The 85328-nt window shown below is 73.5% G+C and carries 72 protein-coding genes and 1 tRNA gene (1 of these 73 running past the window's edge); 21 read left to right on the forward strand and 52 right to left on the reverse strand.

The window, feature by feature from the left end; genetic code table 11:
- On the forward strand, window positions 1–1658 hold the 3' portion of the coding sequence (locus SPI96_RS06530) for an alpha/beta fold hydrolase (protein ID WP_321081557.1). It extends 1381 nt beyond the left edge of the window; the window shows 1658 of its 3039 coding nt (coding positions 1382–3039); its start codon lies off the left edge, out of view; its stop codon occupies window positions 1656–1658.
- Window positions 1659–1708: 50 nt separating this feature from the next.
- Window positions 1709–2731 (forward strand): NAD-dependent epimerase/dehydratase family protein, encoded by a 1023-nt coding sequence (locus tag SPI96_RS06535; RefSeq protein WP_321081628.1) that lies wholly within the window; start codon window positions 1709–1711, stop codon window positions 2729–2731.
- Window positions 2732–2867: 136 nt separating this feature from the next.
- Here SPI96_RS06535 and SPI96_RS06540 read toward each other — a convergent pair whose 3' ends face one another.
- Window positions 2868–4964, reverse strand: coding sequence for a DNA topoisomerase IV subunit B (locus SPI96_RS06540; RefSeq protein ID WP_321081558.1), 2097 nt, complete (start codon window positions 4962–4964; stop codon window positions 2868–2870).
- A 267-nt stretch (window positions 4965–5231) separates the two neighbouring features.
- On the opposite strand from SPI96_RS06540, the gene SPI96_RS06545 reads away from it, so the two are divergent.
- A complete protein-coding gene (locus tag SPI96_RS06545) occupies window positions 5232–5435 on the forward strand; it encodes a hypothetical protein (protein ID WP_321081559.1) in 204 nt (67 codons plus the stop codon).
- 114 nt (window positions 5436–5549) lie between these two features.
- On the opposite strand, the gene SPI96_RS06550 is transcribed toward SPI96_RS06545, so the two are convergent.
- The 3 genes from SPI96_RS06550 to SPI96_RS06560 form a co-directional block, all read right to left on the reverse strand.
- Window positions 5550–7106 carry an RNA polymerase sigma factor gene (locus tag SPI96_RS06550; RefSeq protein ID WP_321081629.1) on the reverse strand — a complete coding sequence of 519 codons (1557 nt, stop codon included), beginning with the start codon at window positions 7104–7106 and terminating at the stop codon, window positions 5550–5552.
- 152 nt (window positions 7107–7258) lie between these two features.
- Window positions 7259–8326, reverse strand: coding sequence for a DUF4192 family protein (locus tag SPI96_RS06555; RefSeq protein WP_321081560.1), 1068 nt, complete (start codon window positions 8324–8326; stop codon window positions 7259–7261).
- Window positions 8327–8363: 37 nt separating this feature from the next.
- Window positions 8364–9326, reverse strand: a complete 963-nt coding sequence (locus SPI96_RS06560; RefSeq protein WP_321081561.1) for a PAC2 family protein — start codon at window positions 9324–9326, stop codon at window positions 8364–8366.
- Between the two features lie 211 nt (window positions 9327–9537).
- On the opposite strand from SPI96_RS06560, the gene SPI96_RS06565 reads away from it, so the two are divergent.
- The 4 genes from SPI96_RS06565 (at window position 9538) to SPI96_RS06580 (ending at window position 14710) form a co-directional block, all read left to right on the forward strand.
- Window positions 9538–11076, forward strand: a complete 1539-nt coding sequence (locus SPI96_RS06565; protein WP_321081562.1) for a leucyl aminopeptidase — start codon at window positions 9538–9540, stop codon at window positions 11074–11076.
- A gap of 129 nt (window positions 11077–11205) precedes the next feature.
- On the forward strand, window positions 11206–12585 hold the full coding sequence (gene lpdA, locus SPI96_RS06570) for a dihydrolipoyl dehydrogenase (RefSeq protein ID WP_321081563.1): 1380 nt from the start codon (window positions 11206–11208) through the stop codon (window positions 12583–12585).
- Between the two features lie 83 nt (window positions 12586–12668).
- The gene (sucB, locus tag SPI96_RS06575) at window positions 12669–14351 is read left to right on the forward strand and encodes a 2-oxoglutarate dehydrogenase, E2 component, dihydrolipoamide succinyltransferase (RefSeq protein ID WP_321081564.1); all 1683 of its coding nucleotides are present in this window, start codon (window positions 12669–12671) and stop codon (window positions 14349–14351) included.
- Between the two features lie 14 nt (window positions 14352–14365).
- Window positions 14366–14710, forward strand: a complete 345-nt coding sequence (locus SPI96_RS06580; protein ID WP_321081565.1) for a hypothetical protein — start codon at window positions 14366–14368, stop codon at window positions 14708–14710.
- Between the two features lie 129 nt (window positions 14711–14839).
- Here SPI96_RS06580 and SPI96_RS06585 read toward each other — a convergent pair whose 3' ends face one another.
- On the reverse strand, window positions 14840–16624 hold the full coding sequence (locus SPI96_RS06585) for a serine/threonine-protein kinase (RefSeq protein WP_321081566.1): 1785 nt from the start codon (window positions 16622–16624) through the stop codon (window positions 14840–14842).
- Between the two features lie 152 nt (window positions 16625–16776).
- Between SPI96_RS06585 and lipB the strand changes: the two genes are divergently transcribed.
- From lipB to SPI96_RS06600, 3 genes are read left to right on the forward strand one after another with little or no spacing between them, the layout of a single operon-like run.
- Complete coding sequence (gene lipB, locus SPI96_RS06590; protein WP_321081567.1) at window positions 16777–17478, forward strand: lipoyl(octanoyl) transferase LipB; 702 nt, start codon at window positions 16777–16779, stop codon at window positions 17476–17478.
- On the forward strand, window positions 17475–18485 hold the full coding sequence (gene lipA / locus SPI96_RS06595) for a lipoyl synthase (protein ID WP_321081568.1): 1011 nt from the start codon (window positions 17475–17477) through the stop codon (window positions 18483–18485). Before lipB ends, lipA begins: the two co-directional genes overlap by 4 nt.
- Window positions 18486–18511: 26 nt before the next feature.
- The gene (locus SPI96_RS06600; protein ID WP_321081569.1) at window positions 18512–19321 is read left to right on the forward strand and encodes a DUF4191 domain-containing protein; all 810 of its coding nucleotides are present in this window, start codon (window positions 18512–18514) and stop codon (window positions 19319–19321) included.
- A gap of 106 nt (window positions 19322–19427) precedes the next feature.
- Here the strand turns inward: SPI96_RS06600 and SPI96_RS06605 are convergent, their stop codons facing one another.
- On the reverse strand, window positions 19428–20000 hold the full coding sequence (locus SPI96_RS06605; RefSeq protein ID WP_321081570.1) for an RDD family protein: 573 nt from the start codon (window positions 19998–20000) through the stop codon (window positions 19428–19430).
- A gap of 152 nt (window positions 20001–20152) precedes the next feature.
- Here SPI96_RS06605 and glnA (SPI96_RS06610) point away from each other — a divergent pair, with 152 nt between their 5' ends.
- Window positions 20153–21577: a type I glutamate--ammonia ligase gene (glnA, locus tag SPI96_RS06610; RefSeq protein ID WP_321081571.1), complete on the forward strand. Its 1425-nt coding sequence runs from the start codon at window positions 20153–20155 to the stop codon at window positions 21575–21577.
- Window positions 21578–21723: 146 nt separating this feature from the next.
- Entirely contained in the window at window positions 21724–22782 is a 1059-nt protein-coding gene (locus SPI96_RS06615) for an LLM class flavin-dependent oxidoreductase (protein ID WP_321081572.1), read from the forward strand.
- Window positions 22783–22852: 70 nt separating this feature from the next.
- Here the strand turns inward: SPI96_RS06615 and SPI96_RS06620 are convergent, their stop codons facing one another.
- Both SPI96_RS06620 and glnA (SPI96_RS06625) read right to left on the reverse strand, forming a co-directional pair.
- Window positions 22853–25963, reverse strand: a complete 3111-nt coding sequence (locus tag SPI96_RS06620; protein ID WP_321081630.1) for a bifunctional [glutamine synthetase] adenylyltransferase/[glutamine synthetase]-adenylyl-L-tyrosine phosphorylase — start codon at window positions 25961–25963, stop codon at window positions 22853–22855.
- A gap of 74 nt (window positions 25964–26037) precedes the next feature.
- The gene (gene glnA / locus SPI96_RS06625) at window positions 26038–27378 is read right to left on the reverse strand and encodes a type I glutamate--ammonia ligase (protein ID WP_321081573.1); all 1341 of its coding nucleotides are present in this window, start codon (window positions 27376–27378) and stop codon (window positions 26038–26040) included.
- Window positions 27379–27415: 37 nt separating this feature from the next.
- On the opposite strand from glnA (SPI96_RS06625), the gene panB reads away from it, so the two are divergent.
- A complete protein-coding gene (gene panB, locus SPI96_RS06630) occupies window positions 27416–28300 on the forward strand; it encodes a 3-methyl-2-oxobutanoate hydroxymethyltransferase (RefSeq protein ID WP_321081574.1) in 885 nt (294 codons plus the stop codon).
- 70 nt (window positions 28301–28370) lie between these two features.
- Here panB and SPI96_RS06635 read toward each other — a convergent pair whose 3' ends face one another.
- Complete coding sequence (locus SPI96_RS06635; RefSeq protein WP_321081575.1) at window positions 28371–28568, reverse strand: SPOR domain-containing protein; 198 nt, start codon at window positions 28566–28568, stop codon at window positions 28371–28373.
- 52 nt (window positions 28569–28620) lie between these two features.
- A complete protein-coding gene (locus tag SPI96_RS06640) occupies window positions 28621–29235 on the reverse strand; it encodes a hypothetical protein (RefSeq protein WP_321081576.1) in 615 nt (204 codons plus the stop codon).
- A gap of 176 nt (window positions 29236–29411) precedes the next feature.
- On the opposite strand from SPI96_RS06640, the gene map reads away from it, so the two are divergent.
- Together map and ppgK are read left to right on the forward strand one after the other, a co-directional pair.
- On the forward strand, window positions 29412–30350 hold the full coding sequence (gene map, locus SPI96_RS06645; RefSeq protein ID WP_321081577.1) for a type I methionyl aminopeptidase: 939 nt from the start codon (window positions 29412–29414) through the stop codon (window positions 30348–30350).
- Window positions 30351–30457: 107 nt separating this feature from the next.
- Entirely contained in the window at window positions 30458–31282 is an 825-nt protein-coding gene (ppgK, locus tag SPI96_RS06650; RefSeq protein WP_321081631.1) for a polyphosphate--glucose phosphotransferase, read from the forward strand.
- Window positions 31283–31295: 13 nt separating this feature from the next.
- On the opposite strand, the gene nrdR is transcribed toward ppgK, so the two are convergent.
- From nrdR to dinB, 24 genes are all read right to left on the reverse strand, one after another.
- Window positions 31296–31790: a transcriptional regulator NrdR gene (gene nrdR / locus SPI96_RS06655; protein WP_321081578.1), complete on the reverse strand. Its 495-nt coding sequence runs from the start codon at window positions 31788–31790 to the stop codon at window positions 31296–31298.
- 26 nt (window positions 31791–31816) lie between these two features.
- Window positions 31817–35416 carry a DNA polymerase III subunit alpha gene (gene dnaE / locus SPI96_RS06660; RefSeq protein ID WP_321081579.1) on the reverse strand — a complete coding sequence of 1200 codons (3600 nt, stop codon included), beginning with the start codon at window positions 35414–35416 and terminating at the stop codon, window positions 31817–31819.
- A 47-nt stretch (window positions 35417–35463) separates the two neighbouring features.
- Window positions 35464–36432, reverse strand: coding sequence for an RluA family pseudouridine synthase (locus tag SPI96_RS06665; RefSeq protein ID WP_321081580.1), 969 nt, complete (start codon window positions 36430–36432; stop codon window positions 35464–35466).
- A gap of 4 nt (window positions 36433–36436) precedes the next feature.
- Window positions 36437–36949, reverse strand: a complete 513-nt coding sequence (gene lspA / locus SPI96_RS06670; protein ID WP_321081581.1) for a signal peptidase II — start codon at window positions 36947–36949, stop codon at window positions 36437–36439.
- Window positions 36946–37581: a DivIVA domain-containing protein gene (locus tag SPI96_RS06675; protein ID WP_321081582.1), complete on the reverse strand. Its 636-nt coding sequence runs from the start codon at window positions 37579–37581 to the stop codon at window positions 36946–36948. The genes lspA and SPI96_RS06675 overlap by 4 nt, the downstream gene beginning before the upstream one ends.
- Window positions 37582–37704: 123 nt before the next feature.
- Window positions 37705–38007, reverse strand: a complete 303-nt coding sequence (locus tag SPI96_RS06680; RefSeq protein WP_321081583.1) for a YggT family protein — start codon at window positions 38005–38007, stop codon at window positions 37705–37707.
- A gap of 6 nt (window positions 38008–38013) precedes the next feature.
- Window positions 38014–38625, reverse strand: coding sequence for a cell division protein SepF (locus SPI96_RS06685; protein ID WP_321081584.1), 612 nt, complete (start codon window positions 38623–38625; stop codon window positions 38014–38016).
- 88 nt (window positions 38626–38713) lie between these two features.
- Window positions 38714–39514, reverse strand: coding sequence for a YggS family pyridoxal phosphate-dependent enzyme (locus SPI96_RS06690; protein ID WP_321081585.1), 801 nt, complete (start codon window positions 39512–39514; stop codon window positions 38714–38716).
- Window positions 39511–40338 (reverse strand): polyphenol oxidase family protein, encoded by an 828-nt coding sequence (locus SPI96_RS06695; RefSeq protein ID WP_321081586.1) that lies wholly within the window; start codon window positions 40336–40338, stop codon window positions 39511–39513. Before SPI96_RS06695 ends, SPI96_RS06690 begins: the two co-directional genes overlap by 4 nt.
- The gene (gene ftsZ, locus SPI96_RS06700) at window positions 40335–41537 is read right to left on the reverse strand and encodes a cell division protein FtsZ (protein WP_321081632.1); all 1203 of its coding nucleotides are present in this window, start codon (window positions 41535–41537) and stop codon (window positions 40335–40337) included. The genes SPI96_RS06695 and ftsZ overlap by 4 nt, the downstream gene beginning before the upstream one ends.
- A 310-nt stretch (window positions 41538–41847) precedes the next feature.
- The gene (locus SPI96_RS06705) at window positions 41848–42687 is read right to left on the reverse strand and encodes a cell division protein FtsQ/DivIB (RefSeq protein ID WP_321081587.1); all 840 of its coding nucleotides are present in this window, start codon (window positions 42685–42687) and stop codon (window positions 41848–41850) included.
- Window positions 42684–44141 carry a UDP-N-acetylmuramate--L-alanine ligase gene (murC, locus tag SPI96_RS06710; protein ID WP_321081588.1) on the reverse strand — a complete coding sequence of 486 codons (1458 nt, stop codon included), beginning with the start codon at window positions 44139–44141 and terminating at the stop codon, window positions 42684–42686. Before murC ends, SPI96_RS06705 begins: the two co-directional genes overlap by 4 nt.
- Window positions 44138–45268 (reverse strand): undecaprenyldiphospho-muramoylpentapeptide beta-N-acetylglucosaminyltransferase, encoded by a 1131-nt coding sequence (gene murG, locus SPI96_RS06715; protein WP_321081589.1) that lies wholly within the window; start codon window positions 45266–45268, stop codon window positions 44138–44140. Before murG ends, murC begins: the two co-directional genes overlap by 4 nt.
- Entirely contained in the window at window positions 45265–46596 is a 1332-nt protein-coding gene (locus tag SPI96_RS06720; RefSeq protein ID WP_321081590.1) for a putative peptidoglycan glycosyltransferase FtsW, read from the reverse strand. Before SPI96_RS06720 ends, murG begins: the two co-directional genes overlap by 4 nt.
- Window positions 46597–46624: 28 nt before the next feature.
- A complete protein-coding gene (gene murD, locus SPI96_RS06725) occupies window positions 46625–48184 on the reverse strand; it encodes a UDP-N-acetylmuramoyl-L-alanine--D-glutamate ligase (protein ID WP_321081591.1) in 1560 nt (519 codons plus the stop codon).
- Window positions 48181–49308 (reverse strand): phospho-N-acetylmuramoyl-pentapeptide-transferase, encoded by a 1128-nt coding sequence (gene mraY / locus SPI96_RS06730; RefSeq protein WP_321081592.1) that lies wholly within the window; start codon window positions 49306–49308, stop codon window positions 48181–48183. Before mraY ends, murD begins: the two co-directional genes overlap by 4 nt.
- Window positions 49309–49310: 2 nt before the next feature.
- Window positions 49311–50828, reverse strand: coding sequence for a UDP-N-acetylmuramoyl-tripeptide--D-alanyl-D-alanine ligase (locus SPI96_RS06735; RefSeq protein ID WP_321081593.1), 1518 nt, complete (start codon window positions 50826–50828; stop codon window positions 49311–49313).
- Window positions 50825–52555, reverse strand: coding sequence for a UDP-N-acetylmuramoyl-L-alanyl-D-glutamate--2,6-diaminopimelate ligase (locus SPI96_RS06740; RefSeq protein ID WP_321081594.1), 1731 nt, complete (start codon window positions 52553–52555; stop codon window positions 50825–50827). The genes SPI96_RS06735 and SPI96_RS06740 overlap by 4 nt, the downstream gene beginning before the upstream one ends.
- Before the next feature lie 74 nt (window positions 52556–52629).
- On the reverse strand, window positions 52630–54447 hold the full coding sequence (locus SPI96_RS06745) for a penicillin-binding protein 2 (RefSeq protein ID WP_321081596.1): 1818 nt from the start codon (window positions 54445–54447) through the stop codon (window positions 52630–52632).
- Window positions 54447–55043 carry a hypothetical protein gene (locus tag SPI96_RS06750; RefSeq protein WP_321081597.1) on the reverse strand — a complete coding sequence of 199 codons (597 nt, stop codon included), beginning with the start codon at window positions 55041–55043 and terminating at the stop codon, window positions 54447–54449. The genes SPI96_RS06745 and SPI96_RS06750 overlap by 1 nt, the downstream gene beginning before the upstream one ends.
- A gap of 20 nt (window positions 55044–55063) precedes the next feature.
- Window positions 55064–56059: a 16S rRNA (cytosine(1402)-N(4))-methyltransferase RsmH gene (gene rsmH, locus SPI96_RS06755; RefSeq protein WP_321081598.1), complete on the reverse strand. Its 996-nt coding sequence runs from the start codon at window positions 56057–56059 to the stop codon at window positions 55064–55066.
- A 151-nt stretch (window positions 56060–56210) separates the two neighbouring features.
- Window positions 56211–56642, reverse strand: coding sequence for a division/cell wall cluster transcriptional repressor MraZ (gene mraZ / locus SPI96_RS06760; protein WP_321081599.1), 432 nt, complete (start codon window positions 56640–56642; stop codon window positions 56211–56213).
- A gap of 306 nt (window positions 56643–56948) precedes the next feature.
- Entirely contained in the window at window positions 56949–57326 is a 378-nt protein-coding gene (locus tag SPI96_RS06765; RefSeq protein ID WP_321081600.1) for a DUF3040 domain-containing protein, read from the reverse strand.
- A 75-nt stretch (window positions 57327–57401) separates the two neighbouring features.
- Window positions 57402–58748 (reverse strand): DNA polymerase IV, encoded by a 1347-nt coding sequence (dinB, locus tag SPI96_RS06770; protein ID WP_321081601.1) that lies wholly within the window; start codon window positions 58746–58748, stop codon window positions 57402–57404.
- 147 nt (window positions 58749–58895) lie between these two features.
- Between dinB and SPI96_RS06775 the strand changes: the two genes are divergently transcribed.
- The gene (locus SPI96_RS06775; protein ID WP_321081602.1) at window positions 58896–60017 is read left to right on the forward strand and encodes a polyprenyl synthetase family protein; all 1122 of its coding nucleotides are present in this window, start codon (window positions 58896–58898) and stop codon (window positions 60015–60017) included.
- A 27-nt stretch (window positions 60018–60044) separates the two neighbouring features.
- Here SPI96_RS06775 and SPI96_RS06780 read toward each other — a convergent pair whose 3' ends face one another.
- Window positions 60045–60434: an Rv2175c family DNA-binding protein gene (locus tag SPI96_RS06780; protein WP_414601921.1), complete on the reverse strand. Its 390-nt coding sequence runs from the start codon at window positions 60432–60434 to the stop codon at window positions 60045–60047.
- Window positions 60435–60607: 173 nt separating this feature from the next.
- Between SPI96_RS06780 and SPI96_RS06785 the strand changes: the two genes are divergently transcribed.
- On the forward strand, window positions 60608–61894 hold the full coding sequence (locus SPI96_RS06785) for a LysM peptidoglycan-binding domain-containing protein (protein WP_321081604.1): 1287 nt from the start codon (window positions 60608–60610) through the stop codon (window positions 61892–61894).
- Between the two features lie 64 nt (window positions 61895–61958).
- The gene (locus SPI96_RS06790; RefSeq protein ID WP_321081605.1) at window positions 61959–63239 is read left to right on the forward strand and encodes a protein kinase domain-containing protein; all 1281 of its coding nucleotides are present in this window, start codon (window positions 61959–61961) and stop codon (window positions 63237–63239) included.
- Here the strand turns inward: SPI96_RS06790 and SPI96_RS06795 are convergent.
- On the reverse strand, window positions 63205–64605 hold the full coding sequence (locus SPI96_RS06795; protein WP_321081606.1) for a class II 3-deoxy-7-phosphoheptulonate synthase: 1401 nt from the start codon (window positions 64603–64605) through the stop codon (window positions 63205–63207). The two genes, SPI96_RS06790 and SPI96_RS06795, sit on opposite strands and share 35 nt — an antisense overlap.
- Before the next feature lie 115 nt (window positions 64606–64720).
- Window positions 64721–65434 (reverse strand): lysophospholipid acyltransferase family protein, encoded by a 714-nt coding sequence (locus tag SPI96_RS06800; protein ID WP_321081607.1) that lies wholly within the window; start codon window positions 65432–65434, stop codon window positions 64721–64723.
- An 87-nt stretch (window positions 65435–65521) separates the two neighbouring features.
- Here SPI96_RS06800 and SPI96_RS06805 point away from each other — a divergent pair, with 87 nt between their 5' ends.
- Window positions 65522–66298: an alpha/beta hydrolase gene (locus SPI96_RS06805; protein ID WP_321081608.1), complete on the forward strand. Its 777-nt coding sequence runs from the start codon at window positions 65522–65524 to the stop codon at window positions 66296–66298.
- A 51-nt stretch (window positions 66299–66349) separates the two neighbouring features.
- Here SPI96_RS06805 and SPI96_RS06810 read toward each other — a convergent pair whose 3' ends face one another.
- The 15 genes from SPI96_RS06810 to SPI96_RS06880 form a co-directional block, all read right to left on the reverse strand.
- Window positions 66350–67810, reverse strand: coding sequence for a mycothione reductase (locus SPI96_RS06810; protein WP_321081609.1), 1461 nt, complete (start codon window positions 67808–67810; stop codon window positions 66350–66352).
- An 88-nt stretch (window positions 67811–67898) separates the two neighbouring features.
- A complete protein-coding gene (locus tag SPI96_RS06815) occupies window positions 67899–71426 on the reverse strand; it encodes a pyruvate carboxylase (RefSeq protein ID WP_321081610.1) in 3528 nt (1175 codons plus the stop codon).
- A 106-nt stretch (window positions 71427–71532) separates the two neighbouring features.
- Complete coding sequence (locus SPI96_RS06820) at window positions 71533–72111, reverse strand: MerR family transcriptional regulator (protein WP_321081611.1); 579 nt, start codon at window positions 72109–72111, stop codon at window positions 71533–71535.
- A gap of 210 nt (window positions 72112–72321) precedes the next feature.
- Window positions 72322–72801 (reverse strand): bifunctional nuclease family protein, encoded by a 480-nt coding sequence (locus SPI96_RS06825; RefSeq protein WP_321081612.1) that lies wholly within the window; start codon window positions 72799–72801, stop codon window positions 72322–72324.
- The gene (locus SPI96_RS06830) at window positions 72798–73544 is read right to left on the reverse strand and encodes a MerR family transcriptional regulator (RefSeq protein WP_321081613.1); all 747 of its coding nucleotides are present in this window, start codon (window positions 73542–73544) and stop codon (window positions 72798–72800) included. Before SPI96_RS06830 ends, SPI96_RS06825 begins: the two co-directional genes overlap by 4 nt.
- 7 nt (window positions 73545–73551) lie before the next feature.
- Entirely contained in the window at window positions 73552–73977 is a 426-nt protein-coding gene (locus SPI96_RS06835; protein WP_321081614.1) for an FHA domain-containing protein, read from the reverse strand.
- 91 nt (window positions 73978–74068) lie between these two features.
- Entirely contained in the window at window positions 74069–74455 is a 387-nt protein-coding gene (gene gcvH / locus SPI96_RS06840) for a glycine cleavage system protein GcvH (RefSeq protein ID WP_321081615.1), read from the reverse strand.
- Between the two features lie 261 nt (window positions 74456–74716).
- A tRNA-Pro gene (locus tag SPI96_RS06845) sits at window positions 74717–74793 on the reverse strand.
- Between the two features lie 325 nt (window positions 74794–75118).
- A complete protein-coding gene (locus SPI96_RS06850; RefSeq protein ID WP_321081616.1) occupies window positions 75119–75661 on the reverse strand; it encodes a hypothetical protein in 543 nt (180 codons plus the stop codon).
- Between the two features lie 59 nt (window positions 75662–75720).
- Window positions 75721–77274 carry a ribosome biogenesis GTPase Der gene (der, locus tag SPI96_RS06855; RefSeq protein WP_321081617.1) on the reverse strand — a complete coding sequence of 518 codons (1554 nt, stop codon included), beginning with the start codon at window positions 77272–77274 and terminating at the stop codon, window positions 75721–75723.
- Window positions 77275–77276: 2 nt separating this feature from the next.
- Window positions 77277–77993 (reverse strand): (d)CMP kinase, encoded by a 717-nt coding sequence (gene cmk, locus SPI96_RS06860; protein WP_321081618.1) that lies wholly within the window; start codon window positions 77991–77993, stop codon window positions 77277–77279.
- Window positions 77994–77995: 2 nt separating this feature from the next.
- A complete protein-coding gene (locus tag SPI96_RS06865) occupies window positions 77996–79093 on the reverse strand; it encodes a prephenate dehydrogenase (protein WP_414601925.1) in 1098 nt (365 codons plus the stop codon).
- A gap of 5 nt (window positions 79094–79098) precedes the next feature.
- Window positions 79099–80058, reverse strand: coding sequence for a pseudouridine synthase (locus tag SPI96_RS06870; protein WP_321081620.1), 960 nt, complete (start codon window positions 80056–80058; stop codon window positions 79099–79101).
- A 100-nt stretch (window positions 80059–80158) separates the two neighbouring features.
- A complete protein-coding gene (locus SPI96_RS06875) occupies window positions 80159–81019 on the reverse strand; it encodes an AAA family ATPase (protein ID WP_321081633.1) in 861 nt (286 codons plus the stop codon).
- 239 nt (window positions 81020–81258) lie between these two features.
- Entirely contained in the window at window positions 81259–82671 is a 1413-nt protein-coding gene (locus SPI96_RS06880) for a cation:dicarboxylate symporter family transporter (protein WP_321081621.1), read from the reverse strand.
- 165 nt (window positions 82672–82836) lie between these two features.
- On the opposite strand from SPI96_RS06880, the gene SPI96_RS06885 reads away from it, so the two are divergent.
- Window positions 82837–84501, forward strand: a complete 1665-nt coding sequence (locus SPI96_RS06885; protein ID WP_321081622.1) for an ATP-binding protein — start codon at window positions 82837–82839, stop codon at window positions 84499–84501.
- Window positions 84494–85204 carry a response regulator gene (locus SPI96_RS06890; RefSeq protein ID WP_321081623.1) on the forward strand — a complete coding sequence of 237 codons (711 nt, stop codon included), beginning with the start codon at window positions 84494–84496 and terminating at the stop codon, window positions 85202–85204. Before SPI96_RS06885 ends, SPI96_RS06890 begins: the two co-directional genes overlap by 8 nt.
- The last annotated feature ends 124 nt before the right edge of the window (window positions 85205–85328 follow it).

An 85328-nucleotide genomic window follows, 5' to 3' on the forward strand; every position in this document is an offset into this window, starting at 1 on the left:
GGTCCCGTCGGCCGGTCGCTGTGACCTGGGGCGAGCTTCACGAGACCGTCGCCGCGATGGCCACCGGCCTGTGGGCGGCGGGCGTGCGCCCGGGCGACAGGGTCTCCATGCTCGTGCCCCCCGGCCGTGACCTCACCGCCGCGCTGTACGCGGTGGTGCGCGTGGGTGCTGTCGCCGTGGTCGCGGACCAGGGCCTGGGCATCGCCGGGATGACCCGCGCCATGCGCTCAGCCCGGCCACGCTGGGTGCTCGGCCGCACCGCGGGCCTGACCCTCGCCCGCGCCCAGAGCTGGCCCGGCACCCGGATCTCCGTGGCCCCGCTCGGGTCCGCCCAGCGCGCCCTGTTGGGCGTGGAGGACTCCCTCTACGCGATGGTCGAGCGGCACCGGGCCTGCGTGGCCGACGGCCCCGTGGACGAGCTCGGCCGCCCCCTGCCCGAACCGCAGGCCGACGCGGACGCCGCGGTGCTGTTCACCTCTGGTTCCACCGGCCCGGCCAAGGGTGTGGTGTACACACACGAGCGCCTGGGCCACCTGGTGCGCCTGGTGGGCTCCACGCTCGGGGTGGGCCCGGGCTCCTCCCTGCTGGCCGGCTTCGCCCCGTTCGCGCTGCTCGGCCCGGCCCTGGGGGCGGCCTCCGTCTCCCCGGTGATGGACGTGACACGCCCGGCCACCCTGACCGCCCGCGCCCTGGCGGACGCGGCGATCGCCGGGCAGTCCACGGTGCTGTTCGCCTCCCCGGCGGCCCTGGTCAACGTGGTGGACACCGCCGAGGGCCTGGACGCGGACCGCCGCGCCGCCCTGGCCTCGATCTCCCTGGTGCTCTCGGCCGGCGCCCCCGTGCACCCGCTGCTGCTGCGCCGGGTGCGCGAGCTCATGCCCGGCGCACGGATCCACACCCCCTACGGGATGACCGAGGGCCTGCTGCTCACGGACATCGACGGGGACACCGTCCAGGACCTGCGCCGGGCCGAGGACCCCGGGGTGTGCGTGGGCACACCCTTGCCCGGGGTGACCCTGGCCATCGCACCCCTGGCCGAGGACGGCACCGCGGAGGAGGTCCTGCTGGACGCCTCCGACGGCCACGGCGTGCTCGGCGAGTTCGTGGTCAGCGCCCCGCACCTGAAGGACCGCTACGACGCGCTTTGGTTCACCGACCACCAGTCCAAGCGGGACGGGCTCCAGTTGCGCGATGGCCGCGTGTGGCACCGCACCGCGGACATCGGCCACTTCGACGCACAGGGCCGTGTGTGGATCGAGGGCCGCCTGCAGCACCTGATCACCACCCCCCAGGGTCCGCTGGGCCCGGGTGGGCCCGAAGGCACCGTGGACGCGCTCGGCCCGGTGCGCCGCAGCGCCGTCGTCGGGGTGGGCCCAGCCGGCACGCAGGCCGTGGTGGTCGTGGTGGAGCCGGCCGTGCCGGCCAGTCGTCCGCCGCGCCGCCCCGGCCACCACCGGGACGGCCGGCCCAAGCAGGGCCTGGCCCCCACAGCCCTGGCCTCGGCGGTGCGCGCGGCCCTGGAGCCGTTGCCGGTGGCTGCGGTGCTCGTGGCGGACGAGATCCCCACGGACATTCGCCACAACTCCAAGGTGGACCGCCCGCGCGTGGCCCGGTGGGCCGAGTCCGTGCTGGCTGGTGGATCGGCGGCCGGGCTGTGACCGGGGCGTACGGGTACGACGTCGATCTCGACCCCGCAGGGTCCCCGCGCCTGGTGGAGCGGGTCGCCTCACGTCGTGTGCTGGTGACAGGCGCCTCCGGCCTGCTGGGTGCCGGAGTGGCACGCGCCTTGGCCGAGGCCGGCGACGCGGTGACCACGCTGCAGCGCCGCCCCTCCGGGGTGCAGGGAGCCCGGGACGTGCGCGGCTCCGTGACCGACGCGGACGCGGTGGCGGAGGCCCTCGAGGGGGCTGACACCGTGGTGCACGTGGCCGCGAAGGTGTCCGTGTCCGGGCCCGAGGAGGAGTTCGAGACCGTGAACGTGGGCGGCACCGGTCTGCTCGCGGAGGCCGCCCGGGCCCGCGGGGTGCGCCGGTTCGTGCACGTCTCCTCCCCCTCCGTGGCCCATGCCGGCGACTCGATCGTCGGCGAGGGCGCCGGCCCGGCCAGCCCCGAGCGGGCCCGCGGCCCCTACGCCCGGACGAAGGCCGCCGGGGAGCGGCTCGTGCTGGGCATGGACGCCCCGGACTTCCGGGTGCTCGTGCTGCGCCCGCACCTGATGTGGGGCCCGGGCGACCTCCAGCTCACCGACCGCATCGTCCAGCGCGCCCGCGCCGGGCGCATGCCCGTGCTGGGCACCGGCGCCGCGCTGATCGACACGCTCTACACCGGCAACGCCGTGGAGGCCACCGTGGCGGCGGTGTCCGCCGTGGACCACACCCACGGTGAGGCGCTGGTGGTGACCAACGGCGAGCCCCGTCCGGTGGGTGAGCTCGTGCGGCAGATCGCCCTGGCCGGCGGCGCCCCCGAGCCCGAGCGTCGGGTCCCGGCCGGGCTGGCCCGCCGGGTGGGCGCCCTCGTGGAGCGCGCCTGGGAGCGGGACCTGTTCGGTCTGCGCTCCGGGGCCGAGGCCACCGGCGACGGCGAGCCCCCGCTCACCGAGTTCCTCGCCGAGCAGCTCTCCACGGCGCACTGGTTCGACCAGCGCCGCACACGCGAGGTGCTCGGCTGGACGCCGTCGGTCAGCATCGACGAGGGCCTGCACCGACTGGCCGCCTACTACCGCTCCCGCTGACCCCTCACCACTCCCGTGCATGAAACGGGAACTCCCCCGGGCACTTCCGTTCGAGAAACGGGAACTCCCCCGGGCATTCCCGTGCATGAAACGGGAGGGGACGGGCCCACCGCCCGTCCCCTCCCGCGCCTCCCGGTCAGGCGTCGATGCGCTCGCGGTCCAGCTCGTCCGCGTGGGAGACGATGAAGTCCTTCCGCGGGGCCACCGCCGAGCCCATGAGCAGCTCGAACACCTTCTCGGCCCGCTCGAGCTCCCCCACACCGACCCGCCGCAGCGTCCGGTGGCGGGGATCCATCGTGGTCTCGGCCAGCTGGTCCGCGTCCATCTCGCCCAGGCCCTTGTAGCGCTGGATCGGCTCCCGGTACGAGCGACCCTCAGCCTCCAGGCGCGCGAGCGTGCGGTGCAGCTCGGCCTCGGAGTAGGTGTAGATGACCTCCCGCTCCTTCGACCCGCGCGTCACCGCCTCGATCCGATGCAGCGGCGGCACGGCGGCGAACACCCGGCCAGCCTCCACCATGGGGCGCATGTACCGGAAGAACAGGGTGAGCAGCAGCGTGCGGATGTGGGCGCCGTCGACGTCCGCGTCCGTCATCAGGATCACCTTGCCGTAACGGGCGGCGTCGATGTCGAAGCTGCGCCCGGCCCCGCCTCCGACCACCTGGATCAGGGCGGCGCATTCGGCGTTCGAGAGGATGTCCGAGACGGACGCCTTCTGCACATTGAGGATCTTGCCGCGGATCGGCAGCAGAGCCTGGAAGTCCGAGGAGCGGGCGAGCTTGGCGGTGCCGAGGGCCGAATCGCCCTCCACGATGAACAGCTCGGAGCTGGCGACGTCGTTCGACCGGCAGTCGGCGAGCTTGGCCGGCATCGTGGAGGTCTCCAGGGCATTCTTGCGACGCTGGTTCTCCTTGTGGGTGCGCGCGGAGATCCGGGACTTCATCTCGGAGACGACCTTCTCCAGCAGCACGGACACCTGCTGCTTGTCACCGCGCTTGGTGGAGGTCAGCCGGGCGGTGAGCTCCTTCTCCACCACCTTGGCCACGATCCTCCGCACCGCCGGGGTGCCCAGGACCTCCTTGGTCTGGCCCTCGAACTGAGGCTCGGCCAGGCGCACGGTGAGCACGGCGGTGAGCCCGGCCAGGACGTCGTCCTTCTCCACCTTGTCCGTGCCGGCCTTGAGCCGGCGCGCGTTGGCGGTGACCTGCTCCCGGAAGACCTTCAGCAGGGCGGACTCGAACCCGGACTGGTGGGTGCCGCCCTTAGGTGTGGCGATGATGTTCACGAAGGAGCGGGTGACGGTCTCATAGCCCACATCCCAGCGCAGGGCCACGTCCACCTCGCAGGTGCGCTTGACGTCCTGCATCTGGGTGCGCCCGTCCTCGCCCAGCACCGGGATCCGCTCAGTGAAGGTGCCCGAGCCCTGCAGACGCCACACGTCGGTGACGGGCGCCGCGGGGGTGAGATGTTCGGCGAACTCGGCGATGCCGCCGTCGTACTGGAAGACCTCCTCCGCGGGGGCCTCCTGGCCGGCCTCACGACGCAGGTCGCGCACGGTGATGCGCAGCCCCGGGATCAGGTACGCGGTCTGGCGGGCACGGGCGCGCAGGTCCTCGACGGCGAACCGGGCCTCCGGCGTGAAGACCTGCTCGTCGGCCCAGTAGCGGACCCGGGTGCCGGTCCGGCCGCGCGTGGCCCTGCCCACCACCTGCAGCGGGGAGGCGTCCACGGCCGGGGTGAAGGGGGCGTCCGGGGACGGGCGGGCGCCGTCGTCGAACACGCCGGGTTGGCCCCGCCGGAAGGACATCTGGTGGACCTTGCCGCCGCGGGTGACCTGCACGTCCAGCCGGGAGGACAGCGCGTTCACCACGGAGGCGCCCACCCCGTGCAGGCCGCCGGAGGCCGCGTAGGAGCCGCCACCGAACTTGCCGCCGGCGTGGAGCTTGGTGAAGACCACCTCGACGCCGGTCAGGCCGGTCCGGGGCTCGACGTCCACGGGGATGCCGCGCCCGTTGTCCTCGACCTCCACGGAGCCGTCCGGGTGGAGGGTGACCTCGATGGACTGGCCGTGGCCGGCCAGCGCCTCGTCCACGGAGTTGTCGATGATCTCCCAGAGGCAGTGCATGAGCCCGCGCGAGTCCGTGGACCCGATGTACATGCCCGGGCGCTTGCGCACCGCCTCGAGCCCCTCCAGCACGGAGAGGTGGCGGGCGCTGTACTCGGAGGTGGCGGGCACGTGGGGGCCTTTCGAGTCGGGGCGGGGCAGGGCGCCGGCGGCGCAGGGCGGGGACGGTCCAGTGTATCCCGAGCGCCCACGGGGGTCACCGGGGGTCCGGGTCGGTGCGGGCCGCGTGCCCGGGCCGGCGGGGTACGCGCCTGGCGAAACGGGGCGGCACGGGCGGCGCCGCGGGGCCGGCCCTGCCATGCTGTCTGTCCTGACGGGTGCCGTGGCCGCGCCGACGGCTGATCCCGCGCCGCCCGTCCTGAGACCGAGGAGGACCGCATGTCCATCACCGCCACGACCGAGCCGGCCGCCCTCACGCGTGCCGACCGCTGCGACCGCTGCGACGCCCAGGCGTATGTCCGTGCCGTGCTGCCCTCCGGCGGCGAGCTCCTGTTCTGCGGGCACCACGCCCGGGACGTCGAGGGTGCCCTGCGCCCGCAGACCACGCTCTGGCAGGACGAGACCGAGCAGCTGAACGTCTGACCCGCCCATCCGGGCGCCGTGACACCCTGGCCCGAGCACGACGACGGCCCCGGCCCCCCCCCCGCCCCCGGCGGCCCCCCCCCGGGGCGGGCCCCGGCCGTCGTCGTGTGCGGCTCAGTCCAGGTAGTCGCGCAGCACCTGCGAGCGGGAGGGGTGGCGCAGCTTGGACATCGTCTTGGACTCGATCTGGCGGATGCGCTCACGCGTGACGCCGTAGACCTTGCCGATCTCGTCGAGGGTCTTGGGCTGGCCGTCGGTGAGGCCGAAGCGCATGGCCACCACACCGGCCTCGCGCTCGGAGAGCGTGTCCAGCACGGAGTGCAGCTGCTCCTGGAGCAGGGTGAAGGACACGGCGTCCGCGGGGACGACGGCCTCGGAGTCCTCGATGAGGTCGCCGAACTCGGAGTCGCCGTCCTCGCCGAGGGGGGTGTGCAGGGAGATCGGCTCGCGGCCGTACTTCTGGACCTCCACGACCTTCTCCGGGGTCATATCCAGCTCCTTGGCCAGTTCCTCCGGGGTGGGCTCGCGGCCGAGGTCCTGGAGCATCTGGCGCTGCACGCGGGCGAGCTTGTTGATGACCTCCACCATATGCACGGGGATGCGGATGGTGCGGGCCTGGTCGGCCATGGCGCGGGTGATGGCCTGGCGGATCCACCAGGTGGCGTAGGTGGAGAACTTGAAGCCCTTGGTGTAGTCGAACTTCTCCACGGCGCGGATCAGGCCGAGGTTGCCCTCCTGGATGAGGTCCAGGAACAGCATGCCGCGGCCGGTGTAGCGCTTGGCCAGGGACACCACGAGGCGCAGGTTGGCCTCGAGCAGGTGGTTCTTGGCGCGGCGGCCGTCGGCGATGATCAGCTCCATGTCCCGGCGGAGGCGGTAGTCCTCCACGGGGTTCTCCTTGAGCTGGTGCTCGGCGTAGAGGCCGGCCTCGATGCGCATGGCGAGGTCCACCTCCTGCTCGGCGTTGAGCAGGGCCACCTTGCCGATCTGCTTGAGGTAGTCCTTGACCGGGTCCGCGGTGGCACCGGCGACGACGACCTGCTGCACGGGGGCGTCGTCCTCGGAGTTGTCCACCACGAAGGCGCCGCTGACGGGCGTGGAGCGCTCGGCGGGGCCGGGGGTGTCGGAGGCGTCCGAGCCGTCGGCGGTGTCATCCTCGCCGTCCTCGGAGGCCTCCTCGGCGACCTCGTCCGGGTCCTCGACCTCGAGGTCCTGGGCGTCGTCCAGGAGGTCGTCGCCCTCGAGGGCGTCGTCGGCCTTGGCCTTCCTAGTGGTCGCGGTGCGCGTGGTCTTGGCGGCGGCCCTCTTCGCGGGGGCCTTCTTGGCCGGGGCCTTAGCGGCGGTGGTCTTCTTGGCCGCGGTCGCCTTCTTCGCGGCGGTCTTCTTCGCCGGGGTCTTCTCCGTGCCGGCCTCGGCCTCAGTGGCGGCCTTGGTGGTGGTGCCGGCGGTGGTCCGCTTCTTCGCGGCCGTGGTCTTCCGGGCCGCCGTGGTCTTCTTGGCGGCCGTGGTGGAGGCGCCGCTGGTCTTGGCGGCACCGCGGCTGCGGGAGGTGCTGGCCCCGGCGGTGGTCTCCTCCGCGCCGGCCGTGGCACCCTTGGTCGTCGACGTCGTCACTGAAGAGCCCTTCCGTCTGGTTCTGGTCCGCGCCCGGCGCGGAGCACTGCTGTCCATATGCACGTGACCCTGTCAAGCCCGGTGCGGCCGCGAAGGGCTCGCCCCGACGGTTGCAGGGTCGACGGCGGGTCCAACGCCGCACCCCGGGACGGTATTCCCGGACGACGCCGAACCGTGACAGTCTCTCATGCGAGCGGGTCCGACGCCGTTCACGGCAGCGGTCCGTCCGCGTCCGGGCCGTCTGCGCGCCACGCGGTGGCGGGGTCGGCCGCCCAGTCGGCCACGAGCCCAGCATCCGTGACCGCCCGCATCAGCTGTGCCAGCCGGTGCTGGGGGTCCAGGCGGAGCGCCCCGTCCGCGTGGACGCCCGCGGCCCGGCCCTGGCCCCGCGCCCAGGCGACCCAGGAGGCCACCGCGAGCGCTGCGGCCGCGGTCGGGGCCGGGGCGGTGGCGGCGAGGGTGCGGCAGGAGTGCCAGAGGCGGTCGAGCCGCCGCCAGTCGGGGGCGGGCGGCCCGGAGGCGACGAGGAGCTCAGCGATGGCGGCCGGTCCCAGCGTGTCGGCGTCGGGGCCGGCGGCGGCCTGCACGATCAGCCCGTCGCGCCAGAGCGGGGCGAGCAGGCCGGCGCCCAGATGCGGTGCATGCTCGGGGCGGTGAGGTGTGTCCGTGGTGAGCACATGCTCCCAGGCCTGGTGCCAGCGTTCCTGGGCGGTGAGGTCGTCCTCGTCCGGTACCGGCCAGGAGGTCTCGGCGGCGTCGGTGCGGGGCGGCAGGAGGGCGTCGGCGTCGCGCAGGCCCCAGACGGAGCCGAGCCCGATCAGTCGGGCGGAGACGGCGGAGGTGCGTGGGTCCACGGGCACACCGGGGTCGGCCGACTCGGGCCGGTCCCAGCGCCGGGCGCGGCCGCGGCTGACCCACCAGGCCTCGAGGGCGGGCAGTCCGGTGCGGGTGAGGGCGTCGTCCAGGTGGGGCCACCAGGGCGGGGGCGTGGGCTGCTGGCTGAGGCCGACGGCGACGACGGCGTCCGCCCCGGTGTCGCGGCGGCAGGTGCGGGCCACGGCGCGGGCCCAGGCGGTCAGTGCGTCGTCGGTGTGGGGCGGGGTCTCGGGCGGCAGGTCCACCCGGATGACGGCCCGGAGGGTGGATCCGGCCAGGGTGGTCAGCACGATCGAGTCCTCGGGCAGGGTGCCCAGGACGTGCCCGGCGTAGCCGAGGAGGTCGTCCACGCCGCGGGCGCGGACGAGGTCGGAGCAGGGGGCGGTGGGTGTGGTGTCCATGGGCCCAGCCTGGTAGGGCAGGCCGGGGGTGCGCTCGTCAGTGGTGGCCGTCGGTGGATGGGGAGGGGCCGTCCTCGCCCTGTGCAGGACCGGACGGGGTGGTTCCGCTGTCGCGCTCGGCGAGGTAGGCCTCGACGGCGGAGGCGAGCTGGTCGCCGTCGGGCAGGCCGCCGGCGGTCTCCAGCAGCGAGCGCTCCTGCTCCTCGGCGTTCTGGTCGAAGTTCTTCTCGAGGCCCTCGATCATGGTGCGGATCTCCTCGGAGGCGGCGACCTGCCGCTCGAGCTCGGCCTCAACCTCGCGGGTGGCGTCGCGCAGCTCGTCGGTGGGCAGCATCAGGCCCATGGCGGCGCCGGCGTACTCCAGGCCGGCGACGGCGGCCGCCGGGTATGCGGCCTCGGAGACATAGTGCGGCACGTGGACGGTGAACGCGGCGGTGCCGACCCCGGCCTGCTCTGCGCGCACGGCGAGCACCTGCAGGGCCCCTGCGAGCATCTCGGCCTCGGGGCTCCACGTGGACAGGCCCTCCACGGCCTCGCTGCGGGTGCCGTAGGTGGTGACCCCGGGCCGGCGGGTGTGGGGCACGGGCAGGGGGGCGGCGTCGACGAGGGTGAGGTCGGCGACGTCCCAGGCGCGCACGAGCTCCAGGACGGCGGCCACGAACCGCTCCCACTGCACATCCGGCTCGGGGCCGGCCAGCAGCAGGAACGGGTGGCCGAGCAGGTCCTCCATGAGTTCGACGTCCAGGCGGGGCATCCGCAGGTCCGTGAAGCGGTTCTTCTCGAAGCGGATCCGGGGCCGACGGGCGCGGTAGTCGTGGAGCAGGTCGGCGTCGAAGGAGGCGACGGTGCGGTGGTGCAGGCGGTCGCGCAGGGCGGCGCGCACCTGCGAGCCGAAGTGGCCGGCGTCGAGGTGGCCGCTGAGCGTGACGAGCAGGTGCAGCCCCGCGGGCACGGGCGCGTCGGCGTCGTGGCGTGTGTAGAGCTGGGTGGGGTCCTGCACGGGTCCCGCCTTCCGTCGAGGGGTGGCTGCCGGTGTCCGCGCGGCGCCCCGGTGCGGGACGGGCGGCGTCCCCGGGGCAACCACGGGTTCGGCACACGCTATTCCCTGCCCGTGGTCCGCCGCACATGCGGGACTAGGATGACGCAGAACCGGCCCCGTGCGCGACGCGCCGGCGCCGGGCCCCCTCCGTCCCCGGATGAAAGGCTCCCTCGTGATCAGCACGGACCGCCCGACCCTCACCGCCCTGCCCCTCGCGGAGACCACCGCCGACGCCGTCGTGGTGGGCGTGGCCTCCGGCCCGGAGGGGCCGGTGCTGCTCTCGGACGCGCTGCCCGAGGAGCTCGCCGTGGCACTGGACGCCTCCCTGGAGCTACTGGGCGTGCGCGGCCGCGCCGACGAGGTGCACCGCCTGCCCGGTGCCGCCGGCTCGCGCTGGCCGCTGCTCGTGCTGACGGGCCTGGGCTCGCCGGACGCCGAGGGCCGGGTGGGATCGGAGGCCCTGCGCCGTGCTGCCGGGGCCGCGGTGCGTTCGCTGGCCGGCACCGCCTCGGCCGCGCTCGCGCTGCCGGTCTCCACCGAGGAGGAGCTGCAGGCCGTGGCCGAGGGCGCCGCGATGGGCGCCTACGCCTTCACCGCGCTGAAGTCGGACAGGACACATGAGAAGGCCCGCGCCAGCGCCCCGGTGGGCGCCCTGGAGATCGTGGCCGACGGCGTCCCCGCTGAACGCGCCCGGCAGGCCCTGCACCGGGCCCAGGTGATCGCCGACGCGGTGTGCACCGTCCGCGATCTCGTGAACACCGCCCCCTCGCACCTGTACCCGGAGACGTTCGCGGACACGGTGGCGGCCGCGGCCGAGGAGGCCAGCCTGCAGGTGCGTGTGTGGGATGAGGATGCCCTCCGCGAAGACGGCTTCGGCGGGATCCTCGCGGTCGGCCAGGGGTCCTCGCGCCCGCCCCGCCTGGTGCGGATCGAGCACGCACCGGAGGACGCCCGCGCTCACATCGCCCTGGTCGGCAAGGGCATCACCTTCGACACCGGCGGCATCTCGCTCAAGCCCCCGGCCTCGATGATGACCATGAAGTCGGACATGGCCGGGGCCGCCACGGTGTTCGCCGCGGTCCGTGCCGCCGCCCGCCTCGAGCTGCCGGTGCGGGTGACCGGCTGGCTGGCCATGGCCGAGAACATGCCCTCGCACACCGCGATCCGCCCCTCGGATGTGATCACCATGCGCGGCGGCACCACCGTGGAGGTCATGAACACGGACGCCGAGGGTCGCGTGGTGATGGCCGACGCCCTCGTGGCCGCCACGGACGAGACCCCGGACGCCGTCCTGGACGTGGCCACCCTCACCGGTGCGCAGCTGGTGGCCCTGGGCGTGCGGCACACCGGTGTGATGGGCGACGACGCGCTGCGCGACGAGGTCGTGGCCTCCGCCGATCGGGCCGGCGAGCTGGCCTGGGCCATGCCGATCCCGGAGCAGCTGCGCAGCTCCCTGGACTCGCGCGTGGCGGACATCTCCAACATGGGCGAGCGCCACGGCGGCATGATGACCGCCGCCGCGTTCCTGCGGGAGTTCGTCGACGCCGGCCGCCCTGCCGACGAGCGCGAGCAGTCCCCCACCCCATGGGCCCACCTGGACATCGCGGGCCCGTCCTTCAACGAGTCCAGCCCGTACGGGTACACACCGAAGGACGCCACCGGTGTGATGGTCCGCACCTTGGTGGCGTTGTTGCAGGGTCGCGCCGGGTGAACCGGTGCCGGTCCGGGTATGGTGAGTGACGACGTCCGCCCGCCGGGTCCGTTGGCCCGGCGGTCGCGGACCTCTCGGAGGTCCATCGTCGGAGTCACCTTCTCCGACCAGAACACAAGGAGCATCACCGTGGCCGATTCGGCACCCGCTCAGGAATTCGACGTTCTCGTCCTCGGCGGTGGCTCCGCCGGGTACGCCACTGCCCTCCGGTCCGTGCAGCACGGGCTGAGTGTGGGGCTCATCGAGAAGGCCAAGGTGGGTGGCACCTGCCTCCACTGGGGCTGCATCCCCACCAAGGCGTACCTGCACGCCGCCGAGGTCGCTGACGAGACCCGCCACTCCGAGAAGTTCGGTGTGAAGGCGACCCTCGACGGCGTCGACATGGCGAAGGTCCGCGACTACAAGGACGGCATCGTCGCCGGCAAGCACAAGGGCCTGCAGGGCCTGCTGAAGATGCGCAAGGTCCAGGTCATCGAGGGCGAGGGCAAGCTCGTCTCCAAGGACGAGATCGAGGTGGACGGCACCCGCTACAAGGGCAAGAACATCGTCCTGGCCTCCGGCTCCGTGTCCAAGACCATGGGCCTGCCGATCTCCAAGAAGATCATGACCTCCACCGAGGCCCTGGAGCTGGACTACACCCCGAAGTCCGCCATCGTGCTCGGCGGCGGTGTGATCGGCTCCGAGTTCGCCTCCCTGTGGAACTCCTTCGGGGTCGAGGTCACGATCATCGAGGGCATGAAGAACCTGGTCCCCAACGAGGACCCGGCGATCATCAAGGTCCTCGAGCGCGAGTTCAAGAAGAAGGGCATCAAGACCAACCTCGGCACCTTCTTCGACAAGGTCGAGGAGACCGGTGACGGCGTGAAGGTCACCCTCGCCGACGGCAAGGAGTTCGAGGCCGAGGTCTGCCTCGTCGCCGTGGGCCGCGGCCCGAACACCGAGGGCATGGGCTACGAGGAGCAGGGCATCACCCTGGACCGCGGCTTCGTCATCACCGATGAGCGCCTGCACACCGGCGTCGGCAACATCTACGCCGTCGGCGACATCGTCCCCGGCCTGCAGCTGGCCCACCGCGGCTACCAGCAGGGCATCTTCGTGGCCGAGGAGATCGTCGGCAACGAGCCGATGATCGTCGAGGACATCAACATCCCGAAGGTGACCTTCACCGAGCCGGAGATCATGTCCGTGGGCTACACCCAGCCCAAGGCCGAGGAGAAGTTCGGCAAGGAGAACGTCGAGGTCGCCGAGTACAACCTCGCCGGCAACGGCAAGTCCTCGATCCTGGGCACCGGCGGCATCATCAAGATGGTCCGTCAGAAGAACGGCCCGATCGTGGGCGTGCACGGCATCGGCAAGCGCATCGGCGAGCAGATCGGTGAGGCGCAGCTGATCGTGAACTGGGAGGCCTACCCCGAGGACGTCGCCCAGTTCATCCACGCCCACCCGACCCAGAACGAGTCGCTGGGCGAGGCCGCGATGGCCCTGTTCGGCCACCCGCTGCACGGCTGATCCCACCCCGACCCCGCGGGCCCTGATCGGGCCCGCCACGACACCCGGCGAGCCCACCGGCCCGCCATGTGAGGAGAAAGCACATGTCTGAGAACGTCAACCTTCCGGCCCTGGGTGAGTCTGTCACCGAGGGCACCGTTTCGCGCTGGTTCAAGCAGGTCGGCGACGAGGTCGCCGTCGACGAGCCGCTGCTCGAGGTCTCCACCGACAAGGTCGACACGGAGATCCCGTCGCCTTTCGCCGGCATCCTCGAGGAGATCCTCGTGGACGAGGACGAGACCGCCGAGGTCGGCGCCGTCCTGGCCCGCATCGGTGACGGCTCGTCCGCCGCCTCCGGTTCCAAGGACAAGGCCGAGAAGGAGGAGGAGCCGGCCGAGGAGAAGTCCGAGGAGAAGAAGGCTCCCGCCGCCTCCGGCGAGTCCGCTGCGTCCGGCGACGCCACCGAGGTCACCCTGCCCGTCCTGGGCGAGTCCGTGACCGAGGGCACCGTCTCCCGCTGGCTCAAGGAGGTCGGCGACGACGTCGAGGCCGACGAGCCGCTGCTCGAGGTCTCCACCGACAAGGTCGACACCGAGATCCCCTCTCCCGTGTCCGGCAAGCTGCTGGAGATCCTGGTGAACGAGGACGAGACCGCCGAGGTCGGCGCCGTCCTGGCCCGCGTGGGCTCCGGCTCCGCCGCCTCCTCGTCCTCCGAGAAGGCCTCCGCCGAGGAGATCGAGGACAAGGCCACCCAGGCCGCCGACGGCACCGAGACCGAGAAGGCCGCCCAGAAGGCCGAGTCCTCCGAGGCCGGTGCCGGCGAGTCCGCCTCCGAGCCCGGCCGGGGCTACGTGACCCCGCTGGTGCGCCGTCTGGCCCACCAGAACGGTGTGGACCTGTCCACCGTGCGTGGCACCGGCGTCGGCGGTCGCATCCGCAAGCAGGACGTGCTCGCTGCGGCCCTGAACACGAAGGACTCCTCCGAGAAGGCTGCGAAGCCCGCCGAGGAGAAGTCCGCCGCGAAGCCGGCCGCCAAGGCCCCGGCCTCCTCCACGGACACGTCCGTGCGTGGCACCACCGTGAAGGCTCCGCGCATCCGCCAGGTCATCGCCCAGCGCATGCGTGAGTCCCTGGACCTGTCCACGCAGCTGACCCAGGTGCACGAGGTCGACCTCACCCGCATCGTCCAGATGCGCGCGAAGGCCAAGAACGCCTTCCAGCAGAAGAACGGCGTGAAGCTGACCTACCTGCCCTTCATCGCCCAGGCCGTGGCCGAGGCCCTGAAGGCGCACCCGACGCTCAACGCCTCGTTCTCCGCGGACAACAAGGAGATCACCTACCACGGCTCCGAGGACGTCGCCATCGCGGTGGACACCGAGCGCGGCCTGCTGGTGCCGGTGATCAAGGACGCCAGCTCGCTGAGCCTGGCCGGTATGGCCCAGAAGATCGCGGACCTCGCCGACCGCGCCCGCACCAACAAGCTGGGTGCCGACGAGATGTCCGGTGGCTCGTTCTCCATCACGAACTTCGGTTCGGTGGGTGCGCTGTTCGACACCCCGATCATCAACCAGCCGCAGGTGGCCATCCTGGGCACCGGTGCGATCGTGAAGCGTCCGATGGTCGTGGCCGACGCTGACGGCAACGACACCATCGCGATCCGCCACATGATGTACCTGGCACTCACCTACGATCACCGCCTCGTGGACGGTGCCGACGCCGGCCGCTTCCTCCAGACCATCAAGGCCCGCCTTGAGGGTGGCGAGTTCGCGGCCGAACTCGGCCTCTGACGGACGGAGGATCCGTGGACGTCCTGCACAACGCACTCGTCGCCGTGCACATCCTGTCGGCGGCCGCCGTGGTGGGCGGCTGGTTCGCCCACTTCCGCCGTCCGACGGTGACCGCGTCCCAGTGGTGGGGTTCGGTGGGCATGATCGTCTCGGGCCTGGTGCTGTTCGGCTGGGCCATGAGCGGCGAGCCGAACCACATGAAGCTCGGGGTGAAGTTCCTCATCGGCGTGCTCGTGTTCGCGGTGGCCCTCATCGGCCGCCGGCGGGCCGTGCGCACCGGTGAGGTGCCCACGGGCCTGGCCCACGCGGTCGGTGGTCTCGGCCTGGTGAACATCCTGGTCGCGACGCTGTGGGACTGATCTGACCACCCATCCGGGCACGTCACACCACGGATCGGAAGGCCCCGGGGAGTCACACTCCCCGGGGCCTTCTGCGTCTCCCGCGCCTTCTGCGTGCCCGGCGTCTTCCACCTGTCCGCGGGCCGCGTGTCAGCGTGGTCGCACGTCGGCCACCGCCCAGGTGCCATCCGCAGCGGGCACCAGCTCCAGGGTGACGGCCTCGAGGCTCTCGGGGACCTCGTCAGCGGTGCGCCCCCGGGCGTCGAGCAGCCGGTGGGCGGAGGTGGTCAGCCGGGCGGGGACGTGCAGGCCGCCGTGGTCGGCGGGGGTGGGCTCGCCGTCGGGGTCGAGGCGGATCTCGAGCCCGTCGAACCGGTAGTCGCCTTCGGTCAGTTCGCGCTGTACCTGCCGGTCCCGCTCCCATGCGGGGGTTCCCTTTGCTGCATAGGCATCCACGTGGGCCGAGTCCGGGTCCCGCAGCGCCGCCGTGCGCGCGGCGGCCAGGCGCTCCAGCTCGGCGGTCAGCTCGGCGTCCCCGGCGACCGAGTCGGACGCCCTCACCTCCCCTGATGGTGCGGTCTCTGCGGACGGCCCGGTCTGCCCTGACGGTCCGGGCCCCGCTGACGTCGCAGGGCTCCCTTCGGGCTCCGGTGCCGACGGCGTCTCGGACGTGCTCTCAAGCCCCGGTGCCTCCTCATTCCCCGGTGGCTCCTCATGCCCCGGTGCCTCCGCCACTGGCGCCTCCCCGCCCGCCGGTTCCGGGCCGCCACCGGTCAGCGCCGCCCCCAGCGCCACAGCCCCGACGACGGTGGCCGCCCCTCCGAGGGCCGCCAGCCGCGCCCGGGGGCTGGGACCGCGGCCGGTGCGATCCCAGCCTCCCCGAGCGTCACCTCCATGCCCGCGGCCTCCGCGTCCTGTGCCCCACCGGCCTGACCCCCTCCGTCCTGTGCCGGCACGTCCACGGTGCGGCACCGCCGTCGGCAGCAGGTGGGCCACCTCGGAGGGGGCCCCGTGGTGCAAGGGGACGGGTTCGGGCTCCACGGCGGCGTACGCGGCCCGCGCGGCCTCGGCGGCGCTGGGCCGTGCCGCCGGGTCCGCATCCAGGCCCGCCTCGAGCAGGAGGGCGAGCTCCACAGGCACGTCCGGGACGAGCATCGGCAGCGGTGCCCGCCCGGCCGATGCGGCGGGCACACGCCCGGTGAGGGCGAACCAGCCCAGCGCCGCCCAGCCGTACACGTCGGCGGCAGCCCCGAATGCGGGGTCCTCCCCCGCCAGCGGCTCCGTCTGCCCCGCACCGCCGTCGGTCTCCATCCGGGGCTGCCCGTCGGGGCCCAGCTGTTCCGGGGCGAGGAAGCCGGGGCTGCCGCCGGAGCCCTGCGGGCCGCCCACCACCCGGGCCACACCGAGGTCCGCGAGGGCGGGACGCCCGTCCACGGCGAACAGGACGTTCGCGGGGGTGACGTCCCCGTGCACCACCCCGTGCTCGTGCAGGTGGGCGAGGGCCTGGGCGACGGGCACCAGCACGGTGACCGCCTGCGCCGGGGTCAGCGGCCCGGCCTGGCGGACGAGGGACGCCACGGATCCGGCCGGCAGGCGCTCGCTCAGCACACCGGGGCCGCGGTCGGTGTCCACCAGGCCCAGCACCCGCAGCAGGTGGGGGTGGCTGAGGTGCCCGTAGGCGGCGGCCTCGGCGGCGACGGCGGAGGGGTCCTGGCCCGGGCCGGCCACCTTGAGCACGAGCTCGCGGCCGTCCTCGGCGCGCACGAGCCAGATCTCGGCCTGCCCGCCGCGCGCGAGGCGACGCACGGCCTCCCAGCCTTCCACGACCGGCGGCACGGGCGCGCCCCCGGAGGCACACTCGGGGACGTCCTCGAGGGTGCGCTGGGGGCCGTCGTCGGGGGTGTTCGGGCCTGCCTCCCACCGGGATTCCTGCATGGATGCTCCTCGTCGTCAGCTGTGTCCGCGAGTGTTCGCGCGAGGCGGACTCGGCGCGGGCCCGCGCCGTCACCTCCCAGCCTGCCGTGTCCGGTGTCGACATGTGGCGACTGTCCACAGCCGGGGTCCTCGAGACGACTAGAGTGGAGCCCATGTCCACACCCCCTCTTCCGCCCGTGCGGGTCCTCGGGCTCTCCCCTGACGTCGTCGACTATCAGGAGGCGTGGGATCTGCAGCGCTCGATCCACGCGGACGTCGTGGCCGGCCGCTCGGACGGGCAGATCCTGCTGCTCGAGCACGCCCCCGTGTACACCGCGGGCCGCCGCACCGAGGACGCCGAGCGTCCCACCGACGGCGCCCCCGTGGTGGACGTCGACCGTGGCGGGAAGATCACCTGGCACGGGCCCGGCCAGCTCGTGGGCTACCCGGTGGTCCGCCTGCGCAGCCGCGCGCACGTGCGCGACTACGTCTGGTTCATCGAGGAGCTGCTGATCCGCACCGCCGCCGAGTTTGGCGTCACGGCCGTCCGTGTGGACGGGCGTGCGGGCATCTGGCTCCACGCGGACACCGACGCGGACGGCCGTCCCCGCCCGGAGCGCAAGCTCGGCGCCATCGGGCTGGCCATCCACGACGGCGTCTCGATGCACGGGTTCGCGCTGAACTGCTCGAACTCGCTGGCCCCGTACGCCGGCATCATCGCGTGCGGCATCTCCGACGCCGCCACCACCACGCTCTCGGAGGAGACGGGCCGCACCCTGACGCCGGCCGACGTCCTCCCCGTGCTCGTCCGGCACCTCGAGGAGCTGGGCCCGGAGCACATCGCCGTCACCCCCACGGAAGGATCCGACTCATGACCGCTGCCGCACCCGAAGGACGCCGCCTGCTGCGCGTGGAGGCCCGCAACGCCGAAGTGCCCGTCGAGCGCAAGCCCGACTGGATCAAGGCGAAGGTCAAGATGGGCTCGGAGTTCATCAGCCTGAAGAACACCGTCAAGGGCTCGGGCCTGCACACCGTGTGCGAGGAGGCCGGCTGCCCGAACATCTTCGAGTGCTGGGAGGACCGCGAGGCGACCTTCCTCATCGGCGGCGACATCTGCACCCGCCGCTGCGACTTCTGCGACATCGCCTCCGGCAAGCCCGCCCCCCTGGACCCGGACGAGCCGGTCAAGGTGGCCACGAATATCCAGGAGATGGACCTGCGCTACGCGACCATCACCGGTGTGGCCCGTGATGACCAGCAGGACGGTGCCGCCGGGCTGTACGCGGAGACCATCCGCCGCGTCCACGAGATGAGCCCCACCACGGGCGTGGAGATCCTTCCCCCGGACTTCGGCGCCGTGCCGGAGCTGGTGCAGCAGGTGTTCGACGCCCGGCCGGAGGTCTTCGCGCACAACCTGGAGACCGTGCCGCGCATCTTCAAGCGCATCCGCCCGGCCTTCACCTACGAGAAGTCCCTGCGTGTGCTCACCATGGCCAAGGAGCAGGAGCTGGTCACGAAGTCCAACCTCATCCTCGGCATGGGCGAGACGGACGAGGAGATCGACAAGGCGCTCGTGGACCTCCACGAGGCCGGCTGCGACATCATCACGATCACCCAGTACGTGCGTCCCTCGAAGCTGCACCACCCGATCGACCGCTGGGTGAAGCCGCAGGAGTTCGTGAACTGGTCGAACCGGGCCGAGGAGATCGGCTTCGCCGGTGTCATGGCCGGTCCGCTCGTGCGCTCCTCCTACCGTGCCGGCAAGCTCTACGCGCAGGCCATGGAGCGTCTGGGCCGCACCATCCCCGAGCACCTGCAGCACCTGGCGGGCGAGCGCACCGCGCAGCAGGAGGCCGCCGCCGTCGTGGGGCGGATGTCCTGAGTCCCGCGGCTAGACTGGACCGCGCTATGGCCAAGAACAGTTCCTCCCCCACCTCGAACGGCTCGTCCTCCACCTCCCTCAAGGAGGTCAAGGCCATGCAGCGCGAGCGTCGCCGGCAGGTCAAGGCGGATGCGCGCGCTCAGCGCCGGGCACGCCGGGCCTCCTCCGGTCCAGGCGTGATCTCCAGCGTCAAGCAGATCTACGGGATCACCCGTGAGGCGCAGCCGCGCACGCCGCTGTACCTGGCGGGGACGGCCCTGGCCGTGCTGCTGGTGTTCCTGGTGATCGGCCTGCTGCTGAACAACTGGATCACGTGGCTGCTGATCGGCATCCCGTTCGCGGTGCTGGCGGCGGTCATCGTGCTCAACCGCATGGGCCAGCGCGCCATGTACGGGCGCCTGGAGGGCCAGACCGGCAGCGCGGGCGCGGCGATCTCCCAGCTCGGCCGCGGCTGGATCGTCTCGGAACAGCCGGTGGCCATGAACCCGCGCACGCGGGATGTGGTGTTCCGCGCGATCGGCCGGCCCGGCGTCGTGCTGGTGACCGAGGGGCCCTCCACCCGCGTGGCCCGGCTGCTGCAGAAGGAGGAGCGCGACCTGCGCCGCTTCCTGCCCGGCGTACCCGTGCACGTGGTGGAGACCGGCCGCGGCGAGAACCAGACCCCGCTGCCGGACGTGGTGCGAACCATCAAGGCCATGCCCAAGAAGCTCACCGCCAACGAGGTGGCCACCGTGGACAAGCGCCTGTCTGCGATCACCTCGCAGCGTCCGCCGATCCCCAAGGGCGTGGACCCGATGCGGGCCCGCCCAGACCGCCGCGGCCTGCGCGGCCGCTGAGCCCCGACGCCGAGTTCCGCCACGGCTGAGCCCCGAGACGAGGGCGGGGGGCCCCCCCCCCCCCCGGGGGGGGCCCCCGTCCTCGTTCCCTAGCCGGTGCAGGCGCTCACATGCGCAGCTCGACGGTGCCGGCGATGCGGTCGTGCATGCCGCGGCCGTCCGGGTCCACCACGACGGCCGGCAGCACCAGGCACAGCAGTGCGGTGCGCACGAGCACCCGCCACGGCGGGGCCTGACGCCCGCCCAGCTGCACCACCTGGGTGCGGCAGACGGCCTTGCCCACGGTGGTCGCCACCAGGCTGATCCCGATCACGTGCATGGCGGCGAACACCAGCAGCGTGGCGATGGGGTCGGAGCCGAACGCCGCGGCGGAGATCCCCAGGGCCAACGCCCAGTCGAGGCAGAGGGCCAGGATGCGCCGGGCCGCCGTCGCCAGGGAGGAGGGCCCGTGCTGGGGCAGGCCGAGCAGGTCCCCGGGCCAGCGCCCGCCGGCCCGGCCGCCGCCGGGGCCGTCCACCCAGCCGGCGAGGTCGCGCCGGGTGATCAGCGGCTCACCGGTGGGCGCAGTGCCCGAGGACGCCGTGCCCGTCGGGGCGGGGCGCTCGGGCGCGGGGCCGTCGTCGTCCTCACGGCGCCTGCGGGGGCGGTCCTGGCGGGGGTCGGGTGCTCTGCGTGCCACCGGGCCAGCCTAGTGGCCGACACGGGCCGTGTTACACGCCCGAAACACGCCGGACACCCCAGTCACACGGCGGGGACGTAGGGTGGGACACATCGCAGTCGCCCCGGGCGGCTGTGTCAGACCCAGTCGCCAGCCAAGGCCAGGAGAGCATCGTGTTCACCTCCGTCGAGGACGTCCTCGCATACATCAAGAACGAGGGCGTCGAATTCGTCGACATCCGCTTCACCGACCTGCCGGGCATGCAGCACCACTTCAACGTGCCCGCCTCCACGGTCGACGAGGACTTCTTCGTCAACGGCCAGCTGTTCGACGGCTCCTCGATCCGCGGCTTCGCCGGCATCGCCGAGTCCGACATGCAGCTGATCCCGGACGTGGAGACCGCGTTCGTGGACCCGTTCCGCATCCGCAAGACCCTCACGATGAACTTCTCCATCGTGAACCCGCGCACCGGCGAGCCCTACATGCGCGACCCGCGCGGCGTCGCCCAGCGCGCCGAGGCCTACCTGGCCTCCACGGGCATCGCCGACACCGCGTTCTTCGCCCCCGAGGCCGAGTTCTTCGTGTTCGACGACGTCCGCTACGAGTCCTCCCCCCGCCGTTCCTTCTACTCGGTGGACTCCGAGGAGGCCTGGTGGAACAGCGACCGCGAGGACGAGGGCGGCAACCTCAGCCACAAGACCGCCCTCAAGGGCGGCTACTTCCCGGTGTCCCCCACCGACAAGCAGGCCGACCTGCGCGACGAGATGTGCGCCGTGCTCACCCAGGTGGGCCTGGAGCTGGAGCGCTCCCACCACGAGGTCGGCGCCCCCGGCCAGGCGGAGATCAACTACCGCTTCAACACGCTGACCCACTCGGCGGACGACCTGCAGAAGTTCAAGTACGTCATCAAGAACGTCGCGGACACCTACGGCAAGACCGCCACCTTCATGCCGAAGCCGGTCTTCGGGGACAACGGTTCGGGCATGCACTGCCACCAGTCGCTGTGGCTGAACGGCGAGCCGCTGTTCTACGACGAGAAGGGCTACGCCAACCTCTCGGACACCGCCCGCTGGTACATCGGCGGCCTGCTCAAGCACGCCTCGGCCGTGCTGGCGTTCACCAACCCCACGGTGAACTCCTACCGCCGCCTGGTGCCGGGCTTCGAGGCCCCCGTGAACATGGTCTACTCGCAGGGCAACCGCTCCGCAGGCATCCGCATCCCGGTGACCGGGTCGAACCCGAAGGCCAAGCGCCTCGAATTCCGTGCCCCGGACGCCTCCGGCAACCCCTACCTGGCGTTCGCCGCACAGCTGATGGCCGGCCTGGACGGCATCCGCAACCGCATCGAGCCGGCCGAGCCGATCGACAAGGACCTCTACGAGCTGCCCGCCGAGGAGGCCGCGGACATCCAGAAGGCCCCGGCCTCGCTCGAGGAGGCGCTGCGCGCACTGGAGGAGGACCACGAGTTCCTGCTCGAGGGCGGTGTGTTCACCGAGGAGCTCATCCGCACCTGGATCGACTACAAGCGTGAGGCCGAGATCGCCCCCCTGGCGGCCCGCCCGAACCCGTACGAGTTCGAGCTCTACTACTCCGTGTGAGTCGCCCGGGCCCTGCCCGCCGCACCGACCGCCCGTCGCCCCGGTTTCCCCGGGACGGCGGGCAGTCGTCGTCGTGGGCCCGGAATACGGGGCGGCCGGGCCGCGCTGACGCCGGGGAACGGACCGAGGACCCCAGGAGAACCCCGATGCACGATCAGACGACGACACACCCCCCGACCACCTCCCCGGATGGCGGCGAAGCCGGTACGCCCCCGCTGTCCCTGCTCGACCTCGCCATGGTGCGCCCGGGGGCGAGCACCGCCGACGCCCTGCGGGAGTCCGTCGAGCTGGCCCGCACCGCGCAGGCCCAGGGCTTCGAACGCGTCTGGTACGCCGAGCACCACAACATGCCCTCCATCGCCTCCTCGGCCACAGCCGTGCTCGTAGCCCACGTGGCCGCCCACACGGAGACGATCCGCCTGGGAGCCGGCGGGGTCATGCTGCCCAACCACTCCCCCCTCGTGGTGGCCGAGCAGTTCGGCATGCTCGCCGAACTGCACCCGGGGCGCATCGATCTGGGGCTGGGGCGCGCCCCGGGCACCGACCACCGAACTCTGCAGGCGCTGCGCCGGGATCCGTCCGCCTCGGAGCGGTTCCCGGAGGATGTACTGGAGCTGCAGGCCTACCTGCGCGGGGACAGCCGGATCCCCGGGGTGCAGGCGTATCCGGGCACGGACACGGACGTGCCGCTGTTCATCCTCGGCTCCAGCGCGTTCGGGGCCCAGCTGGCCGCACGTCTGGGGCTGGGGTATGCGTTCGCCAGCCACTTCGCCCCGCAGATGCTCGAGCACGCCGCCCGGCTGTACCGGGAGCACTTCGAGCCCTCCGAGGCCCTGGCGGCCCCGCACCTGATCGTCGCGGCCAACGTGGTGGTCGCCGAGACCGAGCAGGAGGCCGCGCGCCAGTGGGAGGCCGTCCGCCGGGCCCGCATCCGCATGATGCTCGGCCGGGGCCGGGAGCTCACCGAGGCGGAGGTGGACGTGCTCCTGGACTCCCCGGCTGGGGAGCAGGTGCTCGAGATGCTGCGCTGCACCGCGGTGGGCACCCCCGAGCAGGTGCGCGAGCACCTGACCGGGTTCGCCCGCGGGGTGCAGGCCGATGAGCTGATCCTCACCGTGCCCGTGCCCGATCACGCCGCCCGGCTCCGCTCCCTTGAGCTGCTGGGCGAGCACGTGATCGGCGCCGGCTCGGACGCCCGGGGCTGAACGCACCGCTCGGCGGTCGCGGCCATGAGGCAGCCTGCGCCCTCAGCTGGCGCCTCCGGACACGCCGCGCTCAGAGCCCGTAGAAGCGCCGCTCGAACACCTGCCGGGCCTGACGGGTCACCCGCAGGTAGCGCTCCTCGACGTCGGGCCCGTCCGCGGCCCCGGCCAGGTGGGCGACGGCGTCGAGGTCCCGGGCGTTGGTGGGCAGCACGTCCGCGGTGCGCCCGGTCCACAGCACCAGGGCGCCGCGCACCCGGGTGGCCAGCAGCCAGGCCTCCTCGAGGATCGCGACCTCACCGGGGGCGAGCAGCTCGTGGCGGGCCAGGGCGCGCAGTGCCGGCAGGGTGCCGGTGACGCGCAGCTCGGGCAGCTCGTGGGCGTGGCGCAGCTGCAGGGACTGCACGAGCCACTCGACGTCGGAGAGGCCGCCGCGGCCGAGCTTGACGTGGCGGGCCGGGTCGGCACCGCGGGGCAGCCGTTCGCCCTCCACGCGCGCCTTGATCCGCCGGATCTCCCGGGCCTCGGCGGTGCTGAGCCCGGAGCCGTAGCGCACGGAGTCCGCCCAGCGGCGCACGTCGTCCGCGAGCGCCTCGTCCCCGGCGACGGGCCGGGCCCGCAGCAGGGCCTGGCGCTCCCAGACCTCCGCCCAGCGGGCGTGGTACTCGCGGTAGGAATCGAGGGTGCGCACGAGGGCACCCTGGCGGCCCTCGGGGCGCAGGCCGGCGTCGACCTCGAGCGGCTGTTCGCCGGGCAGCGGCGGGGCGGCCGGCTGCTTCAGGAGGGTGATCACGGTGCGGGCGACCGTCTCGGCCTCGGCGGCGGCACGGTCCGGGTCGGCGCCGGGGCGGGGCCGGTGGACGAACAGGGCGTCCATGTCGGAGCCGTAGGAGATCTCCCGGCCGCCCTGGCGGCCCATGGCGACCACCACGACGTCGGTGCTCGGCTCGTCCTGGCCGGCGGCCTGGGCCTGGGCCAGGCGCAGGGCCCCCATGACGGCGGCCTGGTCGGCGTCGGCGAGGGCCTGGCCGACCTCCTCGAGGCCGAGCAGGCCTGCGGTGTCGGCCAGGGCGGTGCGCAGGATCTCGCGGCGGCGGATCTGGCGCACGTGGCGCATGGCCCGGGCGGGGGTCTCGCCGTCGGCGTGGCGGTCCATGCGGGCGGTGACTTCGGACCAGAGGGTGGGCAGCGGGCGGGGGGCGAGCTCGCGGCTGTCGCCCACCCAGGCGGCGGCCTCGGGGGTGTGCTCGAGCAGGTCCCCGACGAGGCGGGACCCGGCGAGCACGGTGCACAGGCGGCGGGCCGCGTCGGTGGAGTCCCGGAGCATGCGCAGGAACCACGGGGAGGAGCCCAGGGACTCGGAGATGCGGCGGAAGGCGAGCAGGCCGGCGTCGGGGTCGGCGCCGTCGGCGAACCAGCCGAGCATGACCGGCAGCAGCTGGCGCTGGATCCCGGCCCGGCGGGAGACGCCGCGGGTGAGGGCCTCGATGTGGGCCAGGGCGGCGCGCGGGTCCCGGTAGCCGAGGGCGGCCAGGCGTTCGCGCACGGCCTCGGGGGTGAGGCGGACGTCGCCGTCGCTGAGGGCGGCGGTGGTGGAGAGCAGGGGCCGGTAGAAGACGGTCTGGTGGAGGCCGAGTACCTGGCGGCGGATCTCGGTGTAGTGCTCGATCAGGTCCTCGGCGGAGGCGGGCTCGGTGTGTCCGGCTCCGCGCATGGAGCGGGCGACGACGCGCCGGCTCTCGGGTTTGACGGGCATCAGGTGGGTGCGGCGCAGGTGCACGAGCTGGATGCGGTGCTCGAGCACGCGCAGCCACCGGTAGTCGTCGTCGAAGGCGGCGGCGTCGGCGGGGCTCATGTAGCTGGCCCGCTGCAGGGCGTCGACGGCGTCCAGGGTGGAGCGCACGCGCACGGTCTCGTCGGCGCGGCCGTGGACGAGCTGGAGCAGCTGGGCGGTGAACTCGACGTCCCGCAGGCCGCCGGGGCCGAGCTTGATCTCGCGGTCCTTCTCGCCGCGGGCGATGGTGTCGATCACGCGGGTGCGCATGGCCCGGACCGAGTCCACGAACCCCTCCCGGGTGGAGGACTCCCAGACGCGCGGCCAGATCCGTTCCACGTAGCGGCGGCCGAGTTCCGGGGAACCGGCCACGGGGCGGGCCTTGAGCAGGGCCTGGAACTCCCAGCCGTGGGCCCAGCGGCGGTAGTACTCCTCGTGGGAGTCGAGGGTGCGGCTCAGGGCGCCGTCCTTGCCCTCGGGGCGCAGGTTGGCGTCCACCTCCCACAGGCCGGGCTCGGGGGCGGCTCCGGTGATCGCCCGGGAGATGCCGGAGGCCAGCTCCGCGGCCAGGCGGGCGGCCTCGGAGCCGCTGGGGGCGGCGGGCTCGGGGGCCGGCGCGCCGGCGGTGGGGGGGCCGTCGTCGGGGGCGGCGGGGCGGACGTCGTGGACGAACACGACGTCCACGTCCGAGACGTAGTTCAGCTCGCGCGCCCCGCATTTGCCCATGCCGATCACGGCGAGCTCGACGGCGGCCACGGCCTCGCCCTCGCGGGCGGTGAGCTCGGCGCGGGAGACGGCCAGGCCGGCCTCGAGGGCGGCGCCGGCGAGGTCGGCCAGCCACGCCCCCACCGAGGGCATGGCCGCGCCCGGGTCCGTGGAGGCCAGGTCTGCCAGGGCGATCGCGGTGAGCTGGCGCCGGTAGGCCTCGCGCAGGGCGACGGCGGCCTCGGCCCCGGTGAGCGCGGCCACCGGGGGCTCGGCGGCCGGGTCTGCGCCGACGGCCTCCAGGAGCAGGCGGCGCAGGTCGGCGGCGGCGTCCTGCCAGTCGGTGCCTCCGGCGGGGTCGGGCTGGGCCAGGGCCGGGGCGGTGGCGGCCGCGGCGGCCGGGTCCAGGAAGAGGTCGACGTGCTCGGGGCGGCGGATCAGGAACTCGCCCAGGGCGGTGGAGGCACCGAGCAGGCGCACCAGGGGCACGGCGACCTCCGGGTCCGTCAGGGCCGCCGGCAGGGCCGGGGCCCGCTCAGCCAGGCGCACCACGAGCAGCAGTGCCGCGTCCGGGTCCGCGGCGTGCGGCAGGGCGGCCAGCAGGGGGCCGAGGTCCCGCCCCTCGAGGGCGGAGGAGGTCAGGAAGGACTCGGCGCGGCGCAGGTCCGCCACGCCCGCCTGCACCAGTCCGCGGCGGTGGGGCAGCTCCCCACGGCGCTCGCCGCCGCCGGCCGGTGTCCCGGTGCCCACGGCGGGTGTCCCGGTGTCCACGGCGGGCCTCAGAGCCCGGAGAGGTAGCGCCGCAGCTCGTACGGTGTGACCTCCACACGGTAGTCGTCCCACTCCTGGCGCTTGTTGCGCAGCAGGGCGTCGAACACGTGCTCGCCGAGCACCGAGGCGACGAACTCCGACTCCTCGGCGCGCCGGACGGCGTCGTGCAGGGTGCCCGGCATGGGGGTGTGCCCGAGCACCCGACGCTCGTTGGAGGTCAGGGAGAACACGTCCTCCGTGACCGGCTCGGGCAGCTCGTAGCCCTCGCGGATGCCCTTCAGACCTGCGGCGATCAGCAGCGCGTAGGCCAGGTACGGGTTCGCGGAGGCGTCCAGGCCGCGGTACTCGATGCGGGCGGACCCGGCCTTGTCCGGCTTGTAGAGCGGCACCCGCACGAGCGCCGAGCGGTTGTTGTGACCCCAGGAGACGTAGGCCGGGGCCTCGTCCCCGCCCCACAGGCGCTTGTAGGAGTTCACGAACTGCTGGGTGACCACGCTGACCTCGTCGGCGTGGCGCAGCAGGCCGGCGATGAACTGCCGGCCGGTCACGGACAGGCGGAACTCGTCCGACGGGTCGTAGAACGCGTTCTCGTCCCCCTCGAACAGGGAGAAGTGGGTGTGCATGCCGGAGCCGGGGTGGTGGGCGAACGGCTTGGGCATGAAGGTGGCGTAGTTGCCCTGCCGGGCGGCGACCTCCTTCATGACGGCACGGAAAGTCATGACGTTGTCCGCCGTGGTGAGGGCGTCGGCGGCGCGCAGGTCGATCTCATTCTGGCCGGGGCCGGTCTCGTGGTGGCTGAACTCCACGGAGATGCCCATGTCCTCCAGGAGGGTGACGGCGTCGCGGCGGAAGTCGGTGGCGTCCCCGCCGGGGACGTTGTCGAAGTAGCCGGCGGAGTCCACGGGCACGGGCTGGCCGTCGGGGCCGGGCTGGTCCGAGGCGAGCAGGTAGAACTCGATCTCCGGGTGGGTGTAGCAGCTGAAGCCCATGGCGGAGGCCTCGTCGAGCACCCGGCGCAGCACGTGGCGGGGGTCGGCGCCGGCGGGGCGGCCGTCCGGGGTGAGCACGTCGCAGAACATGCGGGAGGTCTGCCCCTGCTCGCCGCGCCAGGGCAGGATCTGGAAGGTGGAGGGGTCCGGCTGCAGCAGCATGTCCGACTCGGACACGCGCGTGTAGCCGTCGATCGAGGAGCCGTCGAAGCCGAGCCCCTCGGTGAAGGCGGCCTCGACCTCGGCCGGGGCCAGGGCCACCGACTTGAGGGTCCCGACGACGTCGGTGAACCAGAGACGCACGAAGCGCACGTCCCGATCCTCGATGGTGCGGAGCACGAAGTCCTGCTGACGGTCCATGGGGGCCACCCTACTGTGCCGCCGTAGACTCGCGCCCATGTCCAACACCTCCGACACCTCCGCGTCCCCCTACCCGAGCCCGCACCGCGCCCCCTCGGCTGACGCCGCCCCGGCCGCGCCCGCCCGCTACCGCACCGTGCACCTGCAGCGGGCCAAGGATGAGGGCCGCCGCTTCGCGATGCTCACCTGCTACGACGCGATGACGGCCGCGGTGTTCGATGAGGCCGGCGTGGAGGTGCTGCTGGTGGGCGACTCCCTCGGCAGCACCGTGCTGGGCCACTCCTCGACCCTGCCGGTGACCCTGGACGAGATGGTGCTGTTCGCCGGGGCCGTGGTGCGCGGGGCCCGGCGCGCGTTCGTGGTGGCGGACCTGCCCTTCGGCTCCTACGAGGCCTCCCCTGAACAGGCCGTGGCCGCCGGCGTCCGGCTGCTGAAGGAGGCCGGGGCGCACGCCGTGAAGGCCGAGGGCGGGGCCCGGTTCGCCCCGCATGTGGCGGCGATGGTCGCCGCGGGCGTGCCGGTCATGGGCCACATCGGCTTCACCCCCCAGTCCGAGCACGTGCTCGGCGGCTACCGGGTGCAGGGCCGTGGCGAGGGGGCCGCCGACCAGCTGATCGCCGACGCACTCGCCCTGCAGGAGGCCGGCGCGTTCGCCGTGCTCATGGAGATGGTGCCCACCCCGGTGGCCCAGGCCGTGGACCGGGCCCTGCGGGTGCCCACGGTGGGCATCGGCGCCGGCCCGGTCACCACCGGCCAGGTGCTCGTGTGGCAGGACATGCTGGGCCTGGGCTCGGGCCGCACCCCCCGCTTCGTGCGGCAGTACGCCGCCGTCGGGGAGATCATGGGCGAGGCCGTGCGCGCCTACCGGCAGGACGTGCTCGACGGCGAGTTCCCCGCCCCGGAGCACACCTTCGAAGGCTGAACGCACGCCGGCGAGGGCTGAACGCACACCCGCGGGCTGAGACCCCAGGGGGCGCGGAGCGTCCGAGGGGTCAGGGGCGGGCGCCCCAGTCGTCATCCTCCTCGTCCTGGGCGTCGGCGGCCTCGTTGTTGGCGCGGACGCGCTCCAGGGCGGCCTGGGCCTCCTGGCGGGTGGCGTAGGGGCCGAGCAACTCCTTCCAGTCGGACTGGGCGCCGACCTCGACCTCGTGCGTGCGGACGTTGAACCAGTACTCGGTGGTGTCGCTCATGCCGTCACCCTAGAGGGTGGAGGCCATGCAGGTCCTGGCCCGGCCGACGGGCTCACTGCGGCTGGTGGTCGAGGGTCATCTCCGCGCCGTCGGCGGAGAGGACGAGGCGACTGCCCTGGTCGGCGACCTCGATCTCGCCCACGAACAGGTCCTGGGCGAGAGCCGAGAACCGCTCCGTCTGCGGGGTGCTGGCAGTACATGCCTCCGCCCTCTGGTAGGCGGACTTCGTGCCGACCCACGTCGTCTCGGACACCACCTCGATGTCGAAGAGGAACGAGGGGCAGGTGGGGACGAGGAGGCGGAAGCTCCTCTTCCCCTCCGGGATCAGCACCGTCGGGTCCGCGGGGATCTCCAGCTCCTCCCCTCCGTGGGCCACGCGGGTGATGGTGTAGGCCACGGTCGGCTCCTCGGCCGCCTCCTCGGACGACGTCGGCGACACCGGGGTCGGGTCCACTCGCTCGGGCTCCCCGGGGGACGTGGAGTGGGGGATGCCTGAGCTCGTGGCCGACGCGTCCGTCCGGGTGGAGGTGCGCAGGGAGTCCACCTCGTCCTGGGCGCGGCACCCGCTCACGCCGAGGACGAGCCCCGCACAGGCGAGGAGGGCGAGGGCCCGCCGGGGGGCCGTGCGCCCCGCACCAGGGGCGGCTGGGATGTGACGACTGACCATGGGATCCCTCCTTGAACACCCCGGACGCATGCCCGGATACTGAGGATCTTCACATCGGAAGTGAGAAAAGTCAACTAAACCTGTGCACACCCCTTCACCCGACGTTCCCGGTGGTGCCGCGACGTCACCAAGGCCACGGGGGCGACCCTGCAGGGCCGGGCGATACCCTGGAGCGCATGTCGACCTCCGCAGCGCCCGAGACCTCCCACAACGGACCCCGCCCGGACGGGCCGCCGGCGCCGGAGCCGGGTGCGCTCGCCCCCGTCGGGGCCCTCACCCCCGGTGAGCAGTCCCCCGCCCCCGCCGTGCCCGCCTCAATCCCGCGGCCGGACTACGTGGGCAAGGTGAACCCGAATGAGGGCGGTGCCTCGGACGTCTACGACGCCGCCGGCGTCGAGCGCATCCGTGCCGCCGGCCGTCTGGCCGCGCAGGCGATGGAGCACACCGCCGCCCACATCCGCCCCGGCGTCACCACCGACGAGCTGGACCGCATCGCCCACGCCTTCCTCGTGGAGCACGGCGCCTACCCCTCCTGCCTGGGCTACCGCGGGTTCCCCCGGTCGATCTGCACCTCCCTGAACGAGGTCATCTGCCACGGCATCCCGGACTCGACCGTCCTGGAGGACGGGGACATCGTGAACCTCGACATCACCGCCTACCTGGACGGCGTGCACGGGGACCACAACCGCACCTACCTGGTGGGCGAGGTGGACGAGCAGTCCCGCCTGCTGGTCGAACGGACCGAGGAGGCCATGATGCGCGGCATCCGCGCCGTCAAGCCCGGCCGCCAGGTCAACGTGATCGGCCGTGCCATCGAGTCCTATGCCAAGCGCTTCGGCTACGGCGTGGTCCGGGACTTCATCGGCCACGGCGTCGGCGTCGACTTCCACTCCGGCCTCGTGATCCCCCACTACGACGCCGCCCCCGCCCACGACCGCCTGCTCGTGCCCGGCATGGTGTTCACCATCGAGCCGATGATCACCCTGGGCACCATCGACTGGGACCAGTGGGACGACGGCTGGACTGTGGTGACCCGGGACCGCCAGCGCACCGCCCAGTTCGAGCACACGATCGTCGTCACCGACGACGGCGCGGAGATCCTCACCCTCCCCTGAGACCCGGGCAGAAGGCCCCCCGCGGCCCACCGCCTCCGACACCGCACGACGACCACGGGCGACGTGCTCTGCGATCCGGGCCCGGGGGTCCGTACACTGTCCGCGTGATCTTCTCCAGCGCCACTCCCCCGCCACGTCAGCCTTCGACCCCGACCCTGCTCGGCGTCGACATCGGCGGGACCGGCATGAAGGGCGGCCTCGTCCGCCTCGGCAACCGCGGCAAGTCCGGCAGCCTGCGCGGCGACCGCTTCCGCCTGCCCACCCCGCAGCCGGCCACCCCGGACACCGTCGCCCGCACGCTCGCACAGATCGTCAGCGAGCTCGACCACCGCCCCAAGGCCCCGGCCCAGGACTGCCCCGTGGGCGTCTGCTTCCCCTCCATCGTGAAGAACGGCGCCTGCCTCTCCGCGAACAACATCGACCACTCCTGGGTCGGCACCAACATCCAGGAGCGCTTCGAGGAGGCCCTCGGCCGCCCCGTCACCGTGGTCAACGACGCCGACTCCGCCGGCCTGGCCGAGGCCCGCTACGGCGCCGGCCAGGGAGTCAGCGGGCTCGTGCTCGTGATCACCCTCGGCACCGGCATCGGCGGTGCCATGGTCCACGAGGGCGTCCTGGTGCCGAACTTCGAGGTCGGCTCCCTCGAGCTCGACGGCGTCATGGCCGAGGCCCGCGCCTCCGCCAAGGCCCGCGAGCGCGAGGACCTCTCCTGGCCCGAGTACGCGGTCCGCCTGCAGCGGTTCTTCTCACACGTCGAGCGGATCTTCTCCCCCGACCTGTTCATCGTCGGCGGCGGCATCTCCAAGCGCCCGGACGACTATCTGCCCCTGCTGGACCTGAACACCCCGATCGTGCCGGCCCAGCTGAAGAACAACGCCGGCATCGTCGGCGCGGCGCTCGCGGCCCAGAGCGAGGCCGGGCTGCCGGACTGACCGGCCCCGCCGTTCAACGGGAGGACAGGCGCGGCTGCACGCCGGCGCGGCGCCGGGCCTGTCCCTCCTGGGCTCGCAGCACCGCGATCTCCTCCTCGAAGTCCTCCAGGGAGTCGAAGTCCCGGTAGACGGAGGCGAAGCGCAGGTAGGCGACCAGGTCCAGCCGGCGCAGCGGCCCGAGGATGGCCAGGCCGACGTCGTGGGCGTCCACCTCGGCGTTGCCCGAGGCACGCACGGCCTCCTCGACCTCCTGGGCGAGCACGGCGAGGTCGTCATTCGAGACGGGCCGGCCCTGGCAGGCCTTGCGCACCCCGTTGATCACCTTGGAACGCTCGAACGGCTCAGCCACCCCGGAGCGCTTGACCACCGTGAGGGCGGTGGTCTCCATGGTGGTGAAGCGCTTGCCGCAGGCGCGGCACTGGCGGCGACGGCGGGTGGCCGAGCCGTCCTCCAGGGAGCGGGAATCCACCACACGGGACTCCTCGTGGCGGCAGTACGGGCAGTGCATGGGCTCTCCTTCCGCGCGGACCGGCCTCAGCCGAGACAGGCCGGGCCGAGCAGGATCTTCAGGTCCCCGAAGAGGGCGGGCGTGGGGTTGACCCGGAAGCCGGGGCCGAGCTGGAACTCCTGCACCCCGGTCTGGCCGGTGAGGCTCAGGCGCACCTCCGTGCCGCCCTCATGGGTGCGCAGCACGTCGGCGAGCTGGGCGATGACCCGCTCAGTGGCCTTGAACGCGGGCATGGTGATCCGCAGGGGACCGCCGCCGGCCTCGCTGAGCTCCGGGATGGTCAGCTCCATCGCCGAGAGCACCACCGAGCCGTCGTCGCGGCGCTGCACGCGCCCCTTGACGGCCACCACGAGGTCCTCGGCGAGCATCATCGCGATCGGTGCGTAGACCTGCCCGAAGAACATCACATCCATCGACGCGCCGAGGTCCTCGACCTCGCAGCGCGCGTAGGCGTTGCCGGAGGACTTGGCGATGCGCCGCTCCAGGGAGGTGATGAGCCCGGCGATGGTGACGATCGCGCCGTCGCCGGGGCCGTCGTCGTCGAGGATCCGGGAGATCTGCGTGTCCGCGAACTGGCCCAGCACACCCTCCAGCCCCTGCAGGGGGTGGTCGGAGACGTACAGGCCCAGCATCTCGCGCTCGAAGGCCAGCTTCTCCTTCTTGGGCCACTCGTCCAGCTCCGGGACGGCGACGCCGTCACCGGCCGCCGGGGCGTCCTCCTGTGTGGAGCCGCCCAGGGCGAACAGGTCGAAGGTGAACTCGCCGTGGTCCTCCTTGCGCTTCTGCTGCACGGTGGCGTCCACGGCCTCCTCGTGCACCGCCAGCAGCGCCCGGCGGGTATAGCCGAGCGAGTCGAAGGCCCCGGCCTTGATCATGGACTCCACGGTGCGCTTGTTGCACACCACCAGCGGCACCTTGGCCAGGAAGTCGCCGAACCCGGTGTAGGCGCCCTTGTCCTCGCGCGCCTGCACCATGCCCTTGACGACGTTCGCGCCCACATTGCGCACCGCGCCCATGCCGAAGCGGATGTCCTGGCCCACCGGGGTGAAGGTCAGGTGGGACTCGTTGACGTCCGGGGGCAGCACCGTGATGCCCATGTGGCGGCACTCGTTCAGGTACATGGCCAGCTTGTCCTTGTCGTCGCCCACCGAGGTGAGCAGCGCCGCCATGTACTCCGCGGGGAAGTGCGCCTTCAGGTACGCCGTCCAGTAGGACACCAGACCGTAGGCGGCCGAGTGCGCCTTGTTGAACGCGTAGTCCGAGAACGGCAGCAGGATGTCCCAGAGCGCCTTGACCGCGCCCTCCGAGAATCCGCGGTCCAGCATGCCCTGGTGGAACGCCTCGTACTGCTTGTCCAGCTCGGACTTCTTCTTCTTGCCCATCGCGCGGCGCAGGATGTCCGCCTGGCCGAGCGAGTACCCGGCCACCTTCTGGGCGATCGCCATCACCTGCTCCTGGTACACGATCAGGCCGTAGGTGGTGTCCAGGATGTCCTTGAGCGGCTCGGCCAGCTCCGGGTGGATCGGGGTGATCTCCTGCTGCCCGTTCTTGCGCAGCGCGTAGTTCGTGTGCGAGTTCGCACCCATGGGGCCCGGACGGTACAGGGCGATGGTCGCCGAGATGTCCTCGAAGTTGTCCGGGCGCATCATCTTCAGCAGCGAGCGCATGGGGCCGCCGTCGAGCTGGAACACGCCCAGGGTGTCGCCGCGGGCGAGCAGCTCGTAGGAGGCCGGGTCGTCCACGTCGAGGGTCTCGAGATCGAGGTCCACCCCGCGGTTGGCCTTCACGTTCTCGATGGCGTCCGAGATGATCGTCAGGTTCCGCAGGCCCAAGAAGTCCATCTTGATCAGCCCGAGCCCCTCCGCAGTGGGGTAGTCGAACTGCGTGATGACCTGCCCGTCCTGCAGGCGCCGCATGATCGGGATGACGTCGATCACCGGATGCGAGGACATGATGACGCCGGCCGCGTGCACACCCCACTGGCGCTTGAGCCCCTCGATGCCCTTGGCGGTCTCGAAGACCTCCCGGGCCACCGGGTCCGTGGCGATCAGCTGGCGGAAGTCCCCGGCCTCGGCGTAGCGCTTGGCCTCCGGATCCTCGATGTCCTTCAGGGGGATGTCCTTGGCCATCACCGCCGGCGGCAGCGCCTTCGTGAGGGCCTCACCCATGGAGAACGGCTGGTCCATCACACGGGCCGAGTCCTTCAGGGCCTGCTTCGTCTTGATGGTGCCGTAGGTGACGATCATCGTGACGCGCTCGTCCCCGTACTTGCGGGTGACGTAGTCGATCACCTCGGAGCGGCGGCGATCATCGAAGTCGACGTCGAAGTCCGGCATGGACACACGGTCCGGGTTGAGGAAGCGCTCGAAGATCAGCCCGTGGCGCAGCGGATCCAGGTCCGTGATGCGCAGCGCGTACGCCACCATCGAGCCGGCACCGGAACCACGCCCGGGCCCCACCCGGATCCCGTTGTCCTTGGCCCAGTTGATGAAGTCGGCCACCACGAGGAAGTACCCCGGGAAGCCCATCTTGATGATGACCTCGAGCTCGTAGTCCGCCTGCTTGCGCACATGGTCCGGCACACCCTCCGGGAAGCGGTAGGCCAACCCGGCGGCGACCTCCTTGATCAGCCAGCTGGTCTCGTCCTCACCCTCGGGCGTGGGGAACAGCGGCATGTAGTTGGCGTCCGTGTCGAACTCCACCTCGCACCGCTCAGCGATCAGCAGAGTCGAATCGCAGGCCTCCGGAATCTCCGCGAACAGCTGACGCATCTGCCGCGGGGACTTCAGGTAGTACTCCGTGCCCGTGAACGCGAAGCGCGAACCGCCCTGATCGTAGGTGGGCTCGTTGAGCTTGGAACCGGACTGGATGGCCAGCAGCGCCTCATGGGCCTTGGCGTCGTGCTCGTGCGTGTAGTGCAGGTCGTTCGTGGCCACCAGCGGCAGGCCGAGGTCCTTGGCCAGGCGGCGCAGATCCTCGATCACCCGCTTCTCGATGTCCAGGCCGTGCTGCATGATCTCGCAGAAGAAGTTGTCCCGGCCGAAGATGTCCCGGAACTCAGCGGCCGCCTCCACGGCCTCCTTGTACTGGCCCAGGCGCAGACGCGTCTGCACCTCGCCGGAGGGGCAGCCCGTCGTCGCGATCAGGCCCCCCGCGTAGGTGTTCAGCAGCTCCCGGTCCACACGCGGCCACTTCGCGTACACCGAGTCCAGGGAGGCGATCGACCCCATCTTGAACAGGTTGTGCATGCCCTGAGTGGTCTCGGAGAGCAGGGTCATGTGCGTGTAGGCGCCGCCGCCGGAGACGTCGTCCCCGCGCTGGTGCGGCTCACCCCAGCGGATCTTCTCCTTGTCCGAGCGGTGCTGGTGGCCCGGCGTCAGGTAGGCCTCCAGCCCGATGATCGGCTTGATGCCCGCCTTCGTGGCCTTGTTCCAGAAGTCGAACGCGCCGAACAGGTACCCGTGGTCCGTGATCGCCAGCGAGTCCATGCCGAGCCGGTGGGCCTCCGCGAACAGGTCGTCCAGCTTCGCGGCGCCGTCGAGCATCGAGTACTCGGTGTGCGTGTGCAGGTGGACGAACCCGCCGTCCTTGAGGGCCTCGGCGCGGGCGTCGTCGGTCACGGTCATGCGGGGCGAACCTCCAGGCTCGGGACGGGATGCGGGGCCGCCCCAGCCTACTCCCCGGTCTCCTGCCCGCGCAGGACGGCCAGGGCGTGGGCGAGGTCCCCCGGATACGGCGAGACCAGCTCGAGCCGCTCCCCCGTCACCGGGTGCGGCAGCACCAGGCGGTGGGCGTGCAGCCACTGCCGGGTCAGGCCCAGCTCGGCGGCCAGGCGCGGGTCGGCGCCGTAGGTGAGGTCCCCGGCGCAGGGGTGGCGCAGCGCGGACATGTGCACGCGGATCTGGTGGGTGCGGCCGGTCTCCAGATGGATCTCCAGCAGCGTGGCCCTGCCGAACACCTCGAGGGTCTCGTAGTGCGTCACGGAGGGGCGGCCGTCGTCGACCACCGCGAAGCGCCACTGGTGGCCGGGGTGCCGGCCGATGGGCGCGTCCACGGTGCCCTGCAGCGGGTCCGGGATGCCCTGCACCACCGCGTGGTAGACCTTCTCCGGCACGCGCTGGCGGAACTGGTCCTTCAGGGCCGTGTAGGCCCGCTCCGTCTTGGCGACCACCATGATCCCGGTGGTGCCGACGTCGAGCCGGTGCACGATCCCCTGCCGCTCGGCCGCACCCGAGGTGGAGATGCCGTAGCCGAGTGCGGCGAGCCCGCCGACCACTGTGGGGCCGAACCATCCCGGGGAGGGGTGCGCGGCCACCCCGGTGGGCTTGTCCACCGCCAGCAGCTCCTCGTCCTCGTACAGGACGGTCAGGTCCTCCACGGTCTCTGCCCTCACTTCCATCGGGTCGGGGTCCGCGGGCATGTCCACGGCCAGGGTCTCCCCCGCCACCGCCTTCGCGGACTTCACCAGCACGCGGTCGCGTCGGCCGGTGCGGCTCTCGGCGCGCACGAGCCCGCGGGCGAACAGGTCCGCCAGGGACGCACGGGACACCCCGAACGCGTCGGCCAGCACGGCGTCCGCGCGGCGGCCCGCCTGGTCCGGCGTCACCTCGAGGTGTTCGACGACGCCCGGTCGCAGCCCCATGCGCTCAGCCCTCCCGGGTGCCGTCGAGGCGACGGCCGGTCAGCACGAGCACGCACACGACGGCCATGGCGCACACGATGAACGAGTCCGCCACGTTGAACACCGCGAAGTGCGGCACCGAGATCATGTCCACCACATGGCCGCGGCCGAAGGCCGGGGGCCGGAACAGGCGGTCGGTGAGGTTGCCCAGCACACCACCGAGCAGGGCACCCAGGCACAGCGCCCACGGCAGTGAGCGCACCCGGGTCACCAGCAGCACCACCACGACGGCGGCCACCGCCGCTTGGATGAGCGTGAACACCCACGTGGCGCCCGTGCCGATGGAGAATGCCGCCCCAGGGTTGAGCAGGTAGTGCCAGTTCAGCAGCCCCGGGATCACGGGGATGGTCTGACCCAGCTGCATGGTGCGCTCGACGAGCGCCTTGGTGAGCTGATCGGCACCGTAGGCGAGCACGGCGATGCCGAGCGCCGCGGCCTGCAGGCCCCGGACGCCGGCGGCGCGCTGCGGACGGCTCACACCGTGCCCTGGGCCGGCTCCACGCGCGGCTGGGAGCTGATCTCACGCAGCTGGCCCTCGATGTAGGAGGTCAGGCGGGCGCGGTAGTCAGTCTCGAAGGCGCGCAGCCGCTCGACCTCGGTCTCGAGGGTGCTGCGTGAGGCCTCCAGCTCGGTGAGGGTTCGGGTGCGCGTCTCCTCGGCCTCACGCACCACGGTGGCAGCGGTGGTCTCGGCCTCGGCGACGATCTGGTCGCGGCGCTTCTCGCCCTCGGCCACGTACTCGTCGTGCAGACGCTGGGCCATGGCGAGGACGCCGGCCGCGGAGGTGGATGCCGTCTCCACCGGATCCGGCGCAGACGCCGGGGCCGGCTCGGCGGCGACCGGCGTAGCGGGGGCCTGGGCGGCAGCCGGGGCCGGCTCTGCCTGCACGGGCAGGGCGGTGGTGGCGGGGCCGGTGCCCGTGGCCTGCGTGTCGGCGTTGGCACGGCACTGCTCGAGCTCGGCGCGCAGGCGCTCGTTCTCGTCGGTGAGGCGCTTGAGCTCCTCGACCACGTCATCCAGGAAGTCCTCCACCTCGGTCCGCTCGTAGCCCTCACGGAACTTGGTGATCTGGAAATCCTTGTTGACCACGTCCTCCCAGGTCAGTGCCATGGACGTCCACCCTTCTCGCTTCGTCGGTCGACCCGCCGGGCGCGCTCCGGGCGCGTCCGCCGAGCCCCGGCGGCGTGTCGTCCAGGACGATACCACCGCCCACCGCGCAGGAGCGGGGCCGCGTCAGGCGAGCGGCTGGGAGCCCAGGGTGACCACCAGGACGCGCAGCAGCACCACGACGAAGAAGACGACGAGGAAGCGCACGTCCAGGGCGACCGCACCCAGCCGCAGCGGCGGGACGAAGCGCCCCACGGCGTTCAGGGGCGGGTCCGTGAGCCGGTAGACGCCGGTGGCCACCACCAGCGCCGCGCCCCGCGGGCGCCACCCGGGCACGAACGAGCGCACGACGTCCACCACGATGCGCACGATCAGCACCGCCATGACGACGGTCAGGGCGATGTACAGCAGCGCGAGGAGCAGGTCCACGGCGGATCAGTCGCCGTCGTAGAGGGAGCCGGCCTCGGAGCCCGCGCCGTCCTCGCCCACGACCTCCACGTTGGAGGGAGTCAGCAGGAACACCTTGGAGGTGATGCGGGAGATGGACCCGTGCAGACCGAAGACCAGGCCGGCGGCGAAGTCCACGAGGCGCTTGGCCTCGTTCTCGCCGAGCTCGGTGACGTTCATGATCACGGGCATGCCGGAGCGGAAGGCCTCGCCGATCGACTTCGCGTCATTGTAGGAGCGGGGGTGGACGGTGGAGAGGGTGCGCACGGCTGCTCCTTCGGCCGACGACGCGGCGGCTCGCTTGATGGGGGTGACGGGGGCACGGTAGCCCGGCTCATCGGGCTCCGCGAGGACGGGGCGGCGCGGGGCCGGCTCCGGCTCGGGGGCGACGCTGGAGCCGGCTCCCGTGGAGGGGACCGGGGCGACGTCGGCGACGTGGCTCGGCTCGGTCATGTGCTCGTCCTCGAGGTCCGAGGCACGACGCGCGGCGACGACCTCCCTGCGGTCGTCTGCACGAGGGGCCGGGCGCACCTGTTCCTCGTACTCGTCGCCGTCGGCGAGGCCGAGGTAGATCATCGTCTTCTTCAGGCCGCCAGCCATGTCCCATCCTTCGCCATGTCCTGCGTCGGCGCGATGCGCCGCCGCGCTCCGGTCGGTCGGTCGCCCCGGACGGGGCGCCCGGACCACGTTATCCCACGGCGGCGCCGCGGGCCCCCAGGATGTCCGATCCGATCCGCACGTGTGTCGCCCCGGCACGCACGGCTGCCTCGAGGTCCGCGCTCATGCCCATCGACAGCGCCCCGGCCCCCGGATGGGCCCGACGCAGCCGTGCGGACAGCTCGGCCAGACGCCCGAACGCCTGCTCGGGGTCCACGCCGCGCGGGGCCACGCACATCAGTCCGCGCAGCCGCAGGCCGGGGGCCTGCACGATGCGGTCGGCGAGGGTCTCGACGTCCGTGGGGGCGGCGCCGCCGCGGGGGCCGATGCCCTCGGGGCGCAGCTCGTCGGGCCGGTCGTCCACGTCCACCTGCACGAGGCAGTCCAGGTCCGGCAGGGCGGTCTCGGGGGTGCGCTCGCGCCGCACCGTGACGGCCCGGGAGAGGGCGTCCACGAGCTCGGCGCGGTCCACCGAGTGCACGGCGGCGGCGTAGCGGACCACGTGCTTGGCCTTGTTCGTCTGGAGCTGGCCCACGAAGTGCCAGCGGGGCCCGGAGGCTCCGAGCGCCTCGGCCACCGCGGCGGCCTTGGGGCGGGCCTCCTGGTCCCGGTTCTCCCCCACGTCCGCGACGCCGAGCCCGGCCAGGCGCAGCACGTCCTCGGCGGGGTGGGTCTTGGTCACGACGACGAGCTCCGGCTCGTCCGTGCGGCCTGCAGCGGCCGTGGCCTCGCGGATGCGTCGGCGCACCCCCTCGAGGCGCTCGCGCAGCTCGGCGGTGCGCGGGTCCTCCGCCGGGGCGGAGGCGGGGCTCGTGTGCGGGGTGTCGGTCATCGGGCTCCTGCCTCTGCGGTCTCGTTCGGGCTCGTCCACACGAGCCCGGCGAAGCGGCCGCGCCCGGGCTCGCGGCGGTGGGAGAACACGCGCGGGTCCTCCAGCGTGCAGGCCCGGATCCGCTCGACGGCCACGCCTCGGGCGCGCAGCACGGCCTGGGCGCCCGCCGGCAGGTCAAGGGCCGGGGTACCCCAGGAGGTGCTGGAAGCGGTCTCGGGGATTCGAGCGACGGCCTCGTCCCGCATCCCGGCGGGCACCTCGTAGCAGCGGCCGCAGACGGCCGGGCCGATCCACGCCTTCATGCCGAACGCCTGGCTCTGCCCGGTCGGCCGCAGGGCGGCCAGCGCGTCCACGGTGGCCTCGAGGACACCGTCGAGCAGTCCGCGGCGGCCGGCGTGGGCCATGGCGATGGCACCGGTGCGGTCGTCCACGAGCACGACGGGCAGGCAGTCGGCCACCATTACCGCCAGCGGGCGGGAGCCGTCGGGGCTGACGGCGGCGTCCGCCACGGGCGGGGCGGCGTCCTCGCGCAGAGCACCCGGGGCGGCCGTGACGACGTCGACCCCGTGGACCTGCTCCAGGTACAGGGTGGAGCCGTGGGGCACGCCCATGGCGTCCTCCAGCCGGTGGCGGGAGGCCGCGACGCCGGCCCGGCCGACCCGGTCCTCGGGGGCGAGCACGTGGAAGCCGAGGTTGCCGGCGTCGACGGATGACCACGCCACATGGGTCCGGCGGCCGTGCCGGCCGGTGGGCAGGTCCTCACGATGCACGAAAGGGCCGGAGGGGGCCGGAACGGTCCCCACCGGCCCTCCCGCGACGGTCACTTGAGGAAGTCCGGCACGTCGAGGTCGTTCGAGCCGGCGCCGAGGTCCGGCTCCACCACCGGCGGCAGGTCCTTCTGGGGGCGGGCCTGCTGGGGGGCCGCCTGCTGCTGGGCGTGCTGGGGGGCGATCGGCACGGTGCCCGGCACCGAGGTGCGCTGCGGCGCGGCCTGCTGGGGGGCGGGCGGCTGCGGAGCCGACTGCTGCGGGGCGGCCTGCTGCACCGGCTGCGGGGTGGCCGGAGCGGAGGTGGCGTCCACCTTGTCGAAGCCGGCGGCGATGACGGTGACGCGCACCTCATCGCCGAGGGCGTCGTCGATGACCGCGCCGAAGATGATGTTGGCCTCGGGGTGGGCGACCTCCTGGACCAGGCGGGCGGCTTCGTTGATCTCGAACAGGCCGAGGTCGGAGCCGCCCTGGATGGACAGCAGCACGCCGTGGGCGCCGTCGATGGAGGCCTCCAGCAGCGGGGAGGCGATGGCCAGCTCGGCGGCCTTGACCGCACGGTCCTCGCCCTGGGCGTGGCCGATGCCCATGAGGGCGGATCCTGCCCCCTGCATCACGGACTTCACGTCCGCGAAGTCGAGGTTGATCAGACCCGGGGTGGTGATGAGGTCGGTGATGCCCTGCACACCGGAGAGCAGCACCTGGTCGGCCTGGCGGAAGGCGTCCATCACGGAGACGTTGCGGTCCGAGATGGACAGCAGGCGGTCGTTCGGGATGACGATCAGGGTGTCGACCTCGTCGCGCAGCGCGTCGATGCCGGCCTCGGCGGACCCGGCGCGGCGGCGGCCCTCGAAGGTGAACGGGCGGGTGACGACGCCGATGGTCAGGGCGCCCAGGGAGCGGGCGATGCGCGCGACGACGGGTGCGCCGCCGGTGCCGGTGCCGCCGCCCTCGCCGGCGGTGACGAAGACCATGTCCGCCCCGCGCAGGACGTCCTCGATCTCCTCGGTGTGGTCCTCGGCGGCCTGACGGCCGACCTCGGGGTTGGCGCCAGCCCCCAGACCGCGGGTGAGCTCACGGCCCACGTCCAGCTTCACGTCGGCGTCCGACATGAGAAGCGCCTGAGCGTCGGTGTTGATCGCGATGAACTCCACACCGCGGAGCCCCACCTCGATCATGCGATTGACGGCGTTGACGCCGCCGCCGCCGATGCCGACGACCTTGATGACGGCCAGGTAGTTCTGGGCTGCAGCCACGGTGTCCATTCCCTCTGCGTAGAAGATGTGGGTGAGGCGCACCGGACCGTCCGCCCCACCGGGTTCATGGCGAGGTCGAAGGACGCGTGCGCGCGTGTTCGACCCCCACCGTACTGGGCCGGACTCGCCCAGTGCAAAGAAATCCGCACGGTGTTGCGCCTGGCGTCGCAGATCCCTCGACCTTGACGTGAAACTTGAGCATGGGGCCGTCGCCGTACGGGAGGCCCATGGGCACGGCCCGGACCCCTCCGGAACCTTCAGGTTCGAGTAGAGCTCGAATGGTGGGGCGCCCCGGCGGGGCCCGGACGGCTCAGCGGGTGAGAGGCCGCTCCGGCACCGAGACGTCCAGCTCGGTGACGCCGGCCAGCGGCCCGCGCGGACCGGTGTCCGTGAGGAACGCCTCCACCACCGCGGCCTTGCGCTCGCGCTCCCGGGCGTCGCCCCAGACCACCACGGGGCCCTCCACCAGGGTCAGGCGGACCACCTCCGCCGAGGGGGCCTGGACCGAGCGCACCTGCGCACGCAGATCTTCCGGCAGTCCCGAGAGCACCAGAGCAGCAGAGGCCCGTGAGCCGGGCGGCCCGGAGAGCAGAGCGGGGTCAGCCTCCGGAAGCGTGCGCCCGCCCAGGGCCCGGTCCACACGGTCGGCCGGCACCCCCGCCAGCACCGAGCCGTCCTCGAGCAGGACGTCCACGCCGGCGTCGGCGGCGCGGCGGGCCACCGGGGCGTGCTCGCCCACCCGCACCTCCAGCTCCGACGGGGGCTTGGCGGTGGACTCCACGGACGCCAGCCCGGCCACGCCCACCAGCAGGTCCTCGACCCTGCCCTGGCCCACCCGGGTCAGCGGAGTGCCCTGCAGCGGCTCGAGGCGACGCTCGACCTCGGCCCGGTCCACGAGGGCGGTGCCGCTCACGGCGATCCGTTCGATCGCGAACACGGGCGAGAGGAACAGCAACCAGCCCAGGGCCAGCGCGAGGGCGAGGGCACCGGCCCCGACCGCCAGACGACGAGCCCGGCGCTGGGCCGCGCTGCGACCCGGGAAGCGGACCACCGTGGACCCGGCACCGGCCACGGGCCCCGCCGCGGCCGGGGCACCGCGGCGGGGCCGACGCCCCTCAGCCCGGCGACCCTCGGAGCGGCGCCCGCTCACGCCGGGGCAGACCCGCCGAGGCGGGCCACGAGGTCCGGGCCGAGGGCCGTGATGTCACCGGCGCCCATCGTCAGCAGGACGTCACCGGGGGCGGCGCCGTCGGCGAGCTCGGCGACCGCCGCGGCGGGGTCCTCCGCGACGGCCCGGTCGGCCGGATCGGCGGTGGTCAGCGCGCGGGTGATCAGGCCGGCGTCGACCCCCGCGATGGGCTCCTCACGGGCCGCGTACACCGGCAGCACCCGCACCCGGTCCGCCCCGGAGAGCGCCTGGGCGAACTCGGCGGCGAAGTCCCGGGTCCGGGAGAACAGGTGGGGCTGGAACAGCACATGCACGCGGTGCCCCTCCGCCACAGCGCGCGCGGCGGCGACCGCGGCGGCCACCTCGGTGGGGTGGTGGGCGTAGTCGTCGAACACCCGCACCCCGCGGCCGCTGCCGCGGTACTCGAAGCGCCGAGCCGTGCCCCGGAACCGGGCCAGGCCCTCCACGGCGGTGGCGGCCGGCATCCCGGCGGCCACGGCCGCGAGCACCACGGCGGCCCCGTTGAGGGCGTTGTGCCGGCCGGGCACCTGCAGGCGCACCTCATGGGCCTCCCCGGCGAGCGTGAAGCGGGCGCGCTGGCCCACCCCGGACTCCCCCGGATCCACCACGAGGTCCGAGACCAGCAGATCCGGCTCGACGCCGTCGCGCGGCCCCGTGCCGTAGGTGAGCACGCGGGCCCGGGAGCCCTCCCGCGCCCAGGCCGCGAGCGCGGCCGCGCCGGGGTCGTCCAGGCAGGCCACCAGGGCGCCGCCGTCGGCCACGGAGGGCAGCCCGGCGGTGAAGGTGCGGAACACCTCATGCACGGCCTCCTCGGTGCCATAGTGGTCGAGGTGGTCGGCCTCGACGGTGGTCACCACGGCCACGGTGGTGGGGTAGTTCACGAGCGTGCCGTCGGACTCGTCCGCCTCGGCGAGGAACCACTCGCCGCCGCCGGCACGGGCGTTCGTGCCGAGCCCGGCCACGGCGGCGCCGACGGCGAAGGTCGGGTCCCAGCCGGCCTCGGTGAACACGACGGCGGCCATTGAGGAGGTGGTCGTCTTGCCGTGGGTGCCGGCCACGGCGAGCACCCGGTGCCCGCGCATCGCCAGGGCCAGGCCCTCGGAGCGGTGCAGGACCCGCAGGCCGCGGGCCACGGCGGCGTCGTGCTCCGGGTTGCCGGGCCCGGCGATGGAGGAGGCGATCACGGTGGTGACGTCCTCGCCCACATGGGCTGCGTCGTAGCCGACCGTGATCCGCGCCCCGCCCTCGGCCAGCTGCCGCATGACGGGCAGGTCCTTGGCGTCGGAGCCGGAGATCGCGATCCCCTGGTCCTGGAGGATCCGGGCCACACCAGAGACGCCGACGCCCCCGATCCCGAGCAGGTGCACACGTCCGAGGTCCTGCAGGGCCTCGCCCTCGCGTCCGGTCGTGGTCATCGCCGTGCTCCTTCCGCGGCCGCCTCGCGCACGAGCTCGGCCATCGTGGTGTCCGCGTCCCGCACCCCGAGACGCGCGGCCGCCCGCCCCATGGCCGCCAGGCGGTCGGGGTCGTCGGCCAGGGGGATCAGCTCGCGGCGCACCCAGTCCGCGCCGAACGCGTCGTCGCGCACGAGCAGGGCGCCGCCGGCGTCCACGACGGGCCGGGCGTTGAGGGCTTGCTCGCCGTTGCCGACCGGCAGGGGCACGAACACCGCGGGCAGGCCGACGGCGGCCACCTCGCACACGGTGCCGGCCCCGGAGCGGGCCACGATCAGGTCCGCGGCCGCGTAGGCGTGCTCCATCCCGTCGAGGTACTCGCGCTGGTGGTACCCCTCGCGCTCGAGGCGGGCGCCGGCGTCGTCGGTCAGCTCCTTGCCGCGCCCGGTCAGGTGGAACACCTGCAGCCCGGCGTCGAGCAGGTCCTCGAGGCTGTCCCGGACGGCGCGATTCACGTTCAGGGCGCCGGAGCTGCCGCCGGTGACGACGATGGTCGTGCGTTCCGGGTCCAGGCCGAGCGCGAGGCGGGCGGCGCGGCGCTTGGACGCGCGGTCCAGGCCGGAGATCTCCGGGCGCATCGGCATGCCCACCCAGCGGGCCCCCCGCAGGGGGGTCTCGGGCAGGGCCACGCCCACACGGGCGGCACGCCGGGCACCGATCCGGTTGGCCAGGCCCGGCTTCGCGTTGGCCTCGTGCACCACCACGGGCACCCCGGCCCGTGCGGCGGCCAGGTAGAGCGGGGTGGCCACGTAGCCGCCGACGCCGACCAGCACGTCCGCCTGGCGGCGGCGCAGGATCTCAGCGCCGGAGGCGACCGCCCGGCGCAGGCGGCCGGGCAGGCGCAGCAGGTCCATGGAGGGCCGGCGCGGCATCGGCACGCGCTCGACGAGGTCGAGCTCGAACCCGGCCTCGGGCACCAGGCGGGTCTCCATGCCGGAGGCGGTGCCCACCATGGTGCAGACCGCCGGGCGGGCCGGGTCGGACTGCAGGGCGCGGGCGATCGCCACCATCGGCGAGATGTGGCCGGCGGTGCCGCCGCCGGCGAGCACCACCCGCAGCGGGCGGTCGGTCGCGTCAGGGGTGGTCATCGGGACTCCTCCGGTCGGGTCGGGACGGGGCCGGTGCCGCGCACGAGGGGCAGCGGGGCGGTGTCGGCGTCCTCCTCGCCGATGTCCGACGGCGGCGCGTCGGGTCCGGTCTCGGCCGCGCGGCGGCGCTCGTGGCGGGCGAAGGAGAGCACCACGCCGACGCCGGCCAGTGCCAGCGTCAACGCGGAACCACCATAGGAGATGAACGGCAGCGGCACGCCGATCACGGGCAGCAGGCGGGTGACCATCGCGATGTTCACGAACGCCTGCCCCACCAGCCACATGAGAATCCCCCAGGTGGTCAGCCGGATGAACGTGGAGTGGGTGCCCGAGGCCACCCGGTACATGCCCACGGCCAGCGCCGCGAAGGCCACGAGCACGGCCAGGGTGCCCAGCAGGCCCATCTCCTCGCCGAGGATCGTGAAGATGAAGTCGTTCTCGGCCTCGGGGATGTAGCTCCACTTCTGGCGGGACCCGCCCAGGCCCTGGCCCAGCCACCCGCCGGAGGCGAGGGCGTCGATGCCGTGGCTGGGCTGGAAGCAGGGGTCCGAGGCGTCGGAGCAGTCCCCCATCCAGGCCCTCACACGCACCAGGCGGTGCCCGGCCAGCAGCGTCATCAGGGCGCCGCCGACCCCGACCACCGCGGCGAAGGCCCAGAACACCCGGCGGTTGGTGCCGGCGATGAACAGCACCACGCCGAGGATGGAGGCCAGGATGATCACGGTGCCGAGGTCACTGCCGACCATCACCAGCGCGATCAGCAGCCCGCCGACCGGCAGCACGGGCAGCAGCGCATGCGGCACCTGGGTGATCAGCCGCCCCTTGCGCTCGAGGACGGCCGCGGACCACAGGGCCAGCGCGAGCTTGGCGGCCTCGGAGGGCTGGGCGCGGAAGCCGGCGATGTCGAGCCAGTTCCGGTTGCCGTTGACCTCCACGCCCAGCGGGGTGAACGCCACGAGGGCCAGCAGCAGGCCGGCCAGGCCCAGCGCCGGCCACGCCAACGCCTTGAGCCAGCGCAGGGGCGTGAAGGTCAGCCCCACGAGCACGGCGATGCCCACGAGCGCCCACATCCCCTGGCGCTGGAACAGCCCGTAGGAGCCGGCCGAGGTGCCGATGGCCTCCACGGAGGAGGAGGACAGCACCATGGTCAGTCCGAGCACGGTGAGCACGGCGGTGCTGCCGGCGATCAGCACCGTGGACAGGTCCAGCATGCGGGGGCCCTCGAGCCGGCGCCACAGGGTGGCCAGGGGCCCGGCGGTGCGGGGCCGGCCCCGCCCCGACGCGCGGGTGCGGGTCGGTGCGGACGTGCGGGTGGCGGTGGCCGGCATGGTCCTCCTGGGGGCTGTGGTGGGCGGGTCAGTCGGCGTCGACGTCCCAGCCATGCTCGCGCATCAGGGCGGCGACGGCGTCGATGAACGCCTCACCCCTCTGGGCGTACGAGCGGAACTGGTCCATGGAGGCGGCGGCGGGGGCCATGAGCACGGTGTCCCCGGGCCGGGCGAGCTCGTCGGCCAGGCGCACGGCGGCGGCCATAACGGCGGCCCCGTCCTCCGATCCGGTGCCCTCGACGTCAGTCAGGGGCGCGTGCACGGGCACGTCCGGGGCGTGGGCGGCCAGGGCCGCCCGCAGCGGGGCGGTGTCCCGGCCCAGCAGCACCACGGCGCGCAGGCGGCCGGCATGGGCGGCCACCAGCTCGTCGTAGGTGACGCCCTTGGGCAGCCCCCCGGCGATCCACACGATCGAGGTGAACGCGGCCAGGGAGGCGTCCGCGGCGTGCGGGTTCGTGGCCTTGGAGTCGTTGATCCACATGACGTCGCGCGAGGTCGCCACGAGCTGGATGCGGTGCTCGCCGCGGTCGTAGGCGCGCAGGCCCGCGGCCACGGCCTCGGGGGCGACGCCGACGGCACGGGTCAGGGCGGCGGCCGCGGCGGCGTTGGCCACGGTGTGGCGGGGGGCCACCGGGCCGAGGTCGGAGCGCTCGGCCAGGGCCACGGCCTCGTGGCGGCGGTTCTCCACGAACGCCCGGTCCACGAGGATCCCGTCCACCACGCCCACGTCCGAGAGCCCCGGGGTGTCCGTGGTGAAGCCCACGGCCCGGCAGCCCTCCTGGACGTCGGCCCGCTCCACGAGGGCGCGGGTGAGCGGGTCGTGCTCGTTGAACACGCACGCCACACGGGTGTTCTCGTAGACCCGGCCCTTCGCGGCGGCGTACTCCTCCATGGAGCCGTGCCAGTCCACGTGGTCCTCAGCGACGTTCAGCACGGCCGAGGAGGCCGGGGCGAGCCCGTGGGTCCAGTGCAGCTGGAAGCTGGAGAGCTCGAGGGCGAGCACGTCGTAGCCCTCAGGGTCCCGGATGGCGTCCAGCACGGGGGTGCCCACGTTGCCGCACGCGATCGCGCGGCGCCCGTCGGCCCGGAGGATGGCCTCGACCATGGTCACGGTGGTGGTCTTGCCGTTGGTGCCGGTCAGGCACACCCACTCGGCCGGGGTGCGCCCGGCGCGCTCGCGCAGCCGCCAGGCCAGCTCCACGTCCGACCAGATCGGCAGCCCGGCCGCGTGCGCGGCCATGAGCAGCGGCTGGTCCGGGCGCCAGCCCGGGGAGGTGACCACGAGGTCGGCGGGCTCGCCGGCGACCAGCGGCAGGGTCGTGGCCGCCTCCTCCGAGAGCAGGACGTCGGCGACGCCGACGATCCGCAGGGTGTCCGCCTTGGCGCGGTTCTCCGGGCTGTCGCGGCCGTCGACCACCACGACGACGGCCCCGAGCTCGACCAGGGTGTCCGCGGCGGAGAAGCCGCTCACCCCCAGACCGGTGACGACCACGCGCAGGCCGCGCCAGCCGGCGTCGTCCCAGGACTGCAGGCCGCGGGTGCGCTCGGAGTCGGCCACCGGGCGGGTCACGGGGGTCGGCGCGCTCATGCGCCGGCCCCCTCGAACACGTCGTGCTGGAGGAGCCACTCGCCGTAGAACAGGGCGAGCGCGGCCATCACGCACATGAGCGCGATGAGCCAGAAACGGACCACCACGGTCACCTCCGCCCAGCCCTTGAGCTCAAAGTGGTGCTGCAGCGGGGCCATGAGGAACACGCGCCTGCCGCCGGAGAGCTTGAAGTAGCCGACCTGGATGATCACCGAGGCGGTGATGGCCACCATGAGCCCGGCCAGAAGCACCACGAGCAGCTCCGTCCGGCCCAGGATCGCGAAGCCGGCCAGGGCGCCGCCGAGGCCGAGGGAGCCGGTGTCGCCCATGAAGATCTTCGCCGGGGAGGTGTTCCACCAGAGGAAGCCGAGCAGGGCGCCGGTGAGCACGGAGGCCAGCAGGGCCAGGTCCATGGGGTCGCGGACCTCGTAGCAGCCCTCGACGGCGGGGCCGGCGCAGTCCTGGTTGGCCTGGAACAGGGACATCAGCACGTAGGCGCCGGTGACCATCGCGGTGGCGCCGGTGGCCAGCCCGTCCAGGCCGTCGGTGAGGTTCACGGCGTTGGTGGTGGCCGTGGTGATCAGGTTGGACCAGACCACGAACAGGACCACGCCGAGCACCGGCCCGGCGAAGGCGAGGTCGAGCCACGGGATGTCCCGCACCCAGGAGATCGCCGTGGACGCCGGCGTGCGCCCGCGGCCGTCCGGGAAGTTCAGCGCGAGCACCGCGAAGGCGGTGCCGATCAGCGTCTGCAGGATGATCTTGCCCCGCGGGGTGAGCCCGAGGGACTGCTGCTTGGTGATCTTCGTGAAGTCGTCCACGAAGCCCACGAAGGCCATCCCCACGGTCAGCAGCAGCAGCAGCCACCCGGAGGCGGTGGGCCCGGCCAGGGGGCTGCCCAACAGTGTCAGGACCCCGTGGGTGATCAGGTACCCGAGCACGAGGACCGTGATGAACACGAAGCCGCCCATGGTGGGCGTGCCGCGCTTGGTCTTGTGGGTGGTCGGGCCGTCGTCGCGCACCATCTGGCCGTAGCCGCGCCACACCAGGAAGCGGATGAACAGCGGGGTGCCGAAGAGGGTCAGGACGAGGCCGACGACACCGCCGACGAGCAGGCCGATCACGGTCAGGACTCCTTGGGGGTCGGGGTGGTGGCGGGGAGGGCGGGACGGTCCCCGCCCCGGGCGAGGCGCTCACCGAGGGCGGCGAGGCCGACCCCGTTGGACGACTTCACGAGCACGATGTCGCCGGGGGCCAGGTGCTCGGCCAGGAAGGCCTCCGCCTGGTCGAGGTCGTCCACGAAGTGGGCCTCATCGCCCCAGCTGCCCTCGTTGAGGGCGCCGATGTACAGCGGACGGGCGCCGGCGCCCACCACGAGCAGCTGGGCGATGTTCAGCCGGACCACGGCCTCCCCCACGAGGGTGTGCTCGCGCACGCGCGCCTCGCCGAGCTCGAGCATCTCCCCGAGCACGGCCCAGGTGCGCCGGCCCGAGGTGCGCCCGAGCGTGGCCAGGGTCCGCAGCGCGGCCCGCATCGACTCGGGGTTGGCGTTGTAGGCGTCGTTGATCACGGACACGCCGTCCGGGCGGTCCGTGCGCTCCATGCGGAAGCGGCTGGTCGGCCCGAGCCCGTCGAGCACCCGGGCGATCTCGGCCGGGTCCATGCCCGCGGCGCCGGCGGCGGCCGCGGCGGCGAGCACGTTCGAGGCGTGGTGCAGCCCGGTCAGCCCGGAGGCGAGACGGTGCCGCGGGGCGTCCATGTCGGCGCCCATCTGCAGGTCGAACACGGGGTGCTCGCCCTCGTCCGCGGTGAGGTCCCGGGCGAGTACCAGCCCGGCGGCCTCGCCACGGGCCACGGAGGCACCGGCCTCGCGGGCGCCATCCTCCTCGGTGGAGAACCACGTCAGCGGCGCGGACGTGCGCGCGGCCATCGCGGCCACCTGGGGGTCGTCCCGGTTGAGGATCGCAACGCCGTCGGGCCCGAGGGCCTCCATGAGCTCGCCCTTGGTGCGGGCGATGTTCTCCACACCGCCGAAGCTGCCGGCGTGGGCGGTGCCCACCATGAGCACCACCCCGATGTCCGGGGCGACGATGTCGCAGAGGTAGGAGATGTTGCCCACGTGGTCGGCGCCCATCTCCACCACGAGGTAGCGGGTGTCCAGAGCGGCGCGGAAGACGGTCAGGGGCACCCCGACCTCCCCGTTGAACGAGCCCACGGGGGCCACGGTGGGCCCCTGGGTGGCCAGCAGCACCGCCAGCAGGTCCTTGGTGGTGGTCTTGCCGGCCGAGCCGGTGATCCCGATGACCGTGGTGGGCGAGTGCTCGCGGATGCGCCGCACGACCTCCCTGGCCAGGGCCCCCAGGGCGAGGACGGCGTCCTCCACCACGATCGAGGGGTGCCCGGTGCCGTCCGGGGCGCTGGTCTCACGCTCGGCCAGGACGGCGACGGCGCCGGCGGCCAGGGCCGCATCGATGTAGTCGTGGCCGTCGGCGTGCTCGCCGGGCTTGGCGACGTACAGCACCCCCTCGCCCTCCACGTCGCGGGAGTCGGTGGTGACGTGGACGAGGACGAGGTCCGGGTCCAGCGTGTCGGCGAGACGGCCGGAGACGGCCTCGGCGACTTCGGATGCGGTGAGAGCGATCATGACTCGTCGACCTTACCCTCGGCGCCCGTGGGCATGAGGCGGCCCGCCGCGGCGAGGGCCTCACGCAGGGCGACGCGGTCGTCCAGCGGCACGGCGACGCCGTCGTAGTCCATGGCGGTCTCGTGGCCGCGGCCGGCCACGAGGATCCCGTCCTCCGGTCCGGCGAGCTCGACGGCGCGGCGGATCGCCTCGGCGCGGTCGCCCACCTCCTCCACCAGCACGGTGCGGCCCGTGGCGGCGGCCCGTTCGGCCTCCTCCCGGGCGCCGGCGAGCACCTGGGCGCGGATCGGCGCGGGCGCCTCGGAGTGCGGGGTGTCGTCGGTGACGATCACGACGTCGGCGTGCTCGGCCGCGATCCGCCCCATCACCGGGCGCTTGGTGGCGTCGCGGTCGCCGGCGGCACCGAAGACGATGAGCGTGCGCCCGGCCCGGCCGGCGGCGGTGCGGGCATCGGCCAGCGAGCGGAGCGCCTGGACCATGCCGTCCGGGTTGTGGGCGAAGTCCACCACCGCGTCCGGCTCCCGGCCCACGACCTCCATGCGCCCGGGCACGGCCGCGGCGAACGGCCCCTGGCCGGCCGGGACGTCGAGCACCTCGCGCAGCGCGTCCAGGTGTTCCTCCCCCAGCGCCTCGAGCACGAGCAGGGCGGCCAGCGCCGCATTGGCCACGTTGAAGCGGCCGGGCAGGCCCACCGAGGCCGGCAGGGTGCGACCCGAGGCGCGGTGGCGCAGGATGAAGCGGTGGCCGAGGCCGTCCGGCAGCAGATCGGTGACCTCCCAGTCCACGCGCGCCTGCGGGGCCTCACGCTCCAGGGAGCCCGGGTGCGGGCCGGCCGGGCCGAGGGCCAGGGTGGTGGTCGGGGCCTGGGCGGACTCGGCCATGGCCACGCCCCAGCGCGGGCCCTCGCCGCCGTCGAGGACGACCACCGCGTGGGCGGTGCGGCCGGCGTCGAACAGGCCCGCCTTGGCCTCGGCGTAGGCCTCCATGGACCCGTGCAGATCCAGGTGGTCCTGGGTGAGGTTCGTGAAGCCGGCCGCGGCGTACCGCAGCCCGGCGATGCGCCGGTACTCCACCGCGTGGGAGGAGACCTCCATGACGGCGGTGTCCACGCCCTCCTCCCGCATGAGGGCCATCAGGGCGTGCAGCTGAGTGGACTCGGGGGTGGTGAGTGTGGAGGGCACGGTGCGGTCGCCCGCGCGGGTCAGGATGGTGCCCACGATCCCGGAGGACCGGCCCAGCGCCTCGATCAGCGAGGCCGCCAGGAAGCTCGTGGTGGTCTTGCCGTTGGTGCCGGTCACACCGATCAGCCGGGGCCCGGCGTCGAAGCCGCCGCCGTACACGCGGGAGGCCACCGCCCCGGCGGCGTCCCGCACGGAGTCCACCTCGAGCACGGGCACCTGCGGCCCCCGGCGGAGGAGCTCGACACCCTCGGCGTCCGTGAGGATGCCCGCCGCACCGGCCTCCAGCGCGGCCGCGGCGAACGCGGCCCCATGGGCGCGGGCCCCGGGCAGCGCGAGGTAGAGGTCCCCGGCGCCGACCACGCGCGAGTCCAGTGCGACGCCGGTGACCGCAGGGCCCTCGGGCCCGTGGACGTGCACGGGCCGCCCGGCCGCCGTGAGCGCGGCGACCAGCTCGGACCACGCCACGGGCTCGACGTGCGCGGGACGGAAGGCGCGGTCCTGCTCCCGGGGGGTGAGCGCGGGGGTCGGTTCGGCGGCGTCGGTCATGGTCGGGGGCTCCTGCACGGGGGCTGAGGGGATCGGGCGGGGGTGTGGGACGGGGTCCGTCGGGGGCATGGGGCTCACCACGGCCGGTCCTGGGGGTCCTCCGCGAAGACCTTGTAGTCGTGGGGGGTGTCCCCGGTGGCGGGCACGTCCGCCTGCCGGAGCATGTGCTCCATGATGCGGGCCGAGGCGGCCGCGACCGCCGGGGACCCGCTCATGGGCGAGCGGTGCATGGACACCGACACCACGAACCGCGGGTCGTCCAGGGGTGCCACGGAGGTGAACCCGTAGTTCAGGCCGTCGTAGCGGCCGGACTCCCCCGCCACCTGGGCGGTGGAGGACTTGCCGCCCACCCGATAGCCGGGGATCGCCGCCGCCGGGCTGGTGCCGCGGGTCACCACGGTCTCCATGGCCCGGAGCATCTGCCCGGAGGTCTCCTCGGAGACCACCCGGTGCTCGGAGCGGTCGGTCGGCTCCCAGCGGTGCTCGGCGCCGTCGGCGTCAATGGTGGCGTCGATCAGCCGGGCCGGCCGGTACACCCCACCGTTGGCGAGGGTCTGGTAGATCTGCGCGGTGTGGAGCGTCGTCACCGTGTAGCCCTGGCCGAAGGTGGTGGTCAGGCGCTGACGCCCGTCCCACTGCTCCGGCGCGGCGAGCGTGCTGCGCGCCGGGTTGGGCAGGCCGAGGTCGATGGGCGAGCCGACGCCGAACGAGCGCATGTAGTCGTAGCGCTGCTGGTCTGAGATCTCCCGGGAGACCTCGATGGTGCCCGTGTTGTACGAGCGCGCGAAGATGCCCGCCACCGTCATCTCGTAGGTGGCGTGCGGGGAGGAGTCGCGGATGGGCGGCTGCCCCTCGAGGGCGATGTGGTCCGGCACGGTGTACACGGACTCGGCGGTGACATCCGTGGAGTCGATCGTGGCCGCCAGGGTCAGGGCCTTGCCCGTGGAGCCGGGCTCGTAGGGGGTCTCCACGGTGGTGGAGCGGCGGAACCGGGCCTCGGTGGCCCCCGGGTCCGCCGGGTCCACGGAGGTGGAGTCGGCCACGGCCAGCAGGTCGCCGGTGCGCACGTCCATCACGACGGCGCTCGCCCACTCCGCCTGGTGGGCCTGGGCGAGCGCGGCGACCGTCTCCTGGGCGAACCACTGGGCGTCGGCGTCGATGGTCAGGCGCACGTCGGCGCCGTCGACCGCGGGCGTCTGCTCCGAGACGCCGTTGGGGATGCGCACCCCGTCCGCGCCGACCTCGTAGGTGCGGGTGCCGGCGGTGCCGGCCATCGTGGCGTCCTGGCTGAGCTCGAGGCCCTCGAGCGGCTGGCCGTCGGAGCCCATGAAGCCCAGCAGTCCGCCGGCCACGGCCCCGTTGGGGTAGGTGCGGCGGTCCACCGGCTCGGCCACGAGTCCGGGCACGTGCAGAGCCACGGCTCGGTCGCGGACCTCGGGGGTCACCGAGCGCTTGAGCACCGCGTACGGCTGGGTTCCGACGGCGGCGGCCCGCAGGTCCTCCTCGGACATGTCCAGGACCTCCGCCAGCGCGCCGAGACGGGAGTCGACGTCGACCAGCACGGTGCGGCCCTGCTCGCGGTCCCACTCGTTGAAGTCCTTGACAAGGCGCTGGTCCACGACGATGTCGTAGCGGCGCACGCTGGCGGCCAGCACGGTGCCGTCGCGGTCCAGGATGGACCCGCGCTCGGGCCGGATCTCCTGGGTGCGCAGCCGCTGCTCCATGGCGCGGGTGGCCTGCCCGTCCGGGTCGATGCCCTGCACGAAGACCAGGCGCATGCCCAGGATGGTGAGCAGCCCCAGGAGGATCAGCATCACGAGGCGCGCGCGGGCCACCGGGTACCCGGGGGCGGGGCCCACGGTGGAGCCGCGGGAGGCGACGGGGCCCGGCATCAGCGGTCGGATCCCCCGGACCGGGCCGGGCGGGAGGCGTCCGCGCCGCGGTCCGGGGCGGCCGACGGCTCGGAGGTGCGCGGCGCGGGGATCTCCCCCTGGGCGGCGTCCTGGCCGGAGACGCCCTGACGGACGGCGTCCGCGTTGGCCGGCGGGGCCACGAAGGTCGCGGAGACCTGCTCCGAGCGGCCCCCGGCGGGCGCCTCGGTGACGGCCCCGGTGGCGACGTCGATGGTGGAGGTGCCGCCGGAGGTCACCATGCCGAGCGCGTCGGCCCGGGCCGCGAGGTTCTGCGGGGCCTGGAGGTAGCCGACCTGCTCGGCCAGGCGCTGGTTGGTCTCGCTGAGCTCGGCCTGCTGGCGGCGCAGATCCACCAGCTCGTACTGGCGGTTGGACATGGAGATGTTGAGCACCAGTGCAGCGGCCAGGGCAGCCAGCACCAGGGACAGGCACAGCAGGACGGTGCGGGGCCAGGTCGAGGCCTGCGGCGCGGGCACCACGGACAGCGGCGTGCGCTCCTGGCGGGTGCTCGAGGGCACGGCACCGGGGCGGACCGGGGTAGGCAGTGTGTCCTCGATCCGCGCGTGTGCGCTCATGCCCGTCTCCTCATACGCCGTCATGCGGTGGTCCTCGACACCCTGATCTTCTCAACTGCACGCACCTTCGCCGAGGAGGCGCGGCGGTTCTCTTCGATCTCCTGCTCCGTGGGGCGCTCGGTGCCCCTCGTGAGCATGCGCACCACCGGCTCGTGCTCGGGCAGGACCACCGGGAAGCCGGGGGGCGCCGTGGAGGTGGCCCACTGCACCAGGTGACGCTTGGCGATGCGGTCCTCGAGGGAGTGGTAGCTCATCACCACGAGGCGGCCGCCCACGTGGAGGGCGTCCAGGGCGGCGGGCATGGCGCGCTCGAGGATGTCGAGCTCCTCGTTGACGGCGATGCGCAGGGCCTGGAAGGTGCGCTTGGCCGGGTGGCCACCGGTGGCACCGGCAGACACCGGGACGGCCTCGCGGATGACCTCCACGAGACGGCCGGTGGTGGTGATGGGCGCCTGCTCGCGGGCGCGGACGATGGCCCGGGCGATCGGCCCGGCGAAGCGCTCCTCGCCGTCGCGGCGGATGATCCGTCGCAGCTCGGCCTCGTCCAGCTCGGCCACGAGGTCCTCGGCCGAGCGGGCGGCCGTGGTGTCCATGCGCATGTCCAGCGGGGCGTCGTAGGAGTACGCGAACCCGCGCTCCCGGTCGTCCAGCTGGTAGGAGGAGACGCCGAGGTCGTAGAGGGCGGCGTCCAGGCCCTCGGCACCGGCCTCGGCGAGGGCCTGGGGGACCTCGTCGTAGGTGCCGTGGAAGGGCACGAGGCGCTCGGCCAGCGGACCCAGGCGCTCGGCGGCCATGGCGAGGGCGTGAGGGTCGCGGTCCACGCCGATCACGCTCAGGTCCTCGAAGCGCTCGAGCAGGGCCTGGGTGTGGCCGCCCATGCCGAGGGTGCCGTCCAGGGCCAGGGGGGCGCGGCCGGCGGCGCGGGCCGCCTCGATGCCGGGCGCGAGCAGGTCGACCACGCGGTCGCGCATGACCGGGATGTGCCGGTCCTCGGGGCGCGGCTCGGAGCGGTCCACGGATCCTCCTCCTGCTCACGTGCGGATGGTCGCCGTCCGGCGGGATCCCCATCCGTCCGCCGCTGCGCCTGGCCCAGGGGAAGGCGGGTCAGGTGCGTCGGCGTCGGCTGGAGGTCTCGCCCGGCGGCTGCTGGGCGGGGTGGTCGGGCGGTCAGAGGATGCCGGAGAGGACGTCCTCGTCGGTCTCGGAGAACACGGCCTCCTGCTCGGCCAGGTAGCCGTTCCAGGCGGCGGAGTCCCAGATCTCGACCCGGGTGCCCGCTCCGATCACGGTCACGTCCCGGTCCAGGCCCGCGTACGTCCGCAGCGGCGCCGGGACGGTGATGCGACCCTGCTTGTCCGGCGCCTCGTCCGAGGCCCCCGACAGGAAGACGCGGATGTAGTCCCGCGCCTGCCGTGAGGAGAGCGGTGCCGCCCGCAGCTGCTCGTGCACCCGCCCGAACTCCTCGGCGGAGAACACGTACAGGCACCGCTCCTGCCCGCGGGTCAGGACGAGCCCCTCTGCCAGCTCCTCACGGAACTTGGCGGGGAGGATCAGGCGGTACTTCTCGTCGAGCCGGGGGGTGTACGTCCCGAGGAACACGGCACCCCCTGGCTCGGCGGACGGCCCGTCCCGACCGGAGACGGGCCACTGCTCTCTTCTGCGCTCCACTTTACCCCACTTCCCTCCACCGGCAACCGATCCGGGGGCGCGGCGCGGCGCCGGCGCGCCGCGGCGGAGCGCCCCCGAGACGCACATCGGCCCCGTCCCGGTGGGGACGGGGCCGACGACGGCGCCACGGGACCGCCGGAGGACGGCGGCGGAGGGGCGTGGGGCCCCTCGGTGGAGGAGGGTGGAGTGCCCCGGTGGAGGGAGGTGGAGGGCCCGGCGCGGGTCGGTGCCGGGGGGTCAGCGCTGGGGGCGGTTGCGCTCGTCCCAGTCCCGTTCCAGCCGGGCCATGAAGGAGTCGCCGGAGCACCCCGGACGGGGGGCGGCGGACCCGGCGGCGGCAGGGGCCTGCGGGGTGCGGGCGCCGGAGGTCAGGACGAACACGCCCGCGCCGAGCACGAGCACACCCAGCACGCCGACGATGAGCAGGTGGGTGCTCACGCCCACCAGGACGACCGCCAGACCGGCCAGGGCGAGGGCCACCCCCAGGACGATGCGGCCCACGGGGACGCGGCCGGGGGTCTGGGAGCGCATCTGTGTGGCCAGCCGAGGATCCTCGGCGTGGAGCTGGCGCTCGAGGTCGTCCAGCATCTTCTGTTCGCGCTCGGACAGTGGCACACGCGCTCCTTCGCTCGACGGCGCGGCGGGCGCGCCCCCGGCAGGGAGCCGGGTCGGGCCCAGGATAGTGGGGCCTCAGCCAGATGCGCCAGGGTTCCCAGGCCTGCCCCCGCGACCCGCCGGGCCCGGCAGGCCCGTGCCGGGGCGACCGGCCGGCGTCGTGGGCGGGCGGCCGGGCAGCAGCGAGGCCGGGCGCACCGCGGCCCCGGGGAAGCGACGCGCGACGGCGTCGGCCGCCTCCTCGGCGCGGGTCCACTCCCCCGCCCCGGGGGTGTCCTCGGGGCCGCCGAAAAGCATGCCCTGCTCGGGCGCCGCCGAGGCGCGGTCGAGTCGCTCGGCGCGCACGCCCACGAGGCGCACGGGATGGGGGCGCTCGTCGAGCAGGTCCGTCATGAGCGCCCGAGCCGGGCCCACGAGGTCCTGGCCCGCGGCGGTGGGCCGGGGCAGGCGGGCGGTGCGGCTGCGCACGGACCCGTCCGGGGCCTTGAGGCGGACGGTCACGGCCCCGGCGCGCACCCCCTCGGCCCGCAGGCGCCCGCCCACGTGGTGGCTCAGGCGCAGCACCTCCCGGGCGAGGACGCGGCGGTCGGTGGGGTCGACGTCGAAGGTGTGATCCGCGCCGAGGCTCTTGGCCGCCGCCCGCGGGGCCACCGGACGGGGGTCCACACCCCAGGCCAGCTCGTGCCAGGCCACCCCGGGGGCGCCGAACCAGGCGCGCAGGCGGGCCGGGTCCGTGGCGGCCAGCTCCCCCACGGTGCCGATGCCGCGCACGGCCAGGCGCCGGGCTGCCTGCGGACCCACACCCCAGAGCCGGCCGACCGGCAGCGGGTGGAGGAACTCGAGGGTGCGCGCTGGCGGCACCAGCAGCAGGCCGTCCGGCTTGGCCGCGGTGGAGGCCATCTTGGCCACGAACTTCACGCATGCCCCGCCGACCGTGCACGGCAGCCCCAGCTCCCGGCGCACCCGCGCGCGCACCAGGTGGGCCACCTCCTCGGGCGGGCCGAGGCGTCGGCGGGCGCCGGCGACGTCCAGGAAGGCCTCGTCCACGCTGAGCTGTTCGAGCACCGGGGTGACCGTGGCGAACAGGGCCATCACGGCGGCGGAGACCTGCCGGTACAGGCCCTGCCGGGGCGGGATCACCTCCAGGGGTGGGCAGAGACTGCGGGCCTGCACCAGGGGCATGGCGGAGCGGACGCCGTAGGCGCGGGCCTCATAGGAGGCCGAGAGCACCACGGAGCGGCCCGAGGGATGGGCGACGACGGCGGCCCGGCCGGCCAGGTCGGGACGGTCGCGCAGCTCCACGGACAGGAAGAAGGCATCCATATCCACATGGAGGATGCTCGGCTCCGGCCGTGCCGGCGGGGCCGAGGGCGCAGGGGCGGACCGTGGAGGCACGCGGCGAGGCTCGGGGATGCTCGGCATGCCTCGAGCCTAGTGAGGCGGCGGCATCCGGTGAGACGTCGAGCCACGTGAGGGCGACGGGCCCCGTGAGGGCATGGAACACCCCCGTGAGGGCATCGAACACCCCCGTCAGGGCATCGAGCACGGTGCCGCCGCTAGGGTGGGCGCATGTCCACCGCCTCCCCTTCACATCCCGCCCCGTCCTCCTCTCCGGACCAGGAGGCCCACCGCGCGGCGGTCGACGCCCGGATCTCGGCCGTGTTGGACGCGGCTGCCGAGCGCGCCGGTGCGATCGACCCGGCCGGGGTGCCGCTCGTGGACGCCTTGCGCCGACTCTCCTCCGGGGGCAAACGGCTGCGGGCGATGCTGGCGTGGACGGGCTGGCGGGCGGCCGGCGGGGCACCGGAGGCGGCCCGAGCGGTGGAGGTGGGCGCGGCGGTGGAGCTGTTCCAGACCGCAGCGCTCGTACACGACGACATCCTCGACCGCTCCGACACCCGGCGGGGCATGCCGAGCGTGCACCGGGACTTCGAGGCCCGGCACCGGGCACAGCAGTGGCGGCACGACGCCGAGCACTTCGGCACGGCCGCGGCGATCCTCGCCGGCGATCTCTGCCTGGCTCTGAGCGACGAGTCCTTCGCCCGGGCTGTGGCCGGCTCCGCACGTGAGGACCGCGCCCGGGCCGAGGCTGAGCGCATGCGCTTCGAGGTGATGGTGGGCCAGTACCTGGACGTGCGCGCCGAGATGGCGCCACCAGCCGGGGACCCGGCCGAGGCGCTGCGGGCCGCGGCCGCCGTCGTGGAGTTCAAGTCGGCGCGGTACACCGCGGTGCACCCCTTCGCGCTGGGTGCGCTGCTGGCCGGGGCCGACGACGCCCTCGTGGCCGCCGGTGAGCAGGTGCTGCTGCCCTTCGGGCTGGCGTATCAGTACCGGGACGACCTGCTGGGCGTGTTCGGGGACCCTGAGACCACGGGCAAGCCGGCCGGGGACGACCTGCGCGAGGGCAAGCGCACCGTGCTGGTGGCCCGGGCCCAAGCCCTGCTGCCGGCCGAGGAGGCCGCCGCGCTGGACGCCGACCTCGGGGACCCTCGGCTCAGCGAGGAGTGCGTGCACCTGTGGCGCCGTCGTCTCGAGCAGGTCGGCGCCCGCTCGGAGGTCGTCGAGGACATCGGGGCGCTTTCGGCTCAGGCCCTGGAGGCGCTGGAGGCGCTGGCCTCGGCCGGCGCCCCGGTGGAGGTGTGCCGGGAGCTGGACGCGCTCATCCGGCGGTCAGCCGGCCGAGCCACCTGAGCCCGACGGCCAGGCCGGGCGGCTGACTCACCAGGCCAGGGCCTGGGCGCGGCGGCGCACCTCCGTCTTGTGGCCGTCGCGGAGCAGGTCCACGGGGCGGCCCGGCAGCGAGTCGTCCGGGGTGAACAGCCAGCGCAGGGCCTCGACGTCGCTGTAGCCGGCGTCCCGCAGGAGCACGAGGGTGCCGCGCAGGGGCTCGAGGACCCCGGTCTCGGTGAGGAAGGCGGCGGGCACCGCACGCACGGGCGGATCGGCGCGGCGCACTGCCAACAGGCGGCCGTCCTTGACGAGGTTGTGCACGCGTGTGACGAGGATGTCGAGGTGCTCGGCCACGTCCGGGAGTGTGACCCACTCGCCCACGAGGGCGTCGAGGTCGGCGGAGATGGCGTCGGAGGGGGCAGGTTCGGGGGTGCTCACCTGCGCCACTGTACGCGGCGGGGTGGGGTCACAGACGGACCCGGATTTACGGAAAGGTCACGGAGCGATAACATCGCGGTGGCCGTTCCCCCGTTCCCGGGGTCCGGCCGCGGACCTCCCGTCCGCGCTTCCCCGCTGCCATGCCCGCATGACCCTGGATGTCGAGGTCCCCTGTGTCTGTCTCCGCCCGCACCCCCGCCCGCCCGCGCGCCGTCCGCACCGCTGTGGCGGCCGCCGCCCCGCTGATGCTCCTCTCCGCTCTGCCGGCCCAGGCCCAGGCGGCCCCGGCCATCCACACTGTGCGCGCTGGGGACACCATGTCCGGCATTGCCCACGCCTATGGTCAGGACCTGAACGGGCTGCTGCGCCTGAACGGGCTGCGCTACGAGTCCGTGATCTACGTGGGTGACGTCATCCGTCTCCAGGACCAGGCCGCACCGGCCCGCCGCCCCGCAGCGACCGCCCGTGCCGCCGCTGCCGCCCCCACGGCGCGGACCTCCACGGCTCAGACCCCCACGGTCACCGTGGCCCGCGGCGAGGGCTGGTGGCAGCTGATGCGCCGCACCGGCGTGCCCATGGCTGAGTTGCAGCGCCTGAACGGGATGACCGTGGCCGACATGCTCCACCCGGGCATGGTGCTGCGCACCGCCTCGACTGCCACCGCCCCCGCGCAGGCCGCCACGACGCCGGCCCCGACGCCCCGTACCGCGGCTCCCGCGCCGCGCTCCACCGCCTCCGCGCCCCGCGCCGTCGCACCGGCCCCCACCCCCACGGTGGCACCTGCGGCGTCCGGCACCGTGGTCCGCTACACGGTGGTGGCCGGGGACTCCCCCTGGGCCATCGCCCAGCGCTTCGAGATCCCCCTGGAGCGCCTGCGCTCCCTCAACGGCCTGACCCGCACGTCCGTGCTGCACGTGGGCCAGGAGCTCGTGATCTCCGACGGCGCCCTGCCCGTGGAGACGGTGTCCGTGACCGGTCCGATCGGCTCCACCTTCCTCACCTACACCTACCCCTCGCACGTGACTGCCTCGGCCAACGCGAACCTGGCGCTGCTCAAGTCCGCTCCGCAGCCGACCCCGGCGCAGATGCAGCAGATCGTTCGCGAGACCGCCCTCCGCCACGGCGTGGACCCGGCCCTGGCCCTCGGCCACGCCTACACCGAGTCCCGCTTCCAGCACGACGTCGTCTCCCCCGCGAACGCGATCGGCACGATGCAGGTGATCCCCGTGGCCGGGGAGTTCGCCTCGGACCTGGTGGGCCGCGCGCTCAACCTGCTGGACCCGTACGACAACGCCACCGCCGGCGTCGTGCTGATCCGTTACTTCCAGTCCCGCACCCCGTCCCTCGAGCTCGGCATCGGCGCCTACTACCAGGGCCTGGGCGGCGTGACCCGCGACGGCCTGCGCGCCGACACCGTCACCTACGTGGCGCGGGTCAAGGCCGCCGCCAAGATGTTCTGAGCGGAGGGCCCACCCCCCGTGGACGGCGCCGGATGCTCCCGGCGCCGTCCTCTACCCTGGACGGGTGAGCAGCACCCGCCGTGACCCCCTGGTCGGAGACGTCGTCGACGGCCGCTACCAGGTCCTCGCCCGTGTGGCCCGCGGCGGCATGTCCACGGTCTACCGTGCCCTCGACCTCCGCCTGGACCGCGAGGTCGCCCTGAAGGTGATGCACGAGCACCTCGCCGAGGACCCAGCCCTGGTGCACCGCTTCGAGCGCGAGGCCAAGACCGCTGCCCGGCTGTCCCACCCGCATGTGGTGGCCGTGCTGGACCAGGGCCACACCGTGGGCCCCGAGGGCGACGTGATCGCCTACCTCGTGATGGAGTTCGTGCCCGGGCGCACCCTGCGCGCGGTGCTGCGCGAACAGGCCCCGCTCAGCCCGGCCCGGGCTCTGCGCCTGCTGCGCCCCGTGCTCGATGGGCTGGCCGCGGCGCACCGCGCCGGCCTGGTGCACCGGGACGTCAAGCCCGAGAACGTGCTGGTCCGGGACGACGGGCGGGTGACCGTCGCCGACTTCGGCCTCGCCCGGGCCGCCACCGGCCACACCTCCGCCGGGCAGGCCGTGCTGGGCACCCCGGCCTATCTCGCCCCCGAACACATCCTCGGTGAGCCCTCCGACGCCCGCGCCGACGTCTACGCGGTGGGGATCATGGCTTTCGAGATGCTCACCGGCCGCCAGCCGTACACCGCGGACACGGCCCTGCAGGTGGCGTACCGCCACGTGAACGAGCGGGTGCCGGTGCCCTCGACCCTCACGCCCGGACTGCCCGAGCGGATCGACGACCTCGTGCTCTGGTGCACCGAGCCGGACCCGGCCGACCGTCCCGCCGACGCCACGGTGCTGCTGGAGGCCGTGGACCGGCTGCTCGCCGAGCTCGGCCCCGTGACGAACGGGGCGGACGGGGCCAACAGGGAGGACGAGGCGCCCACCACGGTGCTGCCGCCCGTGGCCCTGACCGCGGCCCTGCCGACGACGCGCGGGGCCCACGCCGCCGTCGGGCCCGAGACGGGTCACGAGACCCAGCCCAAGACCGAGCCCGAACCCGAGACCGAGCAGGCCCCCGCACCCTCGCAGCGGCAGGCCCGGCGCGCGGCACGCCGCCCGGCCCTCACGCTGGGGGCAGGGCGGCTGCGCGCGTTCGCGATCGGCCTGGCCGTGACGCTCCTGCTCACGGGCGCGGCGCTGCTGCTGGGCTGGGGCCTGGGCTCGGGTGGACTGACGCGCGCGGCGGCCCCGCCCGAGGGCGGGGCGGCCGCGGCGCCGGTGCTCAGCGACCTCCGGGGTGCGCCAGCGCCTCGGTGACGGCGAACGCCATCTCCAACGACTGCTGGTGGTTCAGGCGGGGGTCGCAGAGCGTCTCGTAGCGCTCGTTGAAGTCCGCCTCGAGCACGTGCTCGGCGCCGCCGAGGCACTCGGCGACGTCGTCGCCGGTGAGCTCCACGTGCATGCCGCCCGGATGGGTCCCCAGCGCACGGTGCACCTCGAAGAAGCCGCGCACCTCGTCCATGACGTCGTCGAAGCGGCGGGTCTTGTAGCCGTTCTCAGCCGTCACGGTGTTGCCGTGCATGGGGTCGGTGACCCACACCGGGGTCAGGCCGGCGTCGCGCACGCCCTCGACGATGCTGGGCAGGACGTCGCGGATCCGCTCCGCACCCATGCGGGTGATGAAGGTCAGGCGGCCGGGCTCGCGGTTCGGGTCGAGCTTCTCGGCGAGGGCGAGGGCGTCGACGGCGGTGGCGCTCGGGCCGAGCTTCACGCCGATGGGGTTGCGGACCCGGGAGAGGAAGTCCACGTGGGCGCCGTCCACCTCACGGGTGCGCTCGCCGATCCACAGGAAGTGCGCGCTCGTGGCGTAGGGGTCCCCGGTGCGGGAGTCGGTGCGGGTCAGGGCCCGCTCGTACTCCAGCAGCAGGGCCTCGTGGGCGGAGTAGAACTCGGTGCGGCGCATCGCCTCGAAGTCCACGCCGGCGGCGTCCATGAAGCGCACGGCGCGGTCGATCTCCGCAGCGGTCTCCTCGTACTGGGCGTAGGCCGGGTTCTCCATGAAGCCTTTGTTCCAGGCGTGCACGCTGCGCAGGTCGGCGAACCCGCCCTGCGTGAAGGCGCGCACGAGGTTCAGGGTGGAGGCGGCGGTGTGGTAGGCGCGGACCATGCGCCGGGCGTCGTGCCGACGGGCCTCGGGGGTGAACTCGAAGCCGTTGACGATCTCCCCGCGGAAGCTCGGGAGGGTGACGCCGTCGCGGGTCTCGGTGTCCGAGGAGCGCGGCTTGGCGTACTGGCCGGCGATCCGGCCCATCTTCACCACCGGGGTGGAGGCACCGTAGGTGAGCACGGCGGCCATCTGCAGGATGGTCTTCACGCGGGCGGAGATCCGGTTGGCGGTGGACCCGGCGAAGGTCTCGGCGCAGTCGCCGCCCTGCAGCAGGAAGGCCTCCCCGCGGGCCACCTCGGCCAGGCGCATGCGCAGCACGTCCACCTCACCGGCGAACACGAGCGGCGGCACCTGGGCGAGCTCGGCCAGGGCGGCCCGGTGCTCGGCCTCGTCGGACCACTGCGGGGCCTGCCGGATGGGCAGCTCACGCCACGCGTCGAGGGAGGGGTCCTTGGCGGGCCCCTCGGACGTCGCGGTGCCGAAGGCCAGGATCTGGTCGCGGGGGTCCTCAGTCATGCCATCAGCCTATAGGGAGCCGGCACCCCGCCCCTGACCCCCATGACGCCCCACGGCCAGCGCCGACGACGTCGGCTCCGCACCCCACGCTCGCCGTGCACCCCACGCTCGGGGCTCAGGCCTCGGCGGCACCCTTGGGCGGCACGGCCACCCGGCCGGACTTCACGTCCGCGGCGTAGGCGTCCACGTACTCCTGCCCGGAGAGACGACGGATGGCCTCCATGATCTCGTCCGTGACCTCGCGCAGCACCCGGTGATCATTGACGCTCTCCGCGCGGCCGGAGAAGTCCAGGGGCTCACCGAAGATCATGCCCAGCCGGCGGATGGAGGGCAGTGTGCGGCCGATCGGCTGGACCCTGTCTGTGCCGATCATGGCGATCGGCACCACGGGGGCGCCCGAGGCCAGGGCGAGCTTGGCCACGCCGATCTTGCCGCGGTGCAGCCGGCCGTCGGGGCTGCGGGTTCCCTCCGGGTAGATGCCCAGCAGCTTGCCCTCGCGGAGGCACTCGAGGCCGGCGTCGAGTGAGCGCAGGGATGCGGCCCCGCCGGAGCGGTCCATGGGCAGCTGGTTGGTGGCCTCGAAGAAGCGGCGGGTGAGCCAGCCGCGGGCCCCGCGCCCGGTGAAGTACTCCTTCTTGGCGAGGAAGTGCACCTGGCGGTCGAGCATGGCGGGCATGAACACGGAGTCCGAGACGGACAGGTGGTTGCTCGCGAGGATCGCGGCGCCCTCCTCGGGCACGTTGGACAGGCCCTTGACCCACGGCCGGAAGAGCAGGCGCGTGGCGGGTGCGACGACGAACGTCCGGGCGGACCAGTAGAACGTGGACACGGCGGGGCCTTCCCTCGACGGCGGATGCGCCACCATCCTACGGTCGCGCCCCTCGCCGGCGGACGGCCGGGCGCCTACGCTGGCGCCATGCCCGACTCCTCCGCCGTCCTTCCCGCCCACCGCCCCTACGTGTTGAGCCCGCAGCGGCCGGCGGGGGCCGACGTCGCGGTGTTGATGTTGCACGGCTTCACCTCCGGCCCGGCGTGCGTGCGTCCGTGGGCCGAGGGGCTGGCAGCCGGGGGCCTGCGCGTGCACGCACCGCTGCTGCCGGGCCACGGCACGCGCTGGCAGGACCTCGCCGCCACCTCGGCACACACCCTGCGCGCCGCCGTGCGGGACGAGCTGGACGCCCTGCTCGCCGACCATGAGCACGTGGTGGTGGCGGGGCTGTCCATGGGCGGGGCCCTGGCCCTCGACGCCGCCGCCCACCGCCCGGTGCGCGCGGTGCTGGTGGTCAACCCCGCCCTGCGCTTCGGCCACCTGCTGGCCCCGGCCGCTCCCCTGCTGAAGCATGTGGTGGCCTCGGTGTCCTCGATCGCCGGGGACGTGGCGGCCCCCGGGGTCCGGGAGGCGGCCTATGAGCGCACGCCCGTGGCCGGCGTCGCCGAACTCGGCCGGATCCAGCGGGCCACCCGCCGGGGGCTGGGCCGGATCACCGCACCCGTCACCGTGTTCCGGTCCGCGCAGGACGCTGTGGTGCCGCAGGCCAGCCACCGCTGCCTGCTGCGCGGGCTGGACTCGGCACCGGTGCGCGTGGTGCCCCTGCCGCGCAGCCGCCACGTGGCCACCCTCGACTACGACCTGCCCCGCATCGTGGCCGAGAGCCTGGACGCCGTGGCCGCCGCCGTGCCGAAGGGCAGGTGAGCGGGTTCGCCCGCCCAAGCACTCCACAGACGCCCTCCTCAGGGACACCCCTCAGAGCAGCCCGGAGTCCGGCACGTCCAGACCCAGCAGGGCGTTCTCCACCACCTCGCTCAAGGCCGGGTGAGGCCAGAACTGGCCACGGGCCATCCGGTGGGCGTCCACACCGAAGCTCATGGCCTGCACGAGCGGCTGGATCAGGTTCGCGGCGTCATGGCCGATCAGGTGGGCGCCGAGGATCCGGCCTGTGGCACGTTCGGCGATCACCTTGCACACGCCCTCCTCGTCCTCCATGGCCCAGCCGTAGGCGACATCCCCGAAGGCCTGCACCTTGACGGTCACAGCCTCCTCGCCGAACCTCTCCACCGCCTGCTCCTCCGTGAGGCCCACGGAGGCGATCTGCGGCCGGGTGAACACGGCGGCAGGCACGGGGGCATCAGAACGGGCCCGCAGGTCCTCCGGGTGCTCCAAGTTGTGGGCTACCACACGGGCCTCGTGGTTGGCCACATGCTTGAGCTGCCACGGGTTGGCCACATCGCCCAAGGCGAAGACGCCCTCGAGCGGCCGCCTGCCGGAGAGCACCCTCTGGTAGCGGTCCACAGCCACGAGGCCGTCGTCATCCACGTCGATCCCGGCGGCCTCGGGGTGCAGACGGTCCGAGTTGGGCACCCGGCCCAAGGCCACGAGCACGGCGTCCGCCTCGATCTGCTCGGTCCGGCCAGCCCGTCCTTCCTCGGCGGCCACGTCCAGGCATACCCGCACCCAGCCCTCAGCGGCGCGCCCGGCATCCTCCACCGGCTCGACGGCGGCCAGGGTGCGCCCGGTGCGCAGCTCCCACCGGCGGGCGGCGAGGGCGGTGAAGCGCTCGGAGACGGTGCGGTCGTGTGCACGCAGCAGCCGGTCCCCCCGGTTCACCTGGACCACCTCCGTGCCCAGAGCCGAGAACACGGAGGCGAACTCCGCGGCGATGTACCCGCCGCCGAGCACCACCAGGCGCTGCGGAAGGCGGGGCAGCCGCATGATCGTGTCAGAGGTGTGCACACTGGGGTGGTCGACGCCGGGCACCTCGGGCAGGCGCGGGCGCGAGCCGGAGGCCAGCACGATCGTCTCCGCCTCCAGCACCCGCCCCCCGGCGGTGGCCAGCCGCTTCGGGCCGGTGAACCAGGTTTCCTCGGCGATGACCTCGGTGTGCTCGAGTTCGTCGCGGCGGTAGCGCAGGCCGGCGTCGCTGATCGCGTCGATCCGGCCGAAGATCCGGTCCCGCATGGCCGGGAAGTCCGCCCCCGTGAACTCTAGGCCCACCCCGAGGCGCCCGGCCTCCGGCCCGGAGGCCGCCAGCTGCGCCGGGTAGGCGTACATCTTGGTGGGGATACAGCCGCGGTTCAGGCAGGTGCCCCCGAACACGCCGGCCTCCACGATGCCCACGCGGCGTCCGCGCCAGTGGTCCGTCACCAGCGAGTTGCCGGAGCCGGAGCCGATGATCAGCAGGTCGAAGCGCTCAGGGGTCTGTGCCATGGGCACCAGCCTACGCACCGCGCCCCGCCGGAGTGATCCGGCGGGGCGCGGTCCCGGCGAGCCGGGCGGGGGCGTCAGGAGGCGGCGCTCACTCCTCGATCACGAGGACGAGGTCACCACCCTGCACAGCGGTGACGCCGTCGAGGACGACCCGGCGCACCGTGCCGGCGACCGGCGTCGTGATGGCGGCCTCCATCTTCATGGCCTCGATCGTGGCGACCGGCTGGCCGACCTCCACGGTGTCGCCCTCCTCCACCTGCACGCTCACGGAGCCGGCGAACGGGGCGCCCACGTGTCCCGGACGGGACGGGTCGGCCTTCTCGGCGGTGCGGACGGCCGACTCCACCGAGCGGTCGCGCACCTGCATCTGCCGGAGCTGACCGTTGAGGGTCATCATCACGGTGCGCATGCCCTTCTCGTTCGGCTCCGAGATGGACTGCAGCACGGCGAGCAGACGCACACCGCGGCCCAGGGAGATCGTGTGCTCCCGGCCGGGCACCAGGCCGTAGAGGAAGTCCCGGGTGTGCAGCGTGGCGGTGTCCCCGAACTCGTCCCGGTGCGCCTCGAACTCCTTCGTCGGGCCGGGGAAGAGCAGCCGGTTCAGCACCGAGCGGCGCTCCTTGCCGGGCTTCTCCAGGGCGGTGGCGTCCTCAGCGGACACCTCCGTCATGCCCTTGCCCTCACGACGGCCCTTCAGGGCCTGCGTGCGGAAGGGCTCCGGCCAGCCGCCGGGCGGGTCGCCCAGCTCGCCGCGCAGGAAGCCGATCACCGAGTCCGGGATGTCGAAGTCCTGCGGGTGCTCCCGGAAGTCGTCCGGGTCCACGCTCTGGCCCACCAGCTGCAGGGCGAGGTCGCCCACGACCTTCGAGGACGGAGTCACCTTCACGAGGTGGCCGAGCATGTCGTCGGCCGCCGCGTACATGGACTCGATCTGCTCGAAGTGCTCGCCCAGGCCCAGCGCGATCGCCTGCGTGCGCAGGTTGGAGAGCTGGCCACCGGGGATCTCGTGGTGGTACACGCGGCCGGTCGGCGAGGACAGGCCCGCCTCGAACGGCGCGTAGATGGACCGCACGGACTCCCAGTAGGGCTCCATGGCGGTGGTCGCCTCCAGGCCCAGGCCGGTGTCCCGCTCGGTGTGCTCGAGGGCCGCCACGAGGGCGGACAGCGACACCTGGCTGGTGGTGCCGGCCATCGAGGCGGTGGCGGCGTCGACGGCGTCCACCCCGGCCTCGGAGGCCGCGAGCAGCGTGGCCAGCTGGCCGCCGGCGGTGTCGTGGGTGTGCAGGTGCACGGGCAGGTCGAACTCGGCACGCAGCGCGGTGACGAGCTGCTTGGCGGCGGCCGGGCGCAGCAGGCCCGCCATGTCCTTGATCGCGAGCACGTGGGCACCGGCGTCGACCATCTGCTGGGCCAGGCCCATGTAGTAGTCGAGGGTGTAGAGCTTCTCCGCCGGGTCCGTCATGTTGCCCGTGTAGCACAGCGCCGCCTCGGCGACGGCCGTGCCCGTGGCCCGGACCGCCTCGATCGCCGGGGTGATCTGGTTGACGTCGTTGAGGGCGTCGAAGATGCGGAAGATATCCACACCGGAGTCCGCGGCCTCCTGCACGAACGCGTCCGTGACCTCGGCGGGGTACGGGGTGTAGCCCACCGTGTTGCGGCCGCGCAGCAGCATCTGGATCGGGATGTTCGGCATCTCCGCGCGCATCAGCTCGAGGCGCTGCCACGGATCCTCGTGGAGGAACCGCAGGGCGACGTCGTACGTGGCCCCGCCCCAGGCCTCCACCGAGAGCAGGTTCGGCATGGTGTGCGCGACGGCGGGCGCGGCGGCCAGCAGGTCGCGCGTGCGCACGCGGGTGGCCAGCAGGGACTGGTGGGCGTCGCGGAACGTGGTGTCCGTGACGGCCAGGGCGGTCTGCTCGCGCAGGCGGCGGGCGAAGCCCTCCGGACCCTCGGCCAGCAGCACCTGGCGCCAGCCGTCCGGCGGGGTGGTCTCGGGGTCGCCGCTGGGGCCGTCGAAGGGCGAGCGGTCCGGCTCGTGGTGCTTGTCCGAGGGGTGGCCGGGCAGGCGGTCGCGCGGGTCGATGCCGTCCACGCGCGGGCCGTGGGGCTGGTTCACGGACACGTCCGCCAGGAACTGCAGGGCCTTGGAGCCGCGGTCCTGGGAGCGGTTCACGGAGGCCAGCTCCGGGTGCGCGTCGATGAAGTCCGTGGCGACGTCCCCGGCGAGGAACTGGGGGTCGTCCATCACGTTCATCAGGAACGGGATGTTGGTGGCCACGCCGCGCACGCGGAACTCCGCGAGGGCGCGGCGGGTGCGGCGCACGGCGGTCTCGTAGTCACGGCCGCGGCAGGTGAGCTTCACCAGCATCGAGTCGAAGTGGGGGCTGATCTCCGCACCGGGATAGATGGTGCCGCCGTCCAGGCGCACACCGGAGCCGCCCGCGGAGCGGTAGGCCTCGATGACGCCCAGGTCCGGGCGGAACCCGTTGGCCGGGTCCTCGGTGGTGATGCGGCACTGCATGGCGAAGCCACGCACCTCGAGCGCGTCCTGGGTGATGCCCAGCTCGTCGAGGGTGGCGCCGGCGGCGATGCGCAGCTGGGCGGCCACGAGGTCGACGTCGGTGACCTCCTCGGTAACGGTGTGCTCCACCTGGATGCGCGGGTTCATCTCGATGAACACGTGCTGGCCGGCACGCTCGCCGGCGGTGTCCACGAGGAACTCCACGGTGCCGGCGTTGACGTAGCCCATCTCCTTGGCGAAGGCGACGGCGTCCCGGTACAGGGCCTGGCGGATCTCCTCGTCCAGGTGCGGTGCCGGGGCCATCTCGACGACCTTCTGGTGGCGGCGCTGCATCGAGCAGTCGCGCTCGAACAGGTGCACCACGTTGCCGTGGCTGTCGGCGAGGATCTGGACCTCGATGTGACGCGGGCGCAGCACAGCCTGCTCGAGGAACACTGTCGGGTCGCCGAAGGCGGTGTCCGCCTCGCGCATGGCGGCCTCGAGGGAGTCGCGCAGGTCCTCGGGGCGCTCGACGCGGCGCATGCCGCGACCGCCGCCGCCGGCGACGGCCTTCACGAAGATCGGGAAGCCGATGGCCTCGGCCTGGCCGAGCAGCCACTCGACGTCCGAGCTGGGGTCGGAGGAGGCCAGGGTGGGGATGCCGGCGCGCTTGGCCGCGCGCAGGGCCTCCACCTTGTTGCCGGTGAGCTCGAGGACGTCCGCGGGCGGGCCCACGAAGGTGATGCCGGCCTCGGCGGCGGCACGGGCCAGGTTCGCGTTCTCGGAGAGGAAGCCGTAGCCGGGGTAGATCGCGTCGGCGCCGACGTCCTTGGCGACGCGCAGGATCTCGTCGACGCTGAGGTACGCCCGGACCGGGTGTCCCTCCTCGCCGATGCGGTAGGCCTCGTCGGCCTTCTGGCGGTGGATCGAGTTGCGGTCCTCGTAGGGGAACACGGCGACGGTGCGCGCGCCGAGCTCGTTGGCGGCACGGAAGGCACGCACGGCGATCTCGCCGCGGTTGGCCACCAGGACCTTGGAGAAGACGGGGGTCTCCCCCGAGTGGTCCGGACGGCCCGCGCCATTGCGGGGGGTGGACGATGCCTCAGGTGAAGTCATGTCGCGAAGTCTGCCACAGAGCCACCGGAACCTCGGTGACCCCGGACACGGACGCGTCATCTACCGGCCCCGTCCGCCTCCCGCCGGCGGGCACGCGCGCCCCAGGTCAGGAGGCTGAACGCGCCGGACGCACGGCCCGACGTCGAGCGGCGAGCTCGTCGTCCACGCCCGGGACCGCGGGGGTCTCGCTCGGCAGCTCGGCCAGACTCCCCTCGACCTCGCGCCACACCCGGCCCACGGCGATCCCGAACACGCCCTGACCGCCCTGCACGAGGTCCACGACCTCGTCCGCTCGGGTGCACTCGTACACGGAGGCACCGTCGCTCATGAGGGTGATCTGGGCGAGGTCCTCCACGCCGCGCTCGCGCAGGTGGGCGACCGCGGTGCGGATCTGCTGCAGGGACACACCGGTGTCCAGCAGGCGCTTGACCACCTTCAGTACAAGGATGTCGCGGAAGGAGTACAGGCGCTGCGACCCGGAGCCGGCGGCCCCGCGGATCGAGGGGACCACGAGGTCCGTGCGCGCCCAGTAGTCGAGCTGGCGATAGGTGATGCCGGCGGCCTTGCACGCGGTGGGGCCGCGGTAGCCGACGTCACCGTCGGGGGTGAGCGTCTCGTCGTCGAAGAGACGGCCCTGTCTGCCGCCGAGAGCGGGGGGCAGACCAGGACCTGCATGCGGTGTCACGTCGGATACCTCCTGGTCACGGTCCCGGTGCGGGTGCGCGCCGGGACGGACCGGAACGGCGCCGTCCCCGGTGACCGTGGGGGCGACGCTGAGAGCCGGGTCCGCGCCTGGCGTGGGACCTTCCTCCCGAAGGTACGGTCCGGGGCCCCGCCGGTCAACGACCCCGCCGGATGCGCGGAGGGCGTGTCGGCGCGTCCGCGCACCGCCGGGTCAGGCGAAGTCCTCAGGGTCCACGGTGTCGAGGAAGCGGCGGAAGTCGTCCACGGCCCGGTCGTCCTCGTCCGCCGCCGGCATGCCGGCCTCGGCCAGGACCGCCTCCGAGGCGAGCACGGGCGCCTCGGCCCGCAGGGCCAGGGCCACGGCGTCCGAGGCGCGGGCGTCCACCTCGGCGCCGCCGCGCAACACGAGCGCGGCATGCACCACATCGTCCACGACGCCGGTCAGGCGCACCGCTACGAGGTCCTCGCCCGCGGCGCGCAGGGCCGAGAGGGCGAGGTCGTGTGTGAGCGGGCGCGGGGGCACGACCCCCTCGAGGGCGAGGGCCACGGCCGTGGCTTCGGCCGCCCCGACCCACACCGGGACCACGGTCCGGCCGGAGGGGTCCAGCAGCAGCACCACATGGCGCTGCTCGGGCAGCTCCACCCGCACCCCGAGCACGGTCAGCGGGATCCCGCCGCCCGCGGCGCTCACGGCCGGGGCTCCTCGTCGGCGTGGTCGAGCCCGGCGCGCACGAGGGCCGCGTGCAGGCGCAGGCACTCGTCGGCGATCAGCCGGGCGGCCTCGGCGGCCCGACGGCGCGTGTCGGCGTCGCGGCGGGAGGCCAGCGGGGCGACTGCCTGCTCCACGAGGGCCAGCTCGCGGTCCGCGGCGGAGCGGAACGGGCGCAGGTGGCGGGGCTCGATGCCGTGGGCGGCCAGGCCCGCAGCGGCCTTGACCACCGGCAGGGCGGCGGCCGGGAAGGCGCCATCCGCCTCGGGGGCGATCAGCGCATACTGCTCAAGCTCCCCCACCAGGGACTCCCCCGCCCCGGCCTCACGGGCCAGCTCGGCACGCGTCCAGCGCCGGTCGGCGGCGAGCATGCCCTCACGGAGGCGGGCGGCCTCGGACGGGGCGGCAGAACCCGCCGCCCCGACGTCCTCGGGCAGCTCACCGCGGTCCAGGGCCTCGAGCTGCTCACGGATCACACGCAGCGGCAGGAACTGGTCCCGCTGCAGGGTGAGGATCAGCCGGGCACGGTCCAGGTCGGCCTCCGAGTACCGCCGGTATCCGGCAGCCGTGCGCTCGGGGTGTAGGAGGCCGCGGTCCTCGAGGAAGCGCACCTTGGACGCCGTCAGGCCGGGGAAGGCGGCGGCGAGCTCGTCGACGAACTCACCGATGCCGCGCGAACCCCCGCCCGGGGCGGGAACGATGGGCCGTGGCTCGGGGGTGCGCACGCGGGGGTCAGGCCTGGGCGAGCGAGGCGTGGTAGGACATGCGGTACTTGCCGATCTGCACCTGCATGCCCGAGCGCAGGCGCACCGCATCCACCCGGTCCTGGTTCACGAACGTCCCGTTGAGCGAGTCGAGGTCCACGAGCTCGTGGCCGCCGTCGACCGCACGGAACTCGGCGTGCCGGCGGGAGACGGTGACGTCGTCGAGGAAGATATCCGCGTCCGGGTGGCGGCCCACGGTGACCACGGGCTGGTCCAGCAGGAAGCGGGCGCCCTGGTCAGGGCCGCTGTGGGCCACCAGGAGCGCGGAGCCGGCCGGCAGGGCGCGCACGGCGGCGGACTCCTCCGGGGTGAGGTCCGAGGAGACCAGCGGAGCGAGCTCCGTGAGGCTGATGGCGGATGTGTGGAGGCTGGGCTCGGTGCCGGAGGGGGACATGCGGTCTCCTGAGGTGTGCGCCCTGGGTGGGCAGGGTGTCGGATGCGGCGCCGCCCCGCCGGTGTGCAGCGGGGCGGCGGAGGGGGCGGGGTCAGCTGACGTGCGCGGCGTAGCCCTCGGCGTCCAGCAGGGAGTCCAGCTGGGCGGCGTCGGACAGGGTGATCTCCAGCAGCCAGCCACCCTCGTACGGGGCGGAGTTCACGAGGCCCGGATCGTCGGCCAGGGCGTCGTTGACGGCGGACACGGTGCCGGTGACCGGGGCGAAGACGTCGGACACGGACTTGGTGGACTCGACCTCGCCCACGGCGGTGCCGGCGGTGACCTCGGCGCCCACCTCGGGCAGCTCCACGTACACGACATCGCCCAGAGCGTCCTGCGCGAAGTCGGTGATGCCCACGCGCACCACACCCTCGGTCTCGGCGGCCTTGACCCACTCGTGGTCGGTGGAGTATTTCAGGCCCTCAGGAATCGTGCTCATGCTCGGTGCAGCCCCTTGAATCGGTGGGTGGAACGGGTCGCATGGAACACTACTGAATCCTCGCTGACTCGCGCCACCGGGTCGTCGAGAACGCGCCGTATGACGTCGACCCGCCCGGTGCACGGCCGTGTGAGAGCCCAGGGCTGCAACAGGCGGCCCCACCCCCGGAGGACCGCCGCCCTCCCCCACGAACGGGAGGGAGCAGGGGGCCCCAGACACACGAAAGGCCCGGAACCGTTCGGTTCCGGGCCTTTGCGTTGATGGTCGGGCTAGCGGGATTTGAACCCACGACCTCTTGACCCCCAGTCAAGCGCGCTACCAACCTGCGCCATAGCCCGTGACGTCGCCGCGGTCTCCCGCGCCGTGCGCACCCGAGAACCATACACCACGGGCGGCCCGGACCGCGAATCGGCGGCTCCTACCGCCCCGGTCCCCTGCCCTGGACATGAACAAGGGGCCCACGCCCTCTCCTGAACGTGAACCCCTCATCCTGTGGCCCAAGGGTGACCCGACCGAGAGTCCCCCGGCATCCGTGCCGACCATCGGCCTTCACGGTGAACTGCATGCGGCATGGGCGGCGGACGGGTCCGCGCCCCGCGTCAGCATGCGACACATGAACCGTATCACGCCCGGAGGGCCCGGCCGTGCACACGGGATACCCGCTCAGAACGAGAAGGTCTGGTCCCCCACACGGATCTCGACCCCGCGCAGATCCGGCAGCGCCTCGCGGGCCCGTTCGGCTGCCTCGCGCGCCTGGCGCTCAAGCTCGGCCGGGTCCTGGCTCAGGGCGTCCCGGGCGTAGTCGATGACCACCCGACCCTGATCCTCCAGAGCCTGCACATCCTCGGCATCGGGGAGGCCCGGCAGGGAGTCCACAGCGCCCTGCACCCGGCCCTCCACCTCCGCGCGGGCCCCCTCCCAGGCCTCCTGGGCACGGCGGGCCGCCTCCGAACCGATCTCGTTCGCCCTGGCCTCGAGGTCGCCGAGGTCCATCTTCCGGTCCACCTCGTCCTCCAGCTCGGCCACCCGCGACTCCACACTGTCGAGACGCTCCTGAGCGCTCTCCAGCGCCCGGTGCGCTTCGGCGTCGTCGGAGGCGCAGCCCGAGAGCAGGGCGGCCGAGGCGACCGCGGCGACGGCCATGGCCAGCACGCGGCGACCCCGGAGGGCGGGACGGGACGGGGAGGCGGGGGCGGGGATGCTCATGGCAGCCAGGCTAGCGGTCGCACCTGGCCGGCGCATGGGCGCCGCCTCCCCACCGGCCGTCAACGACGCCGGCCGCGCCGCTCGCGGATCCGCATGCCGATCTCGATCGGCGTGCCCTCGAACCCGAAGGTCTCGCGGAGGCGGCGCACGATGAACCGCCGGTACCCCGGGTCCAGGAACCCGGTGGTGAACAGCACGAACGTCGGAGGCCGGGTGGAGGCCTGGGTGGCGAACAGGATGCGCGGCTGCTTGCCCCCACGCAGCGGGTGCGGGTGCGCGGCCACCAGCTCGCCCAGGAACGCGTTGAGCTTGCCCGTGGGGATGCGGGTGTCCCAGGAGTCCAGCGCCGTGTCCAGGGCGGGCACCAGGCGGTCCTTGTGCCAGCCGGTCAGGGCGGAGATGTTCACGCGCGGAGCCCAGGCCACATGCGCCAGGTCCCGCTCGATCTCCCGCTCCAGCTGCGGGCGGCGGTCCTCGTCCATCTGATCCCACTTGTTGAACGCGAGCACGAGCGCACGCCCGGAGTCCAGGGCCATCTGCACGATCCGCACGTCCTGCTCCGAGATCACCGAGGGCGCCTCGAGCAGCACCACGGCCACCTCCGCGCGGTCCAGGGCCGAGGCCGTGCGCAGGGAGGCGTAGTAGTCCGCGCCGTGGGCCATGTGCTGGCGGCGGCGGATGCCGGCGGTGTCCACGAAGCGCCACAGGCGCCCGCCGAGGTCCACGAGCTCGTCCACCGGGTCCCGGGTGGTGCCGGCGAGGTCGTCCACGACCACGCGGTCGGATCCGGCCAGCTTGTTCAGTAGGGAGGACTTGCCCACGTTCGGGCGGCCCACCAGGGCGATCCTCCGGGGCCCGCCACGCGGTACGAGCCCGCCGTGGGCAGATTCCTCGGGCAGCACCTCGAGCACGGCGTCGAGCAGGTCCGCCACGCCGCGGCCGTGCACGGCCGAGACCGGGTACGGATAGCCGAAGCCGAGGGACCACAGGGAGGCGGCGTCCGCCTCCTGGGCCATGTCGTCCACCTTGTTCGCGGCGACGATCACGGGCCGGTCCTTGCGGCGCAGCATCGCGACGACGGCCTCGTCCGTGGCGGTCATACCCACGGTGGCGTCCACCACGAACACCACGGCGTCGGCCACGTCCACCGCGAGCTCGGCCTGCTCGGCCACGCGCTGGTGGATGCCCTTGGCGTCGTGCTCCCAGCCGCCGGTGTCCACCACGGTGAACTCGCGTCCGTTCCACTCGGCCTCGTAGGAGACGCGGTCGCGGGTCACCCCGGGCACGTCCTCCACGACGGCCTCGCGGCGGCCGAGGATGCGGTTCACGAGGGTGGACTTGCCCACATTGGGGCGGCCCACGATCGCCAGCACCGGGGGCACGGGGGCGTCAGCCTCAGGGCCCTCCTCCGCGTCCCAGTCGGTGAGGAGGGCGGCGTCGTCCTCCTCGAGCTCATAGTCCTCGAGGCCGGCACGCAGGGAGGCGGCACGCGCCTCAGCCTCCTCCTCGGTCATGGCGGCGAGGCGCTCGGCCACCTGGTCCTCGCCCCCGGGGACGAACTCCTCGTCCTCCGGGCGGCCGGCGGTCTCGTTGACGGTCGGTCGTTCGGTCATGGTCACTGGCCCTTCACGGCCGGGGTCCCGGCCTGCTGGTCGACGGCGGCCAGCACGGCCGCCACGGTCTGCTCGAAGTCGAGCTCGGTGGAGTCCACGAGCGCCACGCCGTCGGCGGGGCGGTCGAAGGTGGAGACGGTCGCGTCCTTCGCGTCCCGTCCGGAGACGCGGCCGCGCAGCGCCTCGGCGTCCTGCTGCCCGGCGCCGGCGGCGGCGAGCTGGCCCGACCGGCGGGCCAGGCGGGCCGCCTCGGAGGCGGTCAGCAGCACGCGGGCGTGGGCGTCCGGGGCCACCACGGTGGTGATGTCCCGACCCTCGGCCACGATGCGCCCGGCACGCTCGATCACCTCGCGCTGACGGCGGCGCAGCTCCTCCCGCACGGGGATCACCACAGCCACCACGGACACCACGTCCGTGACCCGGTCCTCGCGGATCGCGGCGGTTACATCCGTTCCGCCCACGGCCACGCGCTCGAAGTCGGGGTCAGTGGACTGGTTGAGTTCCATGGTGCGGGCGGCCTCAGCGATCGCCTCAGCGTCGCCGAGGTCCACACCGGCGTCGAGGACGTGCCAGGCCACGGCCCGGTACATCGCCCCGGTGTCCAGGTAGGCGGCGCCCACGCGGCGGGCCACCTCCTTGGACACCGAGGACTTGCCCGAGCCCGAGGGCCCGTCGACGGCCACCACGAGGGGGGCCGGGGTCGTCGTGCGATCGGTCATGCTCAGACCACCTTCCATCCGGCGTCGGTCAGCACCGACACGAGTTCGTCCCTTCGCCCCGGCAGCACCGAGACGTCCACCATGCCCACCCGGTGCCCGGAGGCGTGGTCCATGCGCATGTCCTCCACGTTCACGCCGGCTCGACCGATCGTCTCGAACAGCCGGGCCAACTGGCCGGGGGTGTCGTCCACCAGGACGGTCACGAGCGCGAACGCCTGCGGCGGGGCCCCGTGCTTGCCGGGGATCCGGGCCCGGCCGGCGTTGCCGTCGGCGATCAGCCGGGCCACGCCCAGGCGCGCCCCCGGGGCCGAGGGGGCCTCGAGCACCTCGACCAGGCGGGCGAGGTCGTCGCGCAGCCCCTGCAGCACCGGCACCAGCCGGTGCGCGTTGCCGGACAGGATCTGCACCCACAGCTGCGGGTCTGAGGCCGCGATCCGCGTGGTGTCCCGCAGACCGTTGCCCGCGAGCGCCAGCGATGCGTCCGGGGCGTCCTGCAGGCGGGCGGCCACGAGGGAGGCCGCGATCTGCGGAAGGTGCGAGATCAGGGCCACGGAGGAGTCGTGCTCGGCCGCATCCATCCGGTGCACGTCCGCGTGCAGAGCGCGGGCGAGCGCCTCTCCTGCCTCCACAGCGCCCGGGTCGGTCTCGGAGGTCGGGCAGAGCACCCACGGGGCGGCCGTGAACAGGGTGCCGCGGGCGGCCACGGGCCCGGACCGCTCGGAGCCGGCCATCGGGTGCGTGGCCAGGAACCGGGGCGGGGCGCCGTCGTCGAGCCGTCCGCGGGAGACGGCCTCGGCGACGGCGTCGAGGACGGCCCCCTTCACGCTGGCCACGTCCAGCACCCAGGCCCGGGGCCAGCGGCGCAGGGAGTCCACCACGACGTCGGCGGTGACGTCCGGCGGGGCCGCGACCACCACGAGGGCCGGCGCCAGGGCCGGGTCCTCGAGGTCCACCACGGTGCCGGCACCGATGTCCTGCGCCACACCGCAGGCGGCCGGCGAGGGATCGTGCAGGAGGACCTCGACGCCCTCGGCGCGCAGCCCCAGCCCCACGGAGGTGCCGAGCAGGCCGGTCCCCCGCACGAGCACGGGACCGGGCACCACGCTCACAGGCCGACCAGGGCCTTGAGGTGGCCCAGCTCCTGCGCGGACAGCGCCCGGACGCTGCCCTGCTTCTGGTCGCCCAGGAGGATGGGGCCGACCTTCACGCGCACGAGACGCTCCACGGGGTGGCCGATCTCCTGGAACATGCGGCGCACAATCCGGTTCTTGCCCGAGTGCAGCACGACCTCCACGAGCACATGGCCGGGGGTGGAGTCCACCAGCTTGAAGGAGTCGACCTTCGCCAGGCCGTCCTCGAGCTCCACGCCCTCGCGCAGCCGGTTGGACACACCCTTGGGCAGCGGCCCGCGGGTCTGCACGAGGTAGGTCTTGGGGACCTCGTAGCTCGGGTGCGTGAGGCGGTTGGCGAGCTCGCCGTCGTTGGTGAGGATCAGCAGGCCCTCGGTCTCATTGTCGAGGCGGCCCACGTGGAAGAGCCCCTCCTGCCCCGGCTTGAGGTAGGTGGCGATCGAGGGGCGGGCCTCCGGGTCGACCATCGTGGAGATCACACCGCGGGGCTTGTTGAACACGTAGTACTGCTTGGTGACGTCCGTCTGCACGGAGATGCCGTCCACGTGGATCCGGGAGCGGGCGGGGTCCACACGGACTCCCGGCTCGGTGACCACGACGCCGTCGACCTCCACACGGCCCTCGGCGATGAGGTCCTCGCACACACGGCGCGAGGCGACCCCGGCGGCCGCGAGCACTTTCTGCAGGCGCTCGCCGCCCTCGACGTGCACCTCGTCCAGGTGCTGGGCCTTGGCGCGGGCGGCCCCGGCCCCCTTGCCGCGCCGGCCCCGGGGGCGAGCGTCCACGGCGTTTTCGTCGAAGGCCGGCTCGTCCTGCGGGCGGGATGGGCGACGGCGGGGGCCCAGGTTGCGCTGGAAGTCACGCTCCGCGAACGGCCCCCCACGCTGTCCTGCGGCGGGGGTGCGTCCGGAGCCTCTCGGCTTGCGGGAGTTCATGGGAGTCGGGTCCTTCCGGGAGAGGATCGGGGTCCGGCCTCAGGGCACGGACTCCCCCATTCTCGCAGACGGGGCCGCGGGCCGGGTCAGTCCGGCCTGGTCACGGTGCCCCGCCGCGGCAGATCAGCTCGCGGGCGAGCTGGCGGTAGGCCTTTGCCCCCTCGTGGTTCTGGGCGAACACGGTCATGGGGGTGGCGGCCACGGAGGCGTCGGCGAACTTGATGGAGCGCTTGATGACGGTCTCGAACACCTTGTCCCCGAAGCCGGCCACGAGCGAGCCCACGACCTCCTTGGAGTGCAGGGTGCGCTGGTCGAACATGGTGGCCAGGACGCCGTCGATCTCCAGGTCCGGGTTGAGCCGGTCCTGGACCTTCTCGATGGTCTCCACGAGCAGCGCCACCGCGCGCAGGGCGAAGAACTCGGCGGTCAGCGGGATGATCACACCGTCTGAGGCGGTCAGCGCGTTCACCGTGAGCAGGCCCAGGGAGGGCTGGCAGTCGATCAGGATGACGTCGTAGTCGTCCCGTACCTGCCGCAGCGCCCGCTCGAGGACCTGCTCGCGGGCCACCTCGTTGACCAGCTGCACCTCCGCGGCGGAGAGGTCGATGTTCGCCGGGAGCACGTCCATGTTCTCGAACGCGGTGGACAGGATGGCGTCCCGGGCGCTCACCGAGCGCTCCATGAGCACGTTGTACACGGTCACGTCCAGCTCGTACGGGTCCGCCCCGAGCCCGGCGGACAGCGCGCCCTGCGGGTCGAAGTCCACCATGAGCACCCTGCGCCCGTAGGAGGCCAAGGCGGCGCCGAGGTTGATCGTGGAGGTCGTCTTCCCCACGCCGCCCTTCTGGTTCACCATGGCGATGGTCCGGGCCGGACCGTGGGAGGTCAGCGGCTCGGGGTCCGGGAAATCGTGCTTGGGACGGCCCGTGGGGCCGAGCACGGGCTCACCGTGGATCGTCATGACGGGGATCGGTTCCTTCGGGCTCACGGCGTCGCCGTCTCCTTCCACGCGGGGCCTGGGCCCACGGACTGCTCCACACCGGACCGCCGACGCCCGCTGAAGGGGACGCGCCGGCGTCGGCGTCCTTTTCCCGTCCACCCTAGACCGTCCGATCCGTGACGGGCCCACCACACGGCCAGGGGCCGGGACGGCAACCGCCGTCCCGGCCCCTGGCACCGGTGCTGCATCGGGTGCGCGCCTCAGCGGCGGCGCAGGGCCTCATCCGGCACGGAGGTGTGCAGCGAGGACCGCGGGTGGCCCTCGAAGGCCTGCTCGGCCGCCGTCGGAGACTCCACCGGGTCCAGCCCATGGCCGGTGACCATGGCCTCGTCGAAGGCCAGCTCACCGGAGAGCACGGAGCGGGCGCGGTCGGCGTCGAACTCGCCCACCCAGCGGCCGATCAGCAGCGTGGCCACGGCGTTGCCCGTGAAGTTGGTCAGCGCACGGGCCTCGGACATGAACTTGTCGATGCCCACGATCACGCCCATGCCGCCGAGCAGCTCGGGGCGGTGCGCCTGCAGGCCCGCCGCCAGGGTGGCCAGACCGGCGCCGGTGACGCCCGCGGCACCCTTGGAGGCGATGATCATGAACAGCAGCAGGCCGATCTGCTCGCTCAGGTTCATGTCGATGCCCATGGCGTTGGAGACGAACAGCGCGGCCATGGTCAGGTAGATGGCCGTGCCGTCCAGGTTGAACGAGTAGCCGGTGGGCACGGTCACGCCCACCACGGACTTGTCCACACCGGCGTGCTCCATCTTGGCGATCAGGCGCGGCAGCGCGGACTCGGAGGAGCTCGTGGCGAAGATCAGCAGGTACTCGCGGGCGAGGTACTTCATCAGCGCGAAGATGCTCAGGCCCGTGACCACCTTCAGCAGGGTGCCCAGCACCACCACGATGAACACCAGGCAGGTCAGGTAGAACGCGCCCATCAGCAGGAGCATGGCGCCGATGGCCGACCAGCCGGTCGAGCCCACGACGGCGGCGATCGCACCGAACGCGCCGATCGGGGCGATCCACATGATCATCATCAGCACGCGGAACACCACGCCCTGGATCAGGGTGAGACCACGCAGCAGCGGTGCGCCGGCCGGGCCCATCTGCTGCAGGGCGAAGCCCACGAGCAGCGCCACGAACAGGGTGGGCAGCACGGGCATCGAGCCAGGGATGATGTCCAGCAGGAACTGGACCGTGCCGCTCGCGCCGCCTGCCTTCGGGGCGTTCGGGTCGTAGGGCTGCAGGGCCAGGCCCTCACCGGGGTGCACGAAGTTGCCCACCACCAGGCCGATGGCCAGGGCGAACGTGGACATCGCGATGAAGTAGCCCAGGGCCAGGCCGCCCACCTTGCCGACGGTCGCGGCCTTGGCGATGGAGCCCACGCCGAGCACGATCGTGCAGAAGATGACCGGGCCGATCATCATCTTGATGAGGGAGACGAACCCGTCGCCCAAGGGCTTGAGGGACTTGCCCACCTCGGGGAAGAGCAGGCCCACGGCCGCGCCGAGCACCACCGAGGCGATGACCGCGATGTACAGCCAGTGGGTGCGGTCCTTCTTCTTCTGAGGGGGCGCCGACGGTGCGGGGGTCGTGCTGTCGGCGACAGGGACATGCGCCACGGCGCACTCCTCTCGGTCATACGGGGGCACCGGGTGTGGTGCGGGACACCCCATGATGGGGCGGGCCCGTGGCCACCGTCACCTTTGTGGTCATTCTGGTCACGGCACCCCCTCACCCCGCACCATGGAGGTCCCCCACCCTCACCGCCCCACCCGAGGAGACCCGTGCGCCATCCGTGGTCCATCGCCCGCCGCATCGCGGTGGTGCACGTGCTCGTCGTCGCCGTGATCGCCCTGTTCGCCGGCTGGTCCTCCTTCCTGCAGGCCCGCGAGATGGCCCTGGACGCCGAGGCCCGCCACCTGGCCGGGGCGACGGCCCTCGTGGCCCGCGAGGACGCCGTCGTCCACGCCCTGCGCACCCCCGACGGCGCCGACCGGCTCCAACGCACGGTGCCGGACTGGACCCACGCGGCCGGCGTCGCCTGGATGAGTGTGATGGACACCCGCGGCGTGCGCGCCGTCAGCTGGGACCCGGCCCAGACCGGCCACCCCTACCCCGAGGACCTCACCGCCGCACTCGACGGGCACTCCTGGACGGAGGTCTCCACCACCGGCAGCGCAGGCCGCTCCGTCCGCGCCCTCGCCCCCGTGGAGGACCCCACCACGGGCGAGGTGATCGGCGTGGTCGCCCTGGGCACACCCGTGAGCGACGTCGAAGTGCTCGCCGGCGCCCAGCTGCCGCGCATCCTGGGCACCTGCGCCCTGGCCGCGCTCGCCGGGCTCCTCGTGGCCTGGACCCTGGACCGCTACCTGCGGCGGGTCACCCTCGGCCGCGGACCCGAGGAGCTCGCCGAGCACTTCCTGCTGGACGAAGCCGCCATGGACGCCGTCGACGTCGGCCTCATAGTCCTCGCCCCCGACGGACGGATCCGCCTGGCCAACGCCGCCGCCACCGCCCTGCTCCAGGCAGGGCCCCACCCCCTGGACCGCCTACCCGAGCCCGTCCACGACGCCCTCGCCGAAGCCGACGGCGAGGACGCGGTGGCCCGAGTGCACGGGCGGGTGCTCGCCATCCGGCGTCACCGGGTGGGGCTGCCCGCCCCAGGGCGCGGCCTGCGCCGCCCCCGCACCGCCGACCCCGCCGCTGTGGCGGCCGCCGCCCGCGAAGGCGTGGAAGCCACCCCGGACGGCACCGTGGTGCTCACCCTGCACGACCGCACCGACCTGCGCCGCCTCGGTGACGAACTGACCGGGGCGCGCACGCTCACCGCCGCCCTGCGCGCCCAGACCCACGAACACGCCAACCAGCTCCACACCGCCCTCGCCCTCGTGGAGTCCGGGCGCAACGAGGCCGCCGCGGCCGTCCTCTCCCGGCACGGGCGCTCGGCCGGAGACGCCGACGCAGACGTCCTCTCCGCCCTGCTCGACGCCAAGGGCGCCCAGGCCAGGGAAGCCGGGCTGACGCTCACCCACCACGTCCGGCTGCAGGCACCCATCCCCCTGGCCCCGCTGGACCTGCTGACCGTGGTGGGCAACCTGACCGACAACGCGCTCGAGGCCGCCGCCGAGGCCGAGGGGCCCGGCCGCTGGGTGGACGTGGACGTCGCCTCAGACGAGGCCGGGCTCATGGTGCAGGTCGCCGACGGCGGCCCAGGCCCGGCGCAGGAGGCCGCCGCACACATGTTCGAGGAGGGGTGGTCCTCCAAGCCGGCCGGCGCGGCCGGCCGCGGCATGGGCCTGGCCCTCGTGCGGCGCATCGCCGAGGCCGCCGGAGGATGGGTCGACAGCGCCGCGGACTCCGGGACGGTGTTCACTATGGAGGTGCCGGCGGCCGCCGCGAGCGCGCGGACCGCACCGGCCGACGTCGACCAGGAGGTGCCCCGTGCCTGAACGGCCCTACCGGGTGCTCGTCGTGGAGGACGAGCCCACCGCGGCCCGGATCCACGCCGAGCACGTGCGCCGCGTGCCCGGGTTCGAGGTGGCCGGCGTCGTGGGCTCGCTGCAGGAGGCCCGGCGCCTGCTGGCCGCCCAGCGCCGCCCGGACGGCCGGTTCACCGTGGACATGGTGCTGCTGGACATGAACCTGCCCGACGGGCACGGCCTGGACCTGCTCCAGCAGCTGCGGGCGGCCGGGTTCCGCGGAGGCGTGTTCGCCCTGACGGCGGCCACGGACGCCCCGGTGATCCGCCGGGCGGTGGCGCTCGGCGTGGTGCAGTACCTGGTCAAGCCCTTCGGTTTCGAGGAGTTCGCCGACCGGCTGGCCTCCTTCCGTGCCGCGTCCGCCCTGGTGTCCGGGGGCGGGCGGCTGGGCAGCCAGGAGGAGGTGGACGCCGTCTTCCGACACGGCTTCGCGCGCGGCCGCGAGGAGCTGCCCAAGGGGCTGGGCGAGGCGACCCTCCGCGACGTCGAGGCCCTGTTGCGGTCCGAGCCGCGGCTCGCCCGCAGTGCCGGGGAGGTGGGTGAGGCGTTGGGGGTGTCCCGGGTGACCGCCCGGCGCTACCTCGAGCACCTCGAGTGCGGCCGACTCGTGACGCGGCGGCCCCGCCACGGCGGGCGCGGCCGCCCCGAGCAGGAATACCTCTGGACGGACTGACCGGCCCAGTCCCAGGCCCCAGCGCTCCGGGGCACCCCTCTCCCAGCGCTCCGGGGGCGCAATGGGCCGGGAATCGTCGTGAATTCCGGCCCCATTCGCCCGCCGAACACAAGGCACGGGTGGC

It is taken from the genome of Micrococcus sp., from assembly GCF_034179925.1.
GTDB lineage: Bacteria > Actinomycetota > Actinomycetes > Actinomycetales > Micrococcaceae > Micrococcus.

What these genes read in the sequence shown, in the direction of transcription:
- SPI96_RS06870 (WP_321081620.1), bottom strand. Translation starts at nt 80,058, where the DNA reads ATGAACTCCCGCAAGCCGAGAGGCTCCGGACGCACCCCCGCCGCAGGA.
- SPI96_RS06815 (WP_321081610.1), bottom strand. Translation starts at nt 71,426, where the DNA reads ATGACTTCACCTGAGGCATCGTCCACCCCCCGCAATGGCGCGGGCCGT.
- SPI96_RS06685 (WP_321081584.1), bottom strand. Translation starts at nt 38,625, where the DNA reads ATGGCTGGCGGCCTGAAGAAGACGATGATCTACCTCGGCCTCGCCGAC.
- SPI96_RS06835 (WP_321081614.1), bottom strand. Translation starts at nt 73,977, where the DNA reads ATGTCCCCCTCCGGCACCGAGCCCAGCCTCCACACATCCGCCATCAGC.
- nrdR (WP_321081578.1), bottom strand. Translation starts at nt 31,790, where the DNA reads ATGCACTGCCCGTACTGCCGCCACGAGGAGTCCCGTGTGGTGGATTCC.
- sucB (WP_321081564.1), top strand. Translation starts at nt 12,669, where the DNA reads ATGTCTGAGAACGTCAACCTTCCGGCCCTGGGTGAGTCTGTCACCGAG.
- SPI96_RS06810 (WP_321081609.1), bottom strand. Translation starts at nt 67,810, where the DNA reads ATGGCACAGACCCCTGAGCGCTTCGACCTGCTGATCATCGGCTCCGGC.
- murG (WP_321081589.1), bottom strand. Translation starts at nt 45,268, where the DNA reads ATGACCACCCCTGACGCGACCGACCGCCCGCTGCGGGTGGTGCTCGCC.
- map (WP_321081577.1), top strand. Translation starts at nt 29,412, where the DNA reads ATGTCGACCTCCGCAGCGCCCGAGACCTCCCACAACGGACCCCGCCCG.
- gcvH (WP_321081615.1), bottom strand. Translation starts at nt 74,455, where the DNA reads ATGAGCACGATTCCTGAGGGCCTGAAATACTCCACCGACCACGAGTGG.
- lipB (WP_321081567.1), top strand. Translation starts at nt 16,777, where the DNA reads ATGTCCACACCCCCTCTTCCGCCCGTGCGGGTCCTCGGGCTCTCCCCT.
- lipA (WP_321081568.1), top strand. Translation starts at nt 17,475, where the DNA reads ATGACCGCTGCCGCACCCGAAGGACGCCGCCTGCTGCGCGTGGAGGCC.
- SPI96_RS06635 (WP_321081575.1), bottom strand. Translation starts at nt 28,568, where the DNA reads ATGAGCGACACCACCGAGTACTGGTTCAACGTCCGCACGCACGAGGTC.
- SPI96_RS06745 (WP_321081596.1), bottom strand. Translation starts at nt 54,447, where the DNA reads ATGCCGGGCCCCGTCGCCTCCCGCGGCTCCACCGTGGGCCCCGCCCCC.
- SPI96_RS06550 (WP_321081629.1), bottom strand. Translation starts at nt 7,106, where the DNA reads ATGGACAGCAGTGCTCCGCGCCGGGCGCGGACCAGAACCAGACGGAAG.
- murD (WP_321081591.1), bottom strand. Translation starts at nt 48,184, where the DNA reads ATGAGCGCGCCGACCCCCGTGACCCGCCCGGTGGCCGACTCCGAGCGC.
- SPI96_RS06675 (WP_321081582.1), bottom strand. Translation starts at nt 37,581, where the DNA reads ATGGCACTGACCTGGGAGGACGTGGTCAACAAGGATTTCCAGATCACC.
- murC (WP_321081588.1), bottom strand. Translation starts at nt 44,141, where the DNA reads ATGACCACGACCGGACGCGAGGGCGAGGCCCTGCAGGACCTCGGACGT.
- SPI96_RS06720 (WP_321081590.1), bottom strand. Translation starts at nt 46,596, where the DNA reads ATGCCGGCCACCGCCACCCGCACGTCCGCACCGACCCGCACCCGCGCG.
- SPI96_RS06640 (WP_321081576.1), bottom strand. Translation starts at nt 29,235, where the DNA reads ATGGTCAGTCGTCACATCCCAGCCGCCCCTGGTGCGGGGCGCACGGCC.
- dinB (WP_321081601.1), bottom strand. Translation starts at nt 58,748, where the DNA reads ATGCCGAGCATCCCCGAGCCTCGCCGCGTGCCTCCACGGTCCGCCCCT.
- SPI96_RS06665 (WP_321081580.1), bottom strand. Translation starts at nt 36,432, where the DNA reads ATGGGGCTGCGACCGGGCGTCGTCGAACACCTCGAGGTGACGCCGGAC.
- glnA (WP_321081573.1), bottom strand. Translation starts at nt 27,378, where the DNA reads ATGGACCGTCAGCAGGACTTCGTGCTCCGCACCATCGAGGATCGGGAC.
- cmk (WP_321081618.1), bottom strand. Translation starts at nt 77,993, where the DNA reads ATGACCGATCGCACGACGACCCCGGCCCCCCTCGTGGTGGCCGTCGAC.
- SPI96_RS06600 (WP_321081569.1), top strand. Translation starts at nt 18,512, where the DNA reads ATGGCCAAGAACAGTTCCTCCCCCACCTCGAACGGCTCGTCCTCCACC.
- SPI96_RS06850 (WP_321081616.1), bottom strand. Translation starts at nt 75,661, where the DNA reads ATGAGCATCCCCGCCCCCGCCTCCCCGTCCCGTCCCGCCCTCCGGGGT.
- SPI96_RS06615 (WP_321081572.1), top strand. Translation starts at nt 21,724, where the DNA reads ATGCACGATCAGACGACGACACACCCCCCGACCACCTCCCCGGATGGC.
- dnaE (WP_321081579.1), bottom strand. Translation starts at nt 35,416, where the DNA reads ATGACCGTGACCGACGACGCCCGCGCCGAGGCCCTCAAGGACGGCGGG.
- SPI96_RS06750 (WP_321081597.1), bottom strand. Translation starts at nt 55,043, where the DNA reads ATGAGCGCACACGCGCGGATCGAGGACACACTGCCTACCCCGGTCCGC.
- der (WP_321081617.1), bottom strand. Translation starts at nt 77,274, where the DNA reads ATGACCGAACGACCGACCGTCAACGAGACCGCCGGCCGCCCGGAGGAC.
- SPI96_RS06875 (WP_321081633.1), bottom strand. Translation starts at nt 81,019, where the DNA reads ATGACGATCCACGGTGAGCCCGTGCTCGGCCCCACGGGCCGTCCCAAG.
- SPI96_RS06775 (WP_321081602.1), top strand. Translation starts at nt 58,896, where the DNA reads ATGTCCACCGCCTCCCCTTCACATCCCGCCCCGTCCTCCTCTCCGGAC.
- panB (WP_321081574.1), top strand. Translation starts at nt 27,416, where the DNA reads ATGTCCAACACCTCCGACACCTCCGCGTCCCCCTACCCGAGCCCGCAC.
- SPI96_RS06795 (WP_321081606.1), bottom strand. Translation starts at nt 64,605, where the DNA reads ATGACTGAGGACCCCCGCGACCAGATCCTGGCCTTCGGCACCGCGACG.
- SPI96_RS06735 (WP_321081593.1), bottom strand. Translation starts at nt 50,828, where the DNA reads ATGATCGCTCTCACCGCATCCGAAGTCGCCGAGGCCGTCTCCGGCCGT.
- SPI96_RS06555 (WP_321081560.1), bottom strand. Translation starts at nt 8,326, where the DNA reads ATGGACACCACACCCACCGCCCCCTGCTCCGACCTCGTCCGCGCCCGC.
- SPI96_RS06805 (WP_321081608.1), top strand. Translation starts at nt 65,522, where the DNA reads ATGCCCGACTCCTCCGCCGTCCTTCCCGCCCACCGCCCCTACGTGTTG.
- SPI96_RS06585 (WP_321081566.1), bottom strand. Translation starts at nt 16,624, where the DNA reads ATGCAGGAATCCCGGTGGGAGGCAGGCCCGAACACCCCCGACGACGGC.
- SPI96_RS06740 (WP_321081594.1), bottom strand. Translation starts at nt 52,555, where the DNA reads ATGACCGACGCCGCCGAACCGACCCCCGCGCTCACCCCCCGGGAGCAG.
- SPI96_RS06690 (WP_321081585.1), bottom strand. Translation starts at nt 39,514, where the DNA reads ATGACCGACACCCCGCACACGAGCCCCGCCTCCGCCCCGGCGGAGGAC.
- SPI96_RS06545 (WP_321081559.1), top strand. Translation starts at nt 5,232, where the DNA reads ATGTCCATCACCGCCACGACCGAGCCGGCCGCCCTCACGCGTGCCGAC.